101 protein-coding genes and 3 tRNA genes (1 of these 104 running past the window's edge) are annotated in these 115,343 nt (G+C 47.9%); 47 read left to right on the forward strand and 57 right to left on the reverse strand.

Annotated features, from left to right (window positions below; translation table 11 throughout):
- Window positions 1-188 precede the first annotated feature (188 nt).
- The 13 genes from EIZ48_RS08280 to nrfB form a co-directional block, all read right to left on the reverse strand.
- Window positions 189-275: transfer RNA gene (locus tag EIZ48_RS08280), tRNA-Leu, on the reverse strand.
- 225 nt (window positions 276-500) lie between these two features.
- Window positions 501-576: transfer RNA gene (locus EIZ48_RS08285), tRNA-Gly, on the reverse strand.
- 3 nt (window positions 577-579) lie between these two features.
- Window positions 580-653, reverse strand: a tRNA-Cys gene (locus EIZ48_RS08290).
- Between the two features lie 397 nt (window positions 654-1,050).
- Window positions 1,051-1,683: a bifunctional 4-hydroxy-2-oxoglutarate aldolase/2-dehydro-3-deoxy-phosphogluconate aldolase gene (locus tag EIZ48_RS08295; protein ID WP_160650034.1), complete on the reverse strand. Its 633-nt coding sequence runs from the start codon at window positions 1,681-1,683 to the stop codon at window positions 1,051-1,053.
- Between the two features lie 19 nt (window positions 1,684-1,702).
- A complete protein-coding gene (locus EIZ48_RS08300; protein ID WP_160650036.1) occupies window positions 1,703-2,623 on the reverse strand; it encodes a PfkB family carbohydrate kinase in 921 nt (306 codons plus the stop codon).
- Between the two features lie 159 nt (window positions 2,624-2,782).
- A complete protein-coding gene (gene gloA2, locus EIZ48_RS08305; RefSeq protein ID WP_160650038.1) occupies window positions 2,783-3,166 on the reverse strand; it encodes an SMU1112c/YaeR family gloxylase I-like metalloprotein in 384 nt (127 codons plus the stop codon).
- Between the two features lie 191 nt (window positions 3,167-3,357).
- Entirely contained in the window at window positions 3,358-5,034 is a 1,677-nt protein-coding gene (locus tag EIZ48_RS08310) for a response regulator (protein ID WP_192928498.1), read from the reverse strand.
- A 373-nt stretch (window positions 5,035-5,407) separates the two neighbouring features.
- Window positions 5,408-5,875 carry a cytochrome c-type biogenesis protein CcmH gene (locus tag EIZ48_RS08315; RefSeq protein WP_160650041.1) on the reverse strand — a complete coding sequence of 156 codons (468 nt, stop codon included), beginning with the start codon at window positions 5,873-5,875 and terminating at the stop codon, window positions 5,408-5,410.
- Window positions 5,868-6,407: a DsbE family thiol:disulfide interchange protein gene (locus tag EIZ48_RS08320; RefSeq protein WP_160650043.1), complete on the reverse strand. Its 540-nt coding sequence runs from the start codon at window positions 6,405-6,407 to the stop codon at window positions 5,868-5,870. Before EIZ48_RS08320 ends, EIZ48_RS08315 begins: the two co-directional genes overlap by 8 nt.
- Before the next feature lie 10 nt (window positions 6,408-6,417).
- Entirely contained in the window at window positions 6,418-8,397 is a 1,980-nt protein-coding gene (locus tag EIZ48_RS08325) for a heme lyase CcmF/NrfE family subunit (RefSeq protein WP_160650045.1), read from the reverse strand.
- Between the two features lie 231 nt (window positions 8,398-8,628).
- Window positions 8,629-9,588: a cytochrome c nitrite reductase subunit NrfD gene (gene nrfD / locus EIZ48_RS08330; protein ID WP_160650047.1), complete on the reverse strand. Its 960-nt coding sequence runs from the start codon at window positions 9,586-9,588 to the stop codon at window positions 8,629-8,631.
- Window positions 9,585-10,274, reverse strand: coding sequence for a cytochrome c nitrite reductase Fe-S protein (gene nrfC, locus EIZ48_RS08335; protein WP_160650049.1), 690 nt, complete (start codon window positions 10,272-10,274; stop codon window positions 9,585-9,587). Before nrfC ends, nrfD begins: the two co-directional genes overlap by 4 nt.
- Window positions 10,275-10,285: 11 nt before the next feature.
- Window positions 10,286-10,888 carry a cytochrome c nitrite reductase pentaheme subunit gene (gene nrfB, locus EIZ48_RS08340; RefSeq protein WP_075763302.1) on the reverse strand — a complete coding sequence of 201 codons (603 nt, stop codon included), beginning with the start codon at window positions 10,886-10,888 and terminating at the stop codon, window positions 10,286-10,288.
- A gap of 562 nt (window positions 10,889-11,450) precedes the next feature.
- On the opposite strand from nrfB, the gene nrfA reads away from it, so the two are divergent.
- Window positions 11,451-12,878, forward strand: a complete 1,428-nt coding sequence (gene nrfA, locus EIZ48_RS08345) for an ammonia-forming nitrite reductase cytochrome c552 subunit (protein ID WP_160650051.1) — start codon at window positions 11,451-11,453, stop codon at window positions 12,876-12,878.
- Window positions 12,879-13,327: 449 nt separating this feature from the next.
- On the opposite strand, the gene EIZ48_RS08350 is transcribed toward nrfA, so the two are convergent.
- The 4 genes from EIZ48_RS08350 to amrS all read right to left on the reverse strand — a co-directional run bounded on the left by EIZ48_RS08350 (window position 13,328) and on the right by amrS (window position 16,154).
- A complete protein-coding gene (locus EIZ48_RS08350; protein WP_240152910.1) occupies window positions 13,328-13,990 on the reverse strand; it encodes a TPR domain-containing protein in 663 nt (220 codons plus the stop codon).
- Between the two features lie 152 nt (window positions 13,991-14,142).
- On the reverse strand, window positions 14,143-14,580 hold the full coding sequence (locus EIZ48_RS08355; RefSeq protein WP_160650055.1) for an OsmC family protein: 438 nt from the start codon (window positions 14,578-14,580) through the stop codon (window positions 14,143-14,145).
- 84 nt (window positions 14,581-14,664) lie between these two features.
- On the reverse strand, window positions 14,665-14,973 hold the full coding sequence (locus EIZ48_RS08360) for a glutaredoxin domain-containing protein (protein ID WP_160650057.1): 309 nt from the start codon (window positions 14,971-14,973) through the stop codon (window positions 14,665-14,667).
- Between the two features lie 104 nt (window positions 14,974-15,077).
- Window positions 15,078-16,154 (reverse strand): AmmeMemoRadiSam system radical SAM enzyme, encoded by a 1,077-nt coding sequence (amrS, locus tag EIZ48_RS08365; protein ID WP_160650059.1) that lies wholly within the window; start codon window positions 16,152-16,154, stop codon window positions 15,078-15,080.
- A gap of 68 nt (window positions 16,155-16,222) precedes the next feature.
- Between amrS and amrB the strand changes: the two genes are divergently transcribed.
- Both amrB and amrA read left to right on the forward strand, forming a co-directional pair.
- Complete coding sequence (gene amrB, locus EIZ48_RS08370; RefSeq protein WP_160650061.1) at window positions 16,223-17,011, forward strand: AmmeMemoRadiSam system protein B; 789 nt, start codon at window positions 16,223-16,225, stop codon at window positions 17,009-17,011.
- Complete coding sequence (gene amrA, locus EIZ48_RS08375) at window positions 16,980-17,567, forward strand: AmmeMemoRadiSam system protein A (RefSeq protein ID WP_160650063.1); 588 nt, start codon at window positions 16,980-16,982, stop codon at window positions 17,565-17,567. Before amrB ends, amrA begins: the two co-directional genes overlap by 32 nt.
- A 71-nt stretch (window positions 17,568-17,638) precedes the next feature.
- Here the strand turns inward: amrA and EIZ48_RS08380 are convergent, their stop codons facing one another.
- From EIZ48_RS08380 to EIZ48_RS08405, 6 genes are all read right to left on the reverse strand, one after another.
- Window positions 17,639-18,739 (reverse strand): DUF3541 domain-containing protein, encoded by a 1,101-nt coding sequence (locus tag EIZ48_RS08380; protein WP_160650065.1) that lies wholly within the window; start codon window positions 18,737-18,739, stop codon window positions 17,639-17,641.
- Window positions 18,740-18,926: 187 nt separating this feature from the next.
- Window positions 18,927-19,535, reverse strand: coding sequence for an alpha-ketoglutarate-dependent dioxygenase AlkB family protein (locus EIZ48_RS08385; RefSeq protein ID WP_160650067.1), 609 nt, complete (start codon window positions 19,533-19,535; stop codon window positions 18,927-18,929).
- A gap of 46 nt (window positions 19,536-19,581) precedes the next feature.
- A complete protein-coding gene (prpC, locus tag EIZ48_RS08390) occupies window positions 19,582-20,715 on the reverse strand; it encodes a bifunctional 2-methylcitrate synthase/citrate synthase (protein ID WP_160650068.1) in 1,134 nt (377 codons plus the stop codon).
- Between the two features lie 110 nt (window positions 20,716-20,825).
- Window positions 20,826-21,896, reverse strand: a complete 1,071-nt coding sequence (locus EIZ48_RS08395) for an endonuclease/exonuclease/phosphatase family protein (protein WP_160650331.1) — start codon at window positions 21,894-21,896, stop codon at window positions 20,826-20,828.
- Between the two features lie 237 nt (window positions 21,897-22,133).
- Window positions 22,134-22,619 (reverse strand): hypothetical protein, encoded by a 486-nt coding sequence (locus EIZ48_RS08400; protein ID WP_160650070.1) that lies wholly within the window; start codon window positions 22,617-22,619, stop codon window positions 22,134-22,136.
- A 216-nt stretch (window positions 22,620-22,835) separates the two neighbouring features.
- Window positions 22,836-23,345 (reverse strand): O-acetyl-ADP-ribose deacetylase, encoded by a 510-nt coding sequence (locus EIZ48_RS08405; protein ID WP_160650072.1) that lies wholly within the window; start codon window positions 23,343-23,345, stop codon window positions 22,836-22,838.
- A gap of 136 nt (window positions 23,346-23,481) precedes the next feature.
- Between EIZ48_RS08405 and mobB the strand changes: the two genes are divergently transcribed.
- Window positions 23,482-23,997 (forward strand): molybdopterin-guanine dinucleotide biosynthesis protein B, encoded by a 516-nt coding sequence (gene mobB / locus EIZ48_RS08410; protein ID WP_160650074.1) that lies wholly within the window; start codon window positions 23,482-23,484, stop codon window positions 23,995-23,997.
- Window positions 23,998-24,188: 191 nt separating this feature from the next.
- On the opposite strand, the gene EIZ48_RS08415 is transcribed toward mobB, so the two are convergent.
- The 11 genes from EIZ48_RS08415 to mocA all read right to left on the reverse strand — a co-directional run bounded on the left by EIZ48_RS08415 (window position 24,189) and on the right by mocA (window position 42,259).
- Entirely contained in the window at window positions 24,189-25,571 is a 1,383-nt protein-coding gene (locus tag EIZ48_RS08415; RefSeq protein ID WP_075765071.1) for an NCS2 family permease, read from the reverse strand.
- 163 nt (window positions 25,572-25,734) lie between these two features.
- Window positions 25,735-27,051, reverse strand: coding sequence for a guanine deaminase (gene guaD, locus EIZ48_RS08420; protein WP_160650076.1), 1,317 nt, complete (start codon window positions 27,049-27,051; stop codon window positions 25,735-25,737).
- A gap of 155 nt (window positions 27,052-27,206) precedes the next feature.
- On the reverse strand, window positions 27,207-28,622 hold the full coding sequence (locus EIZ48_RS08425; RefSeq protein WP_160650078.1) for a nucleobase:cation symporter-2 family protein: 1,416 nt from the start codon (window positions 28,620-28,622) through the stop codon (window positions 27,207-27,209).
- Between the two features lie 312 nt (window positions 28,623-28,934).
- Window positions 28,935-31,811 (reverse strand): molybdopterin-dependent oxidoreductase Mo/Fe-S-binding subunit, encoded by a 2,877-nt coding sequence (locus EIZ48_RS08430; RefSeq protein WP_075765077.1) that lies wholly within the window; start codon window positions 31,809-31,811, stop codon window positions 28,935-28,937.
- 2 nt (window positions 31,812-31,813) lie between these two features.
- On the reverse strand, window positions 31,814-32,608 hold the full coding sequence (gene ygfM / locus EIZ48_RS08435) for a molybdopterin-dependent oxidoreductase FAD-binding subunit (protein WP_160650080.1): 795 nt from the start codon (window positions 32,606-32,608) through the stop codon (window positions 31,814-31,816).
- A gap of 515 nt (window positions 32,609-33,123) precedes the next feature.
- Window positions 33,124-34,023, reverse strand: coding sequence for an FAD binding domain-containing protein (locus EIZ48_RS08440; RefSeq protein WP_160650082.1), 900 nt, complete (start codon window positions 34,021-34,023; stop codon window positions 33,124-33,126).
- A complete protein-coding gene (locus EIZ48_RS08445) occupies window positions 34,017-34,487 on the reverse strand; it encodes a (2Fe-2S)-binding protein (RefSeq protein ID WP_160650084.1) in 471 nt (156 codons plus the stop codon). Before EIZ48_RS08445 ends, EIZ48_RS08440 begins: the two co-directional genes overlap by 7 nt.
- Window positions 34,484-36,676, reverse strand: a complete 2,193-nt coding sequence (locus EIZ48_RS08450) for a xanthine dehydrogenase family protein molybdopterin-binding subunit (RefSeq protein ID WP_160650085.1) — start codon at window positions 36,674-36,676, stop codon at window positions 34,484-34,486. Before EIZ48_RS08450 ends, EIZ48_RS08445 begins: the two co-directional genes overlap by 4 nt.
- A 14-nt stretch (window positions 36,677-36,690) precedes the next feature.
- On the reverse strand, window positions 36,691-38,019 hold the full coding sequence (gene ssnA / locus EIZ48_RS08455; RefSeq protein ID WP_160650087.1) for a putative aminohydrolase SsnA: 1,329 nt from the start codon (window positions 38,017-38,019) through the stop codon (window positions 36,691-36,693).
- Window positions 38,020-38,033: 14 nt separating this feature from the next.
- Window positions 38,034-41,150, reverse strand: coding sequence for a putative selenate reductase subunit YgfK (gene ygfK, locus EIZ48_RS08460; RefSeq protein WP_160650088.1), 3,117 nt, complete (start codon window positions 41,148-41,150; stop codon window positions 38,034-38,036).
- A 527-nt stretch (window positions 41,151-41,677) separates the two neighbouring features.
- Entirely contained in the window at window positions 41,678-42,259 is a 582-nt protein-coding gene (gene mocA, locus EIZ48_RS08465) for a molybdenum cofactor cytidylyltransferase (protein WP_160650089.1), read from the reverse strand.
- A gap of 46 nt (window positions 42,260-42,305) precedes the next feature.
- Here mocA and yqeC point away from each other — a divergent pair, with 46 nt between their 5' ends.
- The 4 genes from yqeC (at window position 42,306) to EIZ48_RS08485 (ending at window position 45,885) form a co-directional block, all read left to right on the forward strand.
- Entirely contained in the window at window positions 42,306-43,127 is an 822-nt protein-coding gene (gene yqeC, locus EIZ48_RS08470) for a selenium cofactor biosynthesis protein YqeC (RefSeq protein ID WP_160650090.1), read from the forward strand.
- A 39-nt stretch (window positions 43,128-43,166) separates the two neighbouring features.
- On the forward strand, window positions 43,167-44,765 hold the full coding sequence (gene yqeB / locus EIZ48_RS08475; protein WP_160650091.1) for a selenium-dependent molybdenum cofactor biosynthesis protein YqeB: 1,599 nt from the start codon (window positions 43,167-43,169) through the stop codon (window positions 44,763-44,765).
- 31 nt (window positions 44,766-44,796) lie between these two features.
- Complete coding sequence (locus EIZ48_RS08480) at window positions 44,797-45,243, forward strand: MauE/DoxX family redox-associated membrane protein (protein WP_160650092.1); 447 nt, start codon at window positions 44,797-44,799, stop codon at window positions 45,241-45,243.
- Window positions 45,244-45,321: 78 nt separating this feature from the next.
- The gene (locus EIZ48_RS08485) at window positions 45,322-45,885 is read left to right on the forward strand and encodes a rhodanese-like domain-containing protein (protein ID WP_160650093.1); all 564 of its coding nucleotides are present in this window, start codon (window positions 45,322-45,324) and stop codon (window positions 45,883-45,885) included.
- A gap of 119 nt (window positions 45,886-46,004) precedes the next feature.
- Here EIZ48_RS08485 and EIZ48_RS08490 read toward each other — a convergent pair whose 3' ends face one another.
- Window positions 46,005-46,454 carry a hypothetical protein gene (locus EIZ48_RS08490; protein WP_160650094.1) on the reverse strand — a complete coding sequence of 150 codons (450 nt, stop codon included), beginning with the start codon at window positions 46,452-46,454 and terminating at the stop codon, window positions 46,005-46,007.
- A 912-nt stretch (window positions 46,455-47,366) separates the two neighbouring features.
- Between EIZ48_RS08490 and EIZ48_RS08495 the strand changes: the two genes are divergently transcribed.
- From EIZ48_RS08495 to EIZ48_RS08525, 7 genes are all read left to right on the forward strand, one after another.
- Window positions 47,367-47,900, forward strand: coding sequence for a DUF2975 domain-containing protein (locus tag EIZ48_RS08495; protein WP_160650095.1), 534 nt, complete (start codon window positions 47,367-47,369; stop codon window positions 47,898-47,900).
- 9 nt (window positions 47,901-47,909) lie between these two features.
- Window positions 47,910-48,131, forward strand: coding sequence for a helix-turn-helix domain-containing protein (locus tag EIZ48_RS08500; RefSeq protein WP_160650096.1), 222 nt, complete (start codon window positions 47,910-47,912; stop codon window positions 48,129-48,131).
- 508 nt (window positions 48,132-48,639) lie between these two features.
- Window positions 48,640-48,756 carry a hypothetical protein gene (locus EIZ48_RS08505; protein WP_160650097.1) on the forward strand — a complete coding sequence of 39 codons (117 nt, stop codon included), beginning with the start codon at window positions 48,640-48,642 and terminating at the stop codon, window positions 48,754-48,756.
- A gap of 9 nt (window positions 48,757-48,765) precedes the next feature.
- Window positions 48,766-49,944 carry a pentaheme c-type cytochrome TorC gene (torC, locus tag EIZ48_RS08510; RefSeq protein WP_160650099.1) on the forward strand — a complete coding sequence of 393 codons (1,179 nt, stop codon included), beginning with the start codon at window positions 48,766-48,768 and terminating at the stop codon, window positions 49,942-49,944.
- Between the two features lie 124 nt (window positions 49,945-50,068).
- The gene (torA, locus tag EIZ48_RS08515; RefSeq protein WP_160650101.1) at window positions 50,069-52,546 is read left to right on the forward strand and encodes a trimethylamine-N-oxide reductase TorA; all 2,478 of its coding nucleotides are present in this window, start codon (window positions 50,069-50,071) and stop codon (window positions 52,544-52,546) included.
- Between the two features lie 138 nt (window positions 52,547-52,684).
- Entirely contained in the window at window positions 52,685-53,338 is a 654-nt protein-coding gene (gene torD / locus EIZ48_RS08520) for a molecular chaperone TorD (protein WP_160650103.1), read from the forward strand.
- A 148-nt stretch (window positions 53,339-53,486) separates the two neighbouring features.
- The gene (locus EIZ48_RS08525; protein ID WP_160650105.1) at window positions 53,487-53,840 is read left to right on the forward strand and encodes a tRNA-binding protein; all 354 of its coding nucleotides are present in this window, start codon (window positions 53,487-53,489) and stop codon (window positions 53,838-53,840) included.
- Window positions 53,841-53,904: 64 nt separating this feature from the next.
- On the opposite strand, the gene EIZ48_RS08530 is transcribed toward EIZ48_RS08525, so the two are convergent.
- Window positions 53,905-57,354: an EAL domain-containing protein gene (locus EIZ48_RS08530; RefSeq protein WP_160650107.1), complete on the reverse strand. Its 3,450-nt coding sequence runs from the start codon at window positions 57,352-57,354 to the stop codon at window positions 53,905-53,907.
- 243 nt (window positions 57,355-57,597) lie between these two features.
- Window positions 57,598-57,888, reverse strand: a complete 291-nt coding sequence (locus EIZ48_RS08535) for a putative quinol monooxygenase (protein ID WP_160650109.1) — start codon at window positions 57,886-57,888, stop codon at window positions 57,598-57,600.
- A 270-nt stretch (window positions 57,889-58,158) separates the two neighbouring features.
- Between EIZ48_RS08535 and EIZ48_RS29690 the strand changes: the two genes are divergently transcribed.
- Window positions 58,159-58,281: a hypothetical protein gene (locus tag EIZ48_RS29690; protein ID WP_275690362.1), complete on the forward strand. Its 123-nt coding sequence runs from the start codon at window positions 58,159-58,161 to the stop codon at window positions 58,279-58,281.
- A 231-nt stretch (window positions 58,282-58,512) separates the two neighbouring features.
- The gene (locus tag EIZ48_RS08540) at window positions 58,513-58,740 is read left to right on the forward strand and encodes a hypothetical protein (RefSeq protein ID WP_160650110.1); all 228 of its coding nucleotides are present in this window, start codon (window positions 58,513-58,515) and stop codon (window positions 58,738-58,740) included.
- A 5-nt stretch (window positions 58,741-58,745) separates the two neighbouring features.
- Here the strand turns inward: EIZ48_RS08540 and EIZ48_RS08545 are convergent, their stop codons facing one another.
- The 4 genes from EIZ48_RS08545 to EIZ48_RS08560 all read right to left on the reverse strand — a co-directional run bounded on the left by EIZ48_RS08545 (window position 58,746) and on the right by EIZ48_RS08560 (window position 61,572).
- Window positions 58,746-59,360: a TRIC cation channel family protein gene (locus tag EIZ48_RS08545; protein ID WP_160650112.1), complete on the reverse strand. Its 615-nt coding sequence runs from the start codon at window positions 59,358-59,360 to the stop codon at window positions 58,746-58,748.
- A 120-nt stretch (window positions 59,361-59,480) separates the two neighbouring features.
- Window positions 59,481-60,101: a DUF3157 family protein gene (locus EIZ48_RS08550; RefSeq protein WP_160650114.1), complete on the reverse strand. Its 621-nt coding sequence runs from the start codon at window positions 60,099-60,101 to the stop codon at window positions 59,481-59,483.
- 214 nt (window positions 60,102-60,315) lie between these two features.
- A complete protein-coding gene (locus EIZ48_RS08555) occupies window positions 60,316-60,867 on the reverse strand; it encodes an Ail/Lom family outer membrane beta-barrel protein (RefSeq protein ID WP_160650116.1) in 552 nt (183 codons plus the stop codon).
- 174 nt (window positions 60,868-61,041) lie between these two features.
- A complete protein-coding gene (locus EIZ48_RS08560) occupies window positions 61,042-61,572 on the reverse strand; it encodes a DUF2799 domain-containing protein (RefSeq protein WP_160650118.1) in 531 nt (176 codons plus the stop codon).
- Between the two features lie 110 nt (window positions 61,573-61,682).
- Between EIZ48_RS08560 and EIZ48_RS08565 the strand changes: the two genes are divergently transcribed.
- Entirely contained in the window at window positions 61,683-62,216 is a 534-nt protein-coding gene (locus EIZ48_RS08565; protein WP_160650120.1) for a DUF2975 domain-containing protein, read from the forward strand.
- A gap of 9 nt (window positions 62,217-62,225) precedes the next feature.
- Window positions 62,226-62,444, forward strand: a complete 219-nt coding sequence (locus EIZ48_RS08570) for a helix-turn-helix domain-containing protein (protein ID WP_160650122.1) — start codon at window positions 62,226-62,228, stop codon at window positions 62,442-62,444.
- A 92-nt stretch (window positions 62,445-62,536) separates the two neighbouring features.
- Here the strand turns inward: EIZ48_RS08570 and nifJ are convergent, their stop codons facing one another.
- The 7 genes from nifJ to ygeW all read right to left on the reverse strand — a co-directional run bounded on the left by nifJ (window position 62,537) and on the right by ygeW (window position 74,541).
- Window positions 62,537-66,163, reverse strand: a complete 3,627-nt coding sequence (nifJ, locus tag EIZ48_RS08575; protein ID WP_160650124.1) for a pyruvate:ferredoxin (flavodoxin) oxidoreductase — start codon at window positions 66,161-66,163, stop codon at window positions 62,537-62,539.
- Between the two features lie 9 nt (window positions 66,164-66,172).
- Window positions 66,173-67,804, reverse strand: coding sequence for an NAD(P)-binding protein (locus EIZ48_RS08580; RefSeq protein WP_160650125.1), 1,632 nt, complete (start codon window positions 67,802-67,804; stop codon window positions 66,173-66,175).
- Between the two features lie 233 nt (window positions 67,805-68,037).
- Window positions 68,038-68,940 carry a carbamate kinase gene (gene arcC / locus EIZ48_RS08585; RefSeq protein ID WP_160650127.1) on the reverse strand — a complete coding sequence of 301 codons (903 nt, stop codon included), beginning with the start codon at window positions 68,938-68,940 and terminating at the stop codon, window positions 68,038-68,040.
- A gap of 77 nt (window positions 68,941-69,017) precedes the next feature.
- The gene (hydA, locus tag EIZ48_RS08590) at window positions 69,018-70,460 is read right to left on the reverse strand and encodes a dihydropyrimidinase (RefSeq protein ID WP_160650130.1); all 1,443 of its coding nucleotides are present in this window, start codon (window positions 70,458-70,460) and stop codon (window positions 69,018-69,020) included.
- A gap of 210 nt (window positions 70,461-70,670) precedes the next feature.
- On the reverse strand, window positions 70,671-71,888 hold the full coding sequence (locus tag EIZ48_RS08595) for a YgeY family selenium metabolism-linked hydrolase (protein WP_160650132.1): 1,218 nt from the start codon (window positions 71,886-71,888) through the stop codon (window positions 70,671-70,673).
- 120 nt (window positions 71,889-72,008) lie between these two features.
- Window positions 72,009-73,211 (reverse strand): diaminopropionate ammonia-lyase, encoded by a 1,203-nt coding sequence (dpaL, locus tag EIZ48_RS08600; RefSeq protein WP_075765139.1) that lies wholly within the window; start codon window positions 73,209-73,211, stop codon window positions 72,009-72,011.
- Between the two features lie 142 nt (window positions 73,212-73,353).
- Window positions 73,354-74,541, reverse strand: a complete 1,188-nt coding sequence (gene ygeW, locus EIZ48_RS08605) for a knotted carbamoyltransferase YgeW (RefSeq protein ID WP_075765141.1) — start codon at window positions 74,539-74,541, stop codon at window positions 73,354-73,356.
- A 408-nt stretch (window positions 74,542-74,949) separates the two neighbouring features.
- Here ygeW and EIZ48_RS08610 point away from each other — a divergent pair, with 408 nt between their 5' ends.
- Complete coding sequence (locus EIZ48_RS08610; protein ID WP_160650134.1) at window positions 74,950-76,707, forward strand: sigma 54-interacting transcriptional regulator; 1,758 nt, start codon at window positions 74,950-74,952, stop codon at window positions 76,705-76,707.
- An 85-nt stretch (window positions 76,708-76,792) separates the two neighbouring features.
- Here EIZ48_RS08610 and EIZ48_RS08615 read toward each other — a convergent pair whose 3' ends face one another.
- On the reverse strand, window positions 76,793-77,245 hold the full coding sequence (locus EIZ48_RS08615) for an RNA-binding S4 domain-containing protein (RefSeq protein ID WP_160650136.1): 453 nt from the start codon (window positions 77,243-77,245) through the stop codon (window positions 76,793-76,795).
- A gap of 142 nt (window positions 77,246-77,387) precedes the next feature.
- Here EIZ48_RS08615 and EIZ48_RS08620 point away from each other — a divergent pair, with 142 nt between their 5' ends.
- The 14 genes from EIZ48_RS08620 (at window position 77,388) to EIZ48_RS08685 (ending at window position 93,606) form a co-directional block, all read left to right on the forward strand.
- On the forward strand, window positions 77,388-77,885 hold the full coding sequence (locus EIZ48_RS08620) for an NUDIX hydrolase (RefSeq protein WP_160650138.1): 498 nt from the start codon (window positions 77,388-77,390) through the stop codon (window positions 77,883-77,885).
- A 150-nt stretch (window positions 77,886-78,035) separates the two neighbouring features.
- Window positions 78,036-78,209 (forward strand): hypothetical protein, encoded by a 174-nt coding sequence (locus EIZ48_RS08625; RefSeq protein WP_160650140.1) that lies wholly within the window; start codon window positions 78,036-78,038, stop codon window positions 78,207-78,209.
- A gap of 126 nt (window positions 78,210-78,335) precedes the next feature.
- Window positions 78,336-79,151 carry a TPR end-of-group domain-containing protein gene (locus tag EIZ48_RS08630; protein ID WP_240152915.1) on the forward strand — a complete coding sequence of 272 codons (816 nt, stop codon included), beginning with the start codon at window positions 78,336-78,338 and terminating at the stop codon, window positions 79,149-79,151.
- 169 nt (window positions 79,152-79,320) lie between these two features.
- Window positions 79,321-80,787, forward strand: coding sequence for a DEAD/DEAH box helicase (locus EIZ48_RS08635; protein WP_160650143.1), 1,467 nt, complete (start codon window positions 79,321-79,323; stop codon window positions 80,785-80,787).
- A 77-nt stretch (window positions 80,788-80,864) separates the two neighbouring features.
- On the forward strand, window positions 80,865-82,157 hold the full coding sequence (locus tag EIZ48_RS08640) for a rhodanese-like domain-containing protein (RefSeq protein ID WP_160650333.1): 1,293 nt from the start codon (window positions 80,865-80,867) through the stop codon (window positions 82,155-82,157).
- A 324-nt stretch (window positions 82,158-82,481) separates the two neighbouring features.
- A complete protein-coding gene (locus EIZ48_RS08645; RefSeq protein WP_160650145.1) occupies window positions 82,482-83,630 on the forward strand; it encodes an aminotransferase class V-fold PLP-dependent enzyme in 1,149 nt (382 codons plus the stop codon).
- A 100-nt stretch (window positions 83,631-83,730) separates the two neighbouring features.
- Complete coding sequence (locus EIZ48_RS08650; RefSeq protein ID WP_160650146.1) at window positions 83,731-84,906, forward strand: double-cubane-cluster-containing anaerobic reductase; 1,176 nt, start codon at window positions 83,731-83,733, stop codon at window positions 84,904-84,906.
- Window positions 84,903-85,691 carry an acyl-CoA dehydratase activase gene (locus tag EIZ48_RS08655; protein ID WP_160650148.1) on the forward strand — a complete coding sequence of 263 codons (789 nt, stop codon included), beginning with the start codon at window positions 84,903-84,905 and terminating at the stop codon, window positions 85,689-85,691. Before EIZ48_RS08650 ends, EIZ48_RS08655 begins: the two co-directional genes overlap by 4 nt.
- Before the next feature lie 10 nt (window positions 85,692-85,701).
- The gene (locus EIZ48_RS08660) at window positions 85,702-85,968 is read left to right on the forward strand and encodes a putative Se/S carrier protein (RefSeq protein ID WP_160650150.1); all 267 of its coding nucleotides are present in this window, start codon (window positions 85,702-85,704) and stop codon (window positions 85,966-85,968) included.
- Complete coding sequence (yedF, locus tag EIZ48_RS08665) at window positions 85,952-86,518, forward strand: sulfurtransferase-like selenium metabolism protein YedF (protein WP_160650152.1); 567 nt, start codon at window positions 85,952-85,954, stop codon at window positions 86,516-86,518. Before EIZ48_RS08660 ends, yedF begins: the two co-directional genes overlap by 17 nt.
- Window positions 86,519-86,776: 258 nt before the next feature.
- The gene (locus EIZ48_RS08670; protein ID WP_160650154.1) at window positions 86,777-87,400 is read left to right on the forward strand and encodes an NAD(P)H-dependent oxidoreductase; all 624 of its coding nucleotides are present in this window, start codon (window positions 86,777-86,779) and stop codon (window positions 87,398-87,400) included.
- Complete coding sequence (locus EIZ48_RS08675; protein WP_160650156.1) at window positions 87,397-89,334, forward strand: monovalent cation:proton antiporter-2 (CPA2) family protein; 1,938 nt, start codon at window positions 87,397-87,399, stop codon at window positions 89,332-89,334. Before EIZ48_RS08670 ends, EIZ48_RS08675 begins: the two co-directional genes overlap by 4 nt.
- 212 nt (window positions 89,335-89,546) lie before the next feature.
- Window positions 89,547-91,871, forward strand: a complete 2,325-nt coding sequence (locus EIZ48_RS08680) for a DUF4062 domain-containing protein (protein WP_160650158.1) — start codon at window positions 89,547-89,549, stop codon at window positions 91,869-91,871.
- The gene (locus EIZ48_RS08685) at window positions 91,855-93,606 is read left to right on the forward strand and encodes a hypothetical protein (protein ID WP_160650160.1); all 1,752 of its coding nucleotides are present in this window, start codon (window positions 91,855-91,857) and stop codon (window positions 93,604-93,606) included. The genes EIZ48_RS08680 and EIZ48_RS08685 overlap by 17 nt, the downstream gene beginning before the upstream one ends.
- Before the next feature lie 79 nt (window positions 93,607-93,685).
- Here EIZ48_RS08685 and EIZ48_RS08690 read toward each other — a convergent pair whose 3' ends face one another.
- Window positions 93,686-94,282 carry a hypothetical protein gene (locus EIZ48_RS08690; protein ID WP_160650162.1) on the reverse strand — a complete coding sequence of 199 codons (597 nt, stop codon included), beginning with the start codon at window positions 94,280-94,282 and terminating at the stop codon, window positions 93,686-93,688.
- Window positions 94,283-94,393: 111 nt separating this feature from the next.
- Window positions 94,394-95,344 (reverse strand): LysR family transcriptional regulator, encoded by a 951-nt coding sequence (locus tag EIZ48_RS08695; RefSeq protein ID WP_160650335.1) that lies wholly within the window; start codon window positions 95,342-95,344, stop codon window positions 94,394-94,396.
- Between the two features lie 139 nt (window positions 95,345-95,483).
- Here EIZ48_RS08695 and EIZ48_RS08700 point away from each other — a divergent pair, with 139 nt between their 5' ends.
- The 5 genes from EIZ48_RS08700 to gltS all read left to right on the forward strand — a co-directional run bounded on the left by EIZ48_RS08700 (window position 95,484) and on the right by gltS (window position 100,827).
- On the forward strand, window positions 95,484-96,296 hold the full coding sequence (locus EIZ48_RS08700; protein WP_160650164.1) for an enoyl-CoA hydratase/isomerase family protein: 813 nt from the start codon (window positions 95,484-95,486) through the stop codon (window positions 96,294-96,296).
- Between the two features lie 237 nt (window positions 96,297-96,533).
- Window positions 96,534-97,436, forward strand: coding sequence for a VirK/YbjX family protein (locus tag EIZ48_RS08705; protein ID WP_160650166.1), 903 nt, complete (start codon window positions 96,534-96,536; stop codon window positions 97,434-97,436).
- Window positions 97,437-97,659: 223 nt separating this feature from the next.
- The gene (locus tag EIZ48_RS08710) at window positions 97,660-98,886 is read left to right on the forward strand and encodes a M20/M25/M40 family metallo-hydrolase (RefSeq protein WP_240152913.1); all 1,227 of its coding nucleotides are present in this window, start codon (window positions 97,660-97,662) and stop codon (window positions 98,884-98,886) included.
- Between the two features lie 98 nt (window positions 98,887-98,984).
- Complete coding sequence (locus EIZ48_RS08715) at window positions 98,985-99,128, forward strand: hypothetical protein (protein WP_160650168.1); 144 nt, start codon at window positions 98,985-98,987, stop codon at window positions 99,126-99,128.
- Window positions 99,129-99,627: 499 nt separating this feature from the next.
- Complete coding sequence (gene gltS, locus EIZ48_RS08720) at window positions 99,628-100,827, forward strand: sodium/glutamate symporter (protein ID WP_160650171.1); 1,200 nt, start codon at window positions 99,628-99,630, stop codon at window positions 100,825-100,827.
- Window positions 100,828-100,931: 104 nt separating this feature from the next.
- On the opposite strand, the gene EIZ48_RS08725 is transcribed toward gltS, so the two are convergent.
- Window positions 100,932-101,333, reverse strand: a complete 402-nt coding sequence (locus EIZ48_RS08725) for an H-NS family histone-like protein (protein ID WP_160650173.1) — start codon at window positions 101,331-101,333, stop codon at window positions 100,932-100,934.
- 287 nt (window positions 101,334-101,620) lie between these two features.
- Here EIZ48_RS08725 and EIZ48_RS08730 point away from each other — a divergent pair, with 287 nt between their 5' ends.
- Together EIZ48_RS08730 and map are read left to right on the forward strand one after the other, a co-directional pair.
- Window positions 101,621-101,848: a ParD-like family protein gene (locus tag EIZ48_RS08730; protein ID WP_160650175.1), complete on the forward strand. Its 228-nt coding sequence runs from the start codon at window positions 101,621-101,623 to the stop codon at window positions 101,846-101,848.
- Window positions 101,838-102,626 carry a type I methionyl aminopeptidase gene (map, locus tag EIZ48_RS08735; RefSeq protein ID WP_160650177.1) on the forward strand — a complete coding sequence of 263 codons (789 nt, stop codon included), beginning with the start codon at window positions 101,838-101,840 and terminating at the stop codon, window positions 102,624-102,626. The genes EIZ48_RS08730 and map overlap by 11 nt, the downstream gene beginning before the upstream one ends.
- Window positions 102,627-102,980: 354 nt before the next feature.
- On the opposite strand, the gene EIZ48_RS08740 is transcribed toward map, so the two are convergent.
- Entirely contained in the window at window positions 102,981-104,738 is a 1,758-nt protein-coding gene (locus EIZ48_RS08740) for a KAP family P-loop NTPase fold protein (protein WP_160650179.1), read from the reverse strand.
- 306 nt (window positions 104,739-105,044) lie between these two features.
- Entirely contained in the window at window positions 105,045-105,866 is an 822-nt protein-coding gene (locus EIZ48_RS08745) for a LysR family transcriptional regulator (protein ID WP_160650181.1), read from the reverse strand.
- A gap of 122 nt (window positions 105,867-105,988) precedes the next feature.
- Here EIZ48_RS08745 and EIZ48_RS08750 point away from each other — a divergent pair, with 122 nt between their 5' ends.
- Window positions 105,989-106,669, forward strand: a complete 681-nt coding sequence (locus tag EIZ48_RS08750) for a glutathione S-transferase family protein (RefSeq protein WP_160650183.1) — start codon at window positions 105,989-105,991, stop codon at window positions 106,667-106,669.
- Here the strand turns inward: EIZ48_RS08750 and EIZ48_RS08755 are convergent.
- Window positions 106,629-107,570, reverse strand: a complete 942-nt coding sequence (locus EIZ48_RS08755) for a LysR substrate-binding domain-containing protein (protein WP_160650185.1) — start codon at window positions 107,568-107,570, stop codon at window positions 106,629-106,631. The genes EIZ48_RS08750 and EIZ48_RS08755 overlap by 41 nt on opposite strands.
- 258 nt (window positions 107,571-107,828) lie before the next feature.
- Between EIZ48_RS08755 and EIZ48_RS08760 the strand changes: the two genes are divergently transcribed.
- Window positions 107,829-108,929, forward strand: coding sequence for an alkene reductase (locus EIZ48_RS08760; RefSeq protein WP_160650187.1), 1,101 nt, complete (start codon window positions 107,829-107,831; stop codon window positions 108,927-108,929).
- Window positions 108,930-108,946: 17 nt separating this feature from the next.
- Entirely contained in the window at window positions 108,947-109,447 is a 501-nt protein-coding gene (locus EIZ48_RS08765) for an outer membrane beta-barrel protein (RefSeq protein ID WP_192928499.1), read from the forward strand.
- Between the two features lie 2 nt (window positions 109,448-109,449).
- Here the strand turns inward: EIZ48_RS08765 and EIZ48_RS08770 are convergent, their stop codons facing one another.
- Together EIZ48_RS08770 and torS are read right to left on the reverse strand one after the other, a co-directional pair.
- Complete coding sequence (locus EIZ48_RS08770) at window positions 109,450-110,085, reverse strand: HAD hydrolase-like protein (RefSeq protein WP_160650188.1); 636 nt, start codon at window positions 110,083-110,085, stop codon at window positions 109,450-109,452.
- A 56-nt stretch (window positions 110,086-110,141) separates the two neighbouring features.
- The gene (torS, locus tag EIZ48_RS08775) at window positions 110,142-113,099 is read right to left on the reverse strand and encodes a TMAO reductase system sensor histidine kinase/response regulator TorS (protein ID WP_160650190.1); all 2,958 of its coding nucleotides are present in this window, start codon (window positions 113,097-113,099) and stop codon (window positions 110,142-110,144) included.
- A gap of 101 nt (window positions 113,100-113,200) precedes the next feature.
- Between torS and torT the strand changes: the two genes are divergently transcribed.
- The 3 genes from torT to EIZ48_RS08790 form a co-directional block, all read left to right on the forward strand.
- Complete coding sequence (gene torT / locus EIZ48_RS08780) at window positions 113,201-114,274, forward strand: TMAO reductase system periplasmic protein TorT (RefSeq protein WP_160650340.1); 1,074 nt, start codon at window positions 113,201-113,203, stop codon at window positions 114,272-114,274.
- A gap of 196 nt (window positions 114,275-114,470) precedes the next feature.
- Complete coding sequence (locus tag EIZ48_RS08785) at window positions 114,471-114,929, forward strand: methylglyoxal synthase (protein WP_160650191.1); 459 nt, start codon at window positions 114,471-114,473, stop codon at window positions 114,927-114,929.
- A 176-nt stretch (window positions 114,930-115,105) separates the two neighbouring features.
- Window positions 115,106-115,343: the 5' portion of an alcohol dehydrogenase catalytic domain-containing protein gene (locus EIZ48_RS08790; RefSeq protein ID WP_160650192.1), read on the forward strand. Its footprint extends 743 nt past the window's final position; only the first 238 of its 981 coding nucleotides appear in the window; its start codon is at window positions 115,106-115,108; its stop codon lies beyond the right edge, outside the window.

Raw genomic sequence — 115,343 nt, forward strand, 5'->3', positions numbered from 1 at the left:
GATTTCTGTTCGTCACAACCAAGTTTTGCCATTTGCTTCCTTCAGATTTCACCTCACGGTGAACACCCTTGCATAGGCTAACGGTTCTCGCTCGACTGAGCCCGTAGAGGACTTTCACCTCCTAGAACAACGCCATGCTCGGCGCACAACGAAAAAAGGCTTACCTTTCGGTAAGCCTTTCAATGAGATGGTGCCCCGGGCCGGACTTGAACCGGCACAACGCGAACGTCGAGGGATTTTAAATCCCTTGTGTCTACCAATTCCACCACCAGGGCACGCAATTCTTGATTGCGATGCTCCTAACCAATGTGCTTTATATAAAAGCGGTTAGACACCATCTTGATACTGACTTGATCAATATCTCAAAATTTTGAGCGACACACGAGGTTCCCGATTTACGAGGAGCAAGGCGTGACCTCAACCTTGGCAAGGTTGTGCTCTACCCGCTTAACCTACATGTTTCACTACATTCACCACCGCTAGGCAATGAATTATTAAATTGGAGCGACACACGAGGTTCGAACTCGTGACCTCAACCTTGGCAAGGTTGCGCTCTACCAGCTGAGCTAGTGTCGCAAATGGAGGCGCGTCCCGGAGTCGAACCGAGGTCCACGGATTTGCAATCCGCTGCATAGCCACTCTGCCAACGCGCCAACTGTCTTTCGACAAACCGCTTAACAAGTCTCCCCGCTGCGGTATGGGGTGCATTCTACGGATTGCTCCCAATGAGTCAATAACAAAATGTCAGAATCCAGATCACTTGCTTGAATTGTGCGCAATTGCTCTGTTTTCACAAGCTTTCCGTCTGAATTTTAGCCTTTATTGTGTTCTGAGTATTACTCAACACAGAATCATTAGTCATGATAACCAACAGAAAAACAACTTTTTAAATTAAGCTATACAGTTTAGTTCGCTATTTTCTCTTGTTCAGCCTTAATTTTGCGACAACAAAACTTCACTCAACAAATTTGCCCTTCTGGATCACATCACAAAAAAGCCACTCTGGAATCGAGTGGCCTTATACCCAAACTTTCTCAATAAAAATATAGATTACGGGTTCACTAGTTCAACCGCTTCTCTAACCAGTCTGCCGATTTCGTCCCAGTCACCAGCCTCAATCAGTGCAGGTGCTACCATCCAGGTACCGCCGCAACAATGAACGCGATCAATCGCTAAGTAATCGTTCACATTTGCCTTGCCAATACCGCCTGTCGGCATAAAGGCAACATCAACATATGGTGCAAGCAGTGACTTGATCATATTGATCCCGCCAGACGCCTCGGCCGGAAAGAACTTCAAGAAAGTCAGGCCTAGTTCTAATGCCTGCTCAACTTGGCTCGGGTTGTTCACTCCAGGTACCATAGCAATGTCTTGTTCCTGGCAATAACGTACTGTATTTGGGTTCAAGCCGGGCGCGACGATAAACTCAGCACCCGCAGTTTTGGCGCGATCAACTTGAGCGGCGTTTAATACTGTCCCTGCCCCGATACACATCGAGGGATAAGCTTCACGCATCAAGCGAATAGCGTCTTCTGCCGCCTCGGTGCGAAAGGTTACCTCAGCAACAGGCAGGCCATTTTCCACCAGCGTTTTAGCCAACGGTACCGCTTGCTCAACATTGTTAATTTGAATCACCGGAATGACTTTGAATCCTTTTAACTTTTCAATCAGTTGTTGAGACATTAAACCTTGTTCCTTTTATCTACATTAATTCTTTCATTGCTTCAGACGGAATGATTGCCCCCGGATATTGAATGACAATAGATGCCAGACAGTGACCAAGCTCAGCAGCGGCAGTCTCTGAGCTACCGCTCAGACGCCCTGCCAGATACCCTGCAGCAAAAGAGTCACCGGCAGCACAGGTGTCCACCACGTTTTCAACCATGTTTGCAGCCACATACACGGTATCAGGGTAATCACTCTGCAGACCAGATACGACTTTGCATGGCTCACAGCCTCGCTTAATAACAACTTCAGGGCAGCCGATGTCCTGGCACCGTTTCACAATATCACTTTTGCCCCACACCGCATATTCATCCTGCTCGGTAAGCAAAGCAATGTCAGCAAAGGGCAAAGCCTGCGAATACCAGTACTGGGCTTGTTTCGACGTCCAAAGCTGAGGGCGAAAATTATTATCAAACAATATCATACCGCCATTGGCTTTATGTTTCTCTAACAAGGTGATTAATACCGCTTTCGCTTCTTCTGCCAGAATTGCCAGACTAACGCCGCTTATGTACAAAGCATCAAAACGGTGGTTGTCAATCGCCTGTTCGAGGGGCGACCACAACTCCGAGAAATAGAACTTCGCAGCACTGTCATTACGCCAGTAATGAAAATGACGTTCACCATTAGGTTCTGTCTCGACGAGATAAATACCAGGCAGCTTGTTCTCGAGCTTTTTCACCATATGGGTCTCAATGCCTTCAGCATGCCAAGCCCCGAGCATATCCTGGCTAATATTGTCGGTCCCTAGCGCCGTTGCATAGCTAACCGTCAGCCCGCGTGAAGCTCCCAACCGAGATAAATACAGCGCCGTATTGAGTGTATCGCCGCCAAATGTCCGCTGCAGCGGCAGGCCACTTAGCTCAATCATACATTCACCAAAAAAAGCAATTTTCACGCCGCCATCCTCTTCTCACCAGGCTTTATGTAAAGCCTAATGGATGATGCATACCTTACAGCATCACAAAGGCCTGCATTTCGCCAAGTTTTAGAGAATTATGTTGAGAATGTATAAATAGCTATGAACAACAATACGTTGCGTTCACTCACGATCGTCTCATCCCTCATACAGCTCCAACGGCAGACCATCGGGATCATTAAAGAAAGTGAATTTCTTACCGGTATATTCATCGACTCGAATGGGCTCGACGTCAACCTGGCAACTCATTAAATACCCAGCAAAATCTTCGACAGAGTCGACAACAAAAGCTAAATGCCTCAAACCACTGGCTTCAGGAAAGCTGGACCGCGATGGTGGGGAAGGAAAAGAAAACAACTCAACTTGGCTACCATCCGGTAACTGCAAGTCGAGCTTATACGATTCACGATTTGCCCGGTAATTCTCTTCTATTACAGACAAACCCAGTACTTCAACATAAAAGTGCTTTGATCTTGCATAATCAGAACAGATGATCGCCGCGTGGTGTATCCCTTTTAACATGAATAATGCTCTCTATGAGGCTGCTGAAGTGGTGCAGCAATTCCTCAAAATTCTATTGAAAGCTTCTATTATCATACTCTTAACTATGATTTTCTAGCCAGAACAAAATGGAGCTAAAAAAGCTCCTTTAAAGTGAAAATAAGGTTCCTGACGGCCATTGATGGCCTCAACAGGAGCATCCATAGACAGCGTCAAGCCGCCGGAACCCTTGTCAAACTTCCTACCCGTTTCATGGCTAATTTATAGAGTTCTCTGGCTCTTTTGGCTTCACTTTCACTTGGGCGCGTATCATTCTGATAAACCCAATGACAGGATTCGATTACCCCTTTGACCTCTTTCAGACCTAAGAAAGAAGGCGTAGACAGCGCGGTAAGCTCAAGTATCAAAAAGCACAGCTTATAGTGAAACGGCACCATCTGGAATGCCCGGTATGCATCCTCAATAGCTTGCGTCGCCAGATTGTTATTCCGCTTCTCGAAAGCTTGCTCAACAAGCTTTCCGCCTTCGCTTAGCCGATGGTTAATTTCTGAGTGACAGGCTTCCAGCAGCTTTACCTGGCTTTGAATCAAGGCCGCATCATCAGCATTACCACACAAGTCCCTTGCAACCTGCATTGTCTTTTCATACTTATCCGGCATACCACAAAAGCCGTACAAGCGGGCAATATTCAGTACCGTGTAGTAGTCATCGATGGGCTTATCATGAATATTAATTTTGCTAACGATGGTAAAGCAGTCTTCAATTTCACCATGCAGACAGGCAAGTATCGCTACGCCGACCAAGGCCCCCATTTCACTTTCATAGCGCTCTTTGTCTGTATCACCACTCACTTTATGTTCAATGATGTTATGCCTGGCCTCTTTAACCAATTCGGCACTCTCGACATTATCCTCAACATAGATACTGGCAAGCATCAGAGAAACTGCAACATTCAGGTTGATCCCATAGCTAAAGCGGTTTGTCCCTAGCACCTTACTGGTATAACGCTGATAACCAATTGCAGCTTTTTCGTGCTGCTGCAAGGAAGCGTATAGGTTAGCAATAATAAGTTCGCGTAGCGGATTGGCCGAATTCACCTTATGCAAAATATTAAATTGCTCCAAGGCTTCCGGTACTCGGTCAGAGGCCATCAAACATCCCGCCAGGTGCTTTCTCGCCAAGGGTTGCTTTGGGTACTTATCGAGGATCTCCTGAAAGACGGCTTCTGCCGCTTTTAGGTCGCCAAGCTCTTTAAGTGCCTGCCCGAAACCGACTCTCGGCCATAAGTGATCGGTATGCTTACACGCTTCTTCATAGAATTGTTTGGCTTCCTGATGGCGCTCTGAGCGAAGTAAACAGTCACCGTTTATTCTGTCAATGTAACCAGAATACGCCGGGAAGTTCTTTTTATATCGCTGGCAAAGGCCGATTGCAGTCTGAAACTCTTTGTTATCAACGGCCATCAATAAAGGAAACAGTGCAGCCTTTCTTTCCAGAACTTTTTCTATTCGCTCAACAAACACCGCGCCACAAAATGGCTTTATTAAATAGTCGTCAGGTTCTAGCTCTATAAAATGAGAAACAACTTGCTCGGTGTTATCTCCCGTTACACATATAAAAACGCCATCACTCGGTAAAAGATTCCGCTGCTTTACCTCATCGAAAATAAGCCCACCGTCAATATGATGACGCATATTATAATCACTGATGACAATATCATAACTATGACTGGCTAATAAACGAAGTGCTTTCAGGCTATCTGTCGTGCTATCGATATTATCATTGCTGATCCCTGCACTATTTAACATAGACCTCATCAACGAAATTGCCGTGCTTGAGTCATCTATCAGCAGTAATTTTTTACCTGTTATCACATTACAGCCCTCCATAGCCTATTAATAACTGTAAAAATGCCTCTTTAACGATAGGGCTTCTTGTTGTCTTACCTCAATAATAGTAAAGGGTTAACGATATGAACACTGTTGAATCGATTTTATGATCAAGCACATGTTTCAATAGAGAAACACTTTGCTGTAAAGAATACTAACCACGCAAGAATACGCAAAAACACTTAAGTCAATGACCGCCTATTCTTATAAGTAATTTTATATAATAAGTAAATCACCAGAAGGAATTGATTGAAATGCCTGGCATCAATACCCAATAAGGATAAAAAAGATGAGCGCTTGCTCATCTTTCTTAAAAATCATGCTGATGGATATCACATCTTTATAAATATAATTCTTAATTATATTTATAAAATCATCGAACTTGTTTTCGAATAGAATAATACGCCACACTGCCAAATAATATAAATAACAGTATTGGCCCGCCCCACAATATATAAGTACTGGGCAATAACTTTGGCTTATACAAGACAAAGTCACCAAAACGACTTGTCATGTATTCAACAATTTCTGGATCCGACTTTCCTTGATCAACCATCTGGTAGACCTTCAGCCTCAGATCCTTGGCAACAGGCGAATTTGACTCTATGAGATTCTGGTTCTGACACTGTGGGCAGCGCAAGCCCTTTGATAAGGCTATAGCTCTATTTTGGTCGACAATAGAACGAAATTGGAAAGTTTCTACCGACTCGACAAGCTCTGTATCGGCAGCCACAAACACTTGCGCTGTTTGTGCATAAGCCGTCAGCGAACCTGTAAGTCCAGCGATACAAAAGGCCATCGCCAGTAACACTCGTTTTAAAGCCCCGGTGAACTTAACCATTTTTTCCCTCCTCAAGCTGCCTAAGCACAGGGACAAACTCCTGCTCCCATATTTTTCGGTTAAGCGCGCCGACATAGCGATGACGGATCACACCATTACGATCAACCAAATAGCTTTCAGGCGTACCATAGACCCCCAGGTCGATCGCCAGGCTCCCTTTAGGATCAAAGATCACCGACTGATACGGATTACCCGACAGTGATAGCTCATTCAGCGCAGCCTGACGATCATCTCGATAGTTCAGGCCAATAACGCTCATTTTATCCTTCTGAGCCAGCTCTAGTAGAAATGGGTGTTCTGACTTACAGATACCACACCAGGAAGCCCATACATTCAGCAGCCGAACCTGCCCAGTCAGTGAGGTTTGAGTCAGGGTGAATTGTTCATTATCAAGCGCGGTAAGGCTAAATTCAGGCACTGACCTGCCCTGCAATGGCGACGCCGTGGTGGTATTGTCAGCGCGCATCGCAAAGGCAATGATAGCACCAGCCAACAGGACGAAAACCAAAGGAATAAAACGGGAAATCTTCATTGTTCTCTCCTTACTGTTTCCACATCACAATCGTCGTCGGCGACAATGCCTTGCTCTCACGTGAGTACATGGCTTTGACCCTGAGTCTCGCTAACACAGCCAGTGCACCGCCCAGCATCATCATGATACTTCCGATCCAGAGCCAGCGAACAAAGGGCTTATACTGGATCCTCACCGCGTAATCAGTCCGGTTAAGTTTCTCGGCCAGGGTAATGTATATATCGCCCTGCCAGTACCACTTGATTCCCGGCTCGCTCATGTTCATGGTACGAACGGTATAATGACGACGCTGCGGCTGAATCATGGCTTCAAATTGTCCGTCCTTACTGACCTCAATGTTAGCCTGCTCGGCGGTATAGTTTGGACCAATGAGCAGCTCGGTCTCACGATAGACAAACTGATAGCCACTCAGATTCAGTACATCCCCAGGTCCCATCTTGTTACTGGTTTCCACCGAGTAATAGCTGACCAGTGCAGCCCCAATGATCGTGACGGCAACACCGCAATGCGCTATCACCATGGCTATCAGCCTCAGCGGCGCATGCCCCAACTGTCGCTCGCGAAGCGCTCTATGCCTCAGATAGAAAGCCTGTATTGCCGTGAGTGATATCCAAATTGCAGAAATGAATGACAAACAGACAACCAGATTGATCCCACGCTCAAACCACACAGACAATGCCACGCCAAGCACAATAGAGACAGACATCGGTGTCAGTGTTCGGGTAATAAGATCATCTGTCGACACGCGATGCCAGCGGATCAACACGCCGAATCCCATAAAGATGAAAAACAAGAAGCTCAGCGGTACAAACAAGGCGTTAAAGTAGGGTGCACCAACTGAGATATTGCCTAAGTCCAACGCCTGGAAAACCATCGGGTAAAAGGTGCCAAGCAGAATCGTCAGCGTCGCAACAGCCAGCAAGCTGTTACCGGCCAAAAACGTCGCTTCTTTTGACAGGAAGCCGAACGTTGCCGGACGACTATGTCGTTCGGCATTCAGTGCAAACAATACGAGCGAGATAATAAGCAGTACCCCGAGTATGGCCAGCAGCGTAACCCCGCGAGTAGGATCCACGGCAAAGGCATGGACCGAGGTCAACACGCCAGAGCGCACAATAAAAGTACCGAGCAAGCTCAGAGAGAAAGTGAAAATAGCCAGGAGCAGCGTCCAGTTACTCAGCGCCTTCCGGTATTCGGTAATGATCAGCGAGTGCATCAGGGCGGTTCCTGTCAGCCAGGGCATCAGAGAAGCATTCTCGACCGGGTCCCAGAACCACCAGCCACCCCAGCCCAGTTCGTAATAGGCCCACCAGGAACCCAATGCGATACCACCGGTCAGAAAGACCCATGAGGCAACGGTCCATGGCCGGCTCCAGCGTGCCCACGGGATCCCTTTATTCTTGGTGGTTAATGCTGCAATGGCAAATGCAAAGCTAACGGCAAAGCCTACGTAACCCAGGTATAACATCGGCGGGTGGAAGATTAGGCCGATATCCTGCAACATCGGATTTAAGTCTCGCCCTTCCAGAGGAGCTGGCAGAAGGCGCAAGAAAGGATTCGATACAAGCAGCAGAAACAGGCTAAACACCGCCGTCAGAATAGCCAATGTCACTAACACTCTAGCGATAAAGGCTTCGTCTCGCTGACGGGAACAATAGGCAACCGCTGCCGCCCAACCTGAGAGCGAAAACAGCCAGAACAAGAATGAGCCTTCATGGCCGCCCCAGACAGCAGCTATTTTAAAAAACAGCGGTAACTGACTATTGGAGTGATGAGCAATATAAGCCACAGAAAAGTCATCGGCAGCAAAGCTGTATCCCAACAGAATAATAGCGACCGAGATAAATATAAAAGCGCCATAACTTAATGGCCATGCATAGCGAGTAAGGTATGAATCCTTTTTGATCAAACCGACAACTGGAACCGTTCCTCCCAGCAGCGCGAAAGCAAATCCCAATATTAATGCATAATGTCCAACTTCAGGGATCATTGAATTTCCTTAAAACTTTATCCTGTCACCATCTTGATGTAACCCGAAAATTACAGCTTTGCCCTCGATCAATGAACCGGACCTATTTGTAATATCTTTATCGTTACAAGAAACAATCTGATGGTTAACAGCTGCTTCATATGCAACCAATAAAGCAAACATCTTTAGCAACTGAAACAAATCGTCACAGCAAACGCTGTGACGATTATTTATTTACTTACCTAACTGCCATTACAGCGTTGTCATTTGTCCTGCATACAAAATGAAGGTACGCAACATAAGCACACCAACCAGGCTAAGTGTGGTGACAAGCATGATATAGGCTTTGTTATGCCTGACGACTGACGGACTGACTGCATTAAGCGCCAGCGGTGTCAGCATTCCCGCACCAATGACGCCGTACCAGAACCATGTTGCCCAGAACCCGCCGCCAATTGCCGCTGTAGCAGCTGCCTGGCTCTGTCCACCACCAAAATAAAGGCCAGTAAAGAACGCAACCAATACGAACAGCTCAAACATTACCACCGGGCGCTCAAACTTGTGGATCCAGCCTACACTTGCACTGTGCGCCGACTCCTTAAACACCAGTACACCGAACATCAAGCAAGCTGCAGCACCGGAAGACAAGCTAGAGAACAGGAACAATATCGGTAGAATTGGATTGTTCAGTAGCGGGAAGGTCTGTAGCGCCGACAGCAAGAAACCGGTGTAAGCGGCCAGCAACACCGCCAGGAAGCCAAGAAATAGCTCCACACTGTTTTCAAAGCGCTCAATAAGAGCCAGCACCTTGTCAACAATAGGCAAACGACCGTTTAACAGCTTCCCGATATCGTACTTGAATATCACACCAATCCAGGCAAACAGCACAATCATGTAGACCTGGAACAGGATGACCCCCATCGACATCACTGACGTCGTGTTATAGAAGATCATGATCTTCCAGAACATCAATGGCTTGGTCAGGTGGAAAATCAAAATGGTCAAACCGGCAATAATACCGAACGGTGCCAGGATAGCCGTGGCCTTAATGATCCCGTTGGTGCTTGGATGGCCCTGGATCACTTTACGCTTGAGGTAGATAGAAATCATCACCGCACCGGCAGACATACCTGCCAGGAACAAGTAAACCGCAATGATCCAATCCCAAACTAGTGAATCAAAATAAAAGGCATCGGCAAATGTAGTACTCATCCTTTTATCTCCCCTTTTCCGTGTGGCACTTTATACAGCTTCGGCTGCGTTCCCAGTTCTACCTTCGAGCGGTACACCGGTTTTTGCTTGATCAGCTGAGACACCTTGCTATTTGGATCATTCAAGTCACCAAATATCAGTGCCTTGGTCGGGCATGACTCAACACATGCCGGCTCTTTGCCTTCTTTCAGGTTGCTCTTGCGACAAAAATCGCACTTGTCTGCTGATTTGGTTTCAGGGTTGAAGAAACGTACCTGATACGGACACGCTGCCAGGCAATAGCCACAGCCCACACACTTGTCGCCATCAACGTCTACAATCCCGGTTTCAGGATCCTTGAAAGCGGCTCCTGTCGGACACACGTGCACACAAGGCGCGTTATCGCAATGCTGACAAGAGATGCGGGTAAACTGATAGTCAACATTCGGGTATTCGCCCTGTGGTTCACTTCTGACTATCTGCAGTCGAGAAACACCTTCCGGCACCTTATTCACTTCGCGACAAGCTTCGGTACAGGCCGTACAACCAATACACAAAGTTTCATCATGCACCATGCCGTAACGCTTTGGTCCGTCTTCCATTGTCGCAGCAAGTGTCTGTCGGCCCAGCAAGTTACTGCCACTGACGCCTGTCGTGAAAATAACAGCACCGGCACCGGCTAAAAAATTTCGTCTTGAACACGTCATACCATCATCTCCTACTTCTCTTTTTTCTGGTCTGAGTGACAGTCGACGCACATCTTGATCTTCGACTTTCTTTCAATACCTTTCATCGGATCTTTTTCCGGATGAATGGTGTGGCATGATGCACAGGAAAGATCGAGCGCGTGAACATCGTGTGTCCAGTTCACCTCACGTAAATCTTTCGGTTCGTGGCAATTCACGCAGGTTTCATTTTGCTTTGCAATCCATGCCGGATCGGCCGCTGGTTTCTCAGTGCCGGCAACAGTCTGAGCTGCTGCGAACTTGGTCACCATTGGCGCACCGTCACGGTGATTCTTACCCACTTTGCTGTGACAATCTGTACATGTCATATCACGGTTAGTCTGAGCATGGATTACATCGCCATGCGCCCCTTTTAGCGTGTCTCTTTCATCTTTATGGCATTGCGTACAGGCGTAATCGCGATCCCGGATAAATTCGACAACATGTTGGCCTGACTCTTGTGTAATTACCGAAGGTTTCGCTGTTGTGGCTCCCTCAGCCTTCGAGTCTGCGGCAACATTCATTGAGAAACCAAAAATACAGATGGCTACAAAGAATGTAATCACCGTATTCATGGCTACTTTATAATTGCCCATTTTTCACCTTTTTATCTTCCCGAATTACCAGCCTCTTCCAGAAGGCGGCAATTGGCGCTTATATTTATTTTGCACATCATAGAGCTGCAATAGTTGTTTTAACAAAATCTTAAAACGATACTTAATTGCAATTGAAATCAATTCTTATTTACTTAAAATATTAGCCACAACGCTTAACACGTATATTTAATAATGTTTTTAAATATGAAAAATTGAGTCAGGTAGCAAATACCCCTTAAGTAGCATCATAAATGCCCTTTTTATGATTAAGATCAATATTAAAAACCGCAATAAGTATTTGATTTAACAGAACTAATAATCAAAATCGCAGCCACATAACCCCAGTAAATGTAAATACCCCTTTGGGGTTATTTGAGTGGTAATTCTATCGAAGTTCGGTTTTTGACATCTTCCCTTTGATCCAAAACAACAAAGTCATCACTTATATTAACAAGGCTTCATTTTTTGATATTATTTATCAGAACTCCAATTCTTAGTTACTGATTTAGCTGCACTCACAACGCTTAGCTTGTTAATAATTAGAATACTGGAGTGACAAATCGTGAGAATTAAATGGACGCGAAATACTGCCGCAGTCGCAGCTTTGTTGTCTGCGTTATGTTTATCTGCTAATGCCAACGCAGCTGAAGATAGCGGCAAAACAAGAATTGAACCTCGCAACGAACATTTTGCGAAGTCTCATGTCGATCAATATAAAACCTGGGAAGCAACCAAAGAAAGCGAAGAAATTGATGACGCGCTGGCTGGTGATCCTAACATGGTTGTTCTGTGGGCCGGCTACGGTTTTTCCAAAGACTACAACAAAGCCCGCGGCCACTTCTACGCTGTAACCGATGTACGCCAAACCCTACGTACTGGTGGTCCTAAGGATGAAAAAACAGGCCCGATGCCAATGGCATGCTGGAGCTGTAAAAGCCCTGATGTGGCCCGTGTAATCGACGAGCGTGGCGAAGACGGCTACTTTGAGGGCAAGTGGGCCCGCCTAGGTGCTGAAATCAACAACGCAATCGGCTGTTCTGACTGCCACAACACCGGCAGCAAAGAATTTGCCGAAGGTAAACCGGCACTAACCCTGACACGTCCTTATGTTAACCGTGCTATGGAAGCGATTGATATGAAGTTCGAGGATCAGTCTCGCTTCGATCAGCAAGCCCAGGTATGTGGCCAGTGTCATGTTGAGTACTACTTCACCGGTCCGACCAAGGGCGTTAAATTCCCATGGGACAAAGGCACTGGCGTTGATGAAATGGAAGCTTACTACGACGAGATCGGTTTCAAAGACTGGACTCACGGCGTATCTAAAGCTCCAATGCTAAAAGCACAGCACCCTGGCTATGAAACATGGCGTGAAGGCATCCATGGCAAGAACAACGTAACCTGTATCGACTGCCATATGCCTAAAGTCCAGAACGAAGACGGCAAAGTGTTCACCGATCATAAAGTCGGTAACCCATTTGACCGCTTTGAAGATACTTGTGCGCAGTGTCATACCCAAGATAAAGAAACACTTGAAGATGTTGTTGCTACCCGTAAGGCAAGTGTTCAAGAAATGAAACTACGTGCCGAGAAGCAAATTGTTGCAGCTCACTTCGAAGCGAAAGCCGCATGGGATGCAGGTGCTACCGAAGCGGAAATGAAGCCAATCCTGATGGATATCCGTCATGCACAGTGGCGCTGGGACTACGCAATTGCATCTCACGGTGTTCACATGCACGCACCTGACGTTGCACTACGTGTTCTGGGTACTGCGCTTGATAAAGCAACTGATGCCCGTACCAAGGTTGTTCGCTTGCTAGCAAAGAAAGGCATCACGGAAGAAATTCAGATCCCTGATATTTCAACCAAGGAAAAAGCCCAGCAGGCACTTGGCATGGATATGGACAAGATGAATGCTGATAAAGCTGAATTCCTGAAAAATATCGTTCCAGAGTGGGACAAACAAGCCAAAGTTCGCGAAGCCTCTTACTAAGGCCAGTCTGATTTAATTAGACAACCGACAAAGACAGCCCCCTCTCTAATAGAGGGGGCTTTTTGCATTTCACCCTTCATTACCCCACCCAAGATCCAAGATTACCAATATCCGCAAAGAACATATTACCCCCACCCTAGCCCTCCCCTTGAAAAGTGGAGGGGATTAAAAGCCTAAAAAGACCATCGGTGTTTACCAACAGACTTTAACAGCTCAAAGATGGCTCCTCCCCTATTATTTTAAGGGGAGGCAGGCAGGCAGGGGTTAATTGCAGAACAGGAGTATTTATACCAATCTACATAAGTATTTAATCATTCTTGCTGGTTAAAATCACTTTTAACTGCGTTATGAATTTTGTAATTAGAGTAACTAGTTAGCTGCAATTCATGCCTTGTTCTAAGTGATTTTTCCTGCGCAACTATCTGAACAATTACTTATCCAGATTGGTATTACAGCAATTTCTTGGCGCGGTTAATGGCGGTGATCAGCTCTACCCGATCGAGATCCGGGTGTTCACTATCAAGTGCCTGCTGCCAGGTATCTATCGCCTTTTGATAACGGGCATTAAGAAAGTAGTCAGATGCCAGCAGCATCAAAGCAGGAAGGTTGTTTTCATCCAAGGCTAATGCCTGATCCATAAGCTGGCTAACTTCGGCATTCAAACGCTGCCCATCACGATAATAGATCGCCGTTGCCTGTGCCGAATAAATATTTGCCTGCGGCTCTTCGGCCAAGCGGGATGAATAGCTAAACGCAAGCGCTGCATTGGCGTGCTCACCGGTATACATATAGGCATTGCCTAGCGCATACCATAGCTCTCCATTCTGCTTATCATTACGTAGCTTATTCTGAATTTCTTCAATTCGCTTCTGGTTAAACTCACCGGCAGTTAATCCTGCCAACTCGCTAGTTTCAGTCTCATGACTAACGCTGCCGGGTAACTGGTAAGCTGACTGACCCAGAAAAAAATAACCGCTCACCGATACTGTCAACAGCGCGATACTGAGTAATATCGGTGCTCTTGCACTCTCTCTGTCACTACGGGCGTGGCTTAGCCAGATAATGAGCAAGCCTGCCACTAGCAAGACAGTAAAACCGATTCCGAATTCCAATATTTGCCTCTGCATCATGACGCTAAACAAGCCTATATTTTACCTGTTTTGACTGTAACAAGAGAGTCCGTCTGGCAGTTATTCGCCACAGCCTTAACTTGGATCAATTCTTAATATTTCTAACAGTAACTAGCTGATTTTATTGCCTGCCACTACTTATTGACAACTACATCACACGCTAACGTATTGGCAATAAAGCAGTTGGCATGCGCTTTTTGGTGCATTTTATCCAGTACCTCATCACTGACGTTTACACCTTCGACGAACACAACCTTAGGGTTAAGCTCAATTCGAGACACCTGGGTGCGATTATCAGCATTCTTACCCAATTCGGCTGTCGCCGTATCATGATAACTGGCAACAGGTAAGCGCTTCAGGTGAGCGATGGCCAGAAATGTCAGCATGTGGCATGAAGACAGCGCTGAAATCAGGCTTTCTTCCGGGTTAACCAGACTGGCATTACCCTTATATTCAGGCGCTGAAGAGCCTTCAACCTGCTGACCACTGCCGAAACGTATAGTGTGATCACGGCTAAAATCCTGTTCTGCCTGCCCCGATTGTTGCCAGTCAATCTGTACCGAAAAGCTCATCTTTCTCTCCTTGTTCGTCGGCCAATAGTAGCTTCAGATAGTAAAAAGGCTCCATCGGGAGCCTTTTTATTCAGTAAATATTGCTTAAAGTTCGAAGTCACCGAATGCTTCACTATCTACCTGGCGCTCTAGAAACGCAACCAAATCGTCATGACCGCCGATATATTGGCTATCAAGAATAATCTGCGGCACAGTGCGAACAGTCTGACCCGTCTTCTGCTCGATAAACTCAACCATGGTTGTCTTTTCCAGGTCAGTACCCAGTACTAACGTGGTGTACTCGGTACCGCGCTCGTCAAGAATAGCCTTTGCTTTCACGCAGAACGGACAACGAGGCTGGGTAATTACTAGGTTTTGGTAGCCCGCAAGCTGCTCAAGGGTCATGTCAGACATAAACTTCCATTATCAACATTAGGTTTCTATTTCCCGCTAAGATAATGGAAAGCCGCCCCGAATTACAAGCCTCTTAGCCTATTCAGCCAACCGGTAGTTGGTATTCAGGCGATTTTGACCGGGATACGGTGGCGACCAAACGCCTTAGGCGGCGCAAACCGTCCGGCAATCTGGTAGCCACAATAGTTACATACCCCCTGGTTGCTCAGAGCACAATCGCCAAGTTCATACCAATTTCTCGACAGCACTTTTTTCTTACAGCCCGGGCAATAGGTACTATCTCCGGCTTCGTCAAAAATGTTACCGACATAGGCATAGTTCAGGCCGTTCTTAATGGCGATCTCCCTAGCCCGCTGAACAGTCTTTGGTGGGGTTCTTGGTTTATCCAACATTTTGAAATCGGGGTGGAAGGCGCTGAAGTGAATAGGAACATCCGGGCCGAGATTGTCATAGACCCAACGTGTCAACTGCTCCAGCTCACCCGTACTGTCATTTTCATCGGGGATCAGCAGTGTCGTGATTTCAAACCAGACATCGGTCTCATGGTGCAGATACAGCAGGGTATCAAGTACCGGAGCCAAGTGACCACTGCAGATCTTATGGTAGAAGTGCTCGGTAAATCCTTTCAGGTCAATATTAGCCGCGTCCATATAGCGATAAAACTCAATGCGGGGCTCATCGCACATATAGCCTGCACTAACGGCAACACTGTGTATCCCGAGTTCATGGCAGGCCTGAGCAGCATCCACGGCGTATTCCATGAAGATCACCGGATCATTGTAGGTAAAGGCAATACTGTCGCAGCCATAGCGTTTGGCTGCCTGGGCAATTTGCTCGGGCATTGCCGTTTCGCCCAAAGTGTCAATCTCACGTGACTTGCTGATACTCCAGTTCTGGCAAAACTTACAGCTCAGGTTACAACCAGCCGTCCCGAACGATAATACCGAGCTTCCGGGATAGAAGTGATTAAGCGGTTTTTTCTCTATCGGATCAATACAGAAGCCACTTGAACGGCCATAGGTGGTCAGGACGATTTCGCCATCCAGGGCCTGTCTGACAAAACAGGCACCGCGCTTGCCATCTCGCAATCGGCAATGACGCGGACATAAATCACATATCACCCGACCGTCATCCAGCCGGTGCCAATACTGGGTTTTGAATACACTCGGAGGCTGCAACATAAATCACTCGATGTGAAAATTGTTCCTATACTAAATATAGTATTGCTTAAAATAACTGTGTGATTTCAATGAACATTCGCCCACCTGCCGTTGCGGGGAGCTTTTATGATAAGTCCCCGGAAACACTACAATGTCAGCTTGATAGCTGGCTAATCCCGACTACGGATGAGTACAAAAAAATTCGGGCTGTGGTTGTGCCCCATGCCGGCTACGTATACTCAGGAAAAATCGCAGCCCAGGCATACCGCTATCTAAAATCACAGGCAGGTACTATTAAACGAGTAATACTGATAGGGCCCAGCCACCGTTATTTCTTCCAGGGCTGTGCCATCCCGTCGGTCGACTACTTCGCCTCGCCACTAGGCAATATAGCTATAGACAAGCAAAGTGTTGAAATACTTCGTGAAATAGATGATATTGAAGTATCAGACCAGATTCATGCCTTTGAGCACTGCCTAGAAGTACAGTTGCCATTTCTGCAAACATGTTTGAATGAATTTACTCTGTTGCCGCTCTTAACCAGTAATGTATCCCCAGTCAACGTCGCCAATATTATCGATTCGTTATGGCAAGATGACAGTACGCTATTAGTCATTAGCAGTGATCTCAGTCACTATCATCCTTACTCGGAAGCCCAGAAAATCGATCAGGACACCTGCTCTTTAATCGAGCATTACGACCCATCACTCACCCCCGAACAGGCATGCGGTTCGACCGGAATCAACACATTACTCTTACTCGCTAAGCAACGGGATTATCAAATCACACGTATAGAATTAAAAAACTCCGGTGATACTGCCGGGGATAAGGAGAGAGTTGTTGGATATGTCAGTTACCTCGTATCAGAACCTAAATAAAGGGGAGCTTACCCAGCTGCTAGATATTGCCCGGGAAGCCATCCGCGGACACTTTTCAGAGGAGTTACCTCGCCCGCCTCAGCTCGATTTATATGGAAGAAAACTACTCCAACCCGGCGCCTGTTTCGTGACACTCGAAGTTGATGGCCAACTACAAGGCTGTCTCGGTTCGGTGTCGGCCAACTCACCACTGGTTTTAGAAGTACACAATAAAGCACGTGCCAGCGCCTATCAGGATCATCGCTTTATGCCCTTGACTGAAGATCAATTAGACCAGCTAATGATTGAAGTATCGGTCTTATCAGAACCTGAAGTGCTGGCTGTCGATAGCGAGCAAGCGCTCATCGAGTACCTCGAGAGCAACAAAGTCGGTGTCGTTCTGTCGGATAATCACAGCCAGGCCTTGTTCCTTCCTCAGGTATGGGAGCAACTCAAGTCTCCCAAAGAGTTCATTCGCCACTTGAAATCAAAGGCAGGTTGGAATGCCGTTTACTGGTCTCCGAGTATGGAAGTAAAAACATTCACCGTTACCAGCATTAAAGGCAAGTATTATTAGCCTGATAAAGAGAAGCCCCTGCCAAATTGAAATGACAGGGGCTTTATAGTTAAGTCCACATGTCTTAGCGGCTACTGCGGAATTAATCCATAAGGCACCGAACTAAAGATTTCTGGTTGTTTGGATACCGTAGGAACTTCATGGGCACCTCGCCAGTCCAGCAGCATGATGGTAAGTACATTTCGGTGTTCGCCATCTAGCAGCTCGGTTTCCCCTTTCACTGACGGCACCATGCCTGCGTCACGGTCAATCGCCCCCTGGATAGCCTTGCGTGTTTTTTCCACCACAGGATCGTTGTCCAGCCCGGCAAGCAGGAAGTTAATGCCGACTTCGGCGATAACATCCTCTTTCGAGCGCTCGATAATCGTATCTATGTTGTTGCGATAATAGTCATACACCCACTGGAAATCTTTCTCGCTAATCGCATGCTGATAGTATTCAGAGGCTGCGAAGATGATATGAGTCAGACCGTAAATCTTATTCATAAACTGCTGATCGGTTAGCTCGGCATCCTTACTATCGGGGTAAGTCACCTTGAACGCCTCGATAAATTCATTCACGACATCCTGCTCACCCAACTGGCGCAACCAATACACCTGATTGGCCAACTGTGCTGCCCAAGCCCGGATCATTGCCGGATCCGTTGCATACTTGGCAAAGTCATAACGGCGGATCACCTCACGCAGGAGCTTATCTTCTCGGTGTTTGAGACCGTACTCGTTGGCACGGGCCATAGAGCCCAGCAAATCGACCCCAAGATATAGATACTCAGGCTGAGAGCGGGTCGCTGCATATCGTAGCTTGCCCCGAACGTCGGTTTTCTTGCCATAGTTCTGAATACGGGTGGTCGAATAAACCTTAATTTGTTCCGGAGTATTAACCTCAGTGGCAAATTTATTCAGACGACTAGCCACACGTGCCATATCCGACCAAATAGCCGCTGAATATTTTGCGTCCTGAGTCTGGCGGTACATACGAAGCCCATAGTGCCCCATCTTGAACGCCGGTAGTGTGTACAGATTACGCTCATAGGTCGTTCGGATGAGTTCAGCATCTTGCTGGTAGGAAGGAAGCGCTTCAGATTTCTTAAGAGGTGACGAGGCCGTTTCGGCATAAACTCCCCAAACCAACAATGACAGGAAAAACACCAATCCCACATTCAAAGACTTCATATACCCTCCATTGCAATATCAAGCAGCAGATATAACAGATGCTCAATATTGAAGTATCCATGTGATGTGCATTCTAGATGCACAAAAACGCTACCAGACGACCTTAATGGCTAAGTCAGCGCAAGGTCAAACATAAGCGTATTGCGAACCAAAACGGTGTGATCGAGCTAAACAACCAGGGAAATTCTTAACAAATCGTTCGATAGGTCAAATTTATGCGGGGACTTTTGAAGCGCAGAGTTTTGGGGACGGAATGAGACCAGAACTGCTGAGTTGTTCCCGCCATGACTAGCAATGAGCCGGGCTGAAGGTTAAATTCCACTTTCTGCTTACTTGCCAGGTGCTTTAAAACAAAACGCCTTTCTTCGCCCAGGCTGACCGAGGCAATAGTCGGCTGAGGACCGAGCTCTGGCTCGTTGTCCTGATGCCAGCCCATATAATCCTGACCGCTTCGATACAGATTCGCCAATACCGAATTAAACCTGCTTTCACACACCTGCTCACAGACGGACTTTATGGCTAACAGCTCAGGCGTCCACGAAGCCGGATACATGGTTAGCCCCGAGTAGGAATATACGGCATCGCCGCACCATGCCTGAAGCCTTGGCTGCAACACCTCTCGACCGAACATTCTGATAGTTTCCTGCTGCCAATTCAGCCCTACCGACAACCGGTGAAAATAATCATCGGCATCTGCTGTAGACAGGAAGTTCGGAGCCCAGAACAACTTCCCGTCCGGTATGTCCAGCCACTCACCGGAAGCAACAGGCGGCGAAAACAGATCCAGGTTTTCCATTACGTCAGCTCCTTATTCATCTATCCCTACAGAGCACTCCTAATGCTCAGTGACGCTGTTCTATTGGTAACCAGTCTTGGTGGCCGGGACCAATATAATCAGCACTCGGCCTGATTATCCGGTTATGTGCACGCTGCTCAAACACATGGGCCGCCCAGCCTGTTACCCGGCTCATAACAAAAATGGGGGTAAATAGCCGGGTGGGGATCCCCATAAAATGGTATGCAGTCGCATGGAAGAAATCGGCATTGGCAAACAACGATTTCTCGCGCTTCATTACGTCTTCGACCCGCACCGAGATATCATACAGTACCGCATCATCAGCCTGTGCGGCCAGTTTCTCCGACCACGCCTTGATTAATGCATTTCTCGGGTCTGACTCACGATAAATTGCATGACCGAAACCCATGATTTTCTCTTTATTGGCCAGCATAGCCAGGATGCCAGCCTCGGCTTCATCAGGGGATTGCCAACTCTCGATCATTTCCATCGCCGCTTCATTGGCTCCTCCATGTAGCGGGCCACGCAAGGTGCCAATGGCTGCAGTTATGCAGGAGTAAAGGTCGGTAAGTGTCGATGCGCAGACCCGAGCGGAGAATGTCGAGGCATTGAACTCATGCTCCGCGTAAAGAATCAGCGAGCAGTGCATCACCTGACGGTGCAGCTCTGACGGTTCTTCACCGGTGATCATCTTCAAGAAATAGCCGCCAATACTGTCCTGCTCGCAATAGGTCTCAATCCTTACCCCATGGTGGCTATAGCGATACCAATAACAGATAATGGCTGGCAACAAGGCAAGCAAACGATCCGCTTTGTCATACTCTTCGTCAAAGTCATGCTCCTGCTCAAGGTTACCCAGCATCGAACACCCGGTTCGCAGTACATCCATAGGATGAGCATCAGCAGGGATCTGCTCGAGAACCGCTTTCAACGCCATCGGTAGCCCGCGATAGGAAACAAGCTTGCTCTTATAAGCAGCCAGTTCTGTTCGAGTCGGTAGCTTTCCCTTGAGCAAGAGATAAGCAACCTCTTCGAACTCGGCATGCGCTGCCAGATCAGAAATATCATATCCACGGTAGGTTAACCCCGTACCGGTTTTTCCCACAGTACACAGAGCCGTTGAACCCGCACTTTGTCCTCGCAACCCTTCACCGCCTAGTGCTTTTTGTGTACCCGGCATAATATGACTCCTTGATCGTCAGAGGCTATCCCCAAACTAAAGATAGGTGAGAACAATCAGTTCAACCACTTGGGGAAAATATCATACCGGGCTTACAAATCATTCTGAGGCTAGGTATTTAGCGCAATATCGACCCAGACAAGGCGATGATCCGAACCGGCTTGCGGGCGGTCCCGTCCTCTGTCATCACTGATCAAATAGCGCATCGGATCTTTTTTATCCGGCCAGAATACACCGGACTGCAATGCCTTGAGGTTGGAGGAAGGCAGGACATAATCCAGCCTTAAGCCCGAAATATGCGTCCACTCAGTCGACCTCCCCTTTCGCTGTTGCCAGGCGAGCGCAAACCGTCCGCCCACACTTTTGGGTGTCATCTTACCGGCACTGACCATGCGGTTGACTCGGGGATGGAGCAGAAGGTTGCGAATGGCCGATTTCATCCCGTCACCGTCGGCCATGTCGGCATTCAGATCACCTAGCACGACAAATCGGTCCGTTTTCTCCAGACCTCCTACCCTTCCGTTGTCATCGCTAAGGTAATCCGCATTGTCGATAATATCTGTCACCAGCTTCAACTCGTCATGGTTGCGGCGCGCATTACGTTTCTCATCACCGTCAAACACCGGCGGTGTCGGATGACAGCACACCAAATTGATCCGATGCCCTGCAACATTCACGGGAACGACAACATGGTTTTTCGAGGACAGGCGCAATACCTGCTCGGCCTGCTCACTGTAATAGTTCTCTGGCATCACATTGGCGGGAAGATCGTGCCAGAGCATATTTTGCCAACAACGGATCGCCTCCTCTTCAATAGGGAAACGAGACAATAGGACAAAACCGAAATGGCCATGATGTTCACCAAACCCCAAGCCGTCGCCCGGAAGGGTCAGCACCCCGTCGCCATCAAGATCATACGGACTCATCAGGCCGGTATTTGTCGGCGGACAATAGCGGTACGGATAGTCGATAGGTTGCTGCTGGTGCTGTGAACTCTCAAGATAATGACGGCAGAAGTTTGCAAGGCTACCGTCATCGCCGCCTTCTCCGGGATGATCAAACTCACACAGCATCAACACATCCGGTCGCGTATGCTGAATAATTGCAGCAAGTTTAGACAACCTGGTATCCGACTTGGAGGCCGTCTGTTCGAGGATTTGCCCGGGGGCTGGTGCCGACATTGAAATATTAAACACAGCAACCCGCAGCACATGCGGTGATGAAGATGATTCTGAGTCTGAGGAATGTTCAGAACTATGTTTAGATCTATGTTCAGAGCTATGTTTAGAACGTGGTTGAAACACTAAATCGGACAACAAAAGGTACTCGACAAAAACACAAATAAGCGGAAATTATACAGATTTGCCCGCAAGCATGATAATTTCCGCTCTGTTAAAGTCGATTGTTTCAAGATTAATTCAGCTCATCAATTGGGTGATCGCCAACCTGATTTGCTGCGCGTCATGCATGGCCCGGTGCTTCACGGGCCCCTGTTCTTCAAGAGCCAACTGAAAACGCGCTCGCTCAATGCCATTTTCCTGCATCAGCCAATGGCCGATTTCCGTCAGCATAAAAGAAGGTCTCATATGTGCCGCATGATACAGGCGGCCTAACCAAAATAGGTCCCACTGGCTATCACAAAAGACATATTCATATTGACCGAGAACAGCATTAAGGTGCTGACACACTTCAACTACCTGCCGCCCTTCGAGATGCAGTTCCTGCCTGGAAATTCGGTGAATTTCATGTTCGGCAAAGTCGTCCCAGTATTGCCAAACATCGCTTGCCGTTAGTGGATTAATCAACAAGCTATTACCACTACCATCTGGTAAGGAATACCCAACCTCTATCGGGTAAGACTGATCGGATAACCCAGACGCCTCAAAATCCAACGTTGCCCACATTGCACTCTCCCTGATGCTTATTCTGACCATATTCGTAAAACAGAACGGCGACTTCCTGTCGAAATTACGCTGAATCACGAAACACTATAAATTTTAGCGCACTAATTACTTCATTTTGATAATTACCGATGTAAACGCGCTACACAATAAATGTAGCCTGAATCTGTCTCCTAAGGGTAAAAAAGTCTCCTTCACTCACTATTGATACAAGCATACTCAGTGATGATTTAACAGCATTTGATAAGTCTGTAAATCGTCGGTAGCAAAACAAGCAAAGTAGACCTGAACAATATTGTCATCATTAGCCACTTCTTCTTGCACCGTCTTAACCGCAATTTCAGCCGCACGTTGCTTGGGAAAATGATACACCCCGGTACTGATACAGGGAAAAGCTATACTTTTGGCCTCAGCCTGACGAGCCAGCGACATTGCATTTCGGTAGCAACTCGCCAACAACTGTTCCTCATTCTGACTGCCGCCGTGCCATACCGGACCGACGGTATGAATGATATATTTTGCCGGTAGGCGGTAGCCTTTGGTTAGCTTCGCTTCGCCAGTCTTGCAACCACCCAGCGTCCGGCATTCGGCCAGCAGCTCAGCCCCGGCAGCACGATGGATAGCACCGTCAACACCTCCGCCTCCTAACAACGAATTGTTTGCTGCATTGACGATAGCATCCACATCGAGAGTTGTAATATCTGTTTGAATTGCTGAGAGTTGAGCCATAATCATTCCTATCATTTTCTGAACACATTGTTCGTACACTGATCCCCCAGATTTCGGCACTTAATCCTGCTTACATCATGACGTGGGGCGTAATTTCAATTAGGATCAGGACAAACAGACTTACTCGAAGTATTCCATGACTCCAATTATAGGTTTTGCCGGTTACAGCGGCTCAGGAAAAACAACACTACTGGAACAACTTATTCCGTTGCTGAAGCAGCAAGGCTTGCGAATTGGCCTGGTCAAACACAGCCACCACAGTATCGACCCAGATACCCCGGGGAAAGACAGCTATCGCCTGCGCCATGCTGGTTGCGCCCAGACACTCATGGCGACAAAAGAGAGGCATATGCTGTACTTCGAGTACCCGGAGCCTGATCGCGAAGAACCACAGCTGCAAGCCTGCCTGCAACAACTCGATCACAGCCAGTTGGATCTTGTGCTGGTCGAAGGTTTCCGCGACGAAGCCTTTACCAAAATAGAAATTCATCGTCCAAGTTACGGCAAGCCACTGCTGCACCCTAACGACGACAATATTATCGCCTTTGCCACCGATGGCGACTGCCCCGAAGGCTGCACCCTACCCCAGCTTGACCTCAACCGTCCGCAAGACGTCGTCGATTTTGTTGTTGCCTGGCTAAAAGAGCAGTAAAGATAGCTGATATTCACTACCAATGGCCGTCTATTCCACACACTAAAAAAGCGAGAGCCAACAGGCTCTCGCTTTTTATATTGAGCAAACATCATAACCATTCAAACAAAGCTATGGTGCGAAACGGCTATGATATACAAAGAAAGCTCCTCCCCCTTTATTAAGGGGGAGGCTGGGGGGGTTAGCAATACTTAGATCGCCCAGCCACCTGCATAGAACGCAACCAGAACCACAGCAATAACAACGGTACCCACGTTAAGGCGCTTGTATTCACCTGAAATAACGCGGCCAATCACCAATGAGCTGAAGCCGAGCATGATACCAGTAACAATGTTACCCGTTAGCACGATGAACACAGCACACATCAAACCAGACAATGCATCGACAGAGTCGGCCATATCCAGCTTACTGACATTGCTCATCATCAACAGACCCACATACATAAGTGCTGGCGCTGTCGCATAGGCAGGCACAAGGTAGCTAACAGGTGATAGGAAAAGCATCAACAAGAACAAACCACCGACAACCGTTGCAGTCAGACCTGTCTTACCACCAGCAGCCGTACCTGCTGCTGACTCGATGTAAACTGCTGCGGGGGCACCACCAACAAAGCCGGCAAAGATACTACTGACCGAGTCCGCTGTCAGGGCCTTACCACCGTTAATGATCTGGCCGTCTTTATCAAGTAAGTTAGCCTGACCGGCAACAGCACGAATCGTACCAGTCGCATCAAAGATTGCGGTCATGACCAGTGCCAGAACACTTGGGATAACAATCGGGCTTAGTGCGCCCATGATATCCAGGCTACCTAGCAGTGATTCACCTTCGGCACCAAATGATGGCATGGCGAACAAGCCCTGGTATGTGACGTTCGGATCAAAAATCAGACCGAAAATAGAAATCGCAATGATGACCAGCAGAATACCACCCGGAACGCGTCGCTTCTCAAGACCGAAGATAGCCGCCAGACCAATAATCGACATCAACACAGGTAAAGAGGTAAACGAGCCCAATGTCACCGGCAGACCCGCATGCGGGTTTTTCACAACCAGGCCAACACCGTTAGCGGCGATGAGCAATAGGAACAGACCGATACCAATCCCTGTTCCGTGGGCAATACCAAACGGCAAGTTAGTGAGGATCCACTGACGCACGCCAGTGACTGTGATAGCGGTGAACAGGACACCCATCAGGAATACGGCACCCAACGCAACAGGAATACTGATCCCCTGCCCCAGCACCAAACTAAATGCGGTGAAAGCGGTCAGCGAGATGGCACAACCAATCGCCATTGGCAATTTGGCCCAAAGCCCCATCAGCAACGAACCGAATGCCGCTACCAGACAGGTTGCGACAAATACCGCTCCCTGATTAAAACCTGCAGCCCCTAGCATACTCGGCACAACAATAACCGAGTACACCATCGCGAGGAAGGTTGTTAAACCTGCAACCATTTCCTGCCTAACGGTACTGCCGCGCGCCGAGATGTGAAAATAACCGTCTAATCCGCCTTGTGGTTTTGTTTCTGTTGCAATATTGGCGGGATCACTTTGAATTGTACTATTTTCAGACATGGTGATAGTTCCTTGTTTGTCATTGAGAGTAAAGAGCGCGCTGTACCTCGATCAATGAGGCGCGCCCTTTACTGCCCAGAAAGTGTGTTGAGCTTCCTCTCAACGAAGATTTAATTACCTCTAAACTTCTTTATTTTTTGAATCTTTATTCTTAAGCGGTATATCAGCCGCGCTCGTATACCAAACGGCCGTCAACGTAGGTTCGATAAATGCTGCGATCATCACCCAGCGTCATCAGCATGAACAATTTCTCAGCCAGATCTTTCGAGCTGTCATAGCGAAGCTGCTGCAGCGGGGTGGCACACGGGTCGATAATGACGAAATCGGCCTCTTTGCCTACTTCGAAGTTACCGATCAAATGATCCAGTGACAGCGATTTCGCGGCACCCAATGTCGCCAGGTAGAAGGCTTCAAATGCAGATAAGCGATGCTGCTGGAGCTGCATGACCTTGTAGGCTTCGTTTAGCGTCTGCATCATATTGAATGTGGTACCGGCACCAATATCGGTTCCCATACCCACTTTGATATTGCGCTTCCAGGCTTCCTGCAACTTGAACAGGCCGCTGCCAAGGTAGAGGTTGGATGTCGGGCAGAATGCGATTGCCGAGTCCGTATCATGGAGGCAGTCCCACTCTTTGTCTTCCAGGTGAATACAGTGGGCAAACACACTCTTGGAGCCCGTCAGGCCATGGTGATGATAAACGTCAAGATAGCCATCCTGCTCCGGATACAGCTCTTTCACCCACTCAATTTCATTCTTGTTTTCACAAAGATGAGTATGAACATAGGTATCTGGATACTCTTCCTTCAGCTTACCCGCCATGGCCAATTGCTCTGGGGTTGAAGTCGGCGCAAAACGAGGAGTGATCGCATATAGCAAACGACCGCGCTTGTGCCATTTTTCAATCAGTTCCTTGGTTTGGTTATAACCGACTTCCGGCGTATCAAGCAGATAGTCCGGCGCATTGCGGTCCATCATTACCTTGCCGGCAATCATCCGCATGTTGATTTTTTCGGCTTCTTCAAACAAGGCATCCACTGACTCGGGGTGAACGGTGCCGAACACCAGCGCGGTGGTGGTACCGTTACGCAGTAACTGCTTGATGAAGAACGTCGACATTTCCCGCGAGTAGTCTTTGTCCTTATACCGGGCCTCTGTCGGGAAGGTGTAATTGTTCAGCCACTCAAGCAGCTGCTCCCCGTAGGCGCCCACCATTTCAGCCTGTGGGTAGTGAATATGGGTATCAATAAATCCCGGCATCACCAGTTTGCCCGGATAACTGCGAATGCGTACCGATGCAGGGACCATGTCCTTACCCTCTTCCCAGGGTCCGACCCATTCAATACGGCCATTGTCAACCAGCATCAAACCATCTTCGATAAAGCGGACATTGTTCTCGATATCCTCCGGCTTATCAACCACATGGGCAATATCCATAATTGATGCACGAATTGCCTTGATAGATTGGCTATATTCCATAATTACCTCATTAATGTCTTTGTACGCCCACCTGTTGTTAGCTCATGAAACCAGTAGGGTGATCCCGTGAACAAGCTACGTACTGACCTTTTATAAATCTGTTGTGTAGAGTTTTGAACTCTGCTTTGCAAAGCCGCCAGCGGGCTCTTTGCGTATTAATTTCGCTCCAGCTCCGCCTGCTGGCGAGCAAGGTTTTCTTCCTCTTCGAGGGCGCGGTTACAGGCTTCGCACTCTTTGATTTGCTCTTCGAGCGCCTCGCGCTTTTCCTGGGCACTTTCGGCTTCGTCAGCCCGGTTGATGCCCAGTGCGATGTTAAGTCCCAGCGCAACCAGAGAACCGGTTGTAATACCCGAACCTAAAATCACCCTCATTGAATCAGGCAGATAGGTAAGAATTTCAGGACGAACAGTCACCGCCATGCCGGAGGCAACACCGACGGCAATAATCAGCATGTTTCGTTTGGTAAAGTTAATCCGGGAAAGAATGCCGATCCCCGCCGAAATGATCATCGCAAACATCACCAGCCCTGCCCCGCCAAGCACTGGCGAAGGAATGGTTACCACGATACCGCCCAATTTAGGGAACATGCCGGCAAGCAACATGATAATACCGGTTACAGCCACCACGTGACGGCTGGCGACACCGGTTATAGAAACAATGCCGACATTCTGGCTAAAGGAGGAGAAAGGCGTCGCACCGAATACTGATGCTAATGCACTTCCGACACCGTCACACAAGATCCCCTTCGACAGTTTCTTACCCGTTAGCTTAGTATGTGTCGCATCACTCAGCGCCAGGAAGTCACCGGTTGATTCCATAATGGTAACAAGATAGGCAATCGACATCCCGATAATACCACTAACGGTAAAGCTCAACCCGAACGGCATCACTTCCGGCAAGGCGAAAAATGCGGCGTCGCGTACCGGTGAAAAGTCCACAATGCCCATGAAGATGGCCGTCAGATACCCAACCGCCATCCCAATCACAATTGCGGCTGCCGAAATTATGCCTTTGCCAACCTGTGACAGTACAATAACGACCACCAGCACCAGTAGACCGAGCATCAAGTTACTGACCTGTCCGTATCCCTCCTGGCCGACAAAACCACCGGCAAACCAGTCTACCGATACCGGCAAGATAGTCAGACCAATCAAAACGACGACAGTTCCGGAGACAACTGGCGGAAACAGTTTGCGGATCTGCGGCATGAACCGACTACCGATAATCATTACCAGCGATCCCACCAATGAGGCACCAAAGATTCCGGAGACACCGGCATCCAGGCCGATAGAAATTGATATGGCAACAAAGGTAAAGCTGGTACCCATCACGACAGGCAGGCGTATCCCGACAGGACCGACCCCTTTACACTGAATGATGGTGACGACTCCTGATACCATCAGGGCGGCATTCACCAGAATAACCATCTGATCGGTAGGCAAACCGATCGCACTGCCAACGACCAGGGGAACGGCAATAATCGCCCCCATGGCAGCAAGCATATGCTGCAAAGCTAGTAAGATTGCGGCTCCGACAGGAGGCTTGTCTTCAACGTTATAAAAGAGTTTCATTTCAATACCATCCGTTTCTTCACACTTCCCTGGATAGATGTCAGCTTTAAAGCTTCTCTTGTGCCTGTTCAGTCAGACAGCATCCGTAGAAAGATTGGACGAGTATGGAATCGATAACCTAGCCAGAAATTCCCCAAGGGTCTCTCACCTAGCTAATCGCCAAGTGTTGCCTTACCCCAATACACCGTGACCAAAGCCATGTTCAGTCAACACCGGCCAAGCTATGACAGCTCACTCGTAATTAATATCAATTGATATATAAAAAAAGCGGTTATTTCCCATCCCCTGAAAATTAACCGCTTTTCGAATTACTTAGAGCTTATTAAGACCTCGCAGCACCTTCTCTGGTGTGAAGTTCCATTCCCGGATCCACACACCGCAAGCATCATGAATCGCGGTTGCGATAGCCGGGGAGGCACCATTTACGCCAATTTCTGAAATTGACTTGGCACCGTACGGACCAACTGGATCATCGCTTGGCACCAGTGCCGCACGGAAGTCCCGAGGAATATCCCCAATCTTAGGTGCGCCGTAACTCTTCAGATCCGTATTGAGCGGTACGCCGTTCTCGTCGTACATCAGCTCTTCACTCATACTGTGGCCGATGGCACGCATGCTCGCACCGTAGATCTGGCCCAGAGCCAAATCAGGGTTAATTGGCGTACCACAGTCCAGCAGGGCGTGGAACTTGTTGAGTTTGATCTCACCGGTACGGGTGTTAACCGCCACTTCAGCGAAGTTTGCACCATACGGGAAGGCAAAATCAGAGGTAATGAAGCTGCCACTGGTCAATAACTGTCCCCAGCCCTTGCCTCCTTCAGCTTGGTGAGCAATCTCACCGAAAGTCACCTGCTTGCCATCTTTCGCTTCAACCGTAGCAGGGAAGACAAGTTTGACATCGGCAACCTCTGCACCCAGCATCTCAGCACCGCACATCAGGATGCGCTCACGCATGGCCTCGGCAGCTTTCTTCGCAGCATTACCAGAGAAACAAGTTCCGGAAGAGGCATAAGCACCTTTATCAAACGGGCAGTGGTCGGTATCACCCGAGATAACAGTTACTTCTTCCAGTGGCATCTTCAATGTTTCGGCCGCAATTTTGCCTACCACCAAATCCAGACCGGTACCGATATCTGCACCACCAGAGTGAACAATCAAGGTACCATCTGAAGCCAGTTTGGCTTTACAGTTCGCCTGGTCGATATCAGGGATCCCTGATTTCTGCTGAATAATTGCCACGCCGCGGCCTACAGTCCAGTCACCACCCAGATCTTCTTTCGGAGTATCCCAACCAAATTCTTCACGGCCCTGACGCAATACTTCATCAAGTGCACAAGAAAGCACGCGAGGCGGTTCGGCAGGGAGGTCACCCTCACCAACAGCACCTTTGATCTTCAGCGGATCCCCTTCATGGACACGGTTCTTCTCGATGATTTCAAGTAGATCCATATCAATTTCTTCGGCCAGTTCCGCCAGCATCATAGTCAGTGCAAACACCCCTTTCGGCGCACCATAACCCTGGTAGGCACCAGTCGGACAGATGTTTGAGTAATAGGTGGTAACCTTAAAGCGGACATTATCAATCGGATAAAGCGGCAGTGACAGAGCAGGACCGTTAGAAGGTACTGTCAGGGCGTGGTTACCGTAAGGACCGGTATTGGCCTGGAAGTCCATGTCGATAGCCGTCAGGGTACCGTCTTTCTTGACACCCACCTTCAGGTTCACCTTGGCAACATGACGGGTTGAACAGGCAATGAACTCTTCTTCACGGGTATAGTGAAGATATACCGGACGTCCGGTCGTAAAGGCTGCAAACGCAGTCAGGTCTTCAACCAGGATATCCTGCTTGGAACCAAACCCGCCACCGACACGCTCTTTAACGACATGTACCCGGTTTTGTTTAACACCCAGAATCTTCGCAACCTGACGGCGAACGTGGAACGGTACCTGTGTCGAGGCATGCATGACCAGACGGTTGCCATCCATATAGGCATAACAAATATGGGTTTCTGTTGGTGTCTGCTGGGCCTGTTTCGATTCGTAAGTACGCTCGAGGATCACATCGGCATCCGCAAAGCCCTGGTCAATATCACCGATTTGGCCATTAACCGACGCGGCAATATTCTTACGAGGCTCACAACCAATCGGGAAGTTGACAATCAACTTGCCTTCACGCGGATCGGCATTTTTGTTCTGCTCGTCCAAATCAGCCGGTGCACCTGCCAGATACTCAATCGGCTCGTTGTGGATGATAGGTGCATCCGGTGCCTGAGCTTCATCAATACTCATTACCGGCTTAAGCACTTCGTATTCAACATCAATCAGCTTCAGCGCAGCTTCGGCAATTTCTACGCTCTCGGCAACCACAGCAGCAACACGGTCACCCACATGGCGTAGTTTCTGACAGAACATACGGCGATCTAGCGGTGACGGCTCAGGACCTGTCTGACCACCCGGGGTATAAGGAATATCGGGGCAGTTTTCATGAGTGATGACATGAACAACACCTTCCAGCGCTTCAGCCTTGCTGACATCCAGGTGCTTAATCCAGGCATGAGGGTGCGGGCTGCGCAAAACCTTAAGTACGCAGGCATCTGCAGGAATACGGTCTTCGACATAACAAGGCTTGGCCTGAACCATTTTCACCGAGTCATCTTTCGGACTGACCTTACCGACTACATCCAGCTCATCACAGAACTCTGGGGCGACCTCTTCGTTATAATCTGGGGTATTTTTACGCTTCGCTGCCAGCTCCACGACTTGGTAGAACTGTTGATAACCGGCATCTCGGCTAAATAAGCCAGAGAGCGCATCGTCAATCTCTTCACGCGTCGGCTCGGCAATACGATCAAGCAGTTCAGTGATGATCAAAGCAGCGGCAGGATCGTTATAACCTGACTGCACCACACCCACGTCGATCATCGCCTGCTGGACGACACCCAGCTTATTGTGTGTGCTGAGTGATTCAGCAGTGCGAACTTCGGTACCTTCCAACTGGGCGGCAATTAATAACGAGGCGTTAACCAGCTCGCCATTTAACAAAATGACATCTGAGCCGGCAAAACCAAAGCCATCATCGCTGTTACGTACAGAATGAAGGCCCATACCGTGAAGTAACTTCTGAACATTTTCACCAGGCTGGCACTGAAGTTCCTGAGAGCGGCCGTTGAGAGTAAATGTAATAGTCATGGTTATGCCTCCTCAGCCAGATGCTGACACTCAGCCAGTAAATCTGTTACAACAACGCCGGCAATATAGCGCTTATATTCAACACTACCGATAATATTGGCCACAGGGTGAACGGCATCGGCCACGGCCTGCTCTAACAGTTCACCTTTTAAATCCTGCTTTTCAATGTCGCGTAAACGAATAGGTCTCGCTGCGCCATTACGTGTTGGTGACACGCCATCAAGGGCGATAATTTTGTTCCCTTCCTTATCGATAGATACAGCGGCAGTCACAACCGCCAAACCTGCCGCAGAACGGACAATGTTGTATCCGATGCAGGTGAGGTTCACATCAGGGATGATCACTTTGGCAATCAAATCGCGCTCATCGGCTGCAATATAGTCTTCGACCTCGCTTTCGCGACCGTCGGCAAGCACAACACGCGCTTTAAGCGCCATCAAACTTGGAACCAATAATGCTTCAGGCTGGAAGGCTGCAATCTCACCACCCAGAGTGGCCTGGTTGCGCACGTGACGTGAATAAATAAATGCCGCAGCCTGCTTCAGAGCAACTGGCACCAACTCACTGTCAATCAGGTTCTGAATACGGCACATCGCACCGATATGCAGGGCTTCACCGTGTTGTTCAATTTTGTCGAAGGCCAGGTTATCAAGCGAAATCGCTACCGTTTTTTCGGTTTTGCTCGGGGCGGCATTTAGCTTGGAACCACCGGCAAACCAGGTTGCAGCGCCTGCATGTTGCTGCATTAAGTCGAGTGCTTGGGCAGTAGAGTCCGGTCTCAAGTAGTGTTCAATCATTTTTCTTACCTTTTTAGAATTCTACTTATCTATAAATTCATGCTCTCTTTAGAATCAGAGGTAATGAAGATTTTTTAATATTCTTAAGCACTAAAAAGGCAACTATTGAGCCAAACTTGGCAGTCACTTTAATAAGAGATGAGTTTCGTGAGCACGGTCAGAAATCGGACCCGAAATGAGATCTGCATCATCATTCATTTTCATATTCACTCTGGGGATGAACACTTATTTAACATGCCAAATAAGATTGCTTCTCAGTCCGTTAAAATTATCTATCAAAATAATATTTTTACTATCAATTTGATAACTATCAACAGTGATAGTTGATAATCAGCAACTTGGGCTGTGCCAACCTTGGCTACCAAACTCAAGTACCTGGCAGCGGGGTCTTTTCCTCCTTCTCCAGCTCTTCAGTCAGGTTGTTCATCCAGCGCAGGCCCGGTAAAGAGGCAAAAAAAGGGGGCCGACTGGCCCCCATAAATTGAAAGAAAAGAAAATAAGAGGAAGGTTATAACCTATGACACACTTAGCTGGCTAAGCCAGCGTCTCAATAGATTGAGGGACGCCTGATGGCGATATTCTGCGGTCGAACGTTGATCATCAATAGGGCGGATAACTTCGCTGTACATGGCGACAACTTCATCGACAAATCTCGGTTTGGCAAGCTTCTCCGTTGGCTGGCCAATCAACAGCGACTCCAGTTCACGGTTACGGACAACAGTCGGGCCGACAGCACCAAACGCAACACGCCAGTCCACCAGCTTACCTTTGCCTGTACGACCTTTACTGATCTTCGCCATGCCAGCCATTGACAGTTTGGTCAGTGCGTTGGCAGCCCGGGTTCCCACCTTGTGATAGAACGCCTCGGGCAAATCAGGCTGCGGGATCACGACATGCGTCAACATCTCACCTTGTTTCAGCTGAGTGAGACCCGGAGCAAGAATGAAGTCTTCCAGGGCCATTTCACGTTGACCCTGCAGGGATGACAACACAACGCGCGCATCAAGCAGATAAAGCGCCGGCAGGGAATCTGCCGCTGGTGAGGCGTTACAGATGTTCCCGGCCATAGTTGCCCGGTTGCGCAGTGCAGGAGCCGCGATCTTAGCCACACTCTGACGCAAGATATCAGGCACTTGCGGATGCTGCTCGATCTCGCTGAGGGTAACACCGGCACCAATGAACAGCGCAGAATCAGCATCCCCTTCAGCCTGGGTTTCTAGACTGGCCTGAGTGATATGCTTGAGCTCTTCAATCGCGTCGACAAATACCACATCACGGGCAAAACTCGGTGTCATACCCGGTCTGACACTGTGCTGTACCATTAAGTCCGTGCCGCCGGAGAACAATGTATGGTCGCCAACCGCCAGCTTATCCAGCGCCTGCTCCAAAGTATCAGGACGATATACCTCTACCATAATCCCTCTCCTTTTTCGCTGGCGATCCTCGCGGCATCGACAATCATCCCGTAGCCTGTGCAACGGCAGAGGTTACCCGATATCGCAGTTCTGATTTCCTGCTCGCTCGGCTTGGCATTGACTTCAAGCAGTGCATACAGTGCCAGCACCATACCCGGTGTACAGAAGCCGCACTGCACACCTTTAGCCTCAAGCAGCGCATCAATCACACACTGCCCTTTCTCGGTCTGGCGTAGCCCTTCCAGCGTCATCAGTCTGGCGCCTTCCGCCTGAGCGATAGGCATCATGCAAGCATTGACCAACTTACCGTTAAACAGGATTGAACAAGCTCCGCACTCCCCTTCACCACAGCCTTCCTTAGTGGCCGTCTTGTTCAGGTTCCCACGTAATGTGTTCAACAGCGATTGCATCGGGTCGGCTTCAACCTCAACCAGCTCATCATTTAGGTAGAACTCGATCTTCATTTTGCCTTCCCTCCTTCTACTGCCTTGCCAGCCTCTGCCGTTTCCTCTGCATACAGCGCCTGACAGATTTTCTCAGGTGTTACCGGTATGGATGACAACGTCTTGCCTATGGCCGCTTCAACCGCCGCAGCAAAGGCTGCCGCACCACCATTGTGGGTTAACTCACCGCCCCCCTTGGCACCATTCGGGCCAAACGGATACGGGTTATCCACCAAATCACTTCCGATTGACGGGACATCAAGCGATGTCGGGATCACATAGTCAGCCATGGTTTTCTGAGCAAAGACCCCGTCTTTATTCAGCTCCATTTTCTCGCAGCTACCGTACCCCAGAGCCTGTACCAAGCCACCGTCAATCTGGCCCTTGAACACAACCGGATCAATCGCCCGGCCGATGTCATACACCGCCCATGCACCGATAATGTCCGTCTCGCCAGTCGCCATATCGACCTCAACCTCGACGACATTCGCACCATAGCTGGTCGCCTGATAGGCATTGCCCTGATAGGTACTCTGGTCCCAGACGTGGTAGTCCGGCTTGCGGTAGATCTCTTCGATTTCCTGCGGCTCACCTTCCTGCCAGTTAAGTTGCAGTTTCTGAGCTGCTTTCTCAATAAGGTAACCAACAATCAGGATCGAGCGTGATGCCACCGTCGGGCCGGAGTCCGGCACAATGCCTGTATCAGGTACCGCCAGCTGAATCGTCTCCAACGGCCGGTTCATTGTTTCGGCAACAATCTTACGGAATGTCAGGCTTAGTCCCTGACCGATATCAGTATTGGATGCGAGGATCCGAATGGTTCCATCGGCAAGCTTATTCAAGCGAACTCTTGCCCGTACCAGGGTATCTTCCAGATCACCGGCAAAACCACAGCCATGCTGGAATACCGCCAAGCCGATCCCTTTGCGTTTACCGCTGCCCTGACAATGTTCATCGCTATCAGGCTGGAACGCATTCAACGCCGTTTTGGTGTTGTACTCCGACAGGCTCAACACCCGCTCCAACATCTCATCCAGCACCAGATCTCCGAAGATCTTCGATCCAGTCAGCGTGGTCGAGTCTGATTTAAGGAAATGACGTTGCTTGAACGCTGCCGGGTCTTCGCCAACTTTCTTGGCGATATGGTTCATGTGGGTTTCCATGCAGAAACAGTTCTGCGGCGAACCAAAACCGCGGAATGCACCAGTCGGTACGGTATTAGTTGTCCAGGCATGCCCCTCTACACGGACATTTGGGATATCGTAGACATTGGTCGCGGTGGTCAGCGAACGCTGGAGAACAATGCCGGAAAGGCTGAGATAGGCGCCGGAATTAATATCAAAATTCAGCTCCATGGCAACAATATTGCCATCAGCGTCAATCCCGGTTCGGTAGTGGAATTCTACCGGGTGGCGCTTGGAGGTAAACTGAATATCTTCGCTACGCTCAAGTACAATTCTGACAGGTCTTTGCAACCGCTCTACCGCAACGGCCAATGGTCCGGCAAGAACATCAGGGTAATCTTCCTTACCGCCGAAGCCGCCACCGGTCGGGCACTGAATCGCGCGCACTCTGTCGTGACCGAGGAGTACTGCCATACAGTGGTGAACATAGAAGGGACATTGCATCGACCCTTCGATAACGATCTTGCCGTCTTTGGGGTAACCGACACACCCCTGGGTTTCAAGGTAGATATGCTCCTGATACCCGGTGCTGCACGTTTCTTCAATAATCGTTACAGCCTGTGCAAAACCCTCGTCGATATCACCTTTAGTCAACGTATGAGTATCAAGCACATTGTCTGTTGAATGAATGGCGCCATCGATGAGTGCTTTCGATTGTTCAATCGTATAAGCCGGCGTCAACGGTGAGTATTCTACCTCTATTTGTTGCAGGAGTTGCTCTATCACATCCGGGTCTGGGCCGACCAGCAGATAGATAACCTGACCGACGAACCGCACTTCTTTGTCGGCAAACGCCGGCCAGTCTATTTCTACGATGGGGAGTACATTTTGTCCCGGCACATCATTGGCACCAAACAGATGGTAGCCTTCTGGCATGGCCGGGATCTTAGCCGATTTAATGACGCCTCTGGGGCAAGAAGAGCGGTAGAACCGCCCTTCTAACAGTCCCTCGTAATGGCGGTCGGCAATATACTTAGCTTCACCTGTGGCTTCTGCCCACTTGAATCGAGTATTAACCGTATCCATAACGGGATCTCACATTAGTCTAATTGATCCATTGTCTTCCATAGACGCTGGGCTACTTTGCTGGCTTCAGCATAGATAGGCGCAACATCGAACGGGAATGCACGATCTTCATACACAAAACGTCCTTCAACGATAACGCTGTTGACGTTGCCCGCATTGATGCCGAAGGCAATATGCCCAGGCAGGTTGTCCGCCACGAATGGCGTCGGGCTGGTGTAGTCAAGAATGGTCAAGTCAGCCTTGTTTCCGGGATCCAGGCGGCCAAACTTGGCGCCAAAGTTCCGGGCAAGGATTTCATTACCGTTCCACAGACTGCGAGTAAAGCTGTCAGGCCAAAGCGGACCACCGGCATCGCGATGCTTGAAGAAGGCAAACTTAAGCTCTTCGAACATATCGGCACCGATACCATCGGTACCCAATGCAACATTCTTGAAGCGAGTCAGCTTATGGTTGTAACCCACATTATTGTTCATGTTTGAACGGGCATTGTGGGCCAGGAAGCCATCTTTGGCATTCAGGATGTCGATGTCACGGTCAGACAGGAACAAGCCATGGGCCAGCAAGGTTTTCTCGTTGATTAGGCCAAAGCTGTCTAGGCGCTCAACAATATCCTGACCGTAATGGTGGTGGCTGTGCGTCACATCGTAACGATCTTCTGCGACATGGACGTGAATACCACGCCCTGTTGCCTGAACAGCCTCAGCCATCATTGCCAAGCCTTCGTTGGTCACGGTGAACGGCGCGTGGGCACCGATGTGCGCTTCAACCAGGTATGGTTCTGTGCCTTCTTCTTTGGCACGGTCGACAAGCTGGGCGAAAGCGATGTTCTCTTCGACACCCGCCATCATTTCCTTCATGCCGCCGTTACGGTCAGTGGTTTCAAAGCAGGTCATACCGCGCAGGCCGGCTTTCAGGAAGCCTTTACGCAGGGTATTTAGTGAGCCCGCGATGTAGTTAGGCGATGCATGGTGGTCAATCACCGACGAACAACCGTTCTTGATGGCTTCTAGCGAGCAGATAAGGCCGCTGTAGTAGAGCGCTTCTTCATCCAGCGCTCGGTCCATCCGCCACCACAGGTTCTTCAGGATTGAGATAAAGTCCGGGCTTGGCTTGATATCAGCCATAATGCCGCGGGCAAGGCCCGAGTAGAAATGGTTGTGAGAGCAGACAATGCCCGGCATAACCAGTTTACCCTTCATCTCCTTGACAGTAGCATCCGGGTATTTTGCTGCCAGATCCGAACCAACTTCCTTGATTACGCTGCCATCAATCAAGATATCAACGCTTTCTTTAATCAGTGCAGGTTCAAACTGCACTGCCGTTGCATTTTTAAGTAATAACATTCCTGACTCCTCACCTATACATCTACTTTGCCAAGAAGATAACGATGATTTGCATGCACATAGCTGATCATGGTTGCTTCATCTGCCATCGACTCAGGCATATCCAGTTCGCTTTGCTCATTAATGCTGAAGGTATATGTTTCGCCCTGAGTGCGGACAAGTACTTCTTCGCCTTCAATGTAGAAACCTGCATTGGTGCTATTGGCAAAGTCACCGCGTAGGTTGAAGATGGTAAACTTGTCTTTGTATGGCTTGCTGTCCCATGGACAGAACTGGGCACAGTTGCCACATTCGTTACAGTAAGCGTCAATATGCAATGTCTGGTACTGATCTTTGAAACCAGGAATTGGCAGTGAGATATTGGCGCGGTTCGGACACACATCCACACACTTGCTACAGATATACGAACATTCCAAACAACGTTTTGCTTCTTGCTCGATAAATTCTTCGCGGTCAGCTTCTTCAAGCTTGTTCGCGCTGATCATCTTGACCTGAATATCGCCTTTACGGGCATAAACAGCCTCGGCTTTCACATCAGAAGAAACCTCTTTCTCCTGCTCAAGCTGTGCTTCACGAGCAAGTATCGCCGTTGCCGCCTTGCGACCGCCGGAGATAGCAGAAACAATCGATGAAGGACCAGTCTGGGCATCACCCATCAGGAACACATTCTCAACTGCCGTTTCGCAAGTTTTCGCATCAACAGCCGGCCAGCCATCTTCACCCATTGGAATACCGATACGGCTCAATACATCACGGTTAGACTGTTCGCCCACTGCAGTCACCAATGCATCAACCTGAAGCTCGACTGTCTTATCGGTAGCAACCGGACGGCGACGACCTTTCTCGTCTGGCTCACCCAGCTCCATTACACGGGCTGTCAGCTTGCCATCGGCATCGTACTGCTCTGGATTGGTTAGGAACATGAACTGCACGCCATCTTCCACGGCTTCTTCGTACTCTTCCTTGTAAGCAGGCATTTCAGCAATCGTACGACGGTACAGGATGGTAACTTTCTCGACACCGTCAACCTTAAGGGCAGCACGGGCACTATCCATCGCTGTGTTACCGGCACCGACAACAGCAACGTGTTTGCCAAGTTCCAGCTTCTCACCATCGTTAAAGCTGCGGAGGAATTCGAGTGACTTGAACACCTTGGTGTTATCACCAGACAGTGAAATCGGGTTGCCCTTATCGGCACCTATGCCCAGGCAGATATACTTGAAGCCGCTTGATTTCAGGGTTTCCACTGTCATATTCGGGTTGCAGCCGTATTCGATATGAACACCGTGGTCTTTGACGAAATCGATATCGTGCTGGATCACTTCGGCTGGAATACGGAACTGAGGAATGATGTTCTTCACCACACCACCGGCATTGTGCTCTTTTTCAAACACAGTGACAGGGTGACCGGCACGTGCCATGAAGTATGCTGCTGACAAGCCCGCAGGACCGGCACCAATGACCGCAACTGGGTGCTTGGCTTTATCCATATCTGGCTCATGCCACTTGGCCTTGTAGCCATCCCAGCCTTTATCCAGTGCAATTTTCTTCATTTCACGGATATTCAGCGCACCTTCGTAGTCACGGCGGGTACAGTTGTACTGACACTGGTGATCACAAATGTGACCAGTAATGGCAGGCAGGGCATTGCGTGAGTAAATCACTTCCAGCGCTTCGGTGTACTTGTGCTCACCCATCAGACGAATGTACTCAGGGATATCCTGGCTGATCGGACAGGCGGTCACACATGGTGCGACATAACAGTCAGTCAACGGCACGGCTTTCTTCACACTGATCTCTTCCGGACCACGCCACTCTTTCTGAACGTAATCGGCAACCAGTGACTTCGCCGCCAGGGCTTCTAGCTTGACTAGGTCAACCTTCTGCATGCCCCACTCTTCGCTTGATTCCAGCTCATTGGCGCAGTCGGTCAGACGCAGGTAACCGCCAGGCTTGAGCAGGTCAGTCGCCATGGTGATCGGACGAATACCGGTTTCGAAGATTTCTTTGATGTTGAACTTACTGGCACCACCGGAGTAAGAGATTGGCAGCATGCCGTCAAACTCACGTGATAATTCAAGCGCTACGTTAATTGATAGCGGGAACAGAGCACGGCCCGACATGTACATCTCTTTGTCTGGCAAACGGCCCTTGCGGTTCAGGGTACCCAGGGTGTTGGTTAGTTTAACCCCGAAGCCGATACCTTTCTCTTTGCCCAAATCGACCAGGCGATGCAACATGGCTTTGGCATCTTCAATCTGAAGATCGTGGCTGAATGACTCTTCGCTCAATGCAACATAGTCAAAACCAGCATTGTCGAGAATGCTACGTACGCGCTCGAAGCCCAGTAGAGTTGGGTTCAGTTTCACGAACGTGTTGATGCCCTTGTCTTCAATCATGTAGCGACAAATCGCTTCGATTTCATTCGGTGGACAACCGTGCATGGTAGACAAGGTGACACCACGAGTCAGTTGTGCTGGAATGGTATCTGACAGCTTGTTCAGACGTTCGAAACGGTGCTCGAAACCAAAGGATTTAACGAAATCCGGATCGGTAATGAAGCTGTTTAGCTCGGCGATATAGGCATGGAAGCTTTCATGCTCGCTTGAATCGAGCATATCGTGGATATACTTCTGCATCGGCGCAGTCTGAATACCCGCAAGATCGTAGCCCACACTCATATTGAACACGAAAGACTTCTCTTCGCCATCCGCACGGGGGGCAAAGACTTCTTCCAACAAGTGAAGTGCAATCCACGCTTTGAGGTACTCATCATAAGCTTTGACCAGCGTGAATTCTGTCGACCACTCGGTATTAAAGCACTCATCCTCGGCGTCGATACATGGCTTGGCTATCTCCAGCTGATCCAGTTTCTGAACTGTTTTCAGCTCCATGAAACGTCCACCGGCAAGCCATGAGGAAATGATGTTTTGCGCCAGCTGGGTGTGCGGACCGGCAGCAGGGCCTACAGGGGTTTCACAGTTTTCGCCCCAGACGGATAGATCCTTGGCACTCTCCTTGCGATAAAATTGCTTCGATGGTATCCCAAAAATTGACTGGCTCTCTTTATACTCGCTAAAGATGCGATTGAGTAGCTCGCCAAACGGAACGGGACGCATGATGTCTCCCATGATAGATCTCCTTGATGCTGTATTTTTCTTGTATTTTCACAGCCAGCACATTTCGTTGTGCAATGCGTAGGGCTCAGAGTGATAGGCTGAAATAAATCAGCCAGCTATGGGACTTAAAGAGCAACTACTGCGCCAAACTTTAAAATCAAGATCATCCAGACGAACTTTCATCGCTATTTTCGTGACCCATGTCGAAACAAAGGACAATTGTGTGAACACGCGCAATATAGGAAGGAAGGGCTAATTAATAATAAGAATGAATAATAAATGAGTATGATTCTTAATTAAGCTGTTTTTTCTATCAAATTAATAAATTGCTATCACTTTGATACCGATAAATATGATAGCAACTATCACTGCAAGAAAAGTAAAACGGATTTTCGACAGAAGAAATCAAACTTCAATTTTTCGGATGAAGAGAAAATTAATCCGATTTGAAATCACACTATATTAATAACAATAATTAGGCGGGTACTTCCTGATATCAATTTGATAAAAAGTTACTATCAACTCTCATAATGATAGGACTATTGTGAGCGCTGGCACAGTCGCTCGTAAGCCGCTGGAGTGTCAACATCAAAATAAATATCTGTTTCAGTAAGCTCGGCATATTTCACCTCACCACTATATATGATGCGTTTCATTTTGCCGTCAAAAGGCGCCGATAGGATTTGGGCTTTCAGTGTGGCAGGAAGCAGCACCGGATGACCAGGGCGCTCAGCCGTGCCGGGAAACACCGTATAGCTGCCACGTTTATCCCATACCCGACGATAAATATCGGGCGAAATACACGGCATGTCACCATGGCAGATAAAGAAATGTTCGCTCTCGACCAGCTTAACCCCTTGTTGAATAGAACTAAACATCCCTTGCTTATAGTGAGTGTTAACTACCACTTTGATGTTAGATTTTTCCTGATATCGACTAGCCAGTTCATCACCACGATGACCTGCAACCAAGATAACTCGCGAACAAAAGCCAAGTGCATTTTCGATACTTTCATCAAGGACTGTATGGTGCCGGTAAGGTAGCATCATCTTCCAGCGCCCCATCCGGGACGACAGACCGGCAGCAGGCATTACACAATCGACTTGTTGGTATTGAACCATTGTTATTACTCACTTTATTGGCACTTATTGCACGATTGGGAACGACATGAAGTCAGGAAAAAATTATCGCGCACTGTGCGCTACACAATTCGATATTCCGCTTGGTGGATCACTCGTGATTGCTCTTGTTGGCGGCGGAGGAAAAACATCCGCGGCTTTTTGGCTTGCCAACCAATTCAAAAATCAAGGGCACTGCGTATTTGTCAGCACCACGACAAAAATGTATTTACCTGATAGCTATCAAGCTGACAACTTTATTAATCTTGAGCACAATCACAATCAACTAATACCATACTCACATCTTGATTTATCGGAACCAAGTATCACTTTTTGCTATAAAAACAAAATAGCCAGCAATAACAAAAGTGACAAAATTAAAGTGTCCGGAGTCACACCTGAACTCATCGATAAATTAAAAAATGACTCGCCTTTCACAGTTTTTATTATTGAGTCTGATGGCGCCAAATGTTTGCCCATAAAAGCTCCCGATAGGCATGAGCCTTGCATTCCAATTACTTCGGATATGGTTATCGGTGTAACTGGCGCAGAAGTTATTCACACTCGGGCTATCCCCGAGAGAATTCATCGATGGAACATTTTTTCTGCCCTTACCCAATGTTCAACTGGTGACATCATTGATCACCGGATATTAGGCAACCTGATTGAACATCAACAAGGAATGTTTAAGCACGCTCCTGAACAGGCCATCAAGATTTGGTTAATAAATAAAATAGACTTGGCCGCTAACTACTCAGCCCTAACCCAGTTAGCCCATAAGGTCATTAGTAATACCGCACATCTTGATGCCATCTGGCTAGCTGCAATGAACAGTCAGGCACCGATAAAAAACGTACTGACGAGAGATTAGCTAATCACCTCTCGTCGCGAGACATTGAGGTCATGATTGATGAACATTTTTGCTAAAGCCGCACAACTCGAAGAAGAGAACGTCCCATTTGCCCTGGCAAATATTATTGAAACCCGCGGCTCGGCACCGCGCCACTCTGGGCAGATGATCGTAAAGGCAGACGGTTCAATCATCGGGACAGTCGGTGGCGGGATGATTGAACGTTACGTTATCGAGCAGTCGCTGGAAGCGTTACAGGAAAGAAAGCCCCGCGTTGTAAAAGGACGGATGACCCGTTCAGGCCCGGACGCCATGGACATGGACTGTGGTGGCGCCATGAGTGTATTCATTGATGTTTATGGTCTTCGCCCCAGCCTGCTCCTGATTGGTGCCGGACATGTGAACCGCGCTGTTGCCCATGCTGCACATGTCCTCGGTTTTGATATTACCGTCGCCGATGCCTATGAAGAGAGCCTCGCCGAAGAACACTTTCCGGCTGGTACCAAGCGAATTCTAGGCAAGAACATGGAAGATGCTATCGACAAGCTCGATATCAACAAAGACAGTTTCGTGGTTATTGCCACCAACCACCAGGATCAGGATGCAATCACCAAAGTTGTTGACTGCGATACCCGGTATATTGGCCTGATGGCAAGCCGCCGCAAGGTACAAACCTTGTTTAACCACCTGCGAAAATGCAATGTCAGCGAAGCGCACATTCAGGCTATCCACTCCCCAATAGGCTTCAACATCGGTGCCGAAACCCCCGAAGAAATTGCCATCAGCATCATGGCAGAGATCCTCAAAGTGAAACATCAGTCTGCGGGCGGGTTGATGAAAGACGATACTCGCCTAAATCGTAATAAACTGGTTTTAATCCGTGGCGCAGGAGATATCGCTACTGGTGTTGCGATCCGCCTCAAAAATGCAGGATTTAAAGTGGTTATGACCGACATTTCGCAGCCAACTGTGATTCGCTGCACGGTCTCTTTTGCCCAGTGCCTGTACGGTAAACCTGCCGAAGTTGAAGGGATCACCGCCCAAAAAGCGAAAAGTTGCGAAGAAGTATTCAAGTTACTCGACGACAACAAAATCCCTGTCATGGTGGATGAAGATTGTTGCTCGCTTACCAGCCTAAAACCGACATTTGTTGTCGATGCCATTCTGGCCAAGCGTAATCTGGGCACAACACGAGACATGGCTCCAATCACTATCGCGCTCGGTCCGGGTTTTACCGCCGGCGAAGACTGCGATGCGGTTATCGAGACAAACCGGGGTCACTACCTCGGACGCATTATCTACAACGGTGTCACCCAGGCCAACACAGGGATCCCCGGTAATATTGCTGGCTACACCCACCAGCGTGTGCTGCGCGCTCCCTGTGACGGCATTATGCATAACCACGTCAAGCTCGGCGATATCGTAGAAGAAGGGGATGTTATTGCCCATATTGGCGACAGCCCGGTTGTTGCCCCGCTAGGCGGTATGGTGCGGGGACTGCTGAATGATGGGCTCACCGTCACGGAAGGATTCAAGATTGGTGATATTGACCCGAGAGGCATCGAGGCCGACTTCACCACCGTTTCTGACAAAGCCAGAGCAATCGGTGGCAGCGTACTCGAAGCCATGCTTCACCTCGAGCACACCGTGTTGAATTAAGTTTTAACTATAAATAGAAGTGAGTATCGCTATGAAAACACGTGGGTATATTCATCGTTTCGTCACCAGCTTCGTCCTGCTTTCAGCAGCAGCTATCGCCCTGAAAGGCTTCTTTCATCCCGAACAGACGGCGCTATTGCTGTTAGATACCGGGCTGGTGCCCGCCATGTATGCCGATGTACTGGCATTCTCACTTCCTTTTGCATTGGCCGTTTGTCTCTCGCTGGCCTTCTTCGAGCTGACCTCCATCGCCCCCATCGTGGCCTGCCTGGCGCTATATATGCTGCCGTCCGGGATCGCGCTGTACCAGGGGCTGCATTTTGACTGCGGCTGCTACCTGCCCGGATCTTTGGAATCACAAGTCTATAGCGAACTGGAACCGCAATTTATCGTCCTGCTGCTAATAACCTTCTTTACAGCCGGTCTGTACTATTTCAATAACCAGCGCCCAGTTCACAACAAAGCACACCTTACCTAAATACGGTGTGGTTATTAATTTTATTTCGTCACTTTTCGCCGCATTTTTGCGGCGAACTTCAACCAATAAGGACTTATCATGCCATTCAGCAAATCTCGTCTTCAGCGTCCTCGTCGTAGCTTCTGGCTCAATGCATTCATTTTGGCAGCAGGTCTTCTGATCTTGCCCCTAACCGCTAATGCCGGTTTGTTTTCCGGTAAGTTCGAAGCAGAAGTCCAAACAGAACAGGTTGCCATCAAGCTGCACAACGACACTCTGGCTGGCGGCTACCAGTTGATTGACACCCAAGGCCTGAAAGCCCTTCTCGACACCAAGGAAGAGGTATTGGTCGTCGATGCCATGCCGTATAAGGACAGCTACAAGAAAGAACATATTCCGTCGGCAATGCAGTTTGAATTCCCGATTGCCTCAATGCCAGAGTGGAAAGTAACTGGTACGGATGGTAAAACTCAGGAAAACTTCGCGGCTTTGCTTGGTACCGACAAAAACAAGACGCTCGTTTTCTACTGCGGGTTTGTTAAATGTGGCCGAAGCCACAATGCTGCCGCATGGGCCATCAAAATGGGCTACAACAACGTCTATCGCTACCCTGGCGGCATCTACGCATGGAAAGGTGCCGGTTTCGACACCGAAAGCGAATAAGTCAGTCTGATTAACTCAGCGCCTAAAGCATCAATAGCGAAAGCGGGAGAATACTCCCGCTTTTTTTGGCATTGAAACAGAGCTTGTAAACGATGAACAGTTCTCCCGAGAGAACATGGCTAGAAAGTGATCTGTGAATCTAGCGTCACCACAAGGTTATAGTTTTTAGTATCAATCAGGCCGACAGGAACAATGCCAAAGTTAAAGCTTAGCCAATCAATAGGAAGCATCCGAAGGTAAGGCTGGGCCAGAGGCACTACATCCATCCCCGACTCTTCCTTATAGCCAGTTACCCCACCCAGACGAATACCAAGCCCCATATAAGGATTCATGTCGTATTCAAATGTTTTGTAGGCAGCAACACTCTGACGCGAGTAGCTATTTTCAAAACCTATAACACCATAGCTAGCATATTCAACGCCAATGCCCAAATTGGTCTCGTTAAGGTCAATACATTGATTACTAGCGCAATAAAAATGTTTACTTGCCAGTGGCAATGTCACCCTGAGCTCGCTGGCGCTATTAGGCAAAGCAGCAAAGGCGAGTAATATCGCAAATGCTTTCTTCATGTTGGTTTCCTACGTTTTATTATTTTGAATACCACGCACCTCAGCCTTGGAGAGTTATTACTCCAATTTATTTTTATGGTGCCTTCAATGAGTTACTACATAGAATTAGAGGCGAATATCATCTATTGCTTTTATCTTATTGATATCAAGCAGCCTTCACTCTTTATTCTTGTATGACTTAATTGCGAAATTAATTAGAAAACAGGGAATTAAATTAAGATACTTCCCTTACAGCAAAATAATCCTATATTATCTGGATTCACGAGCATCAAATTATTCAATTAGTCACTTATTGAGTTCACCTCAGAACACAAAAGTTGCCATAAGACATTGATTTAAAGCGAAATAACAAAAGAGCTGCATATATGTATTTTTTCTTACCGTCCTAATTATGAAAATCGTCTTCTTATTAAGAATAAGCCTATGATGACGAATATTATTATTCAGTCAAATAAAAACTGACCGTTTTTTTACTTTATCAGTCTTGATAATGAGAAAAAGTACCAAACCTCACGCTAAGCTTTTGAGTGATAAAAAGTTTATTTACTCATATTATTTTGAGATATTCTGCGCAATTTTATTATTTTTTTGTCTTCCTCATCATGGATATAAAACCCAATGAATATTTATATTGTCATTTGCTTCTATAGGGTTTATTTCCACATATTCTAAACCACGCCAAATAATAGAGCATTAGCTCTTGTCAGGTTAATTCTATCACTCTATTTTTCTGCCAGAGCCCTTCCCTGTGACAAGCTGGAACCCTAGCTCTTTGATTTGTAAGCTAACTTTCAATACCGCTTTATCTGCATCAATGAAACAACACTAAACTTATCGTTTTTCGATAATTTTTTATTGAACTACGTCGTATCGAGTGTCAAGATATATACAAATCTACACGGGGAACTATGTATGTCTGTTCAAAATGCCATTCAAACACTTAGCCAGCGGCTTCTTATCCTACTTTGGGTAATCCTGCTATTTACACCGCTATCAATCACATTTATCTGGTTCTACGGAACACTTGTTGAGTCCGCCAGTGGGGTAAGCCTGGAGTTTTCGTTCGATGTCAGTTTGCCGCTGACTGTCGGAAAATCGTTAATGGGTTACCCGTTTGCTCTACTGCCATCACTCGTTTACATGGCAATCATCTGGCAGTTAATCTGCTTGTTCCGCCTCTATCAGTTAGGCGATGTATTCACACAAGCGAACGTTTCCTGCTTCAGGCGTATCGCTAACTTGATGATTGCGACACCTGTTATCAGCGTACTATCCGACATGCTGCTAGGTGCCGTTCTGTCTATTGGCCAGGAAAACTTTAATATAGGATTCACTATTGATGACAGTGACTTGACGATTTTACTGATTGGCCTTACGGTGCGTGCTATTTCGCACGTTATGACGCTGGCGAAGGATATTAAAGAAGAAAACGAGCTAACAGTTTAGGATAACAACATGCCAATTATCATTAATTTAGATGTAATGCTGGCAAAGAGAAAGATGCGCTCAAATGAACTCGCAGCCAAGATCGGTATTACAGAGCAAAATCTATCAGTACTCAAAAATGGTCGAGCCAAGGCACTCCGGCTGACAACGCTCGAAGCTATATGCAAGCACCTTAACTGTCAGCCCGGAGACATTCTCGAGTATAAAGGTGAAACAGATGCCAACGAGTAGATAAGCTATTTTCATACTCTCATACCAGACACAGATAACGGAAACACATACGGGACGATATCAAAACGTATGTGTTTCCATTGTTATCGGCAGAAAGCTAAAGCAAAACACGTTGAAGCCAATCCGAATCAAACTTAGCTAACGCAATGTTGCCATAATGTTAATTTAATTAGGTTTTACATTTATCTCTCCTACCGCTTTTTTCAAAATAATCTAAACCAAACCATCCTCAAGCCACTTCCAAAAACCACTAAAAAACGCCACCAAAGTGGTATTGCTCGTGGTAGCAATTTGTGGAAAAGCATACCTTTATCACATTCCTATCAATTATTTAAAATTAGTCAAAATTCACCCATCGAATACCATAAAAATAAAATGGTTATTTTTCATTAACCTACAAAAAATCCATTAATATTCTTTCACATTCAATAACATACGCTCGCATTTCTATATCTGCCATTCACACCCTCTCATTAGAATGAATAAAAAAACACGCGAGGTGAGTTTTATGACAGCAATAAAACAACAAGAATTGAGATCAACATTTCTTTACACATTTGTTATTTTCCCTGCACTTACAGCAGGTGCGGTAGGCCTTTATGGTTTGGCAGCGTGGCTGCTGTAAGGAAAAATAATGAAATCTATTAAGCAAATACTGCAACATTTCTTTACACCCAGTAAAACCATCGGTTTAGGTATTTTGATCCTGGCCGGCTTTGTTGGCGGTATCGGATTCTGGACGACTTTTGATGCCGGCCTTGAATACACCAATCAGGAACAATTCTGCATTGGTTGTCATGAAATGGAAAACAACGTCTACCAAGAACTACAAAGTACTATCCACTTTAAAAACCGTACCGGTGTACGCGCAACTTGTCCGGACTGCCATGTTCCGCACAATTTTACCGACAAGATAGCGCGTAAAGCTCAGGCTTCAATGGAGTTATGGGCCAAGCTGACCGGCGAAGTCGATACACCAGAGAAGTTCAGCAAAAAACGTCTGGAAATGGCGAAACGCGAATGGGCACGAATGTCTGAAAACGGCTCCGCCGAATGCCGCAGTTGCCATGACTATAACAGCATGGACTTTGACAAGATGTCGGCTGATGCCCGCGATCAGATGATGGATGCTGCCAAAAACGATCAAAGCTGCATCGACTGTCACAAAGGTATTGCTCACCACATGCCGGATATGTCCGCTGGCTACAAAGCCATTATGGATGATCTGAACACGCAGGCTCTGGAAACGTCGGTTCGTAGCGGGAACACCTACTATACGCTGCACAACAAGGAACTGTTCCTGGATCCAGAGATGACGAAAAAAGCGGGCTTGATGATCTCATCCGTGCCTGTGGAAGTCATTAACAGCCAAGGCGACGCCATTGAAGTCAAAATTACCGGTTGGCGCAAGAAAAAAGGCAGTGGCAAAATCATTATGCAAGACTTTGCCCGCAATATTCGTGTCGCTTCACTTCAGCGTAAAGTCGCCAAAACCAAAGGCTTCTTTAATGTCCTTGATGCTAAAGAAGACGAAGATACCAGCATCACCTGGCAGAACGTCGACTTTACCCTATGGACGGACAAAACCGACCTGGTCGAAGAGGTTGAGCCAATTTGGGAATATGCCAAGGAAGCCTACACCGCAACGTGCAGCCGTTGTCACTCACAACCTGCAGAGGCACATTTCGACTCAAACACCTGGGTAGGAATGTTCAAAGGCATGCTTGATTTCGCCGACTTCGAAAAAGAAGAAGAGCAAGTTGTTCTGCGCTACCTGCAGATGCACTCTTCGGACTATAGCAACGATCACTAACTAAGCTTGGAGGTCGTTATCGGCGCCCTCCTTCCCCTAAAACCAACCCGAATGGTTAGGATGCCTCTTGGCAAAAATTAATTATTCAGCTTGGTATCAATAATAACTGATAAGCGAGGCTATCATGAGTGGTTCAAGTTTTAACCTGAAACGCCGTGACTTTTTGAAAGGTATTACCGCCGGTGCCGCAGGCGTAGTTGTAGGCCCGAGTTTGCTAACTGCCAGCAAAGCGATGGCAGCTGAAGCGCCGCAGTGGAGACTGACAGGATCCCACTGGGGCGCATTCCGTGCTCGTATCGAAAATGGACGTGTAGCTGAAATTAAGCCGTTTGAGCTAGATACCCACCCAACTGACATGCTTAACGGCATGAAAGGGATGATCTACAACCCATCCCGTGTCCGCTACCCTATGGTACGCGTCGATTGGCTGAAAAATGGCAGCAAGAGCGACACCAGCAAACGCGGCGACAACCGTTTTGTTCGTGTAAGCTGGGATAAGGCCCTGGATCTTTTCCACAGTGAACTGAACCGTGTTCAGAAGACTTACGGCTCTTCGGCACTGCACGCAGGTCAAACCGGCTGGCGTTCCACTGGTGCTCTGCACAGTGCCGGTAACCATATGCAGCGCGCTATTGCCTACCACGGTTCATTTACCAAAAAAGTCGGTGACTACTCGACAGGTGCCGGTCAGCACATCCTTCCTTACGTACTGGGCAACTCTGAAGTTTATGCGCAAGGTACGTCTTGGCAGCACATCCTGAACGAGACCAAGTTCCTGGTACTTTGGGCCAACGATCCGGTGAAAAACCTGCAGGTAGGCTGGAACTGTGAGACTCACGAAGCCTATCCACACCTGGACACTCTGAAAGCCAAAATTGCCAGCGGTGACATCCGCGTGATCAGCATTGATCCGGTAGCCACCAAGACCCAGAAGTTCCTAGGTTGTGAACAAATGCGCATCAACCCGCAAACTGACGTTGCCCTGATGATGGCGATTGCCCATACCCTGGCAACTGAAGATCTGGCTGACGTCGATTTCCTTGACGAATACACAATGGGTTATGAGAAGTTTGTTCCTTACCTGATGGGTAAAACCGAGGACAAGATCGAGAAGACACCTGAGTGGGCTGCCAAGATCTGTGGCGTACCAGCTGACGACATCCGCCAGCTAGCCCGTGCGATGGCAGCAGACCGTACTCAGCTAATGCTAGGCTGGTGTGTACAGCGTCAGCAGCATGGTGAGCAGCCTTACTGGATGGCAGCGGTGCTAGCCTCAATGCTCGGTCAAATCGGTCTTCCTGGCGGCGGTATCTCTTACGCCCACCACTATAGCTCTATCGGTGTACCGTCTTCGGGTGCTGCGGGTCCGGGTGCATTCCCTTCTACACCGGATAAAGGCTACAAGCCTGTTTACGGTGAGAAGTTTAACGGCTTCAGCAAAGTAATCCCTGTTGCGCGCTGGGTGGATTGTCTGGTTAATCCGGGCGAGACCATCGACTATAACGGTAAGAAGGTAAAACTGCCTGAAATCAAGATGATGGTATTCAGCGGTAACAACCCGTGGCATCACCACCAGGATCGCAACCGCATGAAACAGGCACAGCAATCGCTGGAAACAGTGGTTTCTGTGGATTACCGCTGGACAGCAACATGCCGTTTCTCTGACATCGTTCTGCCGGCAACAACGCCATTCGAGCGTAACGATATCGATGTGTACGGCTCCTATTCTGCCCGCGGTATTATTGCGATGCAGAAGCTAGTTGAGCCTCAGTTCGAGGCAAAGAGCGACTTCGAAATCTTCAGCGAGCTAACCAAGCGTTTCGGCAAAGATCGTGAGTACACCCGCGGCATGAATGAAATGCAGTGGCTGAAGGAGATCTACAAAAACTGCCGCAAAGCCAACAAAGGCAAGTTTGAGATGCCGGAGTTCGAGAAGTTCTGGGAAGAAGGATTTGTTGAATTTGGCAAGGGCAAGCCTTGGGTTCGCCACGCCGACTTCCGCGAGGATCCGGAAGAGTACGCATTGGGTACCGCTTCAGGCCTGATCGAAATCTTCTCAAACAAGATTGCGAAATACGGCTATAACGACTGTAAGGGCCACCCTATGTGGTTTGAAAAAGTCGAACGTAGCCACGGTGGCCCGGGCTCTGATAAGTACCCACTTCAGTTGCAGTCCTGTCACCCGGATCAACGCCTGCACTCGCAGCTATGTGAATCGGAAGAATACCGTGCAACCTATACTGTTCAGGGCCGTGAACCAATTTACATGAGCCCTGAAGATGCAAAAGCACGTGGTATTAAAGACGGCGACATCGTTCGTGTACACAATGATCGTGGTCAACTACTGGCCGGTGCCGTTGTAACTCCGGATTATATGCCTGGCGTGATGCGTATCTATGAAGGTGCCTGGTACGGTCCTCAGGATGAGAAAGTCGGCTCGCTTGATACCTACGGCGATCCTAATACACTGAGCCTGGACTTGGGTGCTTCTAAGCTATCTCAGGCAACCAGTGCGCATACCTGTATCGTTGAAGTTGAGAAGTTCGCTGGCAAAGCACCTGCAGTTACCGCTTTTGGCGGCCCGCAGGAAGTTGAAGCCTAATATTTCTCACACTGACCTCTAAGATCAAAGCCTCACTTATGCGAGGCTTTTTCTTGATTACCGTTCAATCTAAATAGATCTCAAGCAGCCTGACAGAACGAACCAACACTGTCAGCGCTGCTCTATTCTGGAGTTCCCATGCAAGAGTTAATTGATTTCAACGAGCAACGTGCAGAAATCTACTGGTGGTTATCTTCTCTTCTCGCGAGAGAATTGACAGAAGATGATATCAACCACTATTTAGGCCACGAAATGCACACCTTCTTATCTGGCCTTGGAAAAACACCAGAGCTAAAGCAGCCCGTCGATGCATTTCGTGATGCACTAAAACGCCTCGAGACGCGTGAAGATGCACAGCTTGAACTCGCTGCTGATTTCTGCGGCCTGTTTCTGAGTACGCCAAAAACCGGTGCCCTTCCCTATGCCTCAATATACGTAGGAGAAAGCGGATTGCTCAATGATAAGCCGGCGCAGGATATGAACACGCTGATGAGTGGATACAATATTGCCCAACGCAAAGAGTTTAACGAACCGGCAGATCATGTAGCAGTCGAACTCGACTTTATGGGTAACCTGATCATTCTTGCCAATAATCAGGAAAGTGAAGAAAAAGCCGAACCGGTGATGCAAGCACAGCTTAATTTCATCAATACCATGCTGCTAAACTGGTTACCCACTTTTGCCAAGTCCTGCGAGTCACGCGATAGCTTCGGTTTCTACGCTGCTGCAGCAAATCTGCTGGTTGCGTTCTGCAAACTCGATGGCGCATTTCTTTCAGGCGAAGATAAATAGCCCAATCAATCTCAGCTGAGACCAGACTACTCTGCCGCTTATGGTGCACGTTGGGTAAATACTGATCAGACAAATTTGTGATTCAGGCAAATTCATCCTGACGCTTAGAGTGTTAGGCTATGAAAATCAAACCCTTAAGGACAGCAACATGAAACAAGCACCAATTAAAGACTTAATCACTTTTGAAGATTTTGAGAAGCTCGACATTCGTGCCGGTACCATTACCGCCGTATCTGAAGTAGAAAAATCAGATAAACTAATGAAGCTGACGGTAGACTTCGGCGATCACGTTCGCTCTATTCTTGCCGGTATCAAACAGGAGCGCGAAGATCCGTATGAAATTGAAGGTAAACAAGCGCTGTTTGTGGTGAATTTACCTGAACGAAAAATGGCCGGAGAAGTCTCTCAAGGAATGCTGTTTGATATTGGCTATGCTGATAAAATTACTCCTTGTCTGTTAATGCCAGAAAAGCCTATCCCTAACGGCTGCAGAGCAGGATAAGTTAAGAAGAGTGCCCAACTCAATCGTATTTGGGCACTGAAATACGGCTTGGTCGGCTATGCCTCTACAACGTATATTCCTGCACTAATTTCTCTTGCGGCATTGGTTTGGCAATATAAAACCCTTGTGAGAAATCACACCCTTGTGCAATCAGATAATCCAGCTGCTCCTGATTCTCTACACCTTCCGCGACGGTTTTGAGCCCAAGCACATCGGCTATCGAAATAATCGCACTGACCAGCTTGGCGGCTTCTTCCTCACCGGCAATATCGCCGATAAAAGAACGGTCAATTTTCAACGTATCAAACGGGAAGCGCCGTAAATAACTCAGTGAGGAATAACCGGTTCCGAAATCATCGATCGCCAGGCGTACGCCCATCTCAGCCAGTTCCTCCAGAGTTTTTCGGTTACCCTCAGGATCATCCAACAGCACGCTCTCAGTGATCTCCAGCTCAAGTGACGTCGGTGATAACCCTGACTCTTCCAGCACCTGCGCTATAGTCTGAACAAAATCAGCCGTCTTTAACTGATGGCCGGAGACGTTAACCGCCACGTATTGTGGCATCCCTTCGTCATTCTGCCATTGCCTGGCCTGCATGCAGGCAGTCTTTAATACCCAGTGACCAATATCCACAATAAGCCCTGTTGATTCAGCCACGGGAATAAACTCAGCAGGACTAACGTGTCCAAGCTCCGGGTTATGCCAACGCAATAACGCTTCGGCGCCGACAACCTCACAGTTGGTTGTGGCGACCAAAGGTTGATAGAACAGTGTAAACTCGTCACGCTCGAGCGCCCGCTTCAACTCTGTTTCCAGCTTTAGCTGTGCCTGAGTCTGTTCATTCATTTGTGTCGTATAAAAATAAAACTGGTTACGCCCCGCTTCCTTACTTTTATACATCGCTATGTCAGCATTGTGTATCAACTGCTCATAGTTCAATCCGTCTTCAGGAAACAATGTAATACCGACGCTGGCACTGATTGATACTTCACTCCCATCAAGTAACAAAGGCATTGCACATGCTTCGGTCACTTTCCTGGCTACCCGCTCGGCATCAGAGATACCTTTCAGTCCCGGCAGGATGATGGTGAATTCGTCGCCCCCCAAACGAGCGACGGTATCGCTTTCACGTACACATCCAGACAAACGCCTGGCGACCTCAACCAGCAGTTGATCCCCGGCACGGTGACCAAGGCTATCATTCACATTCTTGAACAGGTCTAAATCAATAAACAGCAGAGCAACTAAGTTTTGTTCCTGCTCAGCCGTTTCCAAAGCTCGATCCAGCCGCTCGAAAGCCAGTACCCGGTTTGGTAGTCCGGTTAAGTTGTCATAATTGGCCTGATGGTAAAGCTGGTTTTCATAGCGCTTGCGCTCGGTAAGATCATAGATACTGAGCACAAGGGCCCTTTCCCCTTCATGGTCAACCTGCCGAAATGAAAGTGATGCCCAAAAAATCTCCCCGCTGGACTTCTTCATCTGCAGTTCTAGATTATCAAGACGTTGTTGGTCACCAATGACAGACAAGAATGATTGAGTTTCATCTGAATTTTGGAACACATCATCAATACCCCGCCCAAGAATGGATGCCCCCGACAGACTGAAGAATTCATGAGCTTGGCCATTTGCATAGAGAAACTCGTTAGCATTGAGTTTGAGCATCATCACGGCAGTTGGCGCAGCCTGAGCGATCGCATGAAACTGTTGCTGTATTTCTTGTAGTGTCTTGCTTATCTGCCACTGCTTGTAGCTTTCGCGAAACTGCAACCACATACTCAGGCCGACCCCGCCAGCCAGTATAACGGTCAGCATCATAAAGAGTTTCGCACTCTGATTTTGCCCTTGTTCATAGGCGCTCAACCGAAGCCACAAACTACCAGGCGTTGGCTTAATCGGAACTATTTTAGATAAGCTTGCCGTATTTTGACCGTCACTCTTCTGATAGAAAACATCTCCTGTCGTGTTAAGCACTTCTATTTCATAACGTGAGGCTAACACTTGTGAGATCTCGCTTTCGACCAGCTCCTTGATCGAGTACACGCCTCCCAAAGTGCCCAGAAACTCGCCATCCTTAAAGATCGGAACATACAGTTCAAACGCCGCTTTTCCCTGAATAACCATAAACGGCTTGGTATAAGTGGGTTTGTGACTTTTATAAGCCAGTCTTGATGCTCGTTCAGGCTCAGGCAAAGAGAGTTTAAGGCCTAGTACCTGCTGGTTGCCTTCAAGTGGTGCAGTATGACGAATAACAAATTCACTATCGGCCCAAGTGACATTGATCAATCCTGCGTGGTCATTGACATAACGAGATACTCTGGCCTGAAAAGAGGAAATATCAAGGCTACCATGTGCCAGTTCCTGCGCGATTAACAACAAATATTCTCGATCCGCATCTAGCTTACGCTCAAGGTTACTGGTTACTTGCCCTATTGATCGGGTGAGTTGATACTTTTGCACCATATCATCACTCCCCTTCATAAAGCTGTTAAAGCCGATCACTGCGGCAATAATTGCCGTCGAGGTCATCAAGGGGGACAGCCAGCCGGGTGCTGAGAATGAGGTATAGATAGAATAGTTGGTCTGAGATTTCGGCTGCGGTGTACTTTTCTGTAAATAGGTGCTATCTATCAGCGGTTTCTTGCTTACCGGAAGCAACTTAAATCCAAGCCCGCATAGCAATACTAGAAACGCTGCCGTTATTGTTTTAAAGACCAACAGCTTGGTTATGCTGCTACTGCTCGGTAACGGAATTGCCGCTATCTCCCAGTAACCATCTGGCATATTGACCTGCTTGATCAATTCCGACTGTTCAAATACTTGGGGTGAACCAAAGAAAACCTGTTTCTGGCTATCCCTGATCGCCATAGCAAGATTAGTTTCCGCTTCCATCATTCCCGCTTCTTCAATAATTGGCACCATATCTAGCACCATACTGACAAGCCCCCAGTAACCACCATCATATATGGCTTTTCGAGCTACAAACCCCAATCCACCCTGGCGAAGTTCGTACGGATCTGAATGCGCTATATCTCGACTGCTAATCGCCCGCAAAGAAACCGTTCTGACACCTGCTTGATAATCATTAATCAAATCATGGCCCAATGCCCTCTCATTGCCTGCCAACGGGAAAACAAAACTAATCACACCTCCGGGAGCAATGGCAAAATTGCGGATACCTTTTTCAGAGGAACGCAATCCGGCCAAAAAAGTCTTGGCCTGTTTTTCAGACTCTGCAGTAAGGGTCTTATAGTGGACAATGTCGGTTTCAACAAATGATGACAAGGCGTGGAGTAACGTCAGGCGATTATCCACAGCGGAGGTAAGGCTCTGAGCATACTGATTAAGCTCTGCACGCGTCTCAACCATCGACTCATGTTGAAGGTAGGACTCATACCAGCGAACAAACTGCCACCAGACACCAAAACATAACAAAACAACAAGCAAAAAAGCAGCATGCCGCCTGAAAACTGCAAAATAGTCTGCTCTTGTAATAGACGACACCATGTCCATCATATTGAAAGTTCTTCTTTTTTTATCGAGTCGTGATATGCACTCAACCAGTGCCCGCGCAATGAGAAAAAGCATTATAGACGGGTAAAAGATAAGCACAAATATGACACCAAGCTCAACGCTGGCATATTCGTCGTTAATTACGGAAGAACTACAATTGAGTATGGGTTTGATTACATTGCCGTGGACTTATAATCTGGCTCAGAATCCTGTCTGTGACAATGCAATCAGTACTAAATCCTATAACTATCCGATCATCGCCATCTCATTAAGAGTGAAGTTAACCACAGCACCATCAGTCGCTTTCATATACGCTTTCAGGTGGTCGTTATTCATATGCGCTTGCCAAAGCTCCCGACTTTCCCAGTTTTCATAGAAGACAAAAACCTCTGGGTTAGTGTTGTCTTGGTGCAAATCATACTGAATACATCCGGCTTCTTGACGAGTCGGTTCAATAAGTTTCAGTAGCTCGGCCTTAACCAATTCAATACTTTCAGGATTCGCTTCAATTTTGGCAACAATCGTCAATTTACTCATTAGGCTTTATCCTTGTGTTTTCATACCAATGTTCAATGATAAAATTATGGCTCAGCCATAATTGATAAAAAACCCAGTAATAAACCAAACACTTTCAAAAATTTTTTGATAAAAAATTACTCTATTTCTTCCACACTCTACGATCCAACAGACGCACAACGACTTTAACTACCTACACAACTTGGTTCTATCAGCTATTTTTGTATATACGCTAGTCATCGGCGGCATGAGGCAATTTCGCCTATGCACGAAACCTCAAGGAGATACAAAATGGCAAAGGCTTCAAAAGAAGTAAAATCACTGAAAAAAGAAATCAAGGCACGCAAAGCAAAAGTCGCCAAGCAAGAGGGCAAACTGAAGAAGTTGAAAAAAGCGCTTAAGAAAGCGTCTTAACCATGGTTTGGCACTCTACGCTGAGTGCTGCTGTCTCCTCGACCGGCTGGCATTGTGTCGGGGAGGTGGCAAACCAATAAGTCAAAACGCCTCCCCCAAAATTTGGTTGCATAACCCCTCTATTGCAACTCGATTGTCATAATTACCCCATAGAATGCGTCTGGCCTGAATAAGGTGAACGGTACCTAATCGGTAATATGAAAAGTACAACAACAAATAACACAGAATGAGATGACGCCAACAATGAACCCAACAGATACGCAAACCCTGAAAGATGCCATTGTGACTATTTACGATAAGTTTCCGAACCTCAGCTACAAACCACGCCCGGACGATGTAAAGTTGCTTGCCGCTTATGTGAAAAGCACAGATACCGACTATCCCAAAAGCCTTGATCTGTTACTGACGGTCAACAATCGGGAGATTGAATTGGAGCTGTTAAAATACAGGCGTCATTAAGAACGCTATTTCAAAATCAGAAAATCTGGATACCGAATTTTCTTTGCGATGAAATACAACCGCAAGCTCACAGAGAATGTTATCGACAATACTGCGGCCAAATGCTCCCAGACACCCACATTATAGAGTAAGACATACAGGCTGCTTCCCAGTATTACCGGTGTGGCGTAGAGTTCGGTATTACTAAACATGTTTGCCCGGTGGGAAAGAATATCTCTGAGCACGCCCCCGAAAACAGCTGTGACCATCCCCATCGAAATGGCCACATAAGCGGCATAACCGGCTATATACAGCTTTTCCGTCACTAGGACCGAAAACAAGGAAACGCCGATGGTGTCAAAAAATACCACCAGCCTCTCTACTTTGGATTTCCTGATTTCACTAATGAGGAAAAAACCGACACATGCGCTTACCAATGCAACCCAGAAATACATAGGATCGCGGATCCAGAAGACCTGCTCGGTATTGATAATAATATCGCGAAGCGTACCACCGCCTAAGGCTGTTACCCAGCCAAGCAGCAATACGCTGACAATATCTTTGCCTCGGTTCGATTCAACCAGTACGCCGCTAAGAGCAAAGGCAACAATGCATACCATTTCAAGGATATAAGTAAACACGTTAATCCACTCTGTTATTCATTGCGTACTAATTTACGCCTCGACCTGGCGCTTCTCAATCAGTTCCCCATCACAATCCTCTAAACTGTGAAGACTGAGAACTTCTGCCTAGGGCGCAACTTACCAGTGCTCAACCTCGATAATTTCAGTCTTAATAAAGTATTCCTTGGCTTCAGGCACCTTCACAACGATTGCTTTGCCTTCCTCCTGGGTTTTAGGACGGAAATAAGTTTCGGCCATACGCTTAACTGACGTCCAAATCTTAGATTGTTGGTTAGCTAACTCACGGCCCTGCGGGTTATACACAGTCACATCCACCTCTACCAGCACAACTGACTCTGTGCTCTGATTGGTTAACGAGGTCGGGATCACCAACTCGCCATTGCGGTAAGAGGCAGGTCGCAGCAATACATCAACACCAGAACGGCTTAACTGCTGAATGTTTTTATTCTCACCAACCGTAAACTGCACACCTTTTGTCGCGGAAACCACAGGTACTGCAGTAATGACAGCCGGGACTGCTGGTGCTACAGGAGCTACCAAATCAGGTTTTGTCTCGGTTTTTTGTTCACCAACCGGGTGCTGTCTTTGCTCAACGGGCACAACATACTGCCAGGTAAAATCGTCATGCAATACGACCTGACGGCCATCTTCCAATGTCGCTACCTGCGGGGCTGCCCATACACTTCCGGCAACCATTAACCCTGCCAATACTCCGCCGATCCGATTCAGTGTTCCCATACCTCTATCCTTACAACCTAAAATGTGACATACAAACCAGTATATCCAAGCTACCTCATGATGCTTGTATCAACGAGACTACTTGGGTACATAGCCACAACAATGCACTGCTAGCACACTGGAAATATTCATATTTATTAAAGCCCGACAGCCTAACACAAAAAAGGGCCAAACGGCCCCAACGTTAGTTTTCCAGTTTGCAAAAGCGCAAAAACTAAAACCGGTAACCAAGGCCTAATGCAAAAGTGCCACTATCGTTGTTACTTCCAAACGGAACGTACTCATAACTCGCATCTGCAACAAAATTACGAGTGATATTAGCTTGTAAGCCTAGACCGGCCGCTACCATTTTTTCATCGATTACTCGATAAGTACTATTCGATTTCTTATCTTCTATTTCCATGAAATAACCTGCATAGCCAACAGTACTATATAAGCTAATTACACGATTTATCCGAAAAATTGGACCCGCAGTGACAGCTGCATAGCCATATGTATCAGTGTGAGTTGCTGCTAGCTTACCTGCTTGCATGTCCGCAACCAGCCTGTCAGAGCTGCGTCCAGAGAGAGTTACAGAAGCAATTAATCCAACCTGGGTACTCCCCTCATAGCGATATTTTACGTTAAACCCATATAAATCTTCAGACGCAGAATCCACATTCGTTTTTACAGCTCCTGCAACAATTGTATGCTCAGAGGCGAAAGCTAATGTAGGAAGAGAAAGAGCAACTAATAGCGCAACGATAATCTGTTGTGTTTTTTTCATTATGTTAATGTCAATCAATACAAATAAGTTATGAACAAAGTTCAATAATGGGCGGCGGATTTTATTGACAATTATTCTCATTGTCAATTGTGTGACAATTTATCAGGTGAAATTGTTGCTATTGAGCTCACCGTGTTTTGAATAATTGCGTCGCTGATTTCACATCTCGCGACTTCAGAAAGTGAAATGGTACTGAATCGTAGGAACCAACAGCGATCGTCTTTCATCACGAAGCTCTGTTCTTCGCCTTCTTAGGCGCTTGGCTTTGTCACTGTCAGTATTTGCTTGTTTGTCTAACTGTTTTAACTCACGGCTTATCAAAGTCAGCTCCTGATCAATCTTCATGATACGTTGTTCAATCCTGTACTCTTTCTGGCCTTGATTGTATTGATCGATAAACATAGGGTTCTCACAGACGCCATAGTATGCCAGTCCTGAACGGCCAATACGGTAACCATTCTCTGCAACGCAATAATAGGCGAGCCCTAAGTCATAACCTGCATACCATGCAGCGCGGTCGACCCTAACTCCCGCCTCTTCTGTACAATCTTCAACATAGTCACTTACCCGAGATGCAGGTACACCATTTTGACCATCTATTGTGCCAACCATTTGCCAATCAGCCGTTTTGCACTCTTCAACGGACATAGCTGCACAACCAGCTAACTGGGCTACAACTGTAATAGATAGAGCAAGTTTCCACATGTAAACCTCATGTTAATTAATAATATCTTATCGAAAAACGATAAATTATTATTGCCAACCAAAGCGCCACATGTCAATCTATTGCCACAAAATCATTTGGAGAATCAATAATGCAAGACCAACACGCCATCCAGAAACTAAGCAAAAAGCTACTCATTTTGCTTTGGGTCATATTAATCACAGCACCGCTTTATGACTCAGTAATGTGGATCTATGGCACGATGGTTGAGTCAGGAGATGCCATCAGCATCTCATTTGCCTACCCAGTTAACCTTCCTCTGACACCCGCAAAAATGCTGATGGGCTATCCCTTTGCCCTATTACCTACGTTGGCCTACATGGCAATCATTTGGCAGCTTATTCGGCTTTTTCGACTTTATCGTGTCGGTAAAGTGTTCACTTTAGGCAATGTGTCATGTTTGAAAAAGACGGCTAATTTGATGATTGCCCTACCTGTAATTGGTGCACTTTCTGACCTGTTATTAGGCGCAGTTTTATCGATTGGTGAAGAAGTCTTAAATACCGGTCTCTATTTTTCGGACAATGAGTTGACAATTTTTATTATTGGTATCATGGTGCGGGCTATTTCTCATGTCATGGCACTTGCCAAAGACATGAAAGAAGAGAATGAATTAACAATATAAGGTGATTTTGTGCCAATTATCATTAATTTAGATGTGATGCTGGCTAAGCGTAAAATGCGCTCAAATGAACTTGCGGCAAAGATAGGGATTACTGAACAAAATTTGTCCGTCCTAAAAAATGCAAGGGCTAAGGCACTTCGCCTGTCAACACTGGATGCTATTTGCAAACACCTGCAATGCCAACCAGGAGATATCCTCGAGTACGTCGATGACGAAAAGCCAGCATAATGCTGAAACCCAGACCAGCTGAACATTGCTGCAAGCAAGATGACTAAAAAAGGGCCAAACGGCCCTTTTAGTTTTTTATCGCTTAGCTATCGCTAGTCAGCATCCAGCTCGACATGCGGGGCAACCGAACCTTGCTTGCGGGTCGCCAGCTCTTCATAGAGCTGCCACTTACGCTTGGCAACCTGCTGAGCGTGTGCGGTAATTTCAGCCGCGGCTTCAGGGTTGCTCCGACGCAGGATTTGGTAGCGCGCTTCGTTATAGCGGTATTCCTCCAACGGAATTGTCGGCCGCAAGGTATCGAGCGAGAACGGATTCTCACCGACATCACGCAGTGCCGGATTATAGCGGAATAACGGCCAGTGACCGGATTGCACCGCCAGTTGCTGCTGATGCAGGCCATCTTCCATATTGATACCATGAGCAATACAGTGGCTGTAAGCAATAATGATTGACGGGCCTTTATAGGCTTCGGCTTCTCGCATCGCCAGCAGTACCTGCTGCGGATCCGCGCCTAGCGCAACCCTGGCAACGTAGACGTTGTTATAGGATATCGCCTGCATCGCCACATCTTTCTTGGTGGCCTGTTTACCGGCTGCGGCAAACTTGGCAACCGCACCAAGCGGCGTCGACTTCGACATCTGGCCGCCGGTATTGGAGTACACTTCGGTATCCATGACCAGTACGTTGACATCCGCCCCGCTGGCAAGCACATGATCAAGACCGCTTGAACCAATATCGTAGGCCCAGCCGTCACCACCTACTATCCAAATAGAACGGCGGATAAGTTGGTCAGCGACTGACATCAGGTTCTTGGCAGACTCAGTGCCAATGGTTTCCAATTCCGCCTTCAGGGTATCTACCCGTTTGATCTGGGCCTGGATATCCGTTTCGGTCAGTTGCTCGGCATGCAATAGTTGATCAACCAGTAGTGGATCAAGCTGCTCGCGATTTTCCACCAGCAACTGCTCAGCCATCTCGTGCTGCTTGACAGCGGCCAGGCGGAAACCAAAGCCAAATTCAGCGTTATCTTCGAACAACGAGTTAGCCCAGGCCGGTCCACGCCCTTCGGCATTTTTCGACCAAGGTGTCGTCGGCAAGTTACCGCCATAAATCGACGAACATCCCGTCGCGTTGGCAATCATCAGGCGATCACCAAACAGCTGGGACATCAGCTTAAGATACGGGGTTTCACCACAGCCCGAACACGCTCCCGAGAACTCAAACAACGGCTGAAGGAACTGGGCGCCGCGAACATTGGAGAAATCAACACGGGCACGCTCGTTATATGGAATGGTTTCGAAGAAGTCGAGGTTGCGCTTCTCCTGTTCCATATATGGCGCTTTCAGCTCCATATTAATGGCCTTACGCTCCGGCTGATCGTCCGTCGCCTCCTGAACGACCATCGGACAGGCATCGACGCACAGGCTACATCCGGTACAATCTTCGGCATACACCTGCAACGTATAGCGGGTGTCCGGGAAACCACGAGCGGTAATACCCGCAGACTTGAAGCCTTCCGGTGCTTCTTCGAGTTTCGACTTATCGTAGAACTTGGCCCTTATCGCTGCATGAGGACAAACGATGCTGCAGTTACCGCACTGAATACAGTCTTGCTGCTCCCAGACCGGGATTTTCTGGGCAATGTTTCGTTTCTCCCACTGGGTCGTACCCGACGGATAAGTCCCGTCGACAGGCAACATGGAAACCGGGATCAAGTCTCCCTTACCAGCCATCATCTGAGCCGTCACTTTCTGCACAAACTCCGGCGCATTCTCTGATACCACCGGCTTGTCCTGTTCGCTAGCCGTCACCGTGGCAGGCACTTCAACCTGATAAAGGTGTGCCAGGGTATGGTCAACAGCGGCAAAGTTCTTCTGAACCACTTCCGGCCCTTTGCGAGAATACGTCTTCTCGATGGCCTTTTTGATTTTGGCAATCGCCAGATCTTTTTCCAGTACGCCGGAAAGGGCAAAGAAGCAAGTCTGCATTATGGTGTTGATACGGTTACCCATACCGGTATCGCGTGCAACCTTGTAGGCATCAATAATATGAAGCTGCATATTGCGCTCGATAAGCTGCTGCTGCATACGAGCAGGCAGTCTATCCCAGACTTCATCAACCGACGCGGTAGTATTGAGCAAGAAAGTGGCATTATCGGCCGCTTTTGCCAGCATATCGGTACTTTCGACAAAGGTAGCCTGGTGGCAGGCAACAAAGTTTGCCGACTGGATCAAGTAAGGGCTATTGACCGGATGGTGGCCGAATCTCAGGTGCGACTCAGTTTGCGAACCTGATTTTTTCGAATCATAGACAAAATAGCCCTGAGCAAAATAATCCGGATCTTCACCGATGATCTTGATGGTATTTTTGTTCGCCCCGACGGTACCGTCGGCACCCAGGCCGTAGAACATGGCGCGTACCACATCATTCGATTCAATATCGAAGCTGGCGTCGACATCCAGATGTGAATGGCTTACATCATCGATAATGCCTACGGTAAAGTGATGCTTTGGCTGGTCCAGTTCGAGGTTATCGAACACCGCCTTGACCATTGCCGGTGTAAACTCCTTGCTCGACAGGCCATAGCGACCGGCGATCAAGCGAGGCATTTTCTCGAAATGATCCTGCCCATTGTTATTAAGAGAATCCATAAGGGCGGTTAGCACATCCTGATACAAAGGATCCGCATTCGCACCCGGCTCTTTGGTTCGATCAAGCACAGTGATTTTTTGTGTCGTTAGCGGCAACGCTTCAAGCAGGTGCCTGGCTGACAGCGGACGATACAAACGTACCTGCAACACACCGACTTTCTTGCCTTGTGCCACCAGATATTCAACGGTCTCTTTCACTGTTTCGACACCGGAACCCATAGCAATCACTACATGCTCGGCGTCAGGTGCACCAAAGAACTCCATCAGTTTGTAGCGGCGACCGGTAAGTTCGCCCAGCTTGTCCATGCAAGCCTCTACAATTTCAGGTGTTCTGGCATAATATGGATTAACCGTTTCCCGTCCCTGGAAATAAACATCCGGGTTCTGTGCCGTACCACGAATAAACGGCGAATCCGGGCTCAGGCCACGCTCGCGGTGCGCCCGTACCAGCTCGTCAGAAATCATGGTTCGAATATCGGCATCCGGGATCAAGCTGATCTTGTTAACCTCATGCGAGGTTCTGAAGCCATCAAAGAAATGGATGAAGGGGATCCGTGCATCCAGAGTCGCAGCATGAGCCACCAGCGCCATGTCGTGGGCTTCCTGTACCGAGGAAGAAGCCAACAACGCAAAACCAGTACCACGAGCGGCCATAATATCCTGGTGATCACCAAAGATAGACAGCCCCTGAGCCGCCAGCGAGCGAGCCGCCACATGGAACACTGCCGAGGTAAGCTCACCGGCAATCTTGTACATGTTCGGCAGCATCAGCATTAGCCCCTGCGAGGCAGTAAAGGTCGTCGTCAATGCTCCGCTTTGCAAGGCACCATGCACCGTCCCTGCTGCCCCGCCCTCACTCTGCATCTCTGCAATCAGCGGGATATTGCCCCAGATATTGCGCTGGTCTTCCGCTGCCCACTGATCGGCAAACTCTGCCATCGTGGACGAAGGGGTAATCGGATAAATTGCGCATACTTCACTAACACGATAGGCAATGTGCGCCGCGGCTTCATTTCCGTCGCAAGTGTGCATGACTTGCTCGGACGAAAGTTTCGTTTTCTCAGTCATGATCAGCTCCTACTCCATTTCCGCCGCGACCATTTCGATCGCATGACAAGGACATTGCGAATAACAGGCTTCGCATCCGGTACACTTGTCGTAATCCACCTTGTAGCCTTTTCCTTTGCCAAGGCGGGTAATCGCCCCGTGCGGACAGGCACCAAAGCAGCCATTACACTCAAAGCAGTTACCGCAGGAGTAACAGCGCTGCGCCTCGAACAAGGCTTCTTGCTCTGTCAGCCCGCCGACAACCTCATCAAACGAGGTCGCCCGCTTGATCACCGGGATCGCTGGTTGTTCGCTCTGATCCGCATCGGTTTTGTACCAGAGATGCAGCTTGTCGAACTTAATCAACGGCTGTTTGGTCACTTTGGTGAAGATACGTTTATTAAGGAAGGCATCAATATGGGAGGCCGCTTTTTTACCGTGGCCGACAGCAATAGTAACGGTACGATCACAAGGGACCATGTCACCACCGGCAAACAAGCCCTGGTAACCGGTCATCATCTGCTCGTTCACCATCACAGTGCCATCCCATTTATGTTCGACACCCGGGATATTCTTTGTCAGCTGGGTATCGATATTCTGACCCAGCGCCAGAATGAGCGAATCGGCTTCGACTGTCTCAAACACACCTGTTGGTTGCGGACGACCATTCTCGTCTATGTCCATTTTTTCAAGGGTAAACGTGGTTCCGTCAATCTGGTTGATCGTACGCTGCCAGTGGAACGTCACGCCCTCTTCCATCGCTTCGACACATTCAAAATCATGGGCAGGCATATGGGCACGATCCCGGCGGTAGATAACCATCACATCAGCCCCCATTCGGCGTGCCGTACGTGCCGCATCCATCGCGGTATTACCGCCACCGTAAACAGCCACACGCTGGCCCAGCTTCGGCGCCGTGTTCATCTCAATAGCACGCAGATAGGACACTGCATCATTCACTTTGCCGGGATCGTCATTGGGAATATCGACGCCACGGCCGACATGGGCACCAATGGCAAGAAAGACAGCATCAAACTTTCCTTTGACTTTTTCTGCCAGCAAATCTTCTACTTTATGGTTGAGGACAATTTTGATCCCCATCGCTTCGATACGGGCAATTTCGTTTTCGAGAATATCGCGCGGCAAACGATAGGCCGGAATGCCGAAGTGCATCATACCGCCGGCCATCGGTGCCGCATCACGGATCTCAACGTCGTGCCCTTTACGCTTAAGGTGATAAGCCGTTGCCAGGCCACTCGGACCGGCACCGATTATCAGTACCCGCTTGCCTGTCGGCTCGGCATCAAACCTGACCGGCCACTTTTTCTCAAGAGCCTGATCGCCAAGAAAGCGCTCGACAGCATGGATACTGACTGCCTGATCGACATTGGCACGGTTACAGGCAGATTCACAAGGGTGATAACATACCCGGCCGTGTATGGCGGGCATCGGGTTATTTTTGATAAGTGCCTGGAAGGCTTCTTCATATTGCTCGGACTGAGCCAGGGACAGCCATTCCTGAATATTACTGCCCGTCGGACAGGCATGGTTACAAGGCGGGAGGGAGTTAGAATAGATAGGGAATTTGGTACGAACTGGTCCAGAACCTTTTTTCAGGGTGAGATCTGGTGGCAGTGTCATATCCTTAGGACAATTGCTCATAATGTTCTACCTTGTTGTCGGTAAAATGATGAAACGTACCCTTATGGCGTTATGCTGCTGTAGCGGCAACCTGTGTCAGATCGCCCCCTTCACCCACAGCACCTAGTTATATGAATTGTTCGTCGAAGGTACATCTCGTTTTGTTGTACCAACTCAAATAAGCCGTTGCGCCTGTTAATCCAGACGCTCAACGACTTAGTAGATTGGTATCAACTGTAGGGAATATTGAATAATTAAACGGCGACGCAGGTACCAGCACGCTCTGCCAGTACTTCCAAACCTTCTTCAAGTGCACCGATATAGGCACGTCCACCGAACTGGGCAAAATCTGCCGCGGCTTCGACTTTAGGCCCCATTGAACCGGCAGGGAACTGATATTCACTTAGCTGAGCCGGTGTTGTCGCGCGAAGTGCACGCTGCTGCTCGGTACCCCAGTCCAGGTAAACGGCATCAGCATCCGTTAAGATCAACAGCTTGTCTGCTTTAAGCTGTTTAGCCAGCAAGGTTGCGGCCAAATCTTTATCAATCACGCCTTCAACACCCTTGTAGCCAAATTCGCTTCGGCAAACCGGAATACCACCGCCACCACAGCAAATGACGATCTGACCAGCATCGAGCAAAGTATCAATCGACTTCTTGTCGATAATATTAATCGGCTTAGGCGATGGCACCACGCGACGGACGTAATCACCATCACGCTTCATGATCCAGTTATTGGCTTCAGCCAAAATGCCTGCTTCTTCTTCGTTGTAGACAGGGCCAACAAACTTAGTCGGGTCCAGCATGCTTGGATCGTCAGCATTGACTTCGATACGTGTAAGCAGGCTGGTGACTTCCGTTTCCGGCAGCAGGTTCTGCAGCTCCTGAGCCAGCATATAACCAATCATGCCTTCACTTTCAGCACCCAATACATCCAGCGGATAAGGGGAAACTTTGTCGTAAGCCAAGTTTTGCAAAGCAAGCAGGCCAACCTGCGGTCCGTTACCATGGACGATCGCAACCTGATATTCTTTGGCAATCTCGGCAATCGCTTTGGCCGCAATCTTAATATTCGCCAACTGGTTTTCAAAACTTGGCGCGTCGCCACGACGTAGCAATGCATTGCCGCCTAGGGCAACAACAGCGGTGGGTTTCATGTTAACTCCTTGAATTCTAATTGTGGTCTAACACCGTTTCCGACACATTCTTCTTCTGGAACATCAGCGACTAGAAACTACTGATGCGGAAACGGTTTGCGGCGAACAAAGCGGCCATTCCCGGCTTTCCCCATAAATTCGCCATTACATGCGACAACCTGTCCACGGCTGATGGTCATCATCGGCCAGCCAAGACAATTCATATCTTCATACGGGGTATAATCGGTGTTGTCGTGTAATAAATCGTGAGTAATCGTGACCTGCTGCTTCGGATCGAACAGCACCAGATCAGCATCTGCACCCTGGGCCAGGCAGCCCTTTTGCGGGTAGAGCCCGAACAGCTTCGCCGGCATGTAGCTGGTTAGCTCGACAAACCGGCTCGGACTAATCCGTCCGCTCATCACGCCTTCCGAGAACAGTAGCGGCATCCGGTTTTCGACGCCGGGCATACCGTTCGGGCAGGCGCTGAAATTATCTTTACCGCGCTGCTTCTGCTCACCATAGGTAAACGAGCAGTGATCAGTTGCGACGGTATCAATGCTACCGTCCATCAGGCCCTGCCACAGTTTTTCGCGCTCCTCGAACGGGCGCAGCGGTGGACTTAGAATAAATTTCAGCGCATCTTCGCGCTCGTAACAGCGCTCATCAAGCAACAAATATTGCGGACAAGTTTCAGCCCAGACAGGCTGTTTGTTCTGGCGAGCCAGGCGGACATAATCCAGGCCGAGCCCGTTGGAAAGGTGAACGATATACAGCGGCGCATCCCCTGCCAGTTTTGCCAGATTAATCATTCTGGCAATCGCTTCTGCCTCGCATTCCAGCGGGCGACTTTCGGCATGATACTTAGGCGCAGTCTTCCCTTCTTCGAGCAATTGCGCTCGTCTCAGGGCAATGGCGGCATCGTTCTCGGGATGAACCGTAGTCAGGGCATGAACTTTATTGAGCTGAGTAAGGGCGCGCAGCACAGACTCATCATCAAGCTTATAGCCATAGGTCAGGTAGAGCTTGAAGCTCGAAATACCTTCAACGTCGACCATTGCAGCCATTTCTGACAGAATTTCGTCATCAATATGCTGTATCACGCCATGGAAGCTATAGTCGATGACCGCAGTGTCCTTGGCATAGTCCTTATACACTGACAGCTGATGATGAAGGTTGCATCCTTTGGGTCCAAATCCCATATGGTCAACCACCATGGTGGTGCCACCGCAGGCTGCGGCTCGGGTTCCGGTGTAGAAATCATCACTGCTGCGGGCTATGCCGACATCAATATTGAAATGGGTGTGAACATCAATGCCACCCGGCATTACATACAGGCCTTCGGCATCGATAATGCGCGTCCCGGCAGGATAAGTGGAAATATCAGGGGCAACGTCGGCGATCTTGCCATCAACAATCAAGATATCAGCTTTCTTTTCATCTTGATGATCAACCACAATACCATGGCGAATGAGCACGACCGACGACTCGCCGTCCGTACGGTTATACAACTCCGGGGAAAAAGAACGCTTTGAAATCATGACGCCACCCTTTATCTCAAGGCCGAAGCCTTATTCCATCTACCAAAACCTTCTCGAAGTACCAGTCAGACAACTGCTACTTCGACAAGACAAGTCAGCTAATTGGTGAAAATCCATCCCGAGGGGGATATGAGGTCAGTAGTAAGGCAGAGCGTACTGACACCCTCGGGACGGAAAATCATGCTAACGCTGGCTAACCAGCATCAAGGCTTATTTCTTAAGTTCTTCCAGGTACATTTGTGGGATAACAGCGTACATTGCCGCACAAGTTACCAGGTGGTCTTTCCAAGTCTTCTCGTTTGGCGCGTGTGCTTCTGGCTCTTTACCAGGACCAAAGCCGATAACAGGGATACCGTAACGGCCCATGATAGAAACGCCGTTAGTAGAGAAAGTCCACTTATCAACAGTTGGTTTCTTGTCGAACAGCAACTCGTAAGATGCTTCAAGAGTCTTAGTTGCCACATGCTCTTCGTCGATCAGCCAAGTTGGGAAGTAGCACTCAGTTGGGTAAACCAAACCTGTGTAGGCAGGACGGTTGTACTCGTACATAGACACAACCGCTTTTGCTTCCTGTACTGCAGGCAGCGCGCGAATTTCGTCTAGTGCACCTTCCCAGGTTTCGCCCCAAGTCAGACGACGGTCGATAGACACAGCGCAGCTATCAGCTACTGCACAACGGCTAGGAGAAGTGAAGAAGATTTCAGATACAGTCAGTGTACCTTTACCCAGGAATGGGTCGTCTTTCAGGTTGTGAGACAGATCTTCCAGCTGGTTCAGGATTGGGCCCATCTTGAAGATAGCGTTGTCACCACGCTCTGGCGCAGAACCGTGACAGCTCACACCCGCAACGTCGATGCGAATTTCCATACGACCGCGCTGACCACGGTAGATCTGGCAATCTGTTGGCTCAGTAGATACGACGAACTCAGGACGGATCTTACTTTCTTCGATGATGTACTGCCAGCATAGACCGTCACAGTCTTCTTCCTGAACGGTACCAGTTACCAGCAAGGTGTACTCGTCTTCAAGACCAAGATCTTTGATGATCTTGCCGGCATAAACCATAGAAGCCATACCGCCTTCCTGATCCGATGCACCACGGCCACCGATCACTTCGTCATCTTCCATGCCCTGATACGGATCGAACTCCCAGTTGTCCATGTTGCCCACGCCAACGGTATCGATATGGGCATCCATTGCAATCAGGTGCGGACCATGACCGATCCAACCCAATACGTTACCCATAGGGTCGATTTCGACTTTGTCGAAACCAACTTTTTCCATTTCCTCTTTGATGCGCAATACGACTTTTTCCTCGTCGCAGCTTTCGCTTGGGATTGCAATCATGTCACGTAGGAACTGGCTCATATCCGCTTTGTAGTCTTGGGCTTTTTCCAACACTTTGTCGAATGGGATGTTCATTGTCATTGTAATTCTCCTTGGGCCGAACGGTGGTCATCGCGTCCGGCATGATGTTTTGTATTTGAAGTTGATTCGCCCTGTTTCGATGACATCTACAGCGCGCTAATTAATTCTTTTGGTAAATCCTCAAAGGGTTGGGTGCTTGCCTTGCCATACCACTTCACGGTAGTGAACAGGATCGGTATCCCCTTCGGTGTTTACTAGCAGCACGACTGAGTCTTTGTTCAGGCCCAGTTTTTCCATCAGCTTTTCGCGCTCTGGGTGGTAGTAAACAGCGGCCAGCATACCTGCGCCTACGGCACCGGATTCACCGGAGACAACCCTTGGGTCTGTGCCTAGCGGGTTACCCAGCACTCGCATACCTAGTGCTGCTACGCTGTCCTGACAAGAAACGAACTGAGTCGAGCAGTCGCGCAGTACCGGCCAGCCAATCGGGTTAGGTTCGCCACAGGCCAGGCCAACCATGATGGTTGCCAAATCGCCTTCGACATTTACCATTTCGCCTTGCTCGCTGATACCTGAGCGGTAGATGCAGTCAGCCAGATCCGGCTCGACAATCACGGAATGTAGCTTGTCGGCACCGTATTGGTCACATAGGTAGCCCAGAACACCGCCGGCCATTGCACCTACGCCTGCCTGCAGGAAGACGTGTGTCGGACGCTCTACCTGCTGCTCTTTCATTTGATCGACAGCTTCTGCTGCCATGGTGGTATAACCCTGCATGATCCAGGTCGGGATTTCTGTGTAGCCTTCCCACGCAGTATCCTGCACGACTTTCCAGTTGTTCTCTTCAGCCGTTTTAATCGCCAGACGAACGGTGTCGTCATAGTTCATGTCGGTAACAATGCACTCTGCACCCAGGGCACGAATGTTGTTAACACGCTCGTCGGCTGCACCTTTAGGCATGTAGACCACGGCGTTCTGGCCGAGTTTGTTGGCTGCCCATGCCACCCCACGTCCGTGGTTACCGTCTGTGGCGGTCGCAAAGGTCATTTTTTCTGGGATATCGTTTTTCAGTTTGTCGAAATCAAAAGCATTGATATCGAGCTTGAATTCGTCGCATAGCAAGCGGGCAATCGCGTAAGCACCACCAAGCATCTTGAATGCACATAAATCAAAACGGTGGGCTTCGTCTTTAATTAAAATTTTGCCAACGCCGATCTCTTTGGCTAAGCAGTCGAGAGAGTGCAAAGGCGTGGGTTGGTAGCCTTCAACTTTCTGATGGAAGGCGCGGGCTTTTTCCGCTTCATCAATGGTGAATAGAGGAGATTGCTGACCGTTATAATGGCGGTTATCGGCTATCTCCATTTTTAGAGAGAATGTAGACACGACCAGACCTCATTGAATGAATTGAGTTAAAAATGCGGGGGAACCGGGATCTGTGCCCCCGCGAAAGGGCTAGAATTAGCCAAGTTTTGTAGCTGTGGCATATATCAGATACTGATAGGGTGGAGTATCCGATATCGACTCGTTACTTAACGCGCTTTTCAGCTTCGTCCAATAACTGTTGCAGAACATCACCAGGTTCCTGGTACTTGCGGTTCATAATCATTGCAGCAATGATATATGGCTTCCAGCTGGCTTCTTTGTAAGTGGCGATACGGTATTTCTCGAATACTGACTCTTCCACTTCACCTTCTTTACAAGAAACACCAGTGATATCGGCAGGCAGGCAGTGCATGTATAGTGCTTCACCGTCTTTGGTCTTCTTCATCATTTCTTCGGTGCAGTGCCAATCTTTGTGGTTGGCGTTCTGAGCCAGACATTCCTGCTCAAGCGCTTTCAGGCCATCGTGGTCATTGGCACGAAGCAGCTCGGTACGACGACCCATTACCTGATAAGGCGCCCATGATTTTGGATACACGATGTCAGCATCTTCGAAGGCTTCTTCCATTGAGGAAACCTGAGTGAAGCTACCGCCAGATGCTTCTGCATTCTTACGCGCTTCTTCAACCACTTCTGGAATTAGGTCGTAACCTTCTGGGTGAGCCAGAGTCACATCCATACCGAAGCGAGTCATCAGGCCGATGATGCCCTGAGGCACAGATAGCGGCTTACCGTAGCTTGGAGAATAAGCCCAGGTCATCGCAATCTTCTTGCCTTTCAGCTTGTCCAGGCCACCGAAGTGCTCTTCCAACCATGCCAGGTCAGCCATAGACTGAGTTGGGTGGTCGATATCACACTGCAGGTTAACCAGTGCAGGACGGTGTGGTAATACGCCTTCCTTAACACCATCATCCAACGCTTCGCCAACTTCACGCATATAGGCGTTACCGGCACCCAGGTACATGTCATCACGGATACCGATGGCATCAGCACAGAATGAAATCATGTTGGCTGTTTCACGGACGGTTTCACCGTGAGCGATTTGAGACTTGCCTTCGTCAAGATCCTGCTGGGCTAGGCCTAGCATGTTGATGGCAGATGCATAAGAGAAACGGGTACGGGTGGAGTTATCACGGAACAGTGAAATACCCAGACCATTTTTGAATACGTTTGTTGCAATATTTTCCTGGCGCATTGCTTTTAGTGCCTGCGCGGTTTTTAATACGCGCTCCAGCTCTTCCGGGCTCTGCTCCCAAGTTAAAAGGAAATCTTTATTATGAAGTTCAGATTTTAGTTCATTGATTTCCTTGATTAGTTCATTAATGCTTTTCATTTTATTCTTCCCAGTAATTAAATTTGTTATATCGTGTCCGGCTGGAAAAAGTCTGTAGGGTTAAAACAGACAGCTGACTCTCCTATTCCAATATCTGTGCCAACAACGAAACAAAACGGAAAAATAAACAAAAAAAAGCCGTCAGCCCTTGAATTACAAGGGGTAAGAAATTTGGAAGCGATTTATTGCTAACTGGTGTTCTTGTCGCACGCTATCACTCACTATCAGTGATAGCGACCAAAATGATAGCGCCCCAGATGCGCTTTATCATATTGATATTCAGGTGTGACCTCGCTTGCAATTCCTATTTCGCATCACGAATCCAATGGGAAACACTGACTTATATCAAGCAGACATCATTCATTCTTGAGTAACTTTGTTAAGTCTTTCCCAAAATAGACCTGAATTATGTTGAAAAACGCCCAGCAATCCGAACTCATGCAACTGCAGCCCACCATACTGCGCTTTACACAAATGCTTTCAGCCGTACTTCAGCTGGATGCAGAGGTCGTTGATGCCGATTTGGTCCGTATCGCCGGCACCGGGCCTTACAGCAAATTCTTTGGTAAGAAACTCAATACAAGTTCAAGAATTTTCCGATATATTCTTGAAACACATAGAGAAAAGGTTGTTGTTAAATCTCGTACCGATCCACTGTGCGATGGCTGTTCCAACAAAGCAACCTGTCGAGAAACGGCATTCCTCGGTGTCCCTATCATGGCCGAGGATCGCTGTATCGGAGTGATCAGCCTGGTGGCCTTCACCGAAGAGTCGCGCGAGAGAATCAAAGAAAATGTTCAGTTATTCTCTGACTACATTCAGCACATTTCCCAAATAGTAGTCGCCAAAGTATTGGCCAGTGACAATGAACATGATGACGGGCTTGATGAAGTATTTACCAGCCTGATAGAAAACATGGATCAGGGAGTATTAGTATTAGACGGTAACAGCCGGGTAAAATATGGTAACCAGCCAGCGCTGAATAATCTCAATATAGAACGCGAAGAGTTGTCCCGTGTCGAAGTCAATATTCAGCCTCTGTCCTTTCATAATAATGAATTAAAAGGACATCAGCAGCACATCATATCGCTTGGCGAACGTCAGGAGCTGGTTGTCGGCCAATTTCATGACGCCCGTGGCCACCAGCTTTTTTTAATGGCCTTCCATCAACCAAATAAATCTTTTGCAATCAATGAACCGCAACCGCAATTTACCAGCGTGATTGGTGAATGCAAAAAAATGCGGCAGTTAAAAACCTTAATATCACGGATCGCCAGCAGCCCGTCGAGTGTGCTAATTAATGGTGAAAGCGGTACGGGTAAAGAAGTGATTGCCCATGCGGTGCATGATTTAAGTACCCGAAGCGATAAGCCCTTTATTGCCATTAACTGTGCCGCGATACCTGATCAGCTTCTCGAAAGTGAACTGTTCGGTTATGTCAAAGGCGCTTTTACCGGCGCGTCCACCAAAGGCAAGACGGGTTTGATACAGGCTGCCAACAAGGGCACCTTGTTCCTGGATGAAATTGGCGATATGTCGATGACCCTTCAGGCCAAACTGCTGAGGGTACTGGAAGAGCGAGAAGTGATGCCGATTGGCTCAAACACCTCAATCCCGATCGATATTCGAATTGTATCGGCAACCAACCGCAACTTCGCTGAAATGATTGCCTCGAACAAGTTCCGGGAAGACTTGTACTATCGCCTCAACGTGATCCCTATTCACCTCCCGCCACTGAAAGAACGCGAAGGTGATGTCGAGCTACTGGTACAGTTCTTCCTCGATATACATACCCGAAAGATCGGCGTGAGCTACCCGGGCATTGCATCCGAAGCCATGGCCCGACTCAATGCCTATCACTGGCCCGGCAACGTACGTGAGCTGAGTAACCTGATTGAATATTTGGTGAACGTGGTACCGGAGGGCGACACGATTGACGTCGACTTGCTGCCTCCTTATTTCGAGCAAGCCAAAGTCGAGCACCAGGTCGAGAATATTCACGCAGACGAATGCGCGATGAGCCTTGAAGAAATGGAAAAAATCCGCATCGAGGAAGCGATAAACCGATTGAGCAACCGCAAACTGGTTGCTGACGAGCTGGGTATCGGTATTGCCACGCTTTACCGAAAAATCAAGAAATACGGCCTCAGCGTCAACAGCCATTAATACCGAATAACCAATTCTACGTACTCACCATAAAAAGAAACTGCCATTCTAGGCAGTTTCTTTTTTCTTAATAGCACCTAACGGACTAGAAGCTAATTGGCTTGCGACCGGTAGACTGATCGGCCGGCCCGCTCTCCGATTTTTTCTTTCCATCAGCTTTATTGCCGCGTGTTTTTTTGCCCGATGCCGACTTGTTTCCTCTGCCTTTTCCTGATGCGTGCTTGGCACCTGGCTTGTCTGCTTTTTTCGCTGGTTTAGGCATTGCCAGCTCAGGCTCCTGCGGTGATTCATCAACCGGCTGGTCACAAATCACAACGTAGAATTCATTGTTAAATTCGATTACATCGCCGTCATACATCTTACGGCGCTTGCGTTGCTCCAGCTCACCATTAACAGCCACATAGCCTTCGGCAATGGCATATTTTGCTTCACCGCCGCCACTGACCGCATTAGCAATTTTCAAAACCTTGTAGAGCTCGATAGGCTGGGCTGATACCTCAACCGCCAGCGCTTCTACTTCATATTCTTCTTCAGACATCGTATAAACCGAACATGGACAATTTCGAGCTATAGTACCTTATTCTACGGCTTGATATATACCCAAGTCGCCTTGCATAACTGGCAATCCTCTATCGGCTACGCTATCCTCGCGCCTTTCAACCAACCGGTAGCATAACAAGATGTATTGCCCTTCGTGCGGCCAGCCGACCTTCTCGCCACAATCGGAAAAATCATTTCAGTGTAGTCAATGCGACTTTACCTTCTTTCAGAATACGGCCTCGGCGGTCCTGGCTGTTATTCGCTGTCAGGATGAAATCCTGGTTGCCACCCGCGCACGAGAACCCGGCAAAGGGATGTGGGACTTTCCCGGTGGATTTGTCGATCATGATGAATCCCTTGAGCAGGCTCTGCATCGCGAGCTGCAGGAAGAACTGAATTTTCAGCCAGCCCCGGACAAAGCGAACTACTTTGGCTCGTATCCGAACACCTATGTCTATAAGAATGTCGAGTATAAAACCTGCGACGCCTTTTTTGCCGTTGACTTAGCGAATAAACCCGAGCTGACGGCTGGGGATGATGTCGCAGGCGTAGCATGGGTCAAGATTACCGAGCTGGCGCCTGAAAAATTCGCCTTTGCCTCTGTCAAAAAGGCACTTGCACTTTACCTTGCAAAGTAACCATATCTACGCCTACAAACGTTGCGCCGGTGTGATCTACGCCTGTTTACTCATCCCTAACAAATCATGACAAGGATGATGATTTTTTAACCACCAGACGACAGGATGTTGTTAATTAACTAATTTATATTTCGTTCGAGGGTATTCTTCATGCTTACATTTAACAAGGTGCATGTCTTTTCTAACCTGCCAGACGCCGAGATTTCTGATGATGCTCCGCAACCTTCCGCTGCCGAGCTAGCGCATGATAAGAAACGTCTGGCCATGCTGGCCTCTGTTCAGCAAGCGGGTGGTTTTAAGCCTGAGGAATGTCGCCACCAGTAGTTACCTCAAATCTCTCGACATCCCCCCTTTAACTGCTCGGCAAATTAGGTATATAGTCAGCAACTACTAGCTAATTGACTGTTAAAGGACTCAGAGATGTATAAGTGGCTGTTATCTTTGCTTGTTATGGCTATGCTGTCTTGGCCGGCATTGGGGGAAGAAAAATACTCGCAGGAAAGTATGTATGACAAACCCCTGATGGAAAGGTATGTCCTTGACGAACTCAAAGCGCTGCGTACCGATCAGCAGGATCTTGAGCGCAGGCTCACTATCGAGATCACCGACCGCGAGTTGAGTGTCGCCGACAAGTCGATGAACTATGCCAATGTCACCGTCACTTACTTCTTCTATCTTATTGCCGGCGCCGCTTCGCTATTTGCTCTAATAGGCTGGCAGTCATTGAAAGAGATTAAAGAAAACACCAAGCAAATGGCCGATCGGCAGTTGCAGGATATTGCCGAACAATATGAGAAAAAGTTCCAGCTACTTGAACGCGACCTGAAGCGAAAGACACGGATCATTGCCCAGAACAACAAAGAGATTGAGATCATCAACGAAGTCCACAATCTCTGGTTAAGAGCCCAGGGCTCTCAGACACCCGAGCAAAAGATGGAAGTCTACGATGAAATCCTGAAAATTCGTCCCGGCGATCTCGAGGCCCTGACCCATAAAGCCGATGCGGCCATGGAAATTCGTGAATTCCACTGGGCACTGAGTATCTGTAACCGGGTACTTGAAGTCGATACCAGCAATGCCCACGCCCTGTACCAGCGAGCTTGCGCCTATGCCTGCCTGGGGGCCGAAGAACAGGCCATCATGGATTTGGAGCAGGCCATTTTGGGCAGTGCGTCACTCAAAGAACTGGCCAGCGAAGAACAAGATTTCGAATCGCTCCGGGGCAACGAGCGCTTTGAGAACTTAATCACAACCGCCGAAGCATAACTGCCCCCTCTCAGCCTATTTAAAAGCCAAAATATGCCGGGCCGCTTTATCTTTTATCAGTAAACGCTGACGATAAACGGCCCTAGCACTTTCCCCTCCTCTGCTGTAAGCTAGCCGGCTTCCTGCCTCGCGCTATGAGGCGGTTTTTAATTTTGATTGAGACTATCTTATGAGTTTTGCCTCTCTGGGCCTATGTACCCCAATCCTTGAAGCTGTTGCTAACCAAGGCTATGAAAAACCTTCCCCTATTCAGGCACAGGCAATCCCCGCCGTGCTAGAAGGCAAGGACGTCATGGCAGCTGCGCAAACAGGGACAGGCAAAACTGCAGGCTTTACCCTGCCTATTCTGGAACGTTTGTCGAAAGGCCCCAAGGTACGTCCTAACCAGGTACGAGCGCTTGTCCTCACTCCAACCCGCGAGCTTGCTGCGCAGGTTGGCGAAAACGTTGCTACCTATTCCAAGCGCCTTCCGCTTAGCTCGGCGGTTGTTTTTGGCGGGGTAAAAATCAACCCTCAGATGATGCGTATGCGCCAGGGAGCCGATGTATTGGTTGCCACGCCGGGTCGCCTGCTGGATCTTTATAACCAGAACGCCATCAAGTTTAATCAGCTTGAAGTGCTGGTACTCGATGAAGCCGATCGCATGCTGGATATGGGCTTTATCCGCGACATCCGGAAAATCCTGGCAGTGCTGCCAAAAAATCGTCAAAACCTTCTGTTCTCAGCCACTTTCTCAGACGAAATTCGCGAGCTGGCAAAAGGCCTGGTAAACGATCCGGTTGAGATTTCTGTTACCCCGCGCAATGCAGCGGCACCGAGCGTTAAACAGTGGGTTCACCCGGTTGACAAGAAAAAGAAATCGGCCGTTCTGACCAAGCTGATCCAGGAAAACAAATGGAAACAGGCACTGGTATTTACCCGTACCAAACATGGTGCCAACCGCCTGACGACCTTTCTTGAGGCTCGTGACATTAAAGCAGCCGCCATTCACGGTAACAAGAGCCAGGGCGCCCGTACCAAGGCCCTTGCTAATTTCAAGAGCGGTGAAGTACGTATTCTGGTCGCGACCGACATTGCAGCCCGTGGTATCGACATCGACCAGCTGCCTCAGGTCGTAAACTTTGACCTGCCAAATGTAGCCGAAGACTACGTGCACCGTATTGGCCGTACTGGCCGTGCAGGTGCCGAGGGTCAGGCTATCTCGCTGGTCTGCGCCGATGAGTATAAAGAGCTGACGGCTATCGAACGACTTACCCAGCAGATCCTGCCGCGCGAGGAAGTGTTTGGCTTTACGCCGGTCAACAAGCTGCCTGAATCACAACCGCTTCGTCCGCTGAAAGCCAAAAAACCAAAGAAACCGAAAAAGCCGAAAGCTGAGCACAAAGACGGCCAGCGTTCTGGTGATAATGCAAGCGGCCACCGCACCGCGTCTAATAAACCGGGCGCCAACAAGTCAAGTGGCAACAAGAAGCCTCATTCTCGTCGCAAAAGCAGTGGCAACAATGACAGCAAGCCGCAGGGGAAGAAGCCCAACGGCAGTAAATCCCAGAGCCGAAAGCCCCAGGACCGTAAACCAAAAAGTAGCAAACCGTCAGGCTCCGCCAACAAGAGCAGAAATACTCGTACAACAGCGTAAGTCTGTGATCTTATATAAATTATGAACCAGGATGGCGTTATATAATGCCATCCTTATTTCACTACCGGGCCATGCACATGTTTTCTGTCAAACGGTTACTATTCCCACTCATAACCCTTGTAAGTACCCCGCTTATGGCAACCACTTTTGATGAGCTAGCCAAGTTACCACCTAGCGATATTCAGGTGATCGACTGTCGCTCCAGCAACAACTACAACGGATGGCCCGAAGCCTCACAGACCCGTGGCGGACACTTTCCGGGTGCAATCAATTTTGACTCAGACTGGTTAAGCACCCTACGACCTCCGCACCTCGAGCAACTGCTTCAGAGTAAGGGAATTGAGGTAACAAAACCGACTTTTCTTTACTGCGAACCAGAGAAGGCCAATGTCCTGCTCAAACAGCTTGATAGCATCGGTATCAACAACGTTTCGGCTATTTCGCAGAAGATCAGTGACTACTCAGGCCAGCTAGACCGTCTGGCGAAATTTGAGAAGCTGGTGACGCCGCAATGGCTCAAGCAGGTTATCGACGGCGAACAAGCGCTCTATGCACCGGAAAAAGGCTTCAAAGTTGTCGAAGTCGCCTGGGGGCCGCCAACCAAATATCTGGCTGCTCATATCCCAGGTTCGCTGTATCTCAATACCAACAATATTGAATCTGAACCTTGGTGGAACCGGGTAGACGATAAGAAGCTTGCTGAGACAATTAAGAACCTTGGTATTCGTTTTGATACAACTGTTGTCCTGTATGGCCGCGACAATACCGCAGCCGCTCGTGCCGCCAGTATTCTTATGTATGCCGGCGTCGATGATGTTCGCTTGCTCAACGGCGGATGGAAGTCTTGGGTAAACGCCGGTTATCGAACCGAGCCAATGCTCAACAAAGCACCAAAGCATGTCGACTTCGGCCGTCCGATCCCTTCCCGTCCTGAGCTGATCATTGATGTACCGGAAGCCAGAGCGATCCTCGATGATCCTGAGCACAAATCTCTGGTCAGTATCCGTAGCTGGGAAGAATACATCGGCAATACTAGTGGCTATAAATACATCAAGCCAAAAGGTCGTATTACCGGCTCCAAGTGGGGTCATGCAGGTTCTGACGCCTACCACCTTGAAGACTTCCGTAACCCGGATGACACTATGATCAGTGCCGATATCATTGAGGCCTTCTGGAAAGACTGGGGCATTAACGAATCGCAGAAAGTCTCCTTCTACTGCGGTACCGGCTGGCGCGCTTCTGAAACCTTCTTCTATGCCTATGTTATGGGCTGGGAAGACATCAGCGTCTTCGACGGCGGCTGGTTCGAATGGAGCGGCGATTCTGCCAACCCAAGCTCGACAGGAGATGTGGCACCTGACCACAGCTAACTCACCTATACCCATTTACCCATTTCAATCTGACTGACACTGCTGACACAGAATTATCACCACATAATATCTGTGTCAGCACGGCTTCCATACATTTCATTTACATACCACGTTACCAACTCAAATTATCAATAATTACTGATCGTTAATCGCACCTATATGCGATCTATTTCACTGAAACCTTTATAATAAACACTAATATAAACGCCGCATCTCCTTGAGGAGCAGCACTTCGTGTCGCCATACCGCGACTAAATGGTGTTTCTGGCTAGTTCATGTTCCTACCGAGATCACATGACAGCCGAGTATAGGGATAGTGAAATCATGATTTACCTTGATCACGCGGCAACCAGTAACCCTAAGCCGGCACAGGTTGTTGAGGCTATGACTCGTTATATTAGCCAGGATTGTGCTAACCCCGGCAGGGCAAGCCACCCTTTGGCCAATGATGCAAGCCGCCTGATCTTTGAAACCAGAGAAAGACTGATCAGTTTCTTTAGTGCCAGCGACGATGCCCATGCTGTCTTTACCGGCAACATTACCGAGTCCCTCAACTTGGCACTAAAAGGCCTGTTGGCTCCCGGTGATGAGGTATTAGTGAGCAGCATGGAACACAACGCCATGATGCGGCCATTACGCCAATTAGAGCAAGATGGTGTAATTGTTACTGTTATCCCCTGTTGCCCGAAAACAGGTCTTATTACGGTAGCTGATCTCGAAACGGCAATGACCCCAAAAACCAAGCTTGTTGCCATCAATCACGCATCGAATACCTTTGGCACCATTCAACCTATCGCCCATATTGGCCAGTTGTGCCGCCAGCAAGACTGCTTATTTCTCGTTGATACCGCTCAGACTGCCGGAGTAATTCCTATCGATATGGAAGCGTCCTGTATTGATTTGCTGGCATTCACCGGACATAAGGGGCTTATGGGCCCGATGGGGATTGGTGGCCTGGTTATCGGTGACAGGCTGCAAGGCTTGACTATCAAACCACTCATCACTGGTGGCACAGGAAGTAACTCAGAATTAGAGGTGCAACCTGACTTTCTACCCGACTCCCTGGAAAGCGGTACGCCAAACCTGCCGGGAATTGCCGGGTTAAATGCGGGAATTAGCTGGTTACAGGATAAAACCGTCGACGCTGTGTCCCAACACGAACAGACACTGACCAGGCAACTGCTTAAAGGGCTTCAAGCCATTCCCAGCGTGATCCTTTATGGCCCGGACCATACTCAGCCTCGTGTCGGCGTCGTCTCCTTTACAATCAAAGATAAAGATAACGGCGAAATTGATGAGCTTCTGGCCTACGAACATGGTATCTACTGCCGAACCGGCCTGCATTGCGCACCTGCCGCACATAAAACACTTGGCACTTTCCCTAACGGCACCATACGGCTCAGCATTGGCGCGTTTACGACACCAGAACAAATCGAACAGGCCATATCGGCAATAAAGCAGCTGGCCTCCTAAAGCCACTAATCCAGAACAATTTCTCGGTATCGGGAGCTATCCGTAGCCAACACCTGATAGCCGTCAGCTAATTAAAATTCAATAAATATAAAGGGATGCTATGTTAGAAGCGAGCAAGGGCGATGTCACGCCAGAACAAACAGTACCGTCACCGTTGGACTACTTTAAAAGTGCCATATCCGATGAAATCCGCTACGTCTCCGAACAAAAACAAGCGGGGCATGGGATCGTCGGTTTTTACTGCGAATTCACGCCAAGAGATCTGATTCTGGCGGCCGGTGCAACCCCCATATGTCTTTGCGGTACCAGTCAAAACACCATTACCCATGCTGAAACCGTACTGCCTTCGAATTTATGTCCTCTTATCAAATCATCCTATGGTTACGCTCTCACCGGAGGCTGTCCGTTACTCAATGATTCAGATTTGTTAGTCGCCGAGACAACCTGCGACGGCAAAAAGAAAATGTATGAAGTGTTGTCTCGGGACAAAAACATGCATGTTCTTGAGCTCACTCAGAAGTCAGACAAGGAACGTGCTTTTCGGCACTGGCTGGCCGAAGTCGAGGAATTGAAGCAGAAACTCGAGCAAACCTTCCAGACTGACATCACAGAGGAAAAATTACGCGCAGCAATTAAGGCGATGAATGAAGAACGCCGCCTGATCCTTGCCATTCAAGAGCTCGGTCAGCATAAACCCGCCATCGTATCAGGTTATGAAATCGCACAGACCCGCTACCGTGTTGCTGGCTTTTCTAAACACCTTGAGCAAATGAAGAACTTTTTGGCAATGGCTAACCAGCGTTTAGAGCAAGGCCATCAGGTCGCGCCCGCCAGCGCTCCTCGCGTTCTTCTTACAGGCTGCCCTACCGGTCATGGCACAGAGAAACTCATTGAGATTATCGAAGAGTGTGGCGGTGTTGTCGTCGTCCAGGAAGCTTGCTCCGGGATTAAAGGGGTATACGAAGAGGTCTCTGAGCAAGGCGATCCACTAGAAGCAATTGCTCGCAAGCACTTTAATATCCCTTGCTCTTGTATGACCCCGAATGAAGGCAGAAAGGATTTACTGAAAAAACTCGCCAGGGATTATCAGGCAGATGCTGTCATCGACTTGGTCTGGCAGGCTTGCCACACCTACAACGTTGAGTCTGTCTTAATCAACGAATTTGTACGTAAAGAGCTAGGACTGGCTTACCTGAAGGTAGAAACCGATTACTCCAGCTCAGACCGGGAGCAACTAAAAGTTCGGGTACAAACCTTGTTGGAGTTAGCTCAATGATCACATGTGGCGTTGATATCGGGTCCCGAACCATAAAGATGGTTATGTTTGACGGCCAGAATATTATCGATTCAGCGGTCACCTTAAGTGGTGCCGCACCGAGAGACAACGCAGAACGTTTGTATTCTGACATGCTCGCTGCCAACCAATGTAACCGCTCAGATGTGGCAATGACAGTCGCAACAGGCTACGGCAGAAACTACTTCGAGCTCGCCGATAAAGCCTCTTCAGAAATCATCTGCCACACGGCAGGCGTCGCCTACCTATGCCCGCAAGCCAGAACCATCATAGATATTGGTGGCCAGGATTCCAAAGTGGTTAAGGTTTCCGAGAATGGCAAAGTGGACGACTTTGTGATGAACGATCGCTGCGCTGCAGGTACCGGAAAATTCATTGAGATGGTCGCCCATACTCTGGATATGTCATTGGATGAAACAGGAACGGCCGCTTTAACCACCAACGAAATTTGTGAAATCTCATCAATGTGCGCCGTTTTTGCCGAATCAGAAGTCATTGGTTTGCTTCATAAAGGTGTACCCGCAGAGGTCATTCTCCGTGGAGTATTCCATTCTGTGGCCAAACGCGTTGTATCTCTGGGTCGAAAGATCGGGTTTGCCGAACCCATCGTGTTTACCGGTGGTGTGGCACAAAATCCAGGCGTGCTAGAAGCGATTCAAGCCCAGGTAGGAAGCCTGTCTGTTGACATTCCAAGCCACCCTCAACTTACCGGTGCACTAGGCGCCGCCATTATTGGCCAGCAAGTTGCTGCCCAAAATTCATTGTAAAGCGAGTTCAATGGAAGATTCAGTTACTTACATTATTACTTTCAATTCAAGCCATCAGGCCTTGAAAGCGGAAAGCAAACTCAAAAAGGCGGCATTACTGCCAAAGCTGATCAGCTCTCCGAGAGCGATTAGCTCAAAATGCGGGTTCTGCATCGCACTGGAAAAGTGTGACAGGCCGAATATGACGGATACGCTCAAACAGTTAAACGTGGAATACACCCATTTATATACAAGAAAACTTCTCAATGGAGTAAAGCATTATGATCAACAAGATTGATGTTCGCGGAGTCTCACAACAACAGGCTCTCAATCTGGTAGAAACTGTTTTCGAAGACCAAAACCATAGCAACGTCGAAATTCTCAGCTCAGATCAAGCGATTACGACAGCCCTGATAGACAACCTGATAAAGAAAGGGTTAACCGTCGAGGAAGTCCTGCAGACTCCTGAAGGACAAACAATTATCGCCAGCACCAGTCACCAGCAAACTATATTGCCAAAGTCCTATGTTATCGAAAACAACACCCTTGGTCAGGGAAATGAAGTGATCGGTCAAAAGCTGATAAATGCTTTTTTCAATGTCAGTTCCGATTATGAACAGGTGCCAACTTCGATCTTTTTTGTTAACACCGGTGTGAAGCTCTGTATCGATCAAGCCGACACTGTCGATGCGCTACAGAAACTGCAGGATAAGGGGGTAGACATCATAGTTTGCGGCACCTGTCTGGATTTCTTCGAAATTAAAGACAAACTCGCCGTTGGCCGTATCGGCACCATGCACGATCTTATCGGTATCTATCACAGTCAAAATCAAGTGATAAGCCTATAGGCGATACCGGCCAAGCGCCATGTCGCGCAGCTCATCTGCCTGCGCGACAACCAGACTCGCAATCCCCCTCTAGGACAAACTTAACCGCAGCTGTTTGCGACCCAGTTACCGACTTGCCCACCAAACGTACCTAAAAGACGAGTCCCGCAAACAGAGTGCCACTATCTTCTATAATGGTTGCAAGCTACCAGGCAAGAAGTAAGATGAGAAAAATCTGAACACGTTACAACCAATCTTAGATTTATGGTAAGGAACACTATGAGCCAAAAGGTATTGGTGCTTTTTGCACATCCTTCTCAGCATCGCTCTGAGGTCAACCAGCCCTTGTTTGAATTGGCCAAGCGCGTTGACGGTGTCACAGCCGTCGACCTGTACGCGGAATACCCGACGTTCAACATCAATATTGACCGCGAGCAGCAGCGACTGGTCGACCATGACGTGATCATTTTTCAGTTTCCCCTGTACTGGTACTCCACCCCGGCCATCTTGAAAGAATGGCAAGATCTGGTGCTGGAATACAGCTTTGCATACGGCCCTGACGGCGACGCGCTATCAGGCAAAGCCTTCTTCTGTTCGCTAACCGCCGGCGGAAAAGCCGATGCTTACCATGCAGACGGCTATAACCATTTCACTATTCGCCAGCTACTCTCCCCCCTTGAACAAATGGCCAGCCTGACCGGGATGTTCTATCTCCCGCCTTTTGCGCTGTTTGGCTCGCGCACAGCACTGGAGGAAGAGCGCATCGACGGTCACCTTGATGCATGGCGTGATCTGCTACAGCGACTCGTCGCAGGCAACATCGATCTTGATTCTGCCGCCCCGGCAGAAAAGCTCAATCACTACCTCGAAACGAACCCGACCAATATAGCGGAGGCCAAATGACCAGTATCTTTTTGCAGGCATTCGTTTATCTGGTTGCCGCCGTTATCGCCGTTCCGATAGCCAAGCGGCTCGGGTTAGGCTCGGTATTAGGCTACCTCATTGCAGGTGTTGTAATTGGTCCGGTTATCGGCTTGGTCGGGGAAGAGACCACCACCATTCAGCATTTTGCCGAGTTTGGGGTAGTCATGATGCTGTTCCTCGTCGGTTTAGAGCTGGAGCCCAAAATGCTGTGGGCGATGCGAAATCGGCTGATGGGACTTGGCGGCCTGCAGGTAGGCGGAACCGCTGCCGCGGTAATGGGGATCGCCTTGTTCTTCGAACAACCCTGGACAATTGCCCTGACCATCGGCCTCATTTTTGCGCTCTCTTCCACCGCGATTGTGCTGCAAACCTTCAATGAGAAGGGGCTGACCAAGACAGAGGGCGGTCAGAACGCCTTTTCAGTTCTGCTGTTCCAGGATATTGCCGTCATCCCTATGCTGGCATTTATCCCGCTGCTGGCACTCCCCGAGCTGGTAGCAAAAGCACAATCGGCAGCCACCACAGCCGCTGAGCATCATGACGAGTTAAGCCTTGTTGTCGGTTTGCCTGGCTGGGCATATGGCCTGGTGATCACCGGCTCTATCATTGCGGTTGTGGTTGGTGGTCATTTCCTCAGCCGCCCGCTGTTTCGTTTTGTGGCAAGCTCAGGCCTGCGCGAAATTTTTACCGCGACAGCATTAATGCTGGTGATCGGCATAGCCGCACTAATGAGCCTGGTGGGCCTGTCTCCCGCGTTAGGCACCTTCCTGGCCGGAGTAGTATTGGCGAACAGCGAATTTCGCCATGAGCTAGAGTCCAACATAGATCCGTTCAAAGGGCTATTGCTCGGACTATTCTTCATCACTGTGGGTGCCGGCATCAACTTCTCGGTGCTATTGAATGACTTCACGATCATTATCGCTCTGACATTGGGCGTTATGCTTGTGAAGGCTCTGGTACTGTATAGTCTTGCGTTGGTCTTCAGGATCAAGGGCAGCGACCGCTGGCTGTTTACCCTCAGCCTCGCACAGGCTGGTGAATTCGGTTTCGTACTGCTTAGCTTCTCGCTGCAAAATCACGTTATCCCCGCCGATATTGCGCAGACACTTTCCCTTGTTGTCGCGCTATCGATGTTCCTGACCCCGGGGCTGTTTATCCTGTTTGATAGAGTTATTCTTCCGCGGTTTGAAAAAACCTCTAACGACCGCGAAACAGACGTAATCGACGACCAGGGCACGGTTATTATCGCCGGAATCGGCCGCTTCGGGCAGATAGTCAACCGTCTGCTGGTTTCCAACGGTGTCAAAACCGTCGTACTGGATCATCAGGCCAATCAGGTCGATGTCGTCCGTCAAATTGGCACCAAGGCTTACTTTGGTGATGCTACCCGCCCGGATCTGCTGCACACCGCCGGGATAGAGCACGCCGCAGCCCTTGTTGTAGCTATTGATGATCGCGAGCACAGTGTCGAATTGGTGAAATACGTCAAACACACCTATCCGAAAGTCAAAGTCATCACCCGTGCCTTCGACCGAGGTCATGGCTACCTGTTAAGGCAAGCTGGCGCAGACATTATTGAGTCAGAAACCTATCACTCGGCGCTGGAAATTGGCGGACACGCAATGAAAACACTCGGCCTGCATCCGTTCTTTGTCGAGCAACAGAAAGCCACCTATAAACGGGTCGAAGATCGTAAATCCGACAAACTCTATGCCGCCTGGGCATCTGACTCCGAAGATGAACGTTTTGATAATAACTACCGTGATCTTTTTGTCCGTCTGGAAGAGGTGATGGCAGAAGAGATGAAGAAGGATCGCAGCGACAAGCATGCCCGCTCGGAGCGCGGCTGGACACCGCCGCCGAAAGGATATGCCGAAGCAATCAGTGACGAGGAACAGTCACAAAGCAGTTAATTACCTACTCTACGGCCCTTATTGAGCAGGGGCCGTAGCATCGCCGAAAGCCCTTAACAACACCTTGGCAGTTTCTGCAAAATGCAGATTGCACCTTTCAGTTCAGAGATCACGAATCCTTTAAAAACAGATCATTAGCCGTTTCTTTGTGTCCTAATACTCCTATAATCATACGCATTTGATGTCATTGACTATGTGAATGGCAGGAGATAATGCGCAATACAGCGATTTCTCTGTTGGCAGGCAAGGGACACACATCTTTTATGGACAACATCTTTTTTTCATTCTCTTTCTCTGAGTTCAAGACTCTGGTTGAGCACATCACCAAGCGTATGGGTGAGTCGGTTACCCTCCAGCGTTGCGGCCTGAAACCTTTTCACTTAGCTCAACTGGAAGCCTTTAAAGCTGCGCCCTTAGAGAACAGCCTGCAGTGTGTGAGAAACAGCCGCTATATGATCTGCCTGCTGGGACAGAATATCGGCAGCGAGGCTGAAAATGGCAAGACTTATATCGAGCTGGAAATTGAAGCCGCGCTAGAAGCCGATGTGGATGTTTTCGCCTTTCTGATTGGCCCAGAATATGACACGCTAAATAACATGCCACCAGCTGTGCGCCGGGTTTACGAACGCCTCAGTGACTGTGTCACAATCGGTCAGCTCCCTACGCTCGATTCGGAAGCCATCGCCCGGCAAATCACCAACAAACTTGAAGATGATGTATGGCAAGCACTTGGCGAAGAAGAAAAGCTGACCCTTGCCTCGGATCTGCTAGATGTATCCGGCTTTCCCCGTCATCGACTCGACCGTCTGCCAGAAGGTGTTCGCAAACAGTTAACCCGCATCTACCGCCCAGTTACACAGGATAAAGTCAGCAGCCCGCTAGCAGCTGATCTCGCACAGCGTAAGCAATGGGCCTACCAGAGCCTGACCTACGGTCATCAGGAGCAGGCACTCAAGAACTTACAAAAAGCCATTAAAGAGTTCGGCTCAGACTTTTTCAGCTGCTTCTGGCTCAGCCGATTGTATGCCCTCCATGGTACCCGCGAAGAACACTGGCGCAGCAGTCAGCAATATGCAGAGACGCTGGAAAAAATGCTGAAAGACGAGGATACCCTGCTCACTTCGCTTCACCTCACCCACCTAGGCAGGGCGTATTGCTTTCAGAAAGACTTTGCCAAAGCAGAAAGCCTTTTGCTTCAGGCGATAGAAGCCTATCCAACCTATGAAGCACTCGAGTTTCTCGCCGAAGTCTATCTGATGCAACGGGAGAAGAACAACAACATAGAATGGCTACACAAAGCCGTTGATACCATGTCCTCGCTGCTGCGATTCAAGCTCTCCCACTACGTTCTGGTTGCTGACCGATTTTCAGAGAAATACCCATATACCTTTACTGAAGTAAACACAGAGGTTTCCCATAAGCTAGACAGCTTTTACTTCAACATGCACAAATCACTGACAGAAAACCAACTGTGGGCAAGACAGCAGTTGGCCATTTCTGCTCCCCAGCCACCAGCACTACAAAAAGATGCGGCATTGCTGCAACGCGCTTATGTGGCTTCGCAATATGTATGGCAAAACTATCGAGTACTGCGTCAGGCTTCTTCCCAGTTAACGACGCGCTATATCGATATTCAACAACAACTAGACCAGCTCCGAGAGCAGAAAAAGTATCAGGAGCAAGAACACCAGCTATTAACTGAAGCCCTGACCGAAGCACGAGCCTTTCTGAAGGCACGCCATGAGCGGCTGGAAGAAGTCATTACGGCAAAAGAGCAGGAGCAAGCTGCACGCCGAAAACTGCATGCTGGTAATATCATGGGCGTCATCATGTTCATTGCTATGGGGGCAGGTTTCAACCAATCACCAAACATTGGTTTCCTGCTGTTGGTAGGCTTGATTTTAACTTTATGTATCAGGACAGCTCTCAGCACAAAGAAAGCGAAGGCAGTTAAAAGTACCGAGGAAGAAGTAAACTACGTCAGTGAAATTAATCGCTCCCTGGCTCTTTCGCTATCCAGTTTCAACAACAAGATCGGACAAATCGAACTAAAAGCCCTGCTTCACCCGCTGCAGGAAGAAGTCGAGAAGCTGCGTGAATCTGATATCACCGAGGCCGAGCAGCAGTTCAAGGCACTGTACCAACAGCAAGTTGAACAGTTCAACCAGTCAGCCTTGGCCTGTCAGCAGGAGCTGTCTCTTCTCGTAAGACAAACCAGCACCTGGCTGACAAAAGTCAACGAGTTTGAGCAGTATTCGGTCTCGGCTCACAGTGGACAGTATAACCATCTGATGATTCGCAAGGGGCGTATAGATGTTGCCCGCAAGACCGAACTGGGTAGCGGTAAGCTGGAAGCGATTCTCTTTGCTGGTGATGAGAGCCCGCTAACGGGCCGTGCGCTGCACTCAGGCGGCAACCGGCTTGACGCTTGGTTCGATAATCCAGCAGTCGCGCGTAGCCTGATAGCTATGACCGATAACCGTACCCAGCAACAACAAACTACACAGCAGCAAACAAATCATGAATATGGACAATAATGCCGGCAGGATACCCCTGATTATTGCGGTTACCGGGCATCGAGATGTTGATGCCCTGCAAGACAGCCGAGATCACAGCACCATCTCGGAAGCCTTTACAGCCTGCCTGCAATACTGGGTAAAAACCGTCGGCCCGGATACCCCGATCCACCTGTTGTGCGGTATGGCACAGGGAGCCGATCTGTTGGCGTTGAAAGCCGCCATACAATTGAAATCCGCAGGAGCAAGGATCACCCCGCTACCCTGTCTTGTAGCTCCCCTGCCCCAACTTAAGGAAAGCTACGACAACCAGGAGGACTTTGAATACGCGGCTAAAATCTGCGAACAGTATGGTTGTACCATCACAGCACCCAGCCAACCTGCCATAAACGAAATGGATGAGGCGTACCCTTACCTCTATCAAGGCGCAGTGTTTGCCCGCTATGCCAATGTCGTTATCGCCCTGTGGGACAGCAAACCTGCCAAGGGGCATGGTGGCACCGCCGATGTCGTCAGAATGCAGCTTGGCGATATTCCCGATATCCCAGAAATTAAAGCCCTGTTCCCCAAAGGGTTCGATGGCTCCAACGGTGGGGTTGTCCAACATATTCCCGTCACGCGCTGCAGGCCTTCAAGCGATGATACCGAAATCAGCTATCCGACCACACATTTAAAAGGCTCCCCCTGCCCCGTTTACCTGTCTTGCAGCCACCATCAAAGCGTACAGGATTTTCTGTCTCACGAGTTCACCACACTGCTTGAACAAATACGTCTGTTTAACCGCAAACACAAGGGGAACGATACGCAAAAAGCCGAGCAAGACAGCGCACAGCCAGGCCTAACGCCCGAGTTAAACCAGTTATTCCACTATGCCGATACCAAGGCGGTGAAAAGGCGTGATAAATACCAGAAATCTGTGCTGACGTTTTTCTTCTTTGCGTTTTTTGCCCTACTGGCACTAGAGTTTGTTGAATGGGGTGTTAGTTCGACCTCAGGGTATATAGCAACAGGCATCGTCTTGTTTGCCCTTGTTGCCTGTATGGGCCTTTACTGGACATCCAGAGTCAGAGGCTGGAAGCGTGACTACCAGCTATATCGCGGCGTTGCCGAGGCCATCAGGCTAAGAGGTTACCTGAACCTAGCCGATATTGCTCCTTGCGAAAGCTCGCTGCTACCGCGGCAAATGCGCAATAACCTGCCACTGTTCCAGCAAGCAGTGTACTTAACTGAGTGGGCCTGGTGGCAGGACAAAAGCATCATCGCTCCGGATAAAGTCAAAGATGCCTGGATGGAAAGCCAGATCTCATACCTTAAAGCGCGGCTTACCGCGACACCCGATAAAGGTATTAGGGAAATAAGAAAGATTCATAGCAATCTGCTAAAAATGCCCGGTCATTATCACCGGACCCTTAGCAAGCTGTCTAAATTCTTGATGACAAGTTTTGTGATACTGCTGGCTTCATTGTTCACTTTGCAGTTAACCGACACTGCCGATTATTACACCTGGCTCTACCTGGGTATCAAAGTCATGCTGTTCACCAGTGGTATTTTTGCCCTGTGGATCAACCTCGCCGGCTACGAGCACTTGTGCGTGAGTTATTCCCGGTTGATTACCTTATACCAGCGCGCAGCAACTGAACTGGAGAACACCTCCGATTATCACTACACCCTGCAGGAACTGGCAAAAGAGGCCTTCAGCGAACACTGCGAGTGGGTCTACTATAACGCCAAGTCGGAATATAATAGCGGGCATTAAGGCGGTTAATTCACGATCAGCCCACGATTCACATCAACTAGGCGATACCTGAATGAAAACAGGTATCGCCTAGCCAGCCTTATTTCGGCTCTTCAAACTTGTACTCCTTCCCTTTGACCAATACATATGGCGCACGATTGTACGTCGCCGTTTTGTACTGAACAGCCCAATCAGGGAAAGCATTATTTAAAGGCAAATTAAAACTGGCTTGGATCGCTTTTTCATTCGATGTGATCTGATTTAAGTTGAACGTCGCGAGATCAGAAAAGTTCGCCACATCATAAATCGCAATCGATGGCGTATTCGTCGAGGCACTACTCCACACCCAAGCCTTATAACCACCGAGCAATTCAGGTGCATAGGCAACAACAGGCTCCTTCACTCGAATGCGATAGCGGCAGTTAGTATCAAGCTTTGTGCATGTTGGATGGGTAAACGGCTGGCCGACACCGTACTCATATTCAGAGTCGACATCTTCAAGCTCTAATCCCATATCCTTCATTAACTTGATGAAGTGATCGAAGACATACTTCCTCGCCTCTTCTGGGCTTGCGGCCTTCTCATAAGGCAGGTAGAAGGCGACGCTATCGTAGTCTCTGGCTGTCTTCTTTTTGGTTGAGCCTGCACCAAGGACAAAATGATCCTGAGCCGTGTCCGTTGCAAGATCATGTGACATAGAAGTCGGCAAACCAAGCGTTTTGGCGAAGGCGAAATTTTGTAAGAAGCTGAATCCTATACAGCTCCTCATATAAAACAACAAATGTCATTTAATACAGTGATATAAAACCTACCCAACGCGGCCATACAGCTTTTGAAAATTAGGGATATGCTTTTCCCATATCGGAACATCATCACCGACGATGGCTCTGAGCGTTTCGATAAATAGTTTTGTCTTGATGGGGGCATCTCTGTGCGGGTAAACAGCATAAAAAGTGCCGAAGTCATCTAAATGCAGCTGCGTCATTATCGGGACAAGTTTGCCCTCCAGGATTTCATTATCAATCATCTGGGCGGTAACCACCGCAAGTGTGTTCCCCGCTACCGCACTTTTTGTGACCATTTCAACATCATTCACTTTATAGGCCACCTTCAGCTGAAAGTGCTTGCTCTCGTTGTTGTCATCCAGATACCTGAATTTATCAATCAAGAGCCCCGGCGCAGCGTAGGCTGTCGCAGGTAATGACTCCAACTGTTGAACCGTGTTGATTTCTCCATACTTTTGAATGAACTTAGGGGAAGCAACAATCAATAACCTGTTACGCGCTATTTTTCTGATAATCAGGCTGGAATTTTTCGGCTTGCCGATACGAAAGCCAATATCAAACCCTTCCCTGACCATGTCCACAACCCGATCTTCTAAACGCAGTTCAATATCGACATCCGGGTATTGTTGCTGAAATACCTCTACCGCTTGCTGAACATACTGCCGACCAAACAAGGTCGAGCTGGTGATGCGCAGTACGCCCTTGGGCTCGGCATGGTAATTCTGCGCCAGCCGGTGCGTATCATTTAACAAGGTCCGTAATGACCTGGCCTGATTCACCATTTCGCTCCCGGCAGCGGTTAAAGATAGCGAGCGCGTCGTTCGGTTTAGCAAACGAACGCCAAGCTCATCTTCTAATCGGCTGATATGTTTAGAGATGACCGATCGATCAACATTTCTTTGCTCAGACACTTTGGTAAATGAACCGAGTTCTACCACTTCGAGTAGCAGTAATAATCGACTAGAAAAATCCATACGCTTTCTTTTTTGTTGCATTAAAAGCACCAATTATATGCCAATTAGCACATTTTTCCTCTCCTATAATATTCCTATAGTAACCACACATTGAGGGCTTGAACTGACACAACCCATTTACTCAAGTGAGGAAGATTCCATGAACACACTATCGATTACCCACAACAACGGCATTGCAACAGTCACTATCAATAATCCGCCAGTGAATGTTCTAACGATTGAGCTAATCAATGAAATCAACGAGTTTGTGTTATCGCTAAAAGATGACCGTGATACAAAAGTAGTGGTATTCAAATCACTCCACAAAAAGTTCTTCCTGGCTCACTTAGATTTGCATGTGATCAACGGTACTCAGGGTGGCCAGGCAGCATCGATCGAATTCAATCACATGATTGCCAACATTAAAGCAATGAAGCAGATCTCTGTGGCTGTGGTTGACGGTGTAGCACGAGGAGGCGGCAATGAGTTCGTCATGGCGTGTGACTTGGCATACGGCACAGAAACCGCCGCCTTTGCCCAGCCTGAAATTCACGTCAACATCCCGACTGGCGGCCAGGGTGCGGTACATTTTGCAAGACGAATGGGCAAAAACAAGGCGCTACAAGCACTGCTTCTCGGTAATGACTTTACTGCCCAGCAAGCAGAAGCATTGAACATTATTACCCAGTATGTACCAAAGGCAGAAATGGATGGCTTCCTAACTCAAACACTTGGGGTGATTAGCCAGCTAGAAGTTCGAGATATCGTGATGTACAAAGCGATCATCGAGGCATCAATCAAAGATGAAAATGCAGGTGCGGAATTGGAATTGCGCTACTTCCTGGAGCGCGCAAAAGAAGAGAAGACCCAGGCCATTATCGAGGCATTTCTTAAGCACGGCGGACAAACTGAACGTGAAGCAAATGATATTCAGGGCATCTTTGCCGACACCGCCGCCGAGCTTGCCAAATAAAACATAACCTTAAATCATCAACAGCATGCGCAACGGAACATAGTCGCAAGCATTAGGATCCAAGTGCTCAGACGCTCCCCCCAATATACTGAGGCTGGGGGGAGCGAATGGATACCGAAACTGCGAAGTTCCAAATTGTAATGACATTTCTGACAAATTCACACAAACCCATACAGTAGCTTTTATATCTCTTCAGCATAATTCCCTGCAGCATTAATAATAACTATGGAATCATTGATGAAGCTAAAGACGTTATACAATATTTCTAAAACAATATATGGGCCCCAAAAAAAATACAGCGTTTACAGAGATCAATGTAGGTTCTGTTTCCGGTATATAGCTAGTCCTGGAACGGCAAAAGCTATGCAATCAATGCAGAATGACAAGAACATAAGAGAACTTTTTAAGCTCAGACCAAAAATCTACGATCAACCAATGCACCCTCATGTGTGTGCTGATTGGGACAAAAAGACTCGCCTAAGAAACCTTTATGCTCATTTCAATTTCATGTCCACCGAACTTGGTAAAAAGTGTAAGGAAGTCTATTCAGAACAAGGATACAAACTGTTTTCAATCCAGGGTAAAAATGGCGAGAACTACGATGTGCGTCTTTATATGGGGGAATGGCGTGAAGGTGGTTTAGGTTTAGCAATAACAAATGAACTATCGCAAGATATTTATTTCACCACATTCAATATTACTGAACACAGAGATCTGTTTATTGGTTGCGTACAGGGTTCAAGGGGAAAAACAGAAAGTCTTCCTGATATCATTAAGTCCCTTACAAAAGCTCAGCATGGAATGCGGCCTAAAGCGCTTATTGTTGAGCTGACGTTGATGTTTGCACGACACTTTGGCATCAGGAACGTCTATTGCGTCACAAACAAAGGGCACATTTACAGCGCGTCACGCTTTCGCACCCATAAACAACGCAAGAAAGTATTTTTCGATTATGACGCCTTTTGCACTGAGCTAAAAGGGGAGAAACACAGCAAATATAGATTCAAGCTGCCTTTGGATAAAACTCGAAGAGATCTAAGCACTCTAAATCGCACCAAGAGAAAAATGTACTGTAAGCGATACGAACTGCTCGATAAGTATGAACAGCAAATGGCAGCATCGCTTAGCAGTTTGAGATAATCGTTTCTTAAACTAATTTTCACGCATGGGCGACACTTGGTAATAACCAATACGCCACTTTGATGAAGCAGATCACAAATAGATGACTCTTGCTCTCAATTAAGCATAACAAGCTTTAGGTTAACGGCTTTCTTCTATGGTAAATTTCCATATCAAAATACTGGCATATGGAAAATTGGCAGTAAGATTGCTTTACACCCAAATAGATTAAAAGAGCTAAATAATGAGTTTAGAGAACAACACGGAACAAAAACACGCTTGGCAAACCACTATGCCGCACGACCAATTTGAGTTTATGAAGAAGGTACTGGCCTCGCCTTCGCCAATTGGTTTTGAAGCCGCAATGAGCTATGGCGTTATTAAACCTGAATTTGAATCTTTTATGCCAGCCGGATGGGGAATTCATCAGTTTAAAGGGAATGCCGGTTTAGTTTTTGATTCGCATCCTGGTCGTGATGATCTGGTAAGCGTGATGATTGTTGGCCACGCGGACAAAATCCGCATGCAAGTACGCAAAATTGATGACGACGGTAAAGTATGGATTAACACCGATTCTTTCTTGCCTACAACTCTGATTGGTCATGAAGTCAAAGTATTTTGCCAGCACCCGGATGAAGCAGGTAAGTTCAAAGTGGTCGAAGGGTGCACTGTTGAAGCTCTGGGTGCGATTCACTTCTCCACTCCAGCTCAGCGCACAGGTGAACAAGGTATCAAGCCAGAATCAATTTATCTGGAGCTGCACACCTATGGCAAAGATCGTAAAGCACAAGTTGAAGCTTTAGGGCTACGTCCGGGTGACCCGATTCTTTTAGACCGCCCAATTAAGCATGGTGTATCTCAGGATACTTTTTATGGTGCTTACTTAGATAATGGTCTGGGTTGTTTCTCTGTAACAGAGATTGCGCGTTTAGTGGCAGAAGAAGGTCTTGATAATGTTCGTGTCCTTTATACCATTGCTACTCATGAAGAGATTGGCCGATTTGGCTCTACACAATTAGTGGGTGAACTTAAGCCAGACGTATTAATTGCGACTGATGTAAACCATGACTACGAAGCGGCACCGGGAATCGGCAACCGTAAAATGAACCCACTTAAGATGGGTGATGGCTTTACCATTGGCCGTGGCTCTGTCATTTCAGAGTTTTTAGTTCAGTCGTTAGAAAATGTCTGCCGTGAGCAAGACATTCCTTACCAGTTAGACTTCTCTGGTCGTGATATGGGTACAGATGGTATGGCAGCTGCGTTAGCCGGCGTTGATAGTGCAGCAATCACCATTGGTTACCCAATTCGTAACATGCATACATCGTCAGAATCTGCCCACACGGGTGATCTGCTTGCTTCTATCCATGCTCTTGCCGGGCTATTACGCCAGTTTAATGCAATGAACGATGGTAAAGGCATTACACGTGATGATCTGAAAAATAGCCACATCCGCTTAGACCACATTTAACTCATCGTTAATTCAAAAACATTCAGAGGCGCATAACAGCGCCTCTTGTTGTTCTTATGTATACCCGCTAGCGGAACCCAAACGATGCCAGATCGAAGTTGGTTTACCCAACCGACAAAGCACTATCGTTAAAGCCTCAGCTACTGAATATTGTTGCTGACTGGAATGACACTCTTACTCAGGGGATCACAGAAGAAGAGATCGAGCTACGAAACAAATCACGTAATATCGCTATTCAGTAGAGTGACATTTTAGCGATGCACAAGAGTCGTTCCTGCTACTGACAACCTTGTATATGGCATCCATGTTGATACTTTCTACCTCGGACTTCACCTCCACCTCTTCTAACCAAAAAACATCGAACAGTAGGTGAAGATCGTTAGCAAGTAGCTGCTCTACGGTTGGTCTCGGCTCAACATTTATCTCGACGGATAAGAGTTATTCATTTTTGCATTGGAAGATTCCACTACGGCAATTAGTGGCATTCATCTCGCCTTTCTATGGGTTAGAGGTATTCATAACTGGTAATTGTTTAGCCAGATATGAATATCTCCTATTCGTGTTGTTTCTCCGTCCGATAACGCAACATGCATTTGAAGACATTTGAACTGGAGAGCAATATGAGAGGCTACATCCCTGTAATCATTATTTTTTCTGCTTACTTGGTATTCTTTTTCAACCTTGTTACTCGTATGGCCTAGCCACCAAGCCACACAAACTTTCTTCATCGGTTATTAAATTATGCAAGTAATAGAAATTGACGGTTTTATCTCCTTTACCCTTGCCATCGTGCTTTTATTTATCGGCAAGTTCGCTACGATGCGATATCAGTTATTACAAAAGTACAGCATTCCTGAGCCGGTTATTGGCGGTTTTATTTGTGCGATCGCTGTTACCACTGTTTATGCATTGTTTGATATAACGCTTGAATTTGATTTAGCGATAAGAGACACATTATTACTCTACTTTTTTGCCGGCATTGGCTTAAGCGCTAGCTTTAATACCCTGATATCCGGCGGTAAGCCTCTATTTATCCTTACTCTGCTTGCGGTTATCTATATCGTTTTGCAAAACATCGTGGGCATTAGTATTGCTTCGTTACTGGGGCTAAAGCCTTTATTGGGTTTGATGGCGGGTTCCATTTCGCTAATCGGTGGGGTTGGAACCACAATGGCATGGTCTCCTACCTTTGCAGAGATGGGTATTGAAAGTGCCGCTGAAGTGGGGCTTGCTGCAAACACCCTAGGTTTGATCTCAGCTTGTTTAGTCGGAGGACCGATAGCAAACTACCTGATAAAAAAACATAAGCTGTCACCAAACTCTGACCACAATTTAGACATAGGTGTATGCCACAACGAAACCACCAAATTAGACCACTTTGGGTACTTGTACGCGTGGTTAATGCTAAATTTGAGTTTGATCCTGGGTTACTTTATCAATATCGGCTTTGAAACCATTGGCTTGCAACTGCCTATGTTTGTCGCGTGTCTTGTTGCTGGCATTTTGATTGGTAATGGTAAGTCTCTCCTATTTCGCAAAGAGAAGAGCCAGAATGAACAACTTGGTCAAGCACTCATTTCTGATATTTGTTTGGGTATGTTTTTAACCATGGCTCTGATGGGGCTACAACTGTGGCAATTACAAAGCACGCTAATGTTTTTGGCGACGGTAATGTTCTTCCAACTATCGCTTTCTATCGCCTTTACTGTCTGGATTGTTTTCCGTTTTATGGGCAAAGATTACGAAGCTGCGGTCATTGGTTCCGGTTTTGGTGGTATCACGCTAGGCTCTACAGCAACCGCAATTGTGAATATGACGGCTGTTACCCAACAATACGGTGCTGCCCACAAAGCATTTATTATCGTGCCCTTAGTCTGTGGATTCTTTATCGATATTGCGAACGCTCTAATCATCAATACGTTTATTTCTTTCAACTTATAAGTTGAAATAAGAGATGTCTAAGCATATGTCTTACAAAATGTAGCGGGGTGAAAAGCTTCAGTAGGTCAAAAAATAAAGCCCCGATAAACGGGGCTACGTAGCGATTAAATCAGAAAATCTTCCAGAGATTTTCCTTCATTATCGATAGCGTGTTTCACTGGGGCAGGCATTCGACCTTGGCCAGTCCAGGTACGCTCTTCACCATCAATAGTGTATTTATACTTGGCTGGACGAGGCGCACGCTTAGATTTCTTAGGCGTATCAGCTAGCGTTGCCAGCAACTCTTCTGGATCGATACCATCAGCAATCAGCATTTCACGGTATGCGTTTAATTTGTGTTCTTTTTCTTTCTCTGCCTGGCGAGATTCCGCTTCCGCTTCTTCACGCTCAGCAACCACAGTCTGTAATTTTTCAAGCGCTTCTTGAAGTTGTTCTAGAGTAAATTCTTCTCGTGCAGCCGCGCGCAGAGAGCGCAAGTTCAATAGTGTTGTAAATACGTCGCTCATAATTCTGATTTTAATAGAAATTTGAGCGGCTACTTTATATCAATTTAAAGAGTTGGACTATTTATAATTGACAAAAAAACAATATTCTTTTGATGGTAAACACCTCTGAGTGCACGCTTTCAACATTGAGGGTAACTACTAACTCATTTTTCTCTTAAATGCCCCTTCTATGTGGTCTCCCAACAGCAACTGGCTGATTTGGTCGAGGGTTACTTAACTCTTGGTGCTTGACTCCACAACACTAGAAGATACAATTCGTATATGTTTTATATATAGATCACTTATCAATGGGTATTGTAAAGATTTCTGAAGAGCTTCATGAAGAGATAAGAAAAGCAAGTTCTGTTATGTCTCGTTCTATCAATTCACAAGCAGAGTTCTGGATAAGAATTGGCATGCTCGCTGAGCTTCACCCGCAACTATCGTTCAACCAGATAGTCTCAGAACTGATGAAATCAGCCGATGTCTCAGTGGCAAAAGCCGCGATAGAGAAAGGAAGCACCCATGAATCATAGTGTGAAGATAAAATCTGCTAGTGAAATTGATTTAATGCGCAACGCTGGCAAATTGCTTGCGCAGGCATTTCATATGTTGGATTCGTATGTGAGACCAGGTATCTCAACTATGGACATTAACGACAAAGTTGAAAACTTTATTGTTAAAGAGTTGAATGCTCGCCCCGCAAGCAAAGGCCAATACGGCTATCAGTATGTTTTAAACTCATCGATTAATGAAGTCGTCTGCCACGGTGTCCCCAACACAAACCAGTTACTGAAAAGCACAGATATCATTAACTTAGACATTACGCTGGAAAAAGATGGTTTTATTGCCGACTCCAGTAAAACGTATGTAATGCCGGATGCTACACCTTTGGCCAAAAAGCTCGTTAAAGTTACGTACGACGCAATGTGGGCCGGTATTGAACAGGTTAAACCTGGAGCCAGACTTGGCGATGTTGGCCATGCTATTCAGCAATATGCCGAGCGCTATGGCTACAGTATAGTCAGAGAATACTGCGGCCATGGTATTGGCCGCGAAATGCACGAAGATCCACAAGTACTTCATTACGGTCTGCCAAACCAAGGGCTCAAGCTCAAAGAGGGCATGATTTTCACGATAGAGCCTATGGTGAACCAAGGTGCAGCCAAAGTTAAAACGAAAAAAGACGGTTGGACTGTCATCACGCGAGACAAGAAACTTTCAGCTCAATCAGAGCATACCATTCTGGTGACGAGTTCTGGCTATGAAGTCCTCACGTTACGAGGCGAGGAAACACGGCCTCACAAAAATTAGCGGGATTAGTGTGATTACCGAGGGAGACTGACGGACTAATTACCGAGGGACTTTGTCGTTCCAGCAACCTGATCAGACAGGTTGCTCTAACTCGTCTCTGCCCCGAAACGAGTTAATATAAAAACTCATTAACAAGCTATTCGAATGCTTTTTTTAATACATTAGTTAATGCCTAACGATAAATTGCGCTTCTTGTGAGCCATTACCGCCTTGCAGGTGGTAATGGATTAAGAGTAATAAGCCACTGATTCCCAGTGACAAGGAAGAGCGACTTTTATCGGCAGGAGGTCGGAATTAGCTTGGTAAAGGAAAAATATTTAAAAAAGACTTATTTCTAAGTACAAATATTAAGCATTAGTCTATTTCTGGTAGCTCATCTTTACCCATCCAGTCTAGCGGGGATGCTAACTCGACAAAGTCTTTATATTCATCCATATCTATAGAGTCGAACTTATTTCTGATATAGAAAAACTTAACCCAAAGAAGTGCAGGTACTCCTAACATTTGCGCATCTGTGTCATATTGATGTTTTCTGTACTCTTCAATTAGAGTCTTGCAGAGTTTCTCTAAAGGTGTCTGTTCTTGAGTCGGACTCCTGCGATCTCCACCAAGAAAAAATATTCCCGAGTGGGATTTTCCTGCTGAATCAAAGTGAGACGAGAAAGTTTCTTGCAGATATTCAAGTAAGTAGAACCGATAAATGCCAGATGTATACGGGTTAGCTACAGCATTCTGATGAGAATAGATCTTAAAATTAGGTGCATATTCACGTGGGTCGAAGTTCATTTCAATATGGCGCATATGAGAGCTTTCTGGTATGTAAGTTTGTAGGAAGTCACTCAAATAGATAGTCTTCTTACTATCCCCATTCTGCACCACTCTCTCAAACTTGCCACTTACTATCTCATCAAAAAGATTCTGATCTTTCTCTTTGATGCAAAGCAAAGCTGTCAACATCAATATATCAATCTTAGAGCCTCTAGGCATATTTGAGATTGTAGCTACTACTCTATCTGCGATTTGGATAGCAGTACGAGCAGAAACCTTAAAGGCATCAAGAATAACCGATATATTTCGTAGCGTTGTTTTTGCATCTTCATTAAAAGGGAGTACTTCAATTTTTAAGTCTCTTAAGTAATCGCCAGAAAGCTTGCTAGCATCGCTGTGCACTTCTAGAAAGTTCTCTAAATTCGGGGCCTTAAGGCTATAGCGACTATTAAAGAAGCGACCAAGGTAAATCTTAGCGTCAAATCCCTCGCCATAAACCGCCTTTACCGCATGCTGTAGTTGTTCAGTGTCAGTTGCAACCACAAAAACAACGCCATCAATATCAAATATATGCTTAATTGTTTCGAGCATTTCAACAGCATAACTAGGCCTACAACGATCTAGTTCATCAATGAAAATGAAAGCTGGTAGTTCTTTATTTTTAAGGCCAACAACTGCGGATACCCATTCGAACACACTTGTTTTTAGGCTTTCTATAGCTGCACTTTTAGCATCATGTTCATCGATTAAATACTTAACTGCCTCAGAAGCTGCAAAGCTCATATCAATAGGTTTGCCGTTTTCATCTGCTAAATCTTCGCCATCTTCCCCCCTGATACTACCGATATTTTCATTGTCATTATCGGCATTCATAACTGCCACAGGATCAATACCGACATATCGCTTGAATAATCCTCGACCTATACCCGGTGCAGCCGCTTTCAATAGACCTATAAGCTTACGAGGAACTTTAAACTCAGTGGAATCTTTATCTTTTCCTGCTTGCTTTCTCAATTGCTCGATGATGGAAGAAATTACCGTCATTAAAGGATCATCAGAGTAGTCTTTTTTCCACGCATCTACGTAGACAACGGGGTAATGCTCTTTAATATCTTCAGACCAACGTTTAAGAAAGTATGTTTTACCTGCCCCCCACTCAGCATTTAAATTAAGCACATAATTTCGCTTTTGGTCACCAGCATCTCTTGCTTTATCAAAACCTTGAGATGCAAGAAGTTTTGTAAGGAATGTCGCGTATCTAACCCTTCCTAATTTATCTTCAGGAAAAAAATTATTCTCAATCCTTAGCCCTTTAGACCAATCCAGCTCAACTTGCTTAACCATTTAATTCTCCGATAGTTATTACTAACAATTTTAGAGTTTACGATGATTTTTCACAGATAAGCAAAAGGTTTTATATGGGTATTTGTGGTTACCAGAGACATTTTTCATCTCAAGATTCGAGGTTATTTTTTCTAATGCATATTAATTGAATTAGAACCCCAACTCTAAATTGTTTATGTCCATTTCTGAGTTAGCGGCAGCCATCCCATGCACCTCAAACTTCCTGATTTGGTCAAGGCGTATGAGGCAAAGTGTCAGATCGAATATGAGTCAGTACAAATTATCACCAAGCGATTCCTCTTCGACCTAGCCCACCAACTGCTCAAGGCTCTCTTTATTCAACAGCGGATGTGGCCGGGCGCCTAGTACCAGCACAATATCCACCGATGGAAGGGCTGGCATGTTGTCGAGAATTTTTAGATCGTCGGTGACACTAATTCTTCCCATCGCACCAATAGCCATGCCTCCTCGAACGATAGCACGCTGCGCAGAGGCTGTATTACAACAGGCAAGTAGCTGATAAGGCGTACCTCTCTTGGTCAGGCCGTCTATGGCTGCTGCGTGGTACTTACAATCCGATTGGAATAAAGCCAGCGGAATGGGCCGCACATCGTCGATTTCGAAATCCTTGCTAGCAATCCAGACTCCCTGATCATTGGCCAGCCAATGCCCTTCTTCGCTATCTGGGGCACGAGTAAGAATCGCAGCATCAATTTTATCGTCATCCAGCCACTCTCTGAGCGTGACACTTGGCTGGCTGAATACCTGAATTGAGCACGTCGGCTCTGCTTGTTTAAGCGCCCGGATCACTTTTGGCAGAATGATGTCGTTGTAGTCTTCGGGACAACCAAGGCGGAAGGGACGCTTATCTTCATAACGTTTGACCTGATATAGCGCTTTATTGTGCAACGCCACTAACTGCTCAGCATGCGAGCGCAATTCCAAGCCGGCTTCACTTAACACCAGATTACGACCTTCCTTCTCGAACAGACTAACACTCAGTTCATCTTCCAGTTTGCGCATCTGAGCGCTAAACGCTGACTGAGTGCGATTTATCTGTTTCGCGGCACGAGTAAAGCTGCCTATTTCGACAAAAGCGAGAAAGCTTCTCAGCGCATCAATATCCATACTGGGTCTGGCTATCCATCAGTTTTATTAATGTAATCCATCAAAACTATCCGTTAGTGCTCAATAAAACAATCTCTTAAGCTAAAAACAAATCATCAAGAACAATACGTAAGGAGACATTGATGCAACTTTATATCGGCAACCAGAACTATTCCTCCTGGTCATTGCGTGCCTGGCTTATCTTCGCGCAGTTTGACGTAGAGGTAGATATCATCAAGCTGAAATTGTTTACCAAAGACTTCTACCGCACTCTTGAGAACATCGCACCAACGGCCAAAGTCCCCACCCTGGTTGATGATGATGTCACCGTATGGGATTCACTCGCTATTCTCGAATACATCAACGAGGCATACCTTGGTGGTAAAGCCTGGCCAAGCTCGGCCAAAGAAAGAGCCAAAGCGCGCGCTATTTCGGCTGAGATGCATTCCGGCTTCTTTGATATCCGCAATGAGCTACCGATGAACTGCCGCGCCAAAAGGAAGACCGCCCTCAGCGAGGGAGCCGTTAAAGACATCGCGCGAATAGATGCAATTTGGTCAGAGCAGATGGAACAATACCCTGACGGCTGGTTATTTGGTGAGTGGTCTATTGCAGATGCTATGTATGCCCCAGTCGCCCTGCGAATACAAACCTATGACATTGCACTGTCTGACAAAGCCAGGCGGTATCAGCAGAAACTACTCAATAGCCCCGCTATGCAAAGATGGCTGGCTGAAGCAAGTTTAGAGACGGATATTGTCGAAGAAGACGAAGCGGGAGCGCCTATCCCCGCTTTATTTCTGACTTTTCAACTAAATCATTAAACCTATCAAAAAGGAAGTCCAAGAATAACCGGATTCGTTTTGGCTGGTATTTCTTACTAATATACACAACATTCAAGTCGGCACTTGAAACTGACATCGATGTAGTGAAGTTCTTCATATAGCCGTTAAGCACGGTGACAAGGCGTTGGTTATTAATATCAGCTTGTACGTCTAGGATGGATTTAAGTGCAATCCCCGCCCCCTCTAATGCCCAGCGCCTTATAACCTCGCCATCATCTGAGAATCGCTTAGGTACAACAGTGATTGCTCTCTTTTTGTCATTTTCCTGAAAATGCCATGTCTTTAGCTCTTCATCATTTCTGAGCATAGCCAGACAATCATGACTCACCAAATCCTGAGGCTCTAATGGTGTACCATGCTTTGCCAGGTACTCAGGCGATGCACATAGTACCCGTCTGCTAGGTGACAGACGTCTTGATATCAAACTGCTGTCAGCAAGCTCCCCATATCTAACAACAATATCCATACCAGATTCAGCGATATTAGTAATTTGATCGTTCAAATATAAATAGGGCACGACATCTGGATACAATTCAGAGAACTCATTCAATATAGGAAGAATATATTGTTTTCCGATATCCTTTGGCGCGACTATCTTTAACGAGCCTTTAACCTCTTTCACCCCATTCTGGATAATATTCTCTACCTCAGTCACATTATCCAATATCTCAATACAGGCTTTGTAATATAGCTCGCCAGAATCTGTCAGTGACACGTGCCTTGTATTTCGATTCAGAAGCTTTACACCATACCGCTCTTCAAGTGCCTGAAGCCTTGCCGTCATCGTAGCCGGAGATAGGCCAAGGTCTCGCCCCGCAGCAGCCAGCCCCTGATGCTTCACGATACTCACAAACATTGCCATATCAGAAAACTTATCCACCGGCCCTCCTATTATTTAGTTTTTCCGAATAATGAATTCACATTTTATTCAATTATCAAAAATTAGCGAATAAATATAATGGCAGTTATTAACCGAAAACATAAAGCAGAACAACTTATGACCGAGGTGAAAGTACATGCTGTAATGATGGTATCAACCTTGTTCATGTTGAGAGCCACCAGACGGATCTTGATATTGGTATTGAAAAATCAGTGAGCAAAAAAACTAATGTTAAACGACCAAAATAAGATGAATATCATGAGCAAATTATTCCAGAAAACACACCTTAAAAGCTTAGATTTACAAAACCGCGTAGTTATGGCCCCGATGACGCGTGCTCGCACAAGCCAGCCAGGCAACGTACCCAATGAAATGATGGCGACTTACTACAGGCAACGTGCTACCGCTGGTTTAATCATCTCTGAAGCCACTCAGATATCAGATGACTCTCAAGGCTATTCATTTACTCCCGGTGTTTACACCGACGAACAAGTCAAAGGTTGGCAACCTGTCACAAAAGCAGCACATGACCAAGGTGCGGCTATATTCTGCCAGCTATGGCATGTCGGTCGTGTTTCTCACCCAAGATTTCAGAACGGTGAACGACCTATCGCGCCATCTGCATTAGCGCCTGTTGAGACTAAAGTTTGGATATCTGATGGCAAAGGTAACGGCAATATGGTTGATTGTATTCAACCTCGTGAGATGACTCAGGCAGATATCGAGCGCGTTGTAAAAGACTTTGCTTTCTCAGCAAAGCGCGCTGTAGAAGCGGGCTTTGATGGTGTCGAGATCCATGGCGGTAATGGTTACCTTATCGACCAATTCCTGCGTACAAACTCAAACAAGCGTGCTGATAATTATGGTGGCACTCGTAAGAACCGTATCCGCTTCCTGCTTGACGTTGTTGATGCCGTGATTGAAGCCATTGGAGCAGATAAGGTAGGTGTTCGCCTTGCCCCATTTATCACTTTTAAAGATATGGATTGCCCTGATATCGTTCCAACAATCCTTGAGGCATCGAAAGAGCTGCAAGCTCGTGATATCGCTTACATGCACTTATCAGAAGCTGATTGGGACGATGCTCCAGTGATCCCTGAACGCTTTCGTATTGAATTACGAGAGATTTTTACTAACACCATCATTGTTGCGGGTAGCTACACACAGGAACGCGCAGATGAAGTGCTTACAAAAGGTTACGCTGATCTAGTCGCCTTCGGTCGCCCATTCGTGTCGAATCCAGACTTAGTTTCACGTTTGAAAAATGACTATGCACTCGCAGATCTGGATGGCGCAACTCTGTTTGGCGGTAATGAACATGGCTACATTGACTATCCAACATTCAGTGAAATCAATTAGGTCCATAGGAGAGAAGAATGAAACATATAAAGCTGATTGCCATTGCTATGGTTAGCCTACTACCAACGGGCTCTTTCGCTCAGGATGTACAGACTTATTTTGGTGTTAGCTACGAGCACGGTAACGTTAACACTGATAACCGCCATACTAATGTTGACGGTCTAAAATTCCAGGCGGCAAGTGAAATGGAATGGGGGAATATCAAAGGATCGTCAGCAACCCTCACGGGTAACGGTGCTGATTACGATAATTATACCCTTGCCGTCGAGAAGCCATTTGGTATTCGGCAATCCAACTTCTTTGTCTCGCCAGAAGCCGGTGTAACCTATGCCCGTTATCATGATGAACAGCTAAAAGAATCTGATTTAGGTGCAATGGTAGGGGCATCGCTAGGCTACAACATCAATAAACAGTTCCAGATAGTCAGTAACTATAATCATTCTTTCGGAATGAAATCGAACCAAGCCAATATTAATGAAGATAGCCTGAGTGCCGGGCTTAACTATCGATTCAACTGATATTAAAGCAGCTTAATCAGTTGTTCCGGGTGCTCAAACAGATGCGTAGGTGATGCTTGCTCCAGCTCTTCCCTTGAACCATAGCCCCACAACACACCAGCCGAATCGAGCTGGTTGTGTTGTGCAGCGGTTAGATCAACAGCTCTGTCACCAATCATTACAGCATTTTGGCTAATCGTATCGGCCTGGCGAAGCGCCTCAAGCTGCTGCCATTTTTCAATGCCAATATCACCACCGCTTACAAACTCAAATACATCAAGCAAACCGAACATAGCCAGGATTTTCTCGGCAAAGTCAGCCCGCTTTGACGTACAGACGCCTAGCCGGCAGCCTTCTTTTTCCTTCAATGACAGCAGTACCGGCTTCATATCCGGATACAGATGGTTTTCAGAGTAACCTACTTCGGCATATCGCTCACGATACTTGGCAACTATCATCTCAATGAACAGCGGATCATGGCTACCTGTCAACTGAACAAATGTTTGATCCAACGGCGGACCAATATAGGCCGCTATATCGGCTTCGCTTTGTGGAGCAAAGCCATAATGTTCAAGGGCGAAGTTAAACGATCTGACAATACCTAGTTTTGGATCGCTTATCGTGCCATCCAAATCAAAAATCAACCATTCATAGCTCATGAGACCTCCTTGTTCACATTCATATTCCTTCACATGTCAGTAGCTAGCGGATTCTGCTAGGAAGAAAAGGCAGCAAAAAGAGCCTGCTTGGACTCGTCAAAAACTACTGACAATTCTGAGGCATCCAGCTGACTAATATCCCCTTCTTTAGCCGACTTCTCAAACGCCAGGCACACTTTATGAAGCCTTGTCAGCCCCATCGTTCCTGCCGCCCCTTTCAGGGTATGGGCAAGGCTTGAGACTTGCGGCAAATTACCGTTATCAATTTCAACCAGCAGTTTCTCAAGAGTCTCTGATGAAGAGTCGACAAACAAACTGATCAGCTTATTTACCTGCGCTTCACCCAGCACCTTCAAATCGCTGCCTAATACGTTTTCATCCAGCAAAGGCCACACTTGTTCGTTGTCCACTTCGTACTGCTCCTGGTTTTGCTCTTTCTCGTGATCCGACATGTCATCTTGCACAGCCGAACTTACCTTGTCTTCTACCACGACCCGCTTATCACCCGACAAAATGCTACCCAGAGTCTCCACCAGCTGTTTCTCGACCAAGGGCTTTGGCAAGAAACCGGCAAAGCCGGAAGCCAGGTAAATTTCGACTTCTTCACGGAATACATGGGCAGAAAAAGCCACCATTGGTGTCGGCTCAAACCAAGCCTCCTTGTGCCGTGCCTCCTCGATCCGTCGCAGCTTATGCAGCAAAGTCACCCCGTCGGTATCTGGCAGGTTGATATCAAGCAAAGCAATATCAAACTTCTGCTCGGCGTAGGCCTGCTCGGCCTGCTTGCCATCTTCGGCAATCACCACGGTATGACCGAGTCGGTGCAAGAAACCTTCGGCAACCAGACTGTTTACCGGGTTGTCCTCTACCAACAATATATGTGCAGAAGATAAAGCCTGCGCCTGACTATCAATAACATGAGAACGCTGCCCCGGCTGTAGCTTGAGGGTAAACCAGAAACAGCTCCCCTTATTCGGGATCGAGCGAACACCAATCTGACCGCCCATCGCCTCAATAATTCGCCTGCTGATGGCAAGCCCCAATCCGGTGCCTCCCATCGTCTGACGCCCTTCAAGTGACTGCTGGAAGGCATCAAACATACTTTTCTGTTCATCCTCGGCAATACCAATGCCGGTATCTTCAACTTCAAAGAGCAGCTCGTCGGCAAAGGTCGGATCCTGCCGCACCTGTATCCGTACCTGCCCTTCGTCGGTGAACTTAATCGCATTGCTGACCAGGTTAACCAGCACCTGCCTCACCCGAGTCGCATCGCTTACCCAATAATCATTGGTACCGGGTTCGATGTGGCTAACCAGCTTAATGCGCTTGGCCAGGGCACGGCTCTCAAGCATATCGTAGACATCTGACACCAACTCAGACAACGAAAAATCATTCAAGCGAATATCAAGGTGTCCAGCTTCGATTTTCGAATAATCGAGAACATCATTAAGAATGTCCAACAAAGACTCACCACTGCGGTTAATCACATCGAGATATCTCGCCTGTTTGGCCGTCAGCCCCGTATCAGCCAATAACGATGCCGTCCCCAGTACACCATTCATCGGTGTACGGATCTCATGGCTCATCGTCGCCAGGAAGGCAGATTTCGCCCGGTTGGCCTTTTCTGCTTCAGCACGCGCCTTGGCATGGTTCTCTACTTCCAGATTGAGTTTGCAGTTGGCCTTTTCCAGCTCGCTGGTTCTTTGGGCCACTAAACGTTCGAGGCTGGTTTTGTGTTGTTGTAACTCGGAACGAATTTTTGATTCGACCTGTGCCAGACGATGGCGCTCATAGGCAGTATCTCGCGCAACCATAATGGCCCGCCCCATCTGTGCCAACTCATCTTCTCCCTGCACAGACAGACGGATTTCCAAATCGCCGCGCGCCAATGACATCAAGGCATGGCTATAGTCGTTGATCCGGCTAATAACACGGGCATATACATAGCGCCACATGATCAGTACCAGAACCAGCAAGCCAACCACGGAAATACCGATCAGACTGTTTCTCGCCACCGTCAGCGTCTCGTCAACTTTGGTTACGGCCTGCTGGGTGCCTTCATTCGCTGCGGTGATAATATCGCCAACCGTCTGGTTAAGCTGCTGGAACAGCACCAGATTTTGCTGCTCCATCCGCTCGACATCTTTCCTCGCATACAATAGCTGTTCTTGCGTGCCGAATAACATCCCGCCATGGTTCAGCGTCTTCGTTAATTCGAGTAACTGCACCGAACGGCTCGGATCTTCTACCGATTTAACCCGATGATGCATCACCGAAACAGCATTGTTATAGCGCTCCTTAATCGCCAGCAGTGATGTGATGCTGTCGACCCGGCTGGAATCATCAAGCATATTGATCACCTGCAAGGAAAGAAACCGCAGTTCAAACAGGCGCTCGGTAAGGTCCATATCCACTTCGACCAAGCTATCCAGTGCCTTAAACACCGCCGGCGTATCACCGGCATCGACAAGATCGTAAATGCGGGAAACATTCGCCACCGCAATGGTATTGGCATTGGAGACCTGAGACTGAGACAGGGAGTCTATCTGCAAGGTGGCGTTGGCCATTTCTTCGGTCAGTGTATTGACCTGAGCCTGTAAATCGATTTTCCGTCCGACAAGCAGCCCCAGCATTGCAAGGTTGTCGACAATCCGCTTCACATCATCTTCCAGCTGCCCCACCAGGGTTGATTCGAAAGAGTACTGCTCCAGCTCGCGCAAGCTGTGCTTCAGTCCTTCGATATGAATCGTCAGCGCTTTACCCTGACGTTCTCGCTCCTGCTCAGTGGTCGACTTGGCCAGCACCTGTGCAGTGAAAATAATCCGGGTACTGAGGTCGGAAAGCTCGCGCGCCTCGGCCAACGCCGGTACCGCGGAGTTAATTACCGTTCGTTCAGTTTTGGCGACCAAAGAGAAGCCAGCCACACCGATAACCGCGGCAATAATCATCAGCCCGGCCATCAACGAGAAGGCAATCAGCAGTTTTCGACCGATGCCGCTAGGAGTGAATGTCATACAGAAGAACCACAACAGGAAAAATTAGGTTTAACCACACAAAATAAAACATTACTATTTTGCCAGCGATGCAGGTATAGATGCTATTAATCATGAATAAAATGCGAATTTTTTCTTTCTTATTACTCTTTTTTTCTTTTCAACCGGCCTACGGGGTGGAGATTATTTCCCACAAGCCCCCTTTTGCCAGCGATAAACAGTCGCGCACCATCACTTATCAACCGCTGACAACGGCATCTAAGCCCTGGAAAATTTGCAGCGTGTACCCGCACCTGAAGGATTCCTACTGGCTTTCGGTTAACTACGGCATGGTTGAACATGCCAAAAAGCTCGGTGTTGAACTGAAAGTGCTGGAAGCCGGTGGGTACCCGCACCTGGAAAAGCAACAGACCCAAATCAAGGACTGCCACCAATGGGGAGCCGATGCCATTATTCTTGGTACTGTCGACAGCACGGCCTACCAGGGAATACTGTCTCAGCTCACCGGGGAAATTCCGGTCTTTGCCACAATCAATGATATTGATGTCACTGATCCCGATATCCGCAAAAATATCACAGCCAAAGTCGGGGTAGACTGGTACGAAATGGGCCAGGCTGCAGGCGAGTTTCTTGCCAAGCGCCATCCTCGCGGCAGCGGCATTGTCAATATCGCCTGGTTACCTGGACCTTCACAACGCGGCGGTACCAAGCCGGTTACCCAAGGGTTTCTGGATGCGGTAAAGGACAGTGATATCAATATCATTAAAACTATGTGGGCAGATAACAGCAAAGAGCTGCAACGCAACCTGATCCAGAAACTTTTTGCCAGCGGCCAACACCTTGACTATATCGTTGGCGGTGCGGTTGCAGCGGAAGTGGCAATCAGTGAGTTGCGATCCAACCACAAGTCAGACGATATCAGCATCGTTTCCACCTACCTCAGTCACGGTGTGTACCGAGGTCTGCGTCGCGGCAAAATTTTATTCGCCCCGACCGATAAAATGGCTCAACAAGCCATGCTGTCTCTCGATCAGGCCGTTCGCCATCTTGAACAGAAGCCAATCGAGCGCAATCTGTCACCCATAATTGAGTGGCTGACTCCTGCACATCTACCAAAAGATGTCATTGCCGATTCCCTGTCACCGGCAGAGTTTCGGCCTGCCTTTAGTGTCTACGACCACAAGGTTCGGCGATAATCAGACTAAGCTCTCGCATCACTATGATTTATTGGCATATTATCGTTGCCACATAGCTCAAGCTATACCCATTAGGGCGATTAATGTTACCCACCTTTGATTTCAACCCTTTGGGTTGTACTTCTTTGGTTCGCTTTGATATTAATGTTTATAGTTTTTTCTATTGATAATATACATCATCTTAGTGGAGTCCTGGATGCAAGTAACGACCCGCACAATGCAAGCCAACAAGCACATCGCCCTTGTGGCACATGACAACTGTAAGACGCACCTTTTGCGTTGGGTATCAGAGCATAAGGACAAGTTGCGAGCTCATACATTGTACGCAACAGGAACAACCGGCCACATGCTGTCTCGCGAGACTGGCCTTGAAGTAAATTGCTTGCTAAGCGGCCCGATGGGTGGTGATCAGCAACTTGGCGCCCTGATCTCAGAAGGCAAAATCGATATGATGATTTTCTTCTGGGATCCACTCAATGCCGTTCCGCATGACCCGGATGTGAAGGCACTTCTGCGTATTTCTGCAGTCTGGAATATCCCGGTTGCAACAAACCGTGCCAGCGCCAACTTCATGATTTCATCGCCTAAGCTCGACGAAGAAGTGGATATCGAAATCCCGGATTACAACGCCTACCTTACAGAGCGCCTAGACTGATATACCACTCTCTATATCAGCAGCAAAACATTTCAAAGCCTTCTCCCTGAGAAGGTTTTTTCGTTTTCATCCCCGAAAATCTTGATTTTACTCACCTATTCTCATTCCTTGTCAGGCAGGTGGCTAAATTTGGCCTATGTTAATAAAAACTAAAAAATCAGCAGAAGTGGTGGCACATGAAAGCATGGAAATTAACCCAACCGGAAGGACTCGGCTCCCTGACGCTATCTCGCGCCGCAAAGCCAGCACCCGCCTCGGACGAAGTCTGTATTCAGGTCATGGCTGTTGGCCTCAATCCTATTGACTACAAGCTTGCGAGCTGGGGCTATGCCACCTGGCAATACCCGCAGATCATCGGGCTTGATGTTGCCGGCATTGTTTCCGTGGTAGGAAAAGGTGTCACCCACTTTCAGC

The organism is Photobacterium alginatilyticum (assembly GCF_009910675.1).
GTDB classification, from domain to species: domain Bacteria; phylum Pseudomonadota; class Gammaproteobacteria; order Enterobacterales; family Vibrionaceae; genus Photobacterium; species Photobacterium alginatilyticum.

Bases quoted from the DNA above. Each gene is read 5' to 3' on its own strand.
- torS (WP_160650190.1), bottom strand. From the start codon at position 113,099: ATGACATTCACTCCTAGCGGCATCGGTCGAAAACTGCTGATTGCCTTC.
- EIZ48_RS08760 (WP_160650187.1), top strand. From the start codon at position 107,829: ATGAGCAAATTATTCCAGAAAACACACCTTAAAAGCTTAGATTTACAA.
- EIZ48_RS08450 (WP_160650085.1), bottom strand. From the start codon at position 36,676: ATGGATACGGTTAATACTCGATTCAAGTGGGCAGAAGCCACAGGTGAA.
- EIZ48_RS08705 (WP_160650166.1), top strand. From the start codon at position 96,534: ATGAAGCTAAAGACGTTATACAATATTTCTAAAACAATATATGGGCCC.
- torD (WP_160650103.1), top strand. From the start codon at position 52,685: ATGCAAGAGTTAATTGATTTCAACGAGCAACGTGCAGAAATCTACTGG.
- EIZ48_RS08745 (WP_160650181.1), bottom strand. From the start codon at position 105,866: ATGGATATTGATGCGCTGAGAAGCTTTCTCGCTTTTGTCGAAATAGGC.
- guaD (WP_160650076.1), bottom strand. From the start codon at position 27,051: ATGGAATATAGCCAATCTATCAAGGCAATTCGTGCATCAATTATGGAT.
- EIZ48_RS08355 (WP_160650055.1), bottom strand. From the start codon at position 14,580: ATGAGCTTTTCGGTACAGATTGACTGGCAACAATCGGGGCAGGCAGAA.
- EIZ48_RS08710 (WP_240152913.1), top strand. From the start codon at position 97,660: ATGAGTTTAGAGAACAACACGGAACAAAAACACGCTTGGCAAACCACT.
- EIZ48_RS08750 (WP_160650183.1), top strand. From the start codon at position 105,989: ATGCAACTTTATATCGGCAACCAGAACTATTCCTCCTGGTCATTGCGT.
- EIZ48_RS08700 (WP_160650164.1), top strand. From the start codon at position 95,484: ATGAACACACTATCGATTACCCACAACAACGGCATTGCAACAGTCACT.
- EIZ48_RS08730 (WP_160650175.1), top strand. From the start codon at position 101,621: ATGGGTATTGTAAAGATTTCTGAAGAGCTTCATGAAGAGATAAGAAAA.
- EIZ48_RS08580 (WP_160650125.1), bottom strand. From the start codon at position 67,804: ATGAGCAATTGTCCTAAGGATATGACACTGCCACCAGATCTCACCCTG.
- ygeW (WP_075765141.1), bottom strand. From the start codon at position 74,541: ATGAAAAGCATTAATGAACTAATCAAGGAAATCAATGAACTAAAATCT.
- EIZ48_RS08565 (WP_160650120.1), top strand. From the start codon at position 61,683: ATGCAAGACCAACACGCCATCCAGAAACTAAGCAAAAAGCTACTCATT.
- EIZ48_RS08765 (WP_192928499.1), top strand. From the start codon at position 108,947: ATGAAACATATAAAGCTGATTGCCATTGCTATGGTTAGCCTACTACCA.
- prpC (WP_160650068.1), bottom strand. From the start codon at position 20,715: ATGCCGGGTACACAAAAAGCACTAGGCGGTGAAGGGTTGCGAGGACAA.
- EIZ48_RS08560 (WP_160650118.1), bottom strand. From the start codon at position 61,572: ATGTGGAAACTTGCTCTATCTATTACAGTTGTAGCCCAGTTAGCTGGT.
- EIZ48_RS08610 (WP_160650134.1), top strand. From the start codon at position 74,950: ATGTTGAAAAACGCCCAGCAATCCGAACTCATGCAACTGCAGCCCACC.
- EIZ48_RS08405 (WP_160650072.1), bottom strand. From the start codon at position 23,345: ATGGCTCAACTCTCAGCAATTCAAACAGATATTACAACTCTCGATGTG.
- EIZ48_RS08635 (WP_160650143.1), top strand. From the start codon at position 79,321: ATGAGTTTTGCCTCTCTGGGCCTATGTACCCCAATCCTTGAAGCTGTT.
- EIZ48_RS08670 (WP_160650154.1), top strand. From the start codon at position 86,777: ATGAGCCAAAAGGTATTGGTGCTTTTTGCACATCCTTCTCAGCATCGC.
- yqeC (WP_160650090.1), top strand. From the start codon at position 42,306: ATGAAGTCAGGAAAAAATTATCGCGCACTGTGCGCTACACAATTCGAT.
- EIZ48_RS08480 (WP_160650092.1), top strand. From the start codon at position 44,797: ATGAAAACACGTGGGTATATTCATCGTTTCGTCACCAGCTTCGTCCTG.
- EIZ48_RS08595 (WP_160650132.1), bottom strand. From the start codon at position 71,888: ATGACAATGAACATCCCATTCGACAAAGTGTTGGAAAAAGCCCAAGAC.
- EIZ48_RS08650 (WP_160650146.1), top strand. From the start codon at position 83,731: ATGTTAGAAGCGAGCAAGGGCGATGTCACGCCAGAACAAACAGTACCG.
- EIZ48_RS08685 (WP_160650160.1), top strand. From the start codon at position 91,855: ATGAATATGGACAATAATGCCGGCAGGATACCCCTGATTATTGCGGTT.
- EIZ48_RS08315 (WP_160650041.1), bottom strand. From the start codon at position 5,875: ATGGTTAAGTTCACCGGGGCTTTAAAACGAGTGTTACTGGCGATGGCC.
- EIZ48_RS08430 (WP_075765077.1), bottom strand. From the start codon at position 31,811: ATGACTATTACATTTACTCTCAACGGCCGCTCTCAGGAACTTCAGTGC.
- EIZ48_RS08400 (WP_160650070.1), bottom strand. From the start codon at position 22,619: ATGTGGGCAACGTTGGATTTTGAGGCGTCTGGGTTATCCGATCAGTCT.
- EIZ48_RS08415 (WP_075765071.1), bottom strand. From the start codon at position 25,571: ATGTCTGAAAATAGTACAATTCAAAGTGATCCCGCCAATATTGCAACA.
- mocA (WP_160650089.1), bottom strand. From the start codon at position 42,259: ATGGTTCAATACCAACAAGTCGATTGTGTAATGCCTGCTGCCGGTCTG.
- EIZ48_RS08540 (WP_160650110.1), top strand. From the start codon at position 58,513: ATGACGCCAACAATGAACCCAACAGATACGCAAACCCTGAAAGATGCC.
- EIZ48_RS08395 (WP_160650331.1), bottom strand. From the start codon at position 21,896: ATGTCGGCACCAGCCCCCGGGCAAATCCTCGAACAGACGGCCTCCAAG.
- EIZ48_RS08325 (WP_160650045.1), bottom strand. From the start codon at position 8,397: ATGATCCCTGAAGTTGGACATTATGCATTAATATTGGGATTTGCTTTC.
- EIZ48_RS08630 (WP_240152915.1), top strand. From the start codon at position 78,336: ATGGCTATGCTGTCTTGGCCGGCATTGGGGGAAGAAAAATACTCGCAG.
- EIZ48_RS08385 (WP_160650067.1), bottom strand. From the start codon at position 19,535: ATGGAAAACCTGGATCTGTTTTCGCCGCCTGTTGCTTCCGGTGAGTGG.
- EIZ48_RS08425 (WP_160650078.1), bottom strand. From the start codon at position 28,622: ATGAAACTCTTTTATAACGTTGAAGACAAGCCTCCTGTCGGAGCCGCA.
- amrB (WP_160650061.1), top strand. From the start codon at position 16,223: ATGAACATTCGCCCACCTGCCGTTGCGGGGAGCTTTTATGATAAGTCC.
- torC (WP_160650099.1), top strand. From the start codon at position 48,766: ATGAAATCTATTAAGCAAATACTGCAACATTTCTTTACACCCAGTAAA.
- amrA (WP_160650063.1), top strand. From the start codon at position 16,980: ATGTCAGTTACCTCGTATCAGAACCTAAATAAAGGGGAGCTTACCCAG.
- ygfM (WP_160650080.1), bottom strand. From the start codon at position 32,608: ATGATTGAACACTACTTGAGACCGGACTCTACTGCCCAAGCACTCGAC.
- EIZ48_RS08550 (WP_160650114.1), bottom strand. From the start codon at position 60,101: ATGGGAACACTGAATCGGATCGGCGGAGTATTGGCAGGGTTAATGGTT.
- gloA2 (WP_160650038.1), bottom strand. From the start codon at position 3,166: ATGTTAAAAGGGATACACCACGCGGCGATCATCTGTTCTGATTATGCA.
- EIZ48_RS08615 (WP_160650136.1), bottom strand. From the start codon at position 77,245: ATGTCTGAAGAAGAATATGAAGTAGAAGCGCTGGCGGTTGAGGTATCA.
- yedF (WP_160650152.1), top strand. From the start codon at position 85,952: ATGATCAACAAGATTGATGTTCGCGGAGTCTCACAACAACAGGCTCTC.
- nrfD (WP_160650047.1), bottom strand. From the start codon at position 9,588: ATGAGTACTACATTTGCCGATGCCTTTTATTTTGATTCACTAGTTTGG.
- EIZ48_RS08640 (WP_160650333.1), top strand. From the start codon at position 80,865: ATGTTTTCTGTCAAACGGTTACTATTCCCACTCATAACCCTTGTAAGT.
- EIZ48_RS08625 (WP_160650140.1), top strand. From the start codon at position 78,036: ATGCTTACATTTAACAAGGTGCATGTCTTTTCTAACCTGCCAGACGCC.
- EIZ48_RS08655 (WP_160650148.1), top strand. From the start codon at position 84,903: ATGATCACATGTGGCGTTGATATCGGGTCCCGAACCATAAAGATGGTT.
- EIZ48_RS08310 (WP_192928498.1), bottom strand. From the start codon at position 5,034: ATGGAGGGCTGTAATGTGATAACAGGTAAAAAATTACTGCTGATAGAT.
- EIZ48_RS08525 (WP_160650105.1), top strand. From the start codon at position 53,487: ATGAAACAAGCACCAATTAAAGACTTAATCACTTTTGAAGATTTTGAG.
- EIZ48_RS08680 (WP_160650158.1), top strand. From the start codon at position 89,547: ATGCGCAATACAGCGATTTCTCTGTTGGCAGGCAAGGGACACACATCT.
- EIZ48_RS08675 (WP_160650156.1), top strand. From the start codon at position 87,397: ATGACCAGTATCTTTTTGCAGGCATTCGTTTATCTGGTTGCCGCCGTT.
- arcC (WP_160650127.1), bottom strand. From the start codon at position 68,940: ATGAAACCCACCGCTGTTGTTGCCCTAGGCGGCAATGCATTGCTACGT.
- EIZ48_RS08725 (WP_160650173.1), bottom strand. From the start codon at position 101,333: ATGAGCGACGTATTTACAACACTATTGAACTTGCGCTCTCTGCGCGCG.
- torT (WP_160650340.1), top strand. From the start codon at position 113,201: ATGCGAATTTTTTCTTTCTTATTACTCTTTTTTTCTTTTCAACCGGCC.
- ygfK (WP_160650088.1), bottom strand. From the start codon at position 41,150: ATGGGAGACATCATGCGTCCCGTTCCGTTTGGCGAGCTACTCAATCGC.
- EIZ48_RS08620 (WP_160650138.1), top strand. From the start codon at position 77,388: ATGTATTGCCCTTCGTGCGGCCAGCCGACCTTCTCGCCACAATCGGAA.
- EIZ48_RS08500 (WP_160650096.1), top strand. From the start codon at position 47,910: ATGCCAATTATCATTAATTTAGATGTAATGCTGGCAAAGAGAAAGATG.
- EIZ48_RS08440 (WP_160650082.1), bottom strand. From the start codon at position 34,023: ATGGTAGAGGTATATCGTCCTGATACTTTGGAGCAGGCGCTGGATAAG.
- torA (WP_160650101.1), top strand. From the start codon at position 50,069: ATGAGTGGTTCAAGTTTTAACCTGAAACGCCGTGACTTTTTGAAAGGT.
- EIZ48_RS08785 (WP_160650191.1), top strand. From the start codon at position 114,471: ATGCAAGTAACGACCCGCACAATGCAAGCCAACAAGCACATCGCCCTT.
- nifJ (WP_160650124.1), bottom strand. From the start codon at position 66,163: ATGACTGAGAAAACGAAACTTTCGTCCGAGCAAGTCATGCACACTTGC.
- EIZ48_RS08740 (WP_160650179.1), bottom strand. From the start codon at position 104,738: ATGGTTAAGCAAGTTGAGCTGGATTGGTCTAAAGGGCTAAGGATTGAG.
- nrfC (WP_160650049.1), bottom strand. From the start codon at position 10,274: ATGACGTGTTCAAGACGAAATTTTTTAGCCGGTGCCGGTGCTGTTATT.
- EIZ48_RS08535 (WP_160650109.1), bottom strand. From the start codon at position 57,888: ATGAGTAAATTGACGATTGTTGCCAAAATTGAAGCGAATCCTGAAAGT.
- EIZ48_RS08660 (WP_160650150.1), top strand. From the start codon at position 85,702: ATGGAAGATTCAGTTACTTACATTATTACTTTCAATTCAAGCCATCAG.
- EIZ48_RS08645 (WP_160650145.1), top strand. From the start codon at position 82,482: ATGATTTACCTTGATCACGCGGCAACCAGTAACCCTAAGCCGGCACAG.
- EIZ48_RS08320 (WP_160650043.1), bottom strand. From the start codon at position 6,407: ATGAAGATTTCCCGTTTTATTCCTTTGGTTTTCGTCCTGTTGGCTGGT.
- EIZ48_RS08695 (WP_160650335.1), bottom strand. From the start codon at position 95,344: ATGGATTTTTCTAGTCGATTATTACTGCTACTCGAAGTGGTAGAACTC.
- EIZ48_RS08490 (WP_160650094.1), bottom strand. From the start codon at position 46,454: ATGAAGAAAGCATTTGCGATATTACTCGCCTTTGCTGCTTTGCCTAAT.
- EIZ48_RS08555 (WP_160650116.1), bottom strand. From the start codon at position 60,867: ATGAAAAAAACACAACAGATTATCGTTGCGCTATTAGTTGCTCTTTCT.
- EIZ48_RS08380 (WP_160650065.1), bottom strand. From the start codon at position 18,739: ATGAAGTCTTTGAATGTGGGATTGGTGTTTTTCCTGTCATTGTTGGTT.
- EIZ48_RS08360 (WP_160650057.1), bottom strand. From the start codon at position 14,973: ATGTCTGACATGACCCTTGAGCAGCTTGCGGGCTACCAAAACCTAGTA.
- EIZ48_RS08505 (WP_160650097.1), top strand. From the start codon at position 48,640: ATGACAGCAATAAAACAACAAGAATTGAGATCAACATTTCTTTACACA.
- EIZ48_RS08295 (WP_160650034.1), bottom strand. From the start codon at position 1,683: ATGTCTCAACAACTGATTGAAAAGTTAAAAGGATTCAAAGTCATTCCG.
- yqeB (WP_160650091.1), top strand. From the start codon at position 43,167: ATGAACATTTTTGCTAAAGCCGCACAACTCGAAGAAGAGAACGTCCCA.
- EIZ48_RS08770 (WP_160650188.1), bottom strand. From the start codon at position 110,085: ATGAGCTATGAATGGTTGATTTTTGATTTGGATGGCACGATAAGCGAT.
- map (WP_160650177.1), top strand. From the start codon at position 101,838: ATGAATCATAGTGTGAAGATAAAATCTGCTAGTGAAATTGATTTAATG.
- EIZ48_RS08495 (WP_160650095.1), top strand. From the start codon at position 47,367: ATGTCTGTTCAAAATGCCATTCAAACACTTAGCCAGCGGCTTCTTATC.
- EIZ48_RS08690 (WP_160650162.1), bottom strand. From the start codon at position 94,282: ATGTCACATGATCTTGCAACGGACACGGCTCAGGATCATTTTGTCCTT.
- amrS (WP_160650059.1), bottom strand. From the start codon at position 16,154: ATGTTGCAGCCTCCGAGTGTATTCAAAACCCAGTATTGGCACCGGCTG.
- EIZ48_RS08485 (WP_160650093.1), top strand. From the start codon at position 45,322: ATGCCATTCAGCAAATCTCGTCTTCAGCGTCCTCGTCGTAGCTTCTGG.
- gltS (WP_160650171.1), top strand. From the start codon at position 99,628: ATGCAAGTAATAGAAATTGACGGTTTTATCTCCTTTACCCTTGCCATC.
- EIZ48_RS29690 (WP_275690362.1), top strand. From the start codon at position 58,159: ATGGCAAAGGCTTCAAAAGAAGTAAAATCACTGAAAAAAGAAATCAAG.
- ssnA (WP_160650087.1), bottom strand. From the start codon at position 38,019: ATGTTATTACTTAAAAATGCAACGGCAGTGCAGTTTGAACCTGCACTG.
- EIZ48_RS08530 (WP_160650107.1), bottom strand. From the start codon at position 57,354: ATGATGGACATGGTGTCGTCTATTACAAGAGCAGACTATTTTGCAGTT.
- mobB (WP_160650074.1), top strand. From the start codon at position 23,482: ATGACTCCAATTATAGGTTTTGCCGGTTACAGCGGCTCAGGAAAAACA.
- EIZ48_RS08445 (WP_160650084.1), bottom strand. From the start codon at position 34,487: ATGAAGATCGAGTTCTACCTAAATGATGAGCTGGTTGAGGTTGAAGCC.
- hydA (WP_160650130.1), bottom strand. From the start codon at position 70,460: ATGATTTCAAAGCGTTCTTTTTCCCCGGAGTTGTATAACCGTACGGAC.
- nrfB (WP_075763302.1), bottom strand. From the start codon at position 10,888: ATGGGCAATTATAAAGTAGCCATGAATACGGTGATTACATTCTTTGTA.